At 67.1% G+C, this 114,983-nt stretch carries 109 protein-coding genes and 2 pseudogenes (2 of these 111 cut by a window edge); 34 read left to right on the forward strand and 77 right to left on the reverse strand.

Translation table 11 applies throughout. The features are described from left to right. The 6 genes from mtr to Y900_RS03065 form a co-directional block, all read left to right on the forward strand. Positions 1-883, forward strand: the 3' portion of a protein-coding gene (mtr, locus tag Y900_RS03040; protein ID WP_036338852.1) for a mycothione reductase. The gene continues 530 nt to the left of window position 1, outside the view; the window shows 883 of its 1,413 coding nt (coding positions 531-1,413); the start codon falls outside the window, past its left edge; the stop codon is at positions 881-883. A gap of 167 nt (positions 884-1,050) precedes the next feature. Continuing rightward, entirely contained in the window at positions 1,051-1,842 is a 792-nt protein-coding gene (locus tag Y900_RS03045; RefSeq protein ID WP_036338856.1) for a DeoR/GlpR family DNA-binding transcription regulator, read from the forward strand. A 95-nt stretch (positions 1,843-1,937) separates the two neighbouring features. Continuing rightward, the gene (locus Y900_RS03050; protein WP_420329733.1) at positions 1,938-3,470 is read left to right on the forward strand and encodes an amino acid permease; all 1,533 of its coding nucleotides are present in this window, start codon (positions 1,938-1,940) and stop codon (positions 3,468-3,470) included. After that, positions 3,467-4,894 (forward strand): FGGY family carbohydrate kinase, encoded by a 1,428-nt coding sequence (locus tag Y900_RS03055; protein WP_036338859.1) that lies wholly within the window; start codon positions 3,467-3,469, stop codon positions 4,892-4,894. The genes Y900_RS03050 and Y900_RS03055 overlap by 4 nt, the downstream gene beginning before the upstream one ends. Continuing rightward, the gene (locus Y900_RS03060) at positions 4,894-6,291 is read left to right on the forward strand and encodes an NAD(P)/FAD-dependent oxidoreductase (protein ID WP_036338862.1); all 1,398 of its coding nucleotides are present in this window, start codon (positions 4,894-4,896) and stop codon (positions 6,289-6,291) included. Before Y900_RS03055 ends, Y900_RS03060 begins: the two co-directional genes overlap by 1 nt. Continuing rightward, positions 6,288-7,538, forward strand: coding sequence for an NAD(P)/FAD-dependent oxidoreductase (locus tag Y900_RS03065; protein WP_036338865.1), 1,251 nt, complete (start codon positions 6,288-6,290; stop codon positions 7,536-7,538). Before Y900_RS03060 ends, Y900_RS03065 begins: the two co-directional genes overlap by 4 nt. 3 nt (positions 7,539-7,541) lie before the next feature. Here Y900_RS03065 and Y900_RS03070 read toward each other — a convergent pair whose 3' ends face one another. From Y900_RS03070 to Y900_RS03090, 5 genes are all read right to left on the reverse strand, one after another. Then, complete coding sequence (locus Y900_RS03070; protein WP_036345695.1) at positions 7,542-8,282, reverse strand: energy-coupling factor ABC transporter ATP-binding protein; 741 nt, start codon at positions 8,280-8,282, stop codon at positions 7,542-7,544. Beyond that, complete coding sequence (gene cbiQ, locus Y900_RS03075; RefSeq protein ID WP_036338868.1) at positions 8,279-9,055, reverse strand: cobalt ECF transporter T component CbiQ; 777 nt, start codon at positions 9,053-9,055, stop codon at positions 8,279-8,281. Before cbiQ ends, Y900_RS03070 begins: the two co-directional genes overlap by 4 nt. A gap of 1 nt (position 9,056) precedes the next feature. Beyond that, complete coding sequence (locus tag Y900_RS03080; protein WP_036338870.1) at positions 9,057-9,413, reverse strand: PDGLE domain-containing protein; 357 nt, start codon at positions 9,411-9,413, stop codon at positions 9,057-9,059. After that, positions 9,410-10,093, reverse strand: coding sequence for an energy-coupling factor ABC transporter permease (locus tag Y900_RS03085; protein ID WP_420329794.1), 684 nt, complete (start codon positions 10,091-10,093; stop codon positions 9,410-9,412). The genes Y900_RS03080 and Y900_RS03085 overlap by 4 nt, the downstream gene beginning before the upstream one ends. A 118-nt stretch (positions 10,094-10,211) precedes the next feature. Further along, positions 10,212-10,544, reverse strand: a complete 333-nt coding sequence (locus tag Y900_RS03090; protein WP_036338874.1) for an ArsR/SmtB family transcription factor — start codon at positions 10,542-10,544, stop codon at positions 10,212-10,214. 78 nt (positions 10,545-10,622) lie between these two features. Here Y900_RS03090 and Y900_RS03095 point away from each other — a divergent pair, with 78 nt between their 5' ends. Further along, positions 10,623-11,333: a zf-HC2 domain-containing protein gene (locus Y900_RS03095; protein WP_036338877.1), complete on the forward strand. Its 711-nt coding sequence runs from the start codon at positions 10,623-10,625 to the stop codon at positions 11,331-11,333. Between the two features lie 15 nt (positions 11,334-11,348). Here Y900_RS03095 and Y900_RS03100 read toward each other — a convergent pair whose 3' ends face one another. Beyond that, the gene (locus Y900_RS03100) at positions 11,349-12,017 is read right to left on the reverse strand and encodes a DUF5134 domain-containing protein (protein ID WP_036345696.1); all 669 of its coding nucleotides are present in this window, start codon (positions 12,015-12,017) and stop codon (positions 11,349-11,351) included. A 109-nt stretch (positions 12,018-12,126) separates the two neighbouring features. On the opposite strand from Y900_RS03100, the gene Y900_RS03105 reads away from it, so the two are divergent. Beyond that, on the forward strand, positions 12,127-14,037 hold the full coding sequence (locus Y900_RS03105) for a cytochrome c oxidase assembly protein (RefSeq protein ID WP_051659852.1): 1,911 nt from the start codon (positions 12,127-12,129) through the stop codon (positions 14,035-14,037). A gap of 9 nt (positions 14,038-14,046) precedes the next feature. Here Y900_RS03105 and Y900_RS03110 read toward each other — a convergent pair. Together Y900_RS03110 and Y900_RS03115 are read right to left on the reverse strand one after the other, a co-directional pair. Next, a pseudogene (locus tag Y900_RS03110) lies at positions 14,047-14,408 on the reverse strand (superoxide dismutase). Positions 14,409-14,607: 199 nt separating this feature from the next. After that, positions 14,608-15,756 (reverse strand): SGNH/GDSL hydrolase family protein, encoded by a 1,149-nt coding sequence (locus tag Y900_RS03115; protein WP_036338880.1) that lies wholly within the window; start codon positions 15,754-15,756, stop codon positions 14,608-14,610. A 194-nt stretch (positions 15,757-15,950) separates the two neighbouring features. Here Y900_RS03115 and Y900_RS03120 point away from each other — a divergent pair, with 194 nt between their 5' ends. Continuing rightward, on the forward strand, positions 15,951-17,234 hold the full coding sequence (locus Y900_RS03120; RefSeq protein WP_036338883.1) for an amidohydrolase: 1,284 nt from the start codon (positions 15,951-15,953) through the stop codon (positions 17,232-17,234). Positions 17,235-17,237: 3 nt separating this feature from the next. On the opposite strand, the gene Y900_RS03125 is transcribed toward Y900_RS03120, so the two are convergent. Genes Y900_RS03125 through Y900_RS03135 form a run of 3 tightly spaced genes read right to left on the reverse strand, consistent with a single transcriptional unit; the run spans position 17,238 to position 20,380 of the window. Continuing rightward, positions 17,238-17,852, reverse strand: a complete 615-nt coding sequence (locus Y900_RS03125; RefSeq protein ID WP_109751164.1) for a trimeric intracellular cation channel family protein — start codon at positions 17,850-17,852, stop codon at positions 17,238-17,240. Between the two features lie 40 nt (positions 17,853-17,892). Beyond that, complete coding sequence (locus tag Y900_RS03130) at positions 17,893-18,108, reverse strand: heavy-metal-associated domain-containing protein (protein WP_036338891.1); 216 nt, start codon at positions 18,106-18,108, stop codon at positions 17,893-17,895. Positions 18,109-18,130: 22 nt separating this feature from the next. Beyond that, a complete protein-coding gene (locus Y900_RS03135) occupies positions 18,131-20,380 on the reverse strand; it encodes a heavy metal translocating P-type ATPase (protein WP_051659854.1) in 2,250 nt (749 codons plus the stop codon). A gap of 136 nt (positions 20,381-20,516) precedes the next feature. On the opposite strand from Y900_RS03135, the gene sigC reads away from it, so the two are divergent. After that, the gene (gene sigC / locus Y900_RS03140; protein ID WP_036338898.1) at positions 20,517-21,068 is read left to right on the forward strand and encodes an RNA polymerase sigma factor SigC; all 552 of its coding nucleotides are present in this window, start codon (positions 20,517-20,519) and stop codon (positions 21,066-21,068) included. Between the two features lie 51 nt (positions 21,069-21,119). Here sigC and Y900_RS03145 read toward each other — a convergent pair. The 6 genes and pseudogenes from Y900_RS03145 to Y900_RS03170 all read right to left on the reverse strand — a co-directional run bounded on the left by Y900_RS03145 (position 21,120) and on the right by Y900_RS03170 (position 26,985). Continuing rightward, positions 21,120-21,972: pseudogene (locus tag Y900_RS03145) on the reverse strand (class I SAM-dependent methyltransferase). A gap of 88 nt (positions 21,973-22,060) precedes the next feature. Next, on the reverse strand, positions 22,061-22,783 hold the full coding sequence (locus tag Y900_RS03150) for a FadR/GntR family transcriptional regulator (RefSeq protein ID WP_036338901.1): 723 nt from the start codon (positions 22,781-22,783) through the stop codon (positions 22,061-22,063). 5 nt (positions 22,784-22,788) lie between these two features. After that, positions 22,789-23,562, reverse strand: a complete 774-nt coding sequence (locus Y900_RS03155; RefSeq protein WP_036338904.1) for a 3-oxoacyl-ACP reductase — start codon at positions 23,560-23,562, stop codon at positions 22,789-22,791. After that, complete coding sequence (locus Y900_RS03160; RefSeq protein ID WP_036338908.1) at positions 23,563-24,927, reverse strand: aldehyde dehydrogenase family protein; 1,365 nt, start codon at positions 24,925-24,927, stop codon at positions 23,563-23,565. After that, positions 24,924-25,637, reverse strand: a complete 714-nt coding sequence (locus tag Y900_RS03165) for a gamma-glutamyl-gamma-aminobutyrate hydrolase family protein (protein ID WP_420329734.1) — start codon at positions 25,635-25,637, stop codon at positions 24,924-24,926. The genes Y900_RS03160 and Y900_RS03165 overlap by 4 nt, the downstream gene beginning before the upstream one ends. A 25-nt stretch (positions 25,638-25,662) precedes the next feature. Continuing rightward, positions 25,663-26,985 (reverse strand): glutamine synthetase family protein, encoded by a 1,323-nt coding sequence (locus Y900_RS03170; protein WP_051660299.1) that lies wholly within the window; start codon positions 26,983-26,985, stop codon positions 25,663-25,665. 265 nt (positions 26,986-27,250) lie between these two features. Between Y900_RS03170 and Y900_RS03175 the strand changes: the two genes are divergently transcribed. From Y900_RS03175 to ngg, 3 genes are all read left to right on the forward strand, one after another. Next, on the forward strand, positions 27,251-28,822 hold the full coding sequence (locus tag Y900_RS03175; protein ID WP_036338914.1) for an amino acid permease: 1,572 nt from the start codon (positions 27,251-27,253) through the stop codon (positions 28,820-28,822). A 239-nt stretch (positions 28,823-29,061) separates the two neighbouring features. Then, on the forward strand, positions 29,062-30,870 hold the full coding sequence (locus Y900_RS03180; RefSeq protein WP_036338917.1) for an N-acetylglutaminylglutamine amidotransferase: 1,809 nt from the start codon (positions 29,062-29,064) through the stop codon (positions 30,868-30,870). Further along, on the forward strand, positions 30,867-32,636 hold the full coding sequence (gene ngg / locus Y900_RS03185) for an N-acetylglutaminylglutamine synthetase (protein ID WP_036345699.1): 1,770 nt from the start codon (positions 30,867-30,869) through the stop codon (positions 32,634-32,636). The genes Y900_RS03180 and ngg overlap by 4 nt, the downstream gene beginning before the upstream one ends. A gap of 2 nt (positions 32,637-32,638) precedes the next feature. Here ngg and Y900_RS03190 read toward each other — a convergent pair whose 3' ends face one another. The 5 genes from Y900_RS03190 to Y900_RS03210 all read right to left on the reverse strand — a co-directional run bounded on the left by Y900_RS03190 (position 32,639) and on the right by Y900_RS03210 (position 36,979). Continuing rightward, positions 32,639-33,202: an alpha/beta hydrolase gene (locus tag Y900_RS03190; protein ID WP_036338920.1), complete on the reverse strand. Its 564-nt coding sequence runs from the start codon at positions 33,200-33,202 to the stop codon at positions 32,639-32,641. Positions 33,203-33,263: 61 nt separating this feature from the next. Continuing rightward, positions 33,264-33,932, reverse strand: a complete 669-nt coding sequence (locus Y900_RS03195) for a hypothetical protein (RefSeq protein ID WP_036338922.1) — start codon at positions 33,930-33,932, stop codon at positions 33,264-33,266. Positions 33,933-33,936: 4 nt separating this feature from the next. After that, positions 33,937-35,460 carry a cobyric acid synthase gene (locus Y900_RS03200; protein WP_036338924.1) on the reverse strand — a complete coding sequence of 508 codons (1,524 nt, stop codon included), beginning with the start codon at positions 35,458-35,460 and terminating at the stop codon, positions 33,937-33,939. A gap of 73 nt (positions 35,461-35,533) precedes the next feature. Further along, a complete protein-coding gene (gene map / locus Y900_RS03205; protein WP_036338926.1) occupies positions 35,534-36,394 on the reverse strand; it encodes a type I methionyl aminopeptidase in 861 nt (286 codons plus the stop codon). A gap of 9 nt (positions 36,395-36,403) precedes the next feature. Continuing rightward, the gene (locus Y900_RS03210; protein WP_036338929.1) at positions 36,404-36,979 is read right to left on the reverse strand and encodes a DUF1707 SHOCT-like domain-containing protein; all 576 of its coding nucleotides are present in this window, start codon (positions 36,977-36,979) and stop codon (positions 36,404-36,406) included. A 55-nt stretch (positions 36,980-37,034) separates the two neighbouring features. Between Y900_RS03210 and Y900_RS03215 the strand changes: the two genes are divergently transcribed. Further along, positions 37,035-37,436 carry a QcrA and Rieske domain-containing protein gene (locus Y900_RS03215; protein ID WP_036338932.1) on the forward strand — a complete coding sequence of 134 codons (402 nt, stop codon included), beginning with the start codon at positions 37,035-37,037 and terminating at the stop codon, positions 37,434-37,436. 1 nt (position 37,437) lies between these two features. Here Y900_RS03215 and Y900_RS03220 read toward each other — a convergent pair whose 3' ends face one another. Next, a complete protein-coding gene (locus Y900_RS03220; RefSeq protein WP_036338935.1) occupies positions 37,438-38,352 on the reverse strand; it encodes an NAD(P)H-dependent flavin oxidoreductase in 915 nt (304 codons plus the stop codon). Between the two features lie 137 nt (positions 38,353-38,489). Between Y900_RS03220 and Y900_RS03225 the strand changes: the two genes are divergently transcribed. Continuing rightward, positions 38,490-38,783 (forward strand): DUF3892 domain-containing protein, encoded by a 294-nt coding sequence (locus Y900_RS03225; RefSeq protein ID WP_109751012.1) that lies wholly within the window; start codon positions 38,490-38,492, stop codon positions 38,781-38,783. A gap of 9 nt (positions 38,784-38,792) precedes the next feature. Here the strand turns inward: Y900_RS03225 and Y900_RS03230 are convergent, their stop codons facing one another. The 6 genes from Y900_RS03230 to dxr all read right to left on the reverse strand — a co-directional run bounded on the left by Y900_RS03230 (position 38,793) and on the right by dxr (position 46,741). Next, positions 38,793-40,616: a penicillin-binding transpeptidase domain-containing protein gene (locus Y900_RS03230; protein ID WP_036338941.1), complete on the reverse strand. Its 1,824-nt coding sequence runs from the start codon at positions 40,614-40,616 to the stop codon at positions 38,793-38,795. An 89-nt stretch (positions 40,617-40,705) separates the two neighbouring features. Next, a complete protein-coding gene (locus tag Y900_RS30140) occupies positions 40,706-42,088 on the reverse strand; it encodes a family 16 glycosylhydrolase (protein WP_081844975.1) in 1,383 nt (460 codons plus the stop codon). Positions 42,089-42,242: 154 nt separating this feature from the next. Beyond that, positions 42,243-43,097 (reverse strand): GNAT family N-acetyltransferase, encoded by an 855-nt coding sequence (locus Y900_RS03240; protein WP_036338943.1) that lies wholly within the window; start codon positions 43,095-43,097, stop codon positions 42,243-42,245. Between the two features lie 43 nt (positions 43,098-43,140). Beyond that, a complete protein-coding gene (gene ispG, locus Y900_RS03245; protein ID WP_036338946.1) occupies positions 43,141-44,292 on the reverse strand; it encodes a flavodoxin-dependent (E)-4-hydroxy-3-methylbut-2-enyl-diphosphate synthase in 1,152 nt (383 codons plus the stop codon). Positions 44,293-44,339: 47 nt separating this feature from the next. After that, on the reverse strand, positions 44,340-45,569 hold the full coding sequence (locus tag Y900_RS03250) for a M50 family metallopeptidase (RefSeq protein WP_036338949.1): 1,230 nt from the start codon (positions 45,567-45,569) through the stop codon (positions 44,340-44,342). Beyond that, a complete protein-coding gene (gene dxr, locus Y900_RS03255; RefSeq protein WP_237752492.1) occupies positions 45,566-46,741 on the reverse strand; it encodes a 1-deoxy-D-xylulose-5-phosphate reductoisomerase in 1,176 nt (391 codons plus the stop codon). Before dxr ends, Y900_RS03250 begins: the two co-directional genes overlap by 4 nt. 193 nt (positions 46,742-46,934) lie before the next feature. Here dxr and Y900_RS03260 point away from each other — a divergent pair, with 193 nt between their 5' ends. From Y900_RS03260 to Y900_RS03275, 4 genes are all read left to right on the forward strand, one after another. Continuing rightward, positions 46,935-47,594, forward strand: coding sequence for a fasciclin domain-containing protein (locus Y900_RS03260; protein ID WP_036338956.1), 660 nt, complete (start codon positions 46,935-46,937; stop codon positions 47,592-47,594). 101 nt (positions 47,595-47,695) lie between these two features. After that, on the forward strand, positions 47,696-48,286 hold the full coding sequence (locus Y900_RS03265) for a fasciclin domain-containing protein (RefSeq protein ID WP_036345703.1): 591 nt from the start codon (positions 47,696-47,698) through the stop codon (positions 48,284-48,286). A gap of 117 nt (positions 48,287-48,403) precedes the next feature. Further along, positions 48,404-49,759, forward strand: coding sequence for a cryptochrome/photolyase family protein (locus Y900_RS03270; RefSeq protein ID WP_036338959.1), 1,356 nt, complete (start codon positions 48,404-48,406; stop codon positions 49,757-49,759). A 57-nt stretch (positions 49,760-49,816) separates the two neighbouring features. Continuing rightward, on the forward strand, positions 49,817-50,071 hold the full coding sequence (locus tag Y900_RS03275; protein WP_036338962.1) for a DUF2631 domain-containing protein: 255 nt from the start codon (positions 49,817-49,819) through the stop codon (positions 50,069-50,071). A gap of 110 nt (positions 50,072-50,181) precedes the next feature. Here Y900_RS03275 and rlmN read toward each other — a convergent pair whose 3' ends face one another. The 6 genes from rlmN to Y900_RS03305 all read right to left on the reverse strand — a co-directional run bounded on the left by rlmN (position 50,182) and on the right by Y900_RS03305 (position 54,841). After that, positions 50,182-51,273 carry a dual-specificity RNA methyltransferase RlmN gene (rlmN, locus tag Y900_RS03280; RefSeq protein ID WP_036338965.1) on the reverse strand — a complete coding sequence of 364 codons (1,092 nt, stop codon included), beginning with the start codon at positions 51,271-51,273 and terminating at the stop codon, positions 50,182-50,184. Between the two features lie 17 nt (positions 51,274-51,290). Further along, entirely contained in the window at positions 51,291-52,157 is an 867-nt protein-coding gene (locus Y900_RS03285) for a phosphatidate cytidylyltransferase (protein WP_036338968.1), read from the reverse strand. Positions 52,158-52,180: 23 nt separating this feature from the next. After that, on the reverse strand, positions 52,181-52,738 hold the full coding sequence (gene frr, locus Y900_RS03290; RefSeq protein ID WP_036338971.1) for a ribosome recycling factor: 558 nt from the start codon (positions 52,736-52,738) through the stop codon (positions 52,181-52,183). A 163-nt stretch (positions 52,739-52,901) separates the two neighbouring features. Beyond that, entirely contained in the window at positions 52,902-53,642 is a 741-nt protein-coding gene (pyrH, locus tag Y900_RS03295; protein WP_036338974.1) for a UMP kinase, read from the reverse strand. 125 nt (positions 53,643-53,767) lie between these two features. Continuing rightward, positions 53,768-54,121 carry a hypothetical protein gene (locus Y900_RS03300; protein ID WP_036338977.1) on the reverse strand — a complete coding sequence of 118 codons (354 nt, stop codon included), beginning with the start codon at positions 54,119-54,121 and terminating at the stop codon, positions 53,768-53,770. 42 nt (positions 54,122-54,163) lie between these two features. After that, on the reverse strand, positions 54,164-54,841 hold the full coding sequence (locus tag Y900_RS03305; RefSeq protein ID WP_036338979.1) for a class I SAM-dependent methyltransferase: 678 nt from the start codon (positions 54,839-54,841) through the stop codon (positions 54,164-54,166). Positions 54,842-54,887: 46 nt separating this feature from the next. Between Y900_RS03305 and Y900_RS03310 the strand changes: the two genes are divergently transcribed. Beyond that, a complete protein-coding gene (locus tag Y900_RS03310) occupies positions 54,888-55,307 on the forward strand; it encodes a MarR family winged helix-turn-helix transcriptional regulator (RefSeq protein ID WP_036338981.1) in 420 nt (139 codons plus the stop codon). Here the strand turns inward: Y900_RS03310 and Y900_RS03315 are convergent, their stop codons facing one another. The 8 genes from Y900_RS03315 to rpsB form a co-directional block, all read right to left on the reverse strand. Continuing rightward, entirely contained in the window at positions 55,308-57,341 is a 2,034-nt protein-coding gene (locus Y900_RS03315) for a primary-amine oxidase (RefSeq protein WP_036338983.1), read from the reverse strand. A gap of 6 nt (positions 57,342-57,347) precedes the next feature. Then, complete coding sequence (locus tag Y900_RS03320) at positions 57,348-58,868, reverse strand: APC family permease (RefSeq protein ID WP_036338985.1); 1,521 nt, start codon at positions 58,866-58,868, stop codon at positions 57,348-57,350. Positions 58,869-58,892: 24 nt separating this feature from the next. Next, complete coding sequence (locus tag Y900_RS03325; protein WP_036338988.1) at positions 58,893-59,615, reverse strand: ABC transporter ATP-binding protein; 723 nt, start codon at positions 59,613-59,615, stop codon at positions 58,893-58,895. 2 nt (positions 59,616-59,617) lie between these two features. Beyond that, positions 59,618-60,178: an ABC transporter permease gene (locus Y900_RS03330; RefSeq protein ID WP_420329735.1), complete on the reverse strand. Its 561-nt coding sequence runs from the start codon at positions 60,176-60,178 to the stop codon at positions 59,618-59,620. A 5-nt stretch (positions 60,179-60,183) separates the two neighbouring features. Then, positions 60,184-61,353, reverse strand: a complete 1,170-nt coding sequence (locus tag Y900_RS03335; RefSeq protein WP_036338991.1) for an ABC transporter permease — start codon at positions 61,351-61,353, stop codon at positions 60,184-60,186. 100 nt (positions 61,354-61,453) lie between these two features. Then, on the reverse strand, positions 61,454-62,881 hold the full coding sequence (locus tag Y900_RS03340) for an amidase (RefSeq protein WP_036338994.1): 1,428 nt from the start codon (positions 62,879-62,881) through the stop codon (positions 61,454-61,456). 278 nt (positions 62,882-63,159) lie between these two features. Beyond that, complete coding sequence (gene tsf / locus Y900_RS03345; protein WP_036338997.1) at positions 63,160-63,975, reverse strand: translation elongation factor Ts; 816 nt, start codon at positions 63,973-63,975, stop codon at positions 63,160-63,162. A gap of 18 nt (positions 63,976-63,993) precedes the next feature. Then, positions 63,994-64,833, reverse strand: a complete 840-nt coding sequence (gene rpsB / locus Y900_RS03350; protein ID WP_036339000.1) for a 30S ribosomal protein S2 — start codon at positions 64,831-64,833, stop codon at positions 63,994-63,996. Between the two features lie 299 nt (positions 64,834-65,132). On the opposite strand from rpsB, the gene Y900_RS03355 reads away from it, so the two are divergent. Continuing rightward, entirely contained in the window at positions 65,133-65,624 is a 492-nt protein-coding gene (locus tag Y900_RS03355; protein WP_036339004.1) for a M23 family metallopeptidase, read from the forward strand. Between the two features lie 21 nt (positions 65,625-65,645). Continuing rightward, positions 65,646-67,076: a protein adenylyltransferase SelO gene (locus Y900_RS03360; protein WP_036339007.1), complete on the forward strand. Its 1,431-nt coding sequence runs from the start codon at positions 65,646-65,648 to the stop codon at positions 67,074-67,076. A gap of 4 nt (positions 67,077-67,080) precedes the next feature. Here Y900_RS03360 and Y900_RS03365 read toward each other — a convergent pair whose 3' ends face one another. Together Y900_RS03365 and Y900_RS03370 are read right to left on the reverse strand one after the other, a co-directional pair. Further along, the gene (locus Y900_RS03365; RefSeq protein ID WP_420329795.1) at positions 67,081-67,974 is read right to left on the reverse strand and encodes a tyrosine recombinase XerC; all 894 of its coding nucleotides are present in this window, start codon (positions 67,972-67,974) and stop codon (positions 67,081-67,083) included. Positions 67,975-68,265: 291 nt separating this feature from the next. Then, positions 68,266-68,508: a metal-sensitive transcriptional regulator gene (locus Y900_RS03370; protein ID WP_036345709.1), complete on the reverse strand. Its 243-nt coding sequence runs from the start codon at positions 68,506-68,508 to the stop codon at positions 68,266-68,268. A gap of 200 nt (positions 68,509-68,708) precedes the next feature. On the opposite strand from Y900_RS03370, the gene Y900_RS03375 reads away from it, so the two are divergent. Next, complete coding sequence (locus tag Y900_RS03375) at positions 68,709-69,113, forward strand: MmpS family transport accessory protein (protein WP_237752494.1); 405 nt, start codon at positions 68,709-68,711, stop codon at positions 69,111-69,113. Further along, the gene (locus Y900_RS03380; protein ID WP_051659859.1) at positions 69,110-72,097 is read left to right on the forward strand and encodes an MMPL/RND family transporter; all 2,988 of its coding nucleotides are present in this window, start codon (positions 69,110-69,112) and stop codon (positions 72,095-72,097) included. Before Y900_RS03375 ends, Y900_RS03380 begins: the two co-directional genes overlap by 4 nt. On the opposite strand, the gene Y900_RS03385 is transcribed toward Y900_RS03380, so the two are convergent. The 5 genes from Y900_RS03385 to Y900_RS03405 all read right to left on the reverse strand — a co-directional run bounded on the left by Y900_RS03385 (position 72,094) and on the right by Y900_RS03405 (position 77,093). Then, positions 72,094-72,942 carry a siderophore-interacting protein gene (locus Y900_RS03385; protein WP_036339015.1) on the reverse strand — a complete coding sequence of 283 codons (849 nt, stop codon included), beginning with the start codon at positions 72,940-72,942 and terminating at the stop codon, positions 72,094-72,096. The two genes, Y900_RS03380 and Y900_RS03385, sit on opposite strands and share 4 nt — an antisense overlap. Positions 72,943-73,018: 76 nt before the next feature. Continuing rightward, the gene (dprA, locus tag Y900_RS03390; RefSeq protein WP_036339018.1) at positions 73,019-74,152 is read right to left on the reverse strand and encodes a DNA-processing protein DprA; all 1,134 of its coding nucleotides are present in this window, start codon (positions 74,150-74,152) and stop codon (positions 73,019-73,021) included. Further along, positions 74,149-75,660: a YifB family Mg chelatase-like AAA ATPase gene (locus Y900_RS03395; protein WP_036339022.1), complete on the reverse strand. Its 1,512-nt coding sequence runs from the start codon at positions 75,658-75,660 to the stop codon at positions 74,149-74,151. Before Y900_RS03395 ends, dprA begins: the two co-directional genes overlap by 4 nt. After that, on the reverse strand, positions 75,660-76,025 hold the full coding sequence (locus Y900_RS03400) for a YraN family protein (protein WP_036339025.1): 366 nt from the start codon (positions 76,023-76,025) through the stop codon (positions 75,660-75,662). Before Y900_RS03400 ends, Y900_RS03395 begins: the two co-directional genes overlap by 1 nt. Positions 76,026-76,193: 168 nt before the next feature. Further along, positions 76,194-77,093, reverse strand: a complete 900-nt coding sequence (locus Y900_RS03405) for a LysR family transcriptional regulator (RefSeq protein ID WP_036339029.1) — start codon at positions 77,091-77,093, stop codon at positions 76,194-76,196. 97 nt (positions 77,094-77,190) lie between these two features. Here Y900_RS03405 and Y900_RS03410 point away from each other — a divergent pair, with 97 nt between their 5' ends. Next, positions 77,191-78,303 carry a quinone oxidoreductase family protein gene (locus tag Y900_RS03410; protein ID WP_036339032.1) on the forward strand — a complete coding sequence of 371 codons (1,113 nt, stop codon included), beginning with the start codon at positions 77,191-77,193 and terminating at the stop codon, positions 78,301-78,303. A 255-nt stretch (positions 78,304-78,558) separates the two neighbouring features. Here the strand turns inward: Y900_RS03410 and Y900_RS03415 are convergent, their stop codons facing one another. Next, positions 78,559-79,320: a matrixin family metalloprotease gene (locus Y900_RS03415; protein WP_131536070.1), complete on the reverse strand. Its 762-nt coding sequence runs from the start codon at positions 79,318-79,320 to the stop codon at positions 78,559-78,561. Between Y900_RS03415 and Y900_RS32080 the strand changes: the two genes are divergently transcribed. Next, positions 79,319-79,585: a hypothetical protein gene (locus Y900_RS32080; protein WP_131536072.1), complete on the forward strand. Its 267-nt coding sequence runs from the start codon at positions 79,319-79,321 to the stop codon at positions 79,583-79,585. The two genes, Y900_RS03415 and Y900_RS32080, sit on opposite strands and share 2 nt — an antisense overlap. Positions 79,586-79,614: 29 nt before the next feature. Here Y900_RS32080 and Y900_RS03420 read toward each other — a convergent pair whose 3' ends face one another. The 3 genes from Y900_RS03420 to Y900_RS03430 form a co-directional block, all read right to left on the reverse strand. Then, positions 79,615-80,388 carry an HAD-IIA family hydrolase gene (locus Y900_RS03420; protein WP_036339036.1) on the reverse strand — a complete coding sequence of 258 codons (774 nt, stop codon included), beginning with the start codon at positions 80,386-80,388 and terminating at the stop codon, positions 79,615-79,617. Positions 80,389-80,465: 77 nt separating this feature from the next. Beyond that, the gene (locus Y900_RS03425; protein WP_036339038.1) at positions 80,466-81,074 is read right to left on the reverse strand and encodes a hypothetical protein; all 609 of its coding nucleotides are present in this window, start codon (positions 81,072-81,074) and stop codon (positions 80,466-80,468) included. A 124-nt stretch (positions 81,075-81,198) separates the two neighbouring features. Continuing rightward, on the reverse strand, positions 81,199-82,419 hold the full coding sequence (locus tag Y900_RS03430) for an MFS transporter (protein WP_036339041.1): 1,221 nt from the start codon (positions 82,417-82,419) through the stop codon (positions 81,199-81,201). Between the two features lie 178 nt (positions 82,420-82,597). Between Y900_RS03430 and Y900_RS03435 the strand changes: the two genes are divergently transcribed. Next, entirely contained in the window at positions 82,598-83,776 is a 1,179-nt protein-coding gene (locus Y900_RS03435) for an ROK family protein (protein WP_036339044.1), read from the forward strand. 6 nt (positions 83,777-83,782) lie between these two features. Here the strand turns inward: Y900_RS03435 and Y900_RS03440 are convergent, their stop codons facing one another. The 5 genes from Y900_RS03440 to rplS form a co-directional block, all read right to left on the reverse strand. Beyond that, complete coding sequence (locus Y900_RS03440) at positions 83,783-84,766, reverse strand: hypothetical protein (protein WP_051659861.1); 984 nt, start codon at positions 84,764-84,766, stop codon at positions 83,783-83,785. Between the two features lie 245 nt (positions 84,767-85,011). Then, positions 85,012-85,317 carry a DUF2469 domain-containing protein gene (locus Y900_RS03445; RefSeq protein ID WP_005148868.1) on the reverse strand — a complete coding sequence of 102 codons (306 nt, stop codon included), beginning with the start codon at positions 85,315-85,317 and terminating at the stop codon, positions 85,012-85,014. Positions 85,318-85,364: 47 nt separating this feature from the next. Then, complete coding sequence (locus tag Y900_RS03450) at positions 85,365-86,078, reverse strand: ribonuclease HII (protein ID WP_036339047.1); 714 nt, start codon at positions 86,076-86,078, stop codon at positions 85,365-85,367. Between the two features lie 3 nt (positions 86,079-86,081). Continuing rightward, a complete protein-coding gene (lepB, locus tag Y900_RS03455) occupies positions 86,082-86,936 on the reverse strand; it encodes a signal peptidase I (protein ID WP_036339050.1) in 855 nt (284 codons plus the stop codon). A 53-nt stretch (positions 86,937-86,989) separates the two neighbouring features. Further along, positions 86,990-87,331 carry a 50S ribosomal protein L19 gene (gene rplS, locus Y900_RS03460; RefSeq protein ID WP_036339053.1) on the reverse strand — a complete coding sequence of 114 codons (342 nt, stop codon included), beginning with the start codon at positions 87,329-87,331 and terminating at the stop codon, positions 86,990-86,992. A 310-nt stretch (positions 87,332-87,641) separates the two neighbouring features. Between rplS and Y900_RS03465 the strand changes: the two genes are divergently transcribed. Beyond that, complete coding sequence (locus tag Y900_RS03465) at positions 87,642-88,574, forward strand: serine hydrolase (RefSeq protein ID WP_109751166.1); 933 nt, start codon at positions 87,642-87,644, stop codon at positions 88,572-88,574. A gap of 13 nt (positions 88,575-88,587) precedes the next feature. Here Y900_RS03465 and Y900_RS03470 read toward each other — a convergent pair whose 3' ends face one another. From Y900_RS03470 to Y900_RS03495, 6 genes are all read right to left on the reverse strand, one after another. Continuing rightward, positions 88,588-90,696 (reverse strand): MDR family MFS transporter, encoded by a 2,109-nt coding sequence (locus tag Y900_RS03470; RefSeq protein ID WP_081845265.1) that lies wholly within the window; start codon positions 90,694-90,696, stop codon positions 88,588-88,590. Between the two features lie 149 nt (positions 90,697-90,845). Further along, a complete protein-coding gene (trmD, locus tag Y900_RS03475) occupies positions 90,846-91,556 on the reverse strand; it encodes a tRNA (guanosine(37)-N1)-methyltransferase TrmD (protein ID WP_036339062.1) in 711 nt (236 codons plus the stop codon). A gap of 10 nt (positions 91,557-91,566) precedes the next feature. Further along, positions 91,567-92,097, reverse strand: coding sequence for a ribosome maturation factor RimM (rimM, locus tag Y900_RS03480; RefSeq protein ID WP_036339065.1), 531 nt, complete (start codon positions 92,095-92,097; stop codon positions 91,567-91,569). Positions 92,098-92,109: 12 nt separating this feature from the next. Further along, a complete protein-coding gene (locus tag Y900_RS03485) occupies positions 92,110-92,352 on the reverse strand; it encodes an RNA-binding protein (RefSeq protein WP_005148848.1) in 243 nt (80 codons plus the stop codon). Next, positions 92,349-92,834 (reverse strand): 30S ribosomal protein S16, encoded by a 486-nt coding sequence (gene rpsP / locus Y900_RS03490; protein ID WP_036339068.1) that lies wholly within the window; start codon positions 92,832-92,834, stop codon positions 92,349-92,351. Before rpsP ends, Y900_RS03485 begins: the two co-directional genes overlap by 4 nt. 184 nt (positions 92,835-93,018) lie before the next feature. Next, positions 93,019-93,435 (reverse strand): nuclear transport factor 2 family protein, encoded by a 417-nt coding sequence (locus Y900_RS03495; RefSeq protein WP_036339071.1) that lies wholly within the window; start codon positions 93,433-93,435, stop codon positions 93,019-93,021. A gap of 102 nt (positions 93,436-93,537) precedes the next feature. Here Y900_RS03495 and Y900_RS03500 point away from each other — a divergent pair, with 102 nt between their 5' ends. Together Y900_RS03500 and Y900_RS03505 are read left to right on the forward strand one after the other, a co-directional pair. Further along, positions 93,538-95,172 carry a sulfite reductase subunit alpha gene (locus Y900_RS03500; protein WP_036339074.1) on the forward strand — a complete coding sequence of 545 codons (1,635 nt, stop codon included), beginning with the start codon at positions 93,538-93,540 and terminating at the stop codon, positions 95,170-95,172. Between the two features lie 24 nt (positions 95,173-95,196). Beyond that, positions 95,197-96,072 carry a D-alanyl-D-alanine carboxypeptidase family protein gene (locus Y900_RS03505; protein ID WP_036339077.1) on the forward strand — a complete coding sequence of 292 codons (876 nt, stop codon included), beginning with the start codon at positions 95,197-95,199 and terminating at the stop codon, positions 96,070-96,072. Between the two features lie 9 nt (positions 96,073-96,081). On the opposite strand, the gene Y900_RS03510 is transcribed toward Y900_RS03505, so the two are convergent. Then, entirely contained in the window at positions 96,082-96,711 is a 630-nt protein-coding gene (locus Y900_RS03510) for a DUF1942 domain-containing protein (protein WP_036339080.1), read from the reverse strand. Between the two features lie 210 nt (positions 96,712-96,921). On the opposite strand from Y900_RS03510, the gene Y900_RS03515 reads away from it, so the two are divergent. Beyond that, a complete protein-coding gene (locus Y900_RS03515; protein ID WP_109751015.1) occupies positions 96,922-97,770 on the forward strand; it encodes a D-alanyl-D-alanine carboxypeptidase family protein in 849 nt (282 codons plus the stop codon). On the opposite strand, the gene Y900_RS03520 is transcribed toward Y900_RS03515, so the two are convergent. The 6 genes from Y900_RS03520 to ftsY form a co-directional block, all read right to left on the reverse strand. Further along, entirely contained in the window at positions 97,767-98,837 is a 1,071-nt protein-coding gene (locus Y900_RS03520; RefSeq protein ID WP_051659862.1) for a metal-dependent hydrolase family protein, read from the reverse strand. The two genes, Y900_RS03515 and Y900_RS03520, sit on opposite strands and share 4 nt — an antisense overlap. Beyond that, positions 98,837-100,402, reverse strand: coding sequence for a signal recognition particle protein (ffh, locus tag Y900_RS03525; protein WP_036339082.1), 1,566 nt, complete (start codon positions 100,400-100,402; stop codon positions 98,837-98,839). The genes Y900_RS03520 and ffh overlap by 1 nt, the downstream gene beginning before the upstream one ends. 95 nt (positions 100,403-100,497) lie before the next feature. Beyond that, positions 100,498-102,981 carry a [protein-PII] uridylyltransferase gene (locus Y900_RS03530; protein ID WP_036339083.1) on the reverse strand — a complete coding sequence of 828 codons (2,484 nt, stop codon included), beginning with the start codon at positions 102,979-102,981 and terminating at the stop codon, positions 100,498-100,500. Between the two features lie 73 nt (positions 102,982-103,054). Continuing rightward, the gene (locus Y900_RS03535; protein WP_036339085.1) at positions 103,055-103,393 is read right to left on the reverse strand and encodes a P-II family nitrogen regulator; all 339 of its coding nucleotides are present in this window, start codon (positions 103,391-103,393) and stop codon (positions 103,055-103,057) included. 5 nt (positions 103,394-103,398) lie between these two features. Next, on the reverse strand, positions 103,399-104,778 hold the full coding sequence (locus Y900_RS03540; RefSeq protein WP_036345724.1) for an ammonium transporter: 1,380 nt from the start codon (positions 104,776-104,778) through the stop codon (positions 103,399-103,401). A gap of 177 nt (positions 104,779-104,955) precedes the next feature. Continuing rightward, on the reverse strand, positions 104,956-106,326 hold the full coding sequence (gene ftsY / locus Y900_RS03545) for a signal recognition particle-docking protein FtsY (RefSeq protein WP_036339087.1): 1,371 nt from the start codon (positions 106,324-106,326) through the stop codon (positions 104,956-104,958). A 153-nt stretch (positions 106,327-106,479) separates the two neighbouring features. Between ftsY and fni the strand changes: the two genes are divergently transcribed. Then, the gene (gene fni / locus Y900_RS03550; protein WP_036345726.1) at positions 106,480-107,520 is read left to right on the forward strand and encodes a type 2 isopentenyl-diphosphate Delta-isomerase; all 1,041 of its coding nucleotides are present in this window, start codon (positions 106,480-106,482) and stop codon (positions 107,518-107,520) included. Here the strand turns inward: fni and Y900_RS03555 are convergent. Then, positions 107,504-107,860, reverse strand: a complete 357-nt coding sequence (locus Y900_RS03555) for an STAS domain-containing protein (protein ID WP_337588766.1) — start codon at positions 107,858-107,860, stop codon at positions 107,504-107,506. The genes fni and Y900_RS03555 overlap by 17 nt on opposite strands. A 146-nt stretch (positions 107,861-108,006) precedes the next feature. On the opposite strand from Y900_RS03555, the gene Y900_RS03560 reads away from it, so the two are divergent. Beyond that, positions 108,007-109,257 carry a PP2C family protein-serine/threonine phosphatase gene (locus tag Y900_RS03560; RefSeq protein WP_051659863.1) on the forward strand — a complete coding sequence of 417 codons (1,251 nt, stop codon included), beginning with the start codon at positions 108,007-108,009 and terminating at the stop codon, positions 109,255-109,257. Then, a complete protein-coding gene (locus Y900_RS03565; RefSeq protein ID WP_036339089.1) occupies positions 109,245-110,249 on the forward strand; it encodes a cobalamin B12-binding domain-containing protein in 1,005 nt (334 codons plus the stop codon). Before Y900_RS03560 ends, Y900_RS03565 begins: the two co-directional genes overlap by 13 nt. An 11-nt stretch (positions 110,250-110,260) precedes the next feature. Here Y900_RS03565 and smc read toward each other — a convergent pair whose 3' ends face one another. The 4 genes from smc to mutM all read right to left on the reverse strand — a co-directional run. Beyond that, the gene (gene smc / locus Y900_RS03570; protein ID WP_036339090.1) at positions 110,261-113,851 is read right to left on the reverse strand and encodes a chromosome segregation protein SMC; all 3,591 of its coding nucleotides are present in this window, start codon (positions 113,849-113,851) and stop codon (positions 110,261-110,263) included. Between the two features lie 11 nt (positions 113,852-113,862). Beyond that, positions 113,863-114,144, reverse strand: coding sequence for an acylphosphatase (locus Y900_RS03575; RefSeq protein WP_036339092.1), 282 nt, complete (start codon positions 114,142-114,144; stop codon positions 113,863-113,865). Next, positions 114,131-114,547, reverse strand: coding sequence for an OsmC family protein (locus Y900_RS03580; RefSeq protein ID WP_036339094.1), 417 nt, complete (start codon positions 114,545-114,547; stop codon positions 114,131-114,133). Before Y900_RS03580 ends, Y900_RS03575 begins: the two co-directional genes overlap by 14 nt. 90 nt (positions 114,548-114,637) lie before the next feature. Then, positions 114,638-114,983, reverse strand: the 3' end of a protein-coding gene (gene mutM, locus Y900_RS03585; RefSeq protein ID WP_036339097.1) for a DNA-formamidopyrimidine glycosylase. 503 nt of this gene lie beyond the right edge of the window; only the last 346 of its 849 coding nucleotides appear in the window; the start codon falls outside the window, past its right edge — the gene reads right to left on this strand; the stop codon is at positions 114,638-114,640.

Genomic DNA, 114,983 nt, shown 5'->3' on the forward strand with positions numbered 1-114,983 from the left:
CGGCGGCGGGTTCGTGGCGGCCGAATTCGCGCACGTCTTCTCGGCATTGGGTAGCCGGGTGACCATCGTCATCCGCGGTGCCGCGATGCTGTCGCACTGCGACGACACGATCTGCGAGCGCTACACGGACATCGCAGGCAAGAAGTGGGAGATCCGCAGTCACCGCAACATGACCGGGGCGCATATGGACGGGCCCCAGACCGTGGTGGAACTCGACGACGGATCGCAGGTGCACGCCGATGCCGTGCTGGTGGCCACCGGCCGCCAGCCGAACGGCGATCTGATGGACGTGCACCTGGCCGGCGTGGAGCTCGACGAGCACGGTCTGGTCAGGGTCGACGACTACCAACGCACAACCGCGCGAGGGATTTTCGCGCTCGGTGACGTGTCGTCGCACTATCAGCTCAAGCACGTCGCCAACCACGAAGCCCGGGTGGTGCGGCACAACCTGCTGCAGGACTGGGACGACACCGACGCGTTGATGTACTCCGATCACCGCTTCGTGCCGTCGGCGGTGTTCACCGATCCGCAGATCGCCTGCGTCGGGCTCACCGAAAACGAAGCCCGCGCAGCCGGATACAAGATCAACGTCAAGGTGCAGGACTACTCCGACGTGGCGTACGGCTGGGCGATGGAGGACGGCACGGGGTTCGCCAAGCTCGTCGTCGAGCAGGACAGCGGCAAGATCCTTGGCGCCCACATCATGGGGCATCAGGCCTCTTCGTTGATCCAGCCGCTGATCCAGGCGATGAGTTTCGGGCTGCCCGGTCAGGAGATGGCCCGTGGCCAGTACTGGATTCACCCGGCCCTGCCCGAAGTGATCGAGAACGCGCTGCTGGCGTTGTGCGGCGAACCGCCCTGGCCGCCGTCGCGCCGGCACTGAGGCCCCCCGCTACCGCGAGTGTGCGGTTTCATCCGGTGAGCACGGCGCGTCGCGGATAAAACCGCACGGTCGTCGCGATGGCTAGCGCGCTCGGCTTGACGTGATGCACACAACACTCCACACTTACAGTCATGTGCGGTCAAAAATCCACAAAATCGGTCAGCTAAATGCTGCCCGTCGCACGCCAAGAAGCGATCGTGGAGGCCGTCAGCAGCTCCGGCCACGCCGTCAGTACCGATGACCTGGTCCGCCGGCTGGGCGTCTCGGCGGAGACCGTACGCCGCGACCTCGCGCTGTTGGAGGAGCGCGGCGTGATCCGCCGGGTGCATGGCGGGGCCGCTGCCGTCGACCAGCGCCGGGCGATGGAACCGTCGTTCACCGAACGTTCGGTCATTCGGCATCAGGCCAAGGCTCAGATCGCGAAAGTCGCTGTCGGACTGATGGAGAACGGCCAGACCGTGGTCCTGGACATCGGCACGACGGCGGTCGCCGTCGCCCAGGCGATCCCGCGCGGATTCACCGGCACGATCGTCACGCCGTCACTGCCGGTGGCCGTCGAGTTGGCCGACCGCCCCGGCATCCAGGTGCTGCTGGCCGGCGGTCGCGTCCGCCCCGGCGACCTGGCCTGCTCGAACGCCCACACCAAAGCCTTCTTCGCCGACATCTATCCCGATCTCGCCCTGATCGGCTCCGGCGGGGTCGACGCCCGCTCGGGGCTCACCGATTTCCACCTCGACGAGATCGACGTCCGGCGCACGATCATCGCCAACAGCGCGCGGAGCTACATCCTGGCCGACTCCTCCAAGCTCGGCCAGGTGGCGCCGCACCGCGTGTGTGCGCTCAGCGCGGTCGACGGACTGATCACCGACCAAAGCACCGACTCGGCTGTTGCAGCAGCCTTCGACGAGACGGGAGGTGTGGTCTTGTCAGCGCGGCCGCCGGCCGCAGCCACTGCCTGAATCGCTCCCCCCACATGGGTGCGGGCGGCGTTGCAGCGCCGCCCGCGGGACCGAGCCTCATATCCGAAACACTCAGAGTCAGAAAGACCGATCCAGTGACGCATTCTTCCACACCGCCGCCCGAGCGAATCCCGTCTAAAGGTGTTTCGCAGGGCACCTATACCGACACCCTGGAGCGCTCAACGGGGCGATTCGCCTCTTTTGCAGTAGCATTCGCCTTCGTCTCGATCGCCACCGGCATTTTCACCACCTACGGCAGTGTTCTGAAAAGTTCCGGCCCACTGGGCATCTGGACGTGGCCCATCGTGATCGTCGGGCAGCTGGCGGTCGCCCTGCTGCTCGGCGCGCTGGCCGCCCGGATTCCGGTGACCGGCTACGCCTATCAGTGGGTGTCGCGGCTGGCCAACCCGATCCTGGGGTGGATCACCGGCTGGATTTCGTTCACCTTCCTGGCCATCGTGGCCGTCGCGGTGGACTACACCGTCGCCGCGACAGTCGTTCCGGCGTTGTTCGACTTCACCGGCACGGCACTGACGTCGTTCTTGATCACCGCCGCCATCCTGCTGTTGCAGGGTCTTCTGGTCGCGGTCTCGACCAAGTGGACCGAACGGGTGAACAACTTCGCGGTCAGTGCTGAACTGATCGGCATGGTGGCGCTGGTCGTCCTGCTGTTCATCGTGGGTGTGTTCACCCACAAACTGTCGGCGGGCAACTTGTTCTCCCGTGGCGACATCCCCGCCGAGGGCTACTGGAACTTCGGCACGGCGACCGCCGCCGGCCCCTGGATGCTGGGCTTCCTGCTCGGCGCGTTCACCATCGTCGGCTTCGAATCCGCCGCGAACCTGGCCGAGGAGACCAAGCGACCGGAAGTTGTTGTGCCACGGGCGATGTGGCAGGCCGTACTGGCCTCCGGCGTGCTGGGCTTCCTGTTCCTGCTGGTGGTGACGGCCGCCGTCAACGATCCGACAGCGCTGGCCGAGTCGGGAACTCCGATCGCCGACGTCATTCGCGACATCCTCGGCTCATTCGTCGGCACCGCCCTGCTGATCCTGGTCGCCATCGCGATCTTCGCCTGCGGTCTGGTGATCGTGATGAGCGGCGTGCGACTGACCTGGGCGATGTCCCGCGATCAGCGCTTCCCCGGCTGGCAGGCCCTGCACAAGGTGTCCCCCCGCACCAAGACCCCGCTGAACGCCACCATCGCGATGACCACGATCTCGGCGGTGATCCTCGGAGTCTTCTCCACCAGTACCGACGCGCTGTTCATCCTGTTCTCCGCCGCGACCCTGCTGCCTGCCGTCATCTACGCCATCACCGTGGCGCTCTACATCGCCAAGCGGCGTCAGCTGCCGCAGAGCGCAGCGTTCAGCCTCGGCCGGTGGGAGATCCCGATCATCGTCGTGGCGGTGGCGTGGCTGGTGTTCGCGCTGTCGTTGTTCCGCGACGCCTCGTTCCGGCAGCCGTGGCTCTATGTGCTGGTGATGGTGGCGATCGGTGCGGTCTACCTGGGCTACCTGTTGATCACCCGCGGTCGCGACGGACTGAAGATGCCCGAATTGCGTTCCATCGATACCGAACTCGACCAGGTTTCCGGCGCGCGCGGCGTCGCCGAGGACGTGCCACAATGACCGTCCTGGCCATCGACCAGGGCACGTCGGGCACCAAGGCCATCGTCGTCGACCCCGACGAAGGCGTGCTAGGGCTGGCCGAGGTGGCCGTGCATCCGAGGTATCTCGAGGGCGGTGGCGTCGAACAGAGCCCGGACGAGTTGCTCGAGTCGGTCCTGACCGCCGGGCGCGGGGCGGTCGCCCAGGCGAACCGCTCGATCGACGCGGTCTCGTTGGCCAATCAGGGCGAGACGGTCCTGGCCTGGGATCCCGACACCGGCCGTGCGCTGACACCCGCGATCGTCTGGCAGGACCGCCGTGCCGAACCGCTGTGCGCGGCCATGAACGAGTGGGGGGAGATGCTGGCCAGGCGAACCGGGCTGGTTCTCGACCCGTACTTCTCGGCGCCGAAGATGGCCTGGCTGCGCCGCAATGTGGAGACCGCCGGAGTGGTCACCACGTCGGACACCTGGCTGTTATACCAGCTGACCGGGGCATTCGTGACCGACGCCACCACCGCCAGTCGGTCACTGGCCGTTGATCTGGGCGCCAAAGAATGGAATCGCGAGTTGCTGGCGCTGTTCGATCTCGACGGTGAGCGCCTGCCCGAGATTGTCGGTAACGACGAAACCATCGGGACGACAACGGCATTCGGCGGCGAAATGCCGGTAGGCGGGATCGTCGTCGATCAGCAGGCAGCCCTGTTGGCCGAGGCATGCTTCGAGCCGGGCATGGCCAAATGCACCTTCGGGACCGGCGCATTCCTGCTGGCCAACACCGGGACCACCGGCGTGCGCTCGACCACCGGATTGACCTCCTCGGTGGCGTGGCGGATCGGGGGCCGCGACACGTTCTGCGTCGACGGCCAGGTATACACCGCAGCGTCCGCCGTGCGGTGGCTCAGCTCGCTCGGCATCGTCGGCGGCGCCGAGGAGATGGACGCCGTCGCAGCCAAAGACAGCAGCGGAGTGCTGTGTGTGCCCGCTCTGGCCGGGCTGGCCGCGCCGTGGTGGAAATCTCAAGCGAAGGCGGCCATTTCGGGGATGACGTTGTCGACGGAACGCGGTCATCTTGTGCTGGCGGTCCTGCAGGGCATCGCCGCTCAGATAGCCGAATTGGTCACCGCCATCAACGCCGACACCCCGACACCGCTGAGCACGCTGCGCGCCGACGGCGGACTGACCCAGTCCACCGTCCTCATGCAGACCTGCGCCGATATCCTGCAGGTGCCCGTCGAGGTCTACCCGTCCGCCCACGCCACCGCGCTCGGCGCGGCCGCGCTGGCACGGCTGAGCCAGTCTCCGAATCAGTCTCTGTCCGAGGTCGTTCCGGACTGGGCACCCTCGGCGACCTACCAGCCGAGCTGGACGGGGCAGCGAGCCAACGAATTTCGTGATCAGTGGCGCGAACTTGCCGCCACCACCTACCTTTCGCAGGAGATGTGATGACCACCCCCACCGCCTACGACGTCGTCGTCATAGGCGCGGGCATCGTCGGATCGGCGATCGCCCGTGAACTGTCCGGCCACCAGCTCTCGGTCGCGCTCGTCGAAGCCCGCGGCGACGTCGGCGACGGCACCAGCAAGGCCAACACCGCGATCCTTCACACCGGCTTCGACGCGAAGCCAGGCACGCTCGAGTCGGCGATGGTGCACCGCGGCTACCACCTGCTCTCCGACTACGCCAAGCGCACCGGCATCCCGGTCGAACGCACCGGCGCCATCCTGGTGGCCTGGGATCAGGAGCAACTCGACGCCCTGCCCGGGTTGAGGAAGAAAGCCGGAGACAACGGCTACCACGACTGCGAGATCATCGACGCTGCAGCGGTGTACGCCGATGTCCCGAACCTCGGACCGGGTGCACTCGGCGGCTTGACCGTCCCCGACGAATCGATCATCTGCACGTGGACGGTCAACCTCGCACTGGCCACCGATGCCGTCAACCGCGGAACCGTGCTGCTGACCGACCACCGGGTCGACGGCGTCGACATCGGCGCGGATGCCACCACTGTGTACACCAGCGGCGGAGAGGTCACCGCGCGCTGGATCGTCAACGCGTCGGGGCTCGGCGCCGATCTCGTCGACGCCTTGTTCGGCTATCAGCGGTTCACGGTCACCCCGCGTCGCGGCGAACTCATCGTCTACGACAAGCTCGCCCGTGCTCTGGTGGACAAGATCGTCTTGCCGGTGCCGACCGCGCGCGGCAAGGGCGTACTGGTCAGTCCGACCATCTACGGCAACGTCATGCTCGGACCCACATCCGAAGATCTGCAGGACCGCACTGCCACCGGCACCTCCGAAGCCGGCTTCGATTTCCTGCTGGGCAAGGGCAGGGCCCTGATGCCACGCCTTCTCGAGGAAGAAGTCACCGCCACCTACTCCGGACTCCGCGCGGCCATCGACAACGTCGATTACCTCATCGAAGCCGATACCGCGCAGCGCTACCTCCTGGTCGGCGGCATTCGGTCCACCGGCCTGACCGCGGGTATGGCAATAGCCGAGTACGTCCGGGATCAGCTCGCCGACGCCGGCCTGTCGTTGACGCCGACGACGGAACTGCCTGCTCCCCCGCAGATGCCGAATCTGGGTGAGGCGTTCCCTCGCCCCTTCCAGCAGCCCGACGCCATCGCCGCCGACCCCGCCTACGGGCGCATCGTGTGCTTCTGCGAACGCGTCACCGAGGGAGAGATTCGCGATGCCTGCCATTCGGTGATCCCACCCGCCACCGTGGAAGGACTGCGGCGACGCACTCGCGTGATGAACGGTCGCTGCCAGGCGTTCTTCTGCGGCGCCGAAGTTCAGTCGGTGTTCGACCGTGAGACTGACCAGGAGACCCCCCGATGACCGCCGCCGAAACGGTCGACGTCGCGATCGTCGGCGCCGGTCCCGCCGGACTGACAGCCGCCGCCGACCTGGCGCGCAACAGCGCCTTGAATGTCGTCGTACTGGAACGCGAATCGGAAGCCGGCGGGATCCCGAGGCACAGCGATCACCCGGGCTACGGAATGCGCGACCGCAAGACGTTCATCAGCGGACCCGCCTACGCCGCGCGGCTCACCCGGGAGGCCCGTGCCGCCGGCGCGACGATACGCACCAGCGCGACGGTCACCGGTTGGGCTGACGATCAGACTCTCGAGGTCACCTCTCCGCAGGGGCGCTACGACCTCACCGCCAGGGCCATCGTGCTGGCCACCGGCGCCCGTGAACGGCCGCGCCCGGCCCGGTTGATTCCCGGCGATCGCGGGGCGGGCGTCTACACCACCGGCCTGTTGCAGAACGCAGTGCATCTCAAGCATCGCACCGTCGGCCGGCGAGCCGTCGTGGTCGGCGCCGAGCTGGTCAGCTACTCGGCGGTGCTCACCCTCAAACACGTCGGCTGCCAGACCGTCTTGATGACAACCGAATACCCGTCACCGGAGTCGTACGGCGTGTTCAACCTTGCCGGCCGGTCACCGCTGCTCGGACTGCAGGTCGCCACCCGCACCCGAGTGGCACGGATCATCGGCAAGCCGACGGTCACCGGCGTCGAGGTCGAGAATCTCGACACGGGTGAGCGCCGAATCGTCGACTGCGACACCGTCGTCCTGACCGGCGATTGGATCCCAGACCACGAGCTCGCGCGCAGCACCGGCCTCGACATCGATCCCGGAACGCTCGGTCCGGTCGTGGACACCGCGCTGCGTACCAGCCGACCCGGAGTCTTCGCGATCGGCAACCTGCTGCACCCCGTCGACACCGCCGACATCGCCGCACTCGACGGTCGCCACGTCGCCGACCAGGTCCGCGCCCACCTCGCGGGACACCGGCCCGCCGATGCGGGAGTGCCGATCCACGCCGAGGCACCGTTTCGCTGGGTGGCCCCCAATCTATTGCGTCCCGGCGATCCGCCGCCCGCCCGGCACCGGCTGCTGTTGTGGACTGACCGGCTGGTCCGTATTCCGAAAGTCGTTGCCCGCCAAGATGGTGCTGTCGTCGGCCGCGCGACCTTGCCCTGGCCCGCGTCGCCCGGGCGAGTGTTCCGGGTCCCGTCCAGGATCCTGGATGGTGTCGACACTCGTGGTGGCCCGGTCGTTTTGTCGCTTGCCGACTGAGGATCAGCGCGCGGGAACCACGAAACCCCAGGGCAATTCGAGCCGGTGGGCGGCGAGTAACTCGGCGTTGGACAGCACGGCGGTGACGGTGTCGTCGGCGACCACCGCGCCCCCGTCGAGCACGATCGCCCGGTCGCAGAGCTGTGCGGCATACGGCAGGTCGTGGGTGACGATCACCATCGTCGCCGGCAGCGTCGCCAGCGTCTCGGCCAGTTCCCGCCGCGCGACCGGATCGAGGTTCGCCGAGGGCTCGTCGAGCACCAGTATCTCGGGCTCGCAGGCCAGGACGGTGGCCAGTGCGGCGCGGCGGCGCTGCCCGCCGGACAAATGACCAGGACTGCGGTCGGCGTGTTCGGTCATCGACACGACCTCCAACGCGGCGGCCACCCGGGCGGCCAGCGCATCCCCGGTGAGCCCGAAGTTGGCGGGGCCGAACGCGACGTCCTGGGCGACCGTGGGCATGAACAGTTGATCGTCGGGATCCTGGAACACCAGCCCGACTCGGCGCCGGATATCGCGAAGGGTCTTGCGGGTCAACGTGATTCCACTGATCTCTATCACGCCCGTGGTGGCGGTGAGGACGCCGTTGAGATGCAGCATGAGCGTGGTCTTGCCGGCCCCGTTGGGGCCGAGGATGGCCACCCGTTCGCCGGGCTCGATGCTGAGATCGACACCGTCGAGCGCTACGCGGCCGTCGGGATAGCGGTAGTGCAGACCCTCGACGCGGACGGCCGGCGTGCTCATCGCAGCACCCAGGCTGACGTCGCCACCGCGGCGGCGGCCACCGCGGGCGTCAGCGCGAACACCCACTGCGCCCCCGAGGCCCGCGGACCGGCCCCGACGATCGCCAATTCGGGCACCTTGCCGTCGAAGCCGCGCGACGTCATCGCCAGGTAGACGCGCTCGCCCCGCTCATAGGACCGAAGGAACAACGCCCCAACGCCTTTCGCGATCGCGCCGATCTGATGGAGTGCGCGCGGGGAATCGCCGCGAGAGACCCGCGCCATCCGCATCCGGCTGACTTCCGCCGACAGCAGGTCGATATAGCGGATCATCAACACCAGCATCGAGGTCACCAGGCCCGGCACCCCGAGCCGGCTCAGCGCCAATGGCAGCTCGCGTGCCGACGTGGTGGCGGCGACGGTGAGCGAGGCGGCCACGCCGAGCGTGCCCTTGACCACGATCCCCCACGCGGCCCACAACCCGGCGACCGACAGCTGCAGGCCGCCGACCGTGACGCGTTCGCCACCCTCGGCGAACGGCAGCAACACGGCCAGGACGATGAACGGGGCTTCGATCAGCATCCGCGGCAGGATCCATCGCAGCGGGATCGTGGCCACCCGCCAGACCACCAGCACGATCACGGCGTAGACCGCGAACGGCCAGATCATCTCCCGCGGGGTGGCCACCACCGCGAGGACGAACAACACGAGTCCGGCGATCTTGACTTCCGCGGGTGCGCGGTGCACCACTGATTCGCCGTCCCGGTAAAGCGGGTGGGAGTGCCCGGCTCCCATCTCAGTCCTTCGCGCGGCGGCTGCGCGCGATCAGCCAGAATCCGCCGAACGCGATGCCCAGCACGACGACGGCGCCGATGACGCCGGCGAGCCCGCTCGTCGCGGGGTGGCCGAAGATCGTGTAGTCGGCCAGCGGCGAGGCCGACATGGTGTGCGCGCTCGCGTGCTGGGCGATGCACTGGCCAGTGAGCTGTTGGCCGTGGTCGGTGTGGACGACCTGACAGCCCTGCAATGTTGCCGAGTCCAGTCCGTCCGGGCTGGTGCTGGCGAAGTAGGACACCACACCGGCGATCAGCAGGATCGCCACCCCGAAACCGACCCAGAACCGCCGACTCCGGGCCACCCCCTGGCTGCTCATGCGGCCACGGCCTCGCGATCGCGATCGCGGCGCAGCAGGTAGACGAGGTCGGGACGGGACCGGGCGACGGCCATCACGGTGACCGCCGTGATCAGCCCTTCGCCGATACCGATCAGGACATGGGTACCGAGCATGTAGGCGGCCACTGTGCCCAGCGAGGTCGGCGCGGAACCACCGATCGCGTATTCGGCCACAAATCCCATTGCTGCGCAGACTGTTCCGAACAACGCCGAGAGGAAGCCGACCACTCCGAGCGCCGGTACCGACCCGGGCCGACGTCGTCGCACCAGCGCGTGGAGGACCCGCGCGGCGGCGTATCCCGCGGTGACGCCGATCAAGGCCATGTTGGTGATGTTCATCCCCAGTGCGGTCACGCCGCCGTCGGCGAACAACAGCGACTGCACCACCAGAACGATCGTGATGCACAGCACGCCGGTGTATGGGCCGACCAGGATCGCGGCGAGCGCGCCACCGAGGAGGTGCCCGCTCACGCCGGGCAGGATCGGGAAGTTGATCATCTGCACCGCGAAGATGAAGGCGGCGACCAGCCCGGCCAACGGGACGGTGCGTTCGTCGAGTTCGGTACGCGCGCGCCAGCCGCACAGCGCGACCGCCGCGATTGCCAGCACCCCGAACATCACCGAGGTGGGCGCGTTGACCAGGCCGTCGCTCATGTGCATGGCCGTGATCTGGACGCTCAACGTGGCTCCTCGCGGTCGGGTCGGTCCCCAACGGTCAACCTTAATCGGCCGGCGAGATATCTGTCTACCTGTACAGATAATGGAGTGAAGAGTTCACTCACTCGGAATGAGCGGCACCGATCCAGTGCAGCAGATCGTGCACGGTGTGATCTTCCAGCCGGTAGCTCACCTGACGCCCCACGCGCGTCGAGGTGACCCAACCCTGCTGACGTAGCACCCGAAGTGCTTGTGAGACAGCGTTTTCCGACCGGCCTACGGCGGCGGCAAGATCACCGACGCAGATGCCCGGCGCCCGGTGCAGCCCGAGCAGGATCTCCAGACGGTGCGGGTCGGACAACAGATCGAAACGTTGCGTCCAACCGTGGATGTCCACATCGGCCAGCGCGGACGAGGCAAGCTCGACCTTCGCCGTATCGCCCGGGGCTTCCATGCCTAGGAATCTAACCCAGCGGGCGGGCTGGACCCGGGACGCTGGAACAATCCGGCCCCCGTACGCGACTATTGATGCGTGGACTGCGATGTCGCCCGGGAGGCGTTGTCAGCCCGGATCGACGGCGAACGTGAACCCGTTCCCGCGGCCCGGGTCGACGAGCATCTCACCACCTGTGACCAGTGCGGGGCGTGGTACGCGCGGGCCATCGAGCAGACGCAGCAGCTGCGTCGACTGGCCGGCCGGTCCCAGGTGGCGGCCGTCGCTGCGCCGAGTCCGCCGTCGCGGAAGGTCCGCCCACCGGCCCGCATCTGGCTTCGTTGGTCGTTGGCGACACTCGGGGTGCTGCAGATCGCCCTAGCGGTGGCCCAGGCGCTAGGTCTCAACGTCGGCACGGCCGCGGCGGGTCACCATGCCATGATGGCCGGGCATCTACTCAACGAGTCCACGGCATGGTCGGCAGCGTTGGGTGCGGTGATGATCGTCGCGGCGGCGCGCCCGACCGCGGCCGCCGGCCTGGCCGGGGTGCTGTCGATATTCACCGCGATCCTCACCGCCTATGTCGTCAGCGATGCAATGTCCGGTGCGGTGAGCCTCGACCGGGTGCTCTCCCACCTCCCGGTGCTGGCCGGCACTGTCGTGGCGCTGCTGGTCTGGCGCACAACCCAGGCGCCGGGTCTCGAGCCCCGGCCCGACAGCGCGGGCGTCACCGCCGATGTGGTGTTGCCCGACAACGCCTCTCGCGGCCGCCGCCGCGGGCACCTCTACCCCACCGACGGGGCCGCGTGACCTGCGCGTAGAAGGTCAGAGCATGACGCCGAACATGATCGCCATCCCGGCGGCCATCATCGACTGACACAGAATCCCGAGCGGCCGCGCCGTCGTAGCGGCCGCTCGGTCCCTTCGCACCGCCAGGTAGCGATACAGCCAGTACACCGCGGCCACCGCGAACAGAAGAGTGCAGATCCAGTTCAACGTGTCGATGTAGGGCGGGTAACCGCCGCCGGAGCTGTCCGCCGCGGCCGCAGTCCCGGACATGTCCATGCCGGGCATGTTCATCCCCGCGTGACCGGCGTGCCCCGACGACCCCGCCGTGGCCGCCGGATCGCCGGCGTAGGACGCCTGCCCTGGCAGCAGCCGACCGTTCATCACCGCATACATCCAGGCCATTGCCAGCATCATCAGCGCGTGATACGCACCCGCGACCCGGTGACCGGCGCAGATCGGGCTCGCCGTGACAGCGACGAACCAGAGGGTCGCGAGCAGGAAGAACACCATCGGTGCGACGGTCGGCAACGCCGCGCCCCAGGGCCAGGCCATCACCGCCATCGCCAGCGCCATCACGACGTGCAGTAGTTGGCTGACGACCGCCGCCGAGCGCCGGTCACCGCCGGCGAGGGTCGACAGGCATTCGGCGGCGGCCAGTACGAACAGCAGAGTGACGACCCAGCGCAGCGTGAGGTCAGCCATCACCGGTCACTCCTTCTTCTCCGCTCCGCACGTCAGCAATGGTCGATTCATCGCACCAGAAAGTTCCCACCACGGCGACTCGGCTACGACAACCAGTCGTAGACTCGCGACGATGGAAGCCACCCACACAGGCACCCGCTCGCCGGGTCGGTGGATGCTGGGCGGCTACCTGGTCCTGCTCGCCGCGCTCGTCGGCTACGCGGTGGCATCCGGTGACCGTCGCTTCACCGCGACCGGCGACTCCTACCCCGGCCTGGCGACCAGCGTCGCCGAGCTGATCGGCTACTTCACCGCGACGCTGGCCGCCGCGATCTGTCTGGGCGCGCTGGTGTTCATCGTCATCACCGCCGAGCCCGACGAACGCGGCGTGCTCGACCCGGCGTCGTTCCGGGTGCATCTGCTGGCCGAACGCCTCGCACCGGTCTGGCTGGTGACGGCGCTGGCGATGATCCCGGTCCAGGCAGCCAATGCGGCCGGGATACCGGTCACCCGGCTGATCACCGGCGGAGGCCTGGGAAGTGCGCTAGGCGCTTCGGAAATGGGCCGCGGCTGGATCGCCGTCGCTGTCGTCGCGACCGTGGTGACAGTGGGTCTCCGGGCCACCCTGCGTTGGTCCTGGCACGCCGTGCTGCTGATTCCTACGTTCATCGGAGTGATCGCGCTGCCGGTCAGCGGCAACGCCGGTCAGGGGCCCGATCACGACTACGCGACCAGCGCCGTGATCGTCTTCGCCGCCGCGCTGGCTGTGCTGACCGGCCTGGCGGTGAGCGCGGCGCTGGCCCCGCCGACGGCCGAACTGCGCCGACGGATTCTGCTCGCCCAGCGGGTCGCCGGCGCGGTGGCGCTGGTATACGGGGCGGTGTTGTGGTTCCTGCTGGCGACAGCGGCCGGATTGGCGTCGGACTATGGACGATTCGGCGCCCTGGCCGCGGTCGCGCTGCTGGCGAGCCTGGTGATCGGCGCCAGGAGCGCCGTCACCGGCGCGGTGGCCGGCGTCCTGGCGGTCGCCGCTGTGTCGGCGATGGCGGTTCAGACCGCGCCCCGGTTGCTGGCCCACCAGTTCACCGCCTGGGACGTCTTCCTCGGCTACCAGCTCCCCGACCCGCCGAATGCGCTTCGGCTGCTGACGGTCTGGCGTTTCGACGTACTGCTCGGTGTCGCGGCGGTGGTCTTGGCGCTGGGCTACGTGATCGGGTACGTACGGCTGCGACGGCGCGGAGACGCCTGGCCGCCCGGCCGCTTGGTGGCATGGATGGTGGGTTGTGCCGCACTGCTCCTCGCAACCAGCTCGGGGGTGCGCGCCTACGGGTCGGCGATGTTCAGCGTGCACATGGCCGAGCACATGGCGCTGAACATGTTCATTCCGGTGTTTCTGGTGCTGGGCGCTCCGATCACCTTGGCGCTGCGCACGCTTCCGGTGGCGGGCGCCGGGCGGCCGCCTGGGCCCCGGGAACGGCTGCTGTGGCTGGTGCATTCCCCGGTGTCACGGTTCCTGTCCCATCCCGCAACAGCGTTCGTGCTGTTCGTCGGATCCCTGTACACGGTGTACTTCACCCCGGTGTTCGACACCCTGGTGCGCTACCACTGGGGTCACGAGTTCATGACGCTGCACTTTCTGATCACCGGGTACCTGTTCTTCTGGGGAATCATCGGCATCGACCCGGGCCCCAAGCGATTGCCGTTCATCGGCCGACTGGGCCTGCTGTTCGCGGTGATGCCGTTTCACGCCTTCTTCGGCATCGCGACCATGACCATGACCTCGGTGCTCGGCGGCACGTTCTATCGCTACTTGCACGTGCCGTGGGTGGCGAGCCTCAACGACGACCAACACCTCGGCGGAGCGATCGCCTGGGGTTCCAGCGAACTACCCGTCATCGTCGTGGTGATCGCACTGGTGTACCAATGGGCGCGTCAAGACCGGCGGACCGCCACCCGCACCGACCGGCACGCAGACGCTCACTACGACGACGATCTCGACGCCTACAACGCGATGCTGCGGGAGCTGGCCAAGAACCGGCGCTGAACCACCCTGTCAGGCAAGGCCGCCCAGCGGTCTACCGGTCGACGCGGTGAACCGGTCCTGAACGTCGGCCCAGTTCACGACATTCCAGAAGGCCGTGACGTAGTCGGCCTTGACGTTCTTGTACTGCAGGCAGTAGGCGTGCTCCCACATGTCGACCTGCAGCAGCGGCACGATCCCCGGCGGCACGTTGGCCTGTTGGTCGTAGAGCTGGAAGGTCAGCAGTCTGCCGCCGAGCGGCTCGTAACCCAGCACCGCCCAGCCGGAACCCTGCAAACCGTTTGCGGCTGCGGCGAATTGCTGTGGTGAATCTCGTTGATCTCGCCGGAAATGTGGGGCTCGAGCGCGCTGTAGTCGTAGTCCAAGTCAGGCAATGGCTAATCGGCCATGCCATCAACTCATCTGTTCAGGTGTTCAGATGATAGGGTTAGCTGGCGGCAGGCCGGTCGCGGCCGACGAGTCGATGCAGCACATCACCAGATCCTCAACCCCGAGGTGGTAGCTCGCGACCGGCACTGCCCACCACATTTTGTGCGCCGAATTACCCTTGGCGGCAATCTGATTCGCGGTTCCCTAAGAGAACCGGAGAGTCTCGGTGATCACACCGGCGAAGCGCCGCCCCATGCGTTCGTGGGCCTGCGGGCCGGGGTGTAGCCGGTCAGGAAGCGGAAGTTCGGCGAAGTCCGCGGGACCGTAGAGGTCCTGGCCGTCGACATAGCGCAGGTTGGGGTCGGTGACCGCGCGGTGGCTGACGATGCGGGCGAGTTCATCACGGATGACGCGCAGCGTCAGCTTGCCCGTCGACACCTCGGTCGGGTTGCCGGTGGCGGCGAATGCCAGTGTGCCGCCATTGAAGTCGGGGGCCAACGGTCCCGGCGTGTCCTCATGGATGGGACAGTGCACCGCGGAGACCACGACGATCGGCGTGACCGGATGCCCGTCGCGGATGGTGTCGAGGAAGCCGTGGACGGCCGGGCCGAATGCGCGCAGCCGCATCAGGTCGGCGTTGACGATGTTGATCCCGATCTTGACGCTGATCAGGTCGGCGGGGATGTCACGCATCGTGCGGGCTGTGAAGGGATCAAGCAGCGCCGCCCCGCCCATTCCGAGATTGATCAGTTCGACGCCGGCGCCACGGGCCGCCACCGCGGGCCAGGTGCCGGTGGGGTTCCCGGCATTGGAGCCGTGACTGATGGAACTGCCGTGATGCAGCCATACCGGCCGGGTAATCGGGCGAGGTTCCAACGGGTGGTCGCCGCGCAGTGCGATCAGTTCGGTGATCTCGTTGTGCGGCAACCAGATTTCGACGGACTTGGCCCGGTCCGGCAGGCCGGTGAAGCGAATCGTTCCAGGCGGGCCGGCGATGAGCTCCTCGGTGCCGCCGGCGGCATCCTTCATCAGCACGCTGCCGCCGGTCAGGCTGGCCTGCGCCGTCAACTCGCCGTCGATCAGCAGGTCATAGAGGCCGTCGGGTCGCATGGGCATGCCCACATAGGCGGGCCGGGTGCGCAGCGCGTCCAATTCGATTTCGGTGGATCGGGTTTCGAATACCAATCGGCAACCGGCCGGCTGGGCTTCCGCCATCGCGAGTTGCGGGTCGGCGCATTGCGCCCGGGCCCAGCCGGGCAGCCGATGTGGCAGCACCCCCAAAGACGCGTTTTCGAGCTCGCATGCCCCTCGCACCAGGTCCATTGTGATCGGGGCCTCGAACAGGTTGGGCATTACTCACTTCTCGTTTCTGTGTCCGCCGAGTGTCGGCTCGGCAAGCCCCAAGGCTATCGAAGCCCGGCATGTTTCCTCTATTCGGCATGTAATGCCTTGCTGGCCAGCATGATCGACGAGATATCGGGATATCGCATTAACGGTGTCGTACGTTGGGTACGCCTCTACTCATCGCGGGGCGGAAGGAGCGTCGAATGGCTGAGGTGTCACCCACAGATTCGGCGACCGGTCACGAGGTCGCAGTCCTCGCCGCGCTACCCACTGTCCGGGACTGGCAAGAGGATTTATATCGCGACCTGCACCGGCATCCGGAACTGTCCCACCAGGAGCACCGGACCGCCGGCCTGGTCGCCGAGAAGCTACGCGAGACGGGATGCGAGGTTCACGAGGGCATCGGCGGCACCGGCGTTGTAGGCATCATCCGGGCCGGTGCCGGCCCGGCGGTGCTGATGCGCGCCGACATGGATGCCTTGCCCGTGGAGGAGGCAACCGGTCTGGCCTACGCCAGCGCGGTGCGTACGACTGACTCCGCCGGCAACGAGGTTCCTGTGATGCACGCTTGCGGGCACGACGTTCACGTCACCTGCCTTCTCGGTGCCGCCGCGTTGCTGGCCCAAGCAACTGACCAGTGGTGCGGAACGCTCGTCGCGCTGTTCCAGCCGGCCGAAGAAGTCGGTGATGGCGCCCGGCGAATGGTCGAAGATGGCCTGCGCGAGGCTATTCCCTCCGTCGATGTCGCCCTGGCGCAGCACGTGCTGCCAGCACCGGCCGGCTTGGTCGCCACGCGTCGAGGTCCGGTGCTGTCGGCAGCCGACAGCATGCGGATCACGGTGTTCGGCCGCGGCGCGCACGGTTCCATGCCGCAGGCGGCGGTGGACCCGGTAGTACTCGCGGCAATGATCGTGATCCGCCTGCAGACCATCGTTTCTCGAGAAGTTGCTCCGACCGACACCGTCGTCCTGACCGCAGGCAGTATCCGAGCCGGTACGAAGAGCAACGTGATCGGCGATCACGCGGTCCTCGAACTGAACCTGCGCACCTATGACGAGTCGGTGCGCACCGCAGTGCTCAACGCGATACATCGGATCGTGGTGGCCGAATGCCAGGCGTCCGATTCGCCCAGGGAACCGGAATTCGAGCTCTACGACTCGTTTCCGCTCACCGTCAACGACGACGAGGTCACCGACCGTGTGAGTGAAGCCTTCACGCGATACTTCGGCGAACGCCATCGGACCATGCCGCCAGGGTCAGCCAGTGAGGACTTCAGTGACATCCCCACCGCGCTCGGTGTGCCGTACACGTATTGGGGTATCGGCGGCACCGACGAGCGGCAATACCGCGCGGCGGCCGACAGCGGACGGGTCGGCCAAGACATCCCGGTCAACCATTCACCGGCGTTCGCTCCGGTCATCCAGCCGACCCTGGACACCGGCACCCAGGCGCTCGTCGTGGCTGCGCTGGCCTGGCTGGCCCGCTGACGCTCAGTGCTCGGTGCCGAGCGGCCCTGGCGCGTTGAGCCCGAACCGAACCCCCAGCATCCGGATGACGAAGCAGACCACCGCGGCCACCAAAGCGGCCGCCAGTCCGTAGCAGTCCAACCGAATGGCGCCGATCGTGATCGCCGCCGCCGCCAGCGCCGGGATCGCGTACAACTCGCTGCGCAGGACGGTGGGGATCTGCCCGATCAGGACGTCCCGAAGCGTGCCGCCGCCCACCGCGGTGATCACACCCAGCAGCAACGCTGGTCCGATGCCCAGTCCGAAAGCCGCCGCCTTACTGGTCCCGATGACCGCGAACACACTCAGGCCCATCGCATCGAACACCGTGATCGCCGCCTCCAGACGGTTCAGCATCTTGCTGAGCGCGAAGGCCAGCAGGCCACCCGCGACGGCGAGTGCGAAATACCGCCAGTCCCGAAATGTGGCAGGCGGAATGTCTCCGATGATCACATCGCGGATCACGCCACCGCCCAGCGCGGTCATCATCCCGAGAGTGACCACACCGACGATGTCCAGGCGCGCGGCACGCACCGCGGTCAACGCACCGTTGAGCGCAAACACAAACGTGCCGGTCAGATCCAGCGCAAGCCACAACATCGTTTCCGGATTCACTGAATCATCTTCGGGCGCTGCGCTTTCAGCCGACGACGGTGTAGTCGCCCTCGTCGGCGAGTGCGGCGCGGACCTGCTCGACGCTGACCTCGCCGTCGACCTCGACCCGCACGACCGATACACCGTCGGGGTCGAGGTCGATGTCGACGGCGCTGACCGCCGGCAGCGCCGTCAGCGCACCGGTGACCACCCGCACACAGCTCTGGCAGTGCAAGCCGGTGACCTTGAACGTGTGAGACATTGTGGGATCTGCCTTCCGGTGGCTATCGGGAGTCGAAGTTGCGCAGCCGCAGGCTGTTCGAGACGACGAAGAACGATGAGAAGGCCATCGCCGCACCGGCGATGAGCGGATTGAGGAATCCGGCGGCGGCGATCGGAATGGCCGCCACGTTGTAGCCGAATGCCCAGAACAAGTTGGTCCGAATTGTGCGCATGGTCGCACGGGCCAAGTCAAGCGCCTGCGGGACGATGTCGAGATCGTCACGCACCAGGATGATGTCGGCGGCGCCGATCGCCACGTCGGTCCCGCGCCCGATGGCCAGACCCAGATCCGCCGATGCCAGTGCGGGTCCGTCGTTGATGCCGTCACCGACCATGGCGACCACCCGACCGTGCTCGCGCAGTTGCTCGATGACGTCGACCTTGCCGTCGGGCAGCACCTCGGCGATGACTTCCTCGATGCCGACTGCCGTGGCCACCGCACCCGCGGCGGCGGCGTTGTCGCCGGTGAGCAGCACTGTGCGCAGCCCACGACGGTGCAGCGCGGCCACCGCGTCGGCGGCCGATTCCTTGACCGCATCGGCCACCGCGACGGCACCGCACACCCGTCCGTCGACGGCAACGAATACGACTGTCTCGCCACGAGATTCACCGCGACGCCGCGCCGACTGCACCGGCTCGGGGATCTCGGCCTGCCCGGCGACCCACGACGGGCGGCCCACCGTCACGTGGTGCCCGGACACCGTCCCGACCACCCCGCGGCCGGGGTGGGCACGGAAGTCCTCCACCGGGCGGCGATCGTCGGTGGCGGTCGTGATGGCCACCGCGACAGCATGTTCGGAGGCCACCTCGACCGCCGCGGCGAGCGCGAGAATCTCCTCGGATTGCGCGCCGTCGGCGACCGTCACTTCGGTGACCGCCAGATGACCGGTGGTCAGCGTGCCGGTCTTGTCGAACACCACGGTGTCCACTGCGCGGATGGCCTCGAGCGCACGGTAACCCTTGAGGAAGATGCCGAGCTGCGCGCCGCGTCCCGAGGCCACCATCATCGCGGTCGGTGTGGCCAGCCCCAGCGCACAGGGACACGCGATCACCAACACCGCCAGCGCCGCCGAGAACACCTGATCGCCTTCGGCCCCGGCCAGCCACCACCCCGTCGCCGTCAGCGCCGCGATCAGGAACACCACCGGCACGAACACGCCGGCGATTCGGTCGGCCAGGCGTTGCGCATCGGCCTTCTGTGCTTGCGCTTCTTCGACCAGCCGCACCATCCCGGCGAACTGGGTGTCGGCACCCACGGCAGCCGCCTCGACGATCAGCCGGCCGTCGAGCACCACCGTTCCGCCGACCACCGGGCCACCGGGATGGGCACGCGACGGCTTGGCTTCGCCCGTCATCGCGCTCATGTCTATGGCGGCGTCACCCTCGATCACCAACCCGTCAGCGGCGATCGTCTCGCCGGGGCGCACCACGAATTTCTGCTGCTCTTTGAGTTCGTCAGCAGGCAGAACCATTTCGCCGCCGTCGGCCAGCAGCACCGTCACGTTCTTGGCGCTCAGCGCAGCCAGCGCGCGCAACGCGCTGCCGGCCCGCGACTTCGCCCGGGCCTCGAGGTAGCGACCGGCCAGGATGAAGACGGTGACGCCGGCGGCCACCTCCAGATAGATCGAATCGCTGCTCAGCAGCGCCTGCCAGATGCCGTCACTGCGCCGGTCGCGATGCCCGATGAAGATCGTGTACAGCGACCACAGCGTGGCCGCGGTGACCCCGACCGAGATCAGCGTCTCCATCGAGGCGGTGCCGTGGCGGGCGTTGCGCAGGGCGACCCGGTGGAACGGCCAGGCCGCCCAGGTGACGATCGGCGCCGCCAGCGCGGTGAGCAGCCAACCCCAGCCGGTGAACCGGGTGCTGGGCACGACCGCGAACATCACCGACAGATCAGCCAGCGGCACGAACAGCACGGCGGCGATCGCCAGCCGCCGCAGCAGGGTGCGGGCCAGCTTGTCGTCGGGGTCCGCCGTCTCGGCGGTCGAGGCGGACCGGGGGGCGGCGTCGTATCCGGCCTTGCGAATCACCTCGCACAGGTCCTCGACGGCCACCGAGTCGGGGGCATCGACGCTGGCCACCCGGGTGGCGTAGTTGACCGAGGCGCGCACGCCGTCGACCTTGTTGAGCTTGGTCTCGACCCGGGCCGCGCACGCCGCGCAGGACATCCCGGAGACGTCGAGTTCGACCCTGTGCGCGGCGCCGGACACGTCCGCAGCGGCCGAACCGCCCACGACCGATACCGTCATCGCTCTCCTTGGCTGTGTTGCGGACCCGAGGGATGAGTCGGCTGCAGTGGCCGTCGGGTTCCCCGGCCTCCCAAAATACGCGCCTGCAAGAGGCCGGGAATGTGCCGGTCATGGCGATCCCCTAGTCTCACTGAGCGTGGCCGAACGCGACGACGACCCCGTGACTGCGCTGGCCCTGGCCGCGGGCCGGGGCGACGCGGCCGCACTCGAGGCGTTCATCAAGGCCACCCAGCGCGACGTGTGGCGTGTGGTCGCCTTCCTCGGTGATCCCGGTCACGCCGACGACCTGACGCAGGAGACGTTCCTGCGGGCGTTGGGCGCACTCCCGCGGTTCTCCGGTCGGTCCTCGGCCCGGACCTGGCTGCTGTCGATCGCCCGCCGCGTCGTCGTCGACCAGATCCGCCGCAATCAGGCACGACCGCGCACGACCTCCGCGGTCGATCTGGAGCAGGTGCTCGACTCCCGGCGCAGCGCCGGCCGGTTCGAGGACATCACCGAGATCAGGATGCTGCTCGACGGCTTGGACACCGACCGCCGCAACGCGCTGATGCTGACCCAGGTCCTGGGGTTGTCCTACACCGAAGCTGCCGAGGTCTGCGGATGCCCGGTGGGCACCATCCGCTCCCGGGTGGCGCGAGCGCGCGAGGATCTCCTCACCGCCGCCGGGCGCGACGATCAGGTCGGCTGAGAGACCCGACGCCCGCGACGATTGTGTGTCGCTGGACAACTGTTGCGCTCTTCAATCCCCCGCCGCCTTGGTCGCCGTCACCACCAGATACTCGGCCGCATACGCGGCGTGTCCGGCGATCCGACTGATTCCACTGCTCGAGGAACGCCAGGAAGTCACGGTCGAGCTTCGCCACCTGGTCGGGGCGCTCCGCGTTGAAGCTGTACACAGCGATCGTCGGTCCATAGTTGCGTTTCCAGTATTCCCGGAAGTCCAGAGGGCTGGGGCTGTGCACCATCTGAACCGACCGCCGCGCCATGGTGAGGTCGGTGACGTTGTCGCCGAACAACTCTCGTACATGGTCCTCGTCGCCCCACAGCGGCGCGGGCGAAGCACCCGGGGCTGGCGGCGCGGCATAGGGCTTCATGGTGGCGAACAACTGCCCGATGAAGCCCTGCGGCGTCCAGTTGATCATCCCGATGGTCCCACCCGGCCGGCACACCCGCACCAGCTCGTCGGCGGCCGCCTGGTGATGCGGGGCGAACATGGCGCCCAGGCAGGACAGGACGACATCGAAGTGGTTGTCGGCGAACGGAAGTGCCTCGGCGTCGGCCTCCACCCACTCCAACTCGACACCACGGCCGGCGGCGATCCGGCGGCCGGCGTCGAAGAGCTCCGGAGTGAGGTCGCTGGCGGTCACTCGCGCGCCGGCTTCAGCGGCCGGGATCGAGGCGTTGCCGGCGCCGGCGGCCACGTCCAGAACCACGTGGTCGGGCCGGATGCCGACAGCGTCGACGAGTTGCGGTCCGAGTTGGGCCACCAACTCGGCTGCCACCGTCGGGTAGTCACCGGACGCCCACAGGGCACGATGCTTGGCCTTCAGCGCGCGATCGGCGGAGTCATCGTGTCGCGGTCCGGTGCCCATTCCAGATCTCCTTCACAACGGCCTTGCGCCCAGGATGCGCGCATGCGTTGAAGCGCAAGCAGAAATGGCGATAAAGCCGAGGGGACACTCAGTCCAGGAAGCCGTGCAGCAGGGCGGCCGACCCGGCGACGTGGGCCTGCATCGCCGCTCCGGCTGCATCCGGATCGCCGGCGAGGATGGCGATGACGATGGCCTCGTGCTGTTCGTCGGAGTGCGCAATATTGCGCCGCAGCAAGGGAATCTGATCCAACAACGCATTCAGCCGCATCCGGTTCTCGGCCACCAGCGGCACCAGTGATGCCGATCCGGCGGCTTCCGCGATCGCCAGATGCAGCCGGGAGTCCAGCCGCCGATAGTCCTCGGCGCATGAGCAGCGCACATCTGTCAGCCGAGACCACAACCCCTCCCGCTCGGCCGCGGTCAGCGTTCGGGTCGCGGCCATCCTGGCGGCGCCGACTTCGAGGATCTCGCGCAGCCGCAGCGCGTCGTCGATGTCGGCGCGGCTGAACCGCACCCGGCCCTCGGTGGGGGCCGGTAGCGACTCGGCCAGGAAGGTGCCGCCATAGCGGCCACGCCGCGACACCAGATAACCGGCGTCGGCCAGGGACTTGATCGCCTCCCGGACGGTGTCACGGCTGACGCCGAGCCGGGTGGCGAGCTCCCGTTCCGGGGGCAGCGAATCGCCAGGGGTGAGCACACCGAGCTTGATGGTCTGCAGCAGCCGGCCGACGGTGTCCTCGAAAGCGTTGCCCAGGCGCACCGGACGCAGCAGTGCCTCGTGGGCCTGCTGCGGTTCCGGATCGGCCACCATGACGTTTACAGCGGGGTGACGTAGTGGCCGGTGATGCCCCCGTCGACCAGGAAGCTCGACCCGGTGATGAACGACGAGTCGTCGCTCGCCAGGAACGCCACCGCGGCGGCCAGCTCCTCCGGCTCGGCGAACCGGCCCATCGGCACGTGCACCAGTCGGCGGGCGGCCCGCTCGGGATCCTTGGCGAACAGCTCCCGCAACAACGGCGTGTTCACCGGGCCGGGGCACAGCGCATTGACCCGAATTCCCTGGCGCGCGTATTGGATTCCGAGTTCACGCGACATCGCCAGCACGCCGCCCTTGGACGCGGTGTAAGAGATCTGGGACGTGGCCGAACCGTTGACCGCCACGAACGAGGCGGTGTTGATGATCGAGCCACGCTGTGCGGGCACCATGTGCCGCAGCGCGGCCTTGCAGCAGAAGAAGACCGACTTCAAGTTGACGTCCTGCACCCGGTCCCAGGCGTCGATGCCGGTGTTCTCGATGAGGTCGTCGTCGGGCGGGCTGATACCCGCGTTGTTGAACGCGATATCGACGCCGCCGTGCAGCTCGAAAGCGGTGTCGAACAACCTGTCCACCGCGACCTGATCGGAGACGTCGACCTGGACGAACGTCACGTTCAAGTCGTTGGCCACGGTCTTGCCGGTTGACTCGTCGAGATCCCCGATGACGACGATCGCGCCTTCGTCCCGCATCCGTTTGACGGCTGCGAGTCCGATACCGCTCGCCCCACCCGTGACGACGGCGACCTTGTCCTTGAGTCGCTGGGACAGATCCATCTAGCTCTCCTCTACAGCAAAAAAGACGTTCTTGGTTTCGGTGAAGTGCAGGGGTGCATCCGGACCGAGTTCGCGGCCCAGCCCGGACTGTTTGAAGCCGCCGAACGGGGTGTTGTACCGGACCGACGAATGCGAATTCACGCTCAGGTTGCCCGCCTCCACCGCGCGGGACACCCGCACTGCCCGCGACAGGTTGTCGGTCCAGATCGACCCGGACAGACCGTATTCGGTGTCGTTGGCCAGCGCGATGGCGTCGGCCTCGTCGTCGAACGGCAGCACCGCCACGACCGGTCCGAAGATCTCCTCGGTGACGGTGCGGTCGGAGCGCCCAGGGGTGAGCACCGTCGGCGGAAACCAGAAACCGGGTCCACTCGGCGCCGAGCCGCGGAAGGCGACGTTGGTGTCATCGGGTACGTAGGCCGCCACCGAGTCGAAGTGCTTGCGCGACACCAGCGGCCCCATCTCGGTGTCCCGGGCCGCGGGATCACCGACGACCAGGCCCTTGACTGCCGGCTCGAGCAGTTCCATGAACTTGTCGAACACGCTGCGCTGCACAAGAATCCGGCTGCGCGCACAGCAGTCCTGCCCGGCGTTGTCGAACACGCCGTAGGGTGCGGTGGCCGCGGCCCTCTCCAGATCGCAGTCGGCGAACACGATGTTGGCGCTCTTGCCACCAAGCTCCAGGGTGACCCGCTTGACCTGGTTGGCCGCCCCGGCCATCACCTTGGTGCCGACCTCGGTCGAACCGGTGAACACGATCTTTCGGATATCGGGGTGGCTGATGAACCGCTCCCCGACCACCGAACCGCGGCCGGGCAGCACCTGGAACAGGTCCTTGGGCAGGCCGGCTTGCACCGCGAGCTCACCGAGCCGCATCGAGGTCAGCGGCGTCCACTCGGCCGGTTTGAGCACCACCGCGTTGCCTGCGGCCAGCGCGGGCGCGAAGCCCCACGCCGCGATCGGCATCGGGAAGTTCCACGGCGTGATAACCCCGATCACACCCATCGGCTCGTTGAACGTCACGTCCAGGCCACCGGCCACCGGAATCTGCTTGCCCGACAAGCGCTCCGGGGTGGCCGAATAGAACTGCAGCACGTCGCGCACATGGCCGGCCTCCCACTCGGCCGCGCCGATCGGGTGACCGGAGTTGGCGACCTCCAGGGCGGCCAGCTCCCCGACATGCGCGTCGACTGCGGCGGCGAACGCCCGCAATGCGGCCGCCCGCTCGGCGGGCGCCTGTGCGGCCCAGACCTTTTGGGCGACCCTGGCGCGCGCAACGGCGTCGTCGACACCGGCGACATCGGTGAGCTCCACCGTGCGCAGCGACTCTTCCGTGGCCGGATTGACCAGTTCGGTTGTACTCAATTCACTCTTTCCGTTGTGTAGGCCCGGGCCGCCTCGACCAGGCCGGCGAACACGCGAAGATCGTCCAGGGTTTCCTCGGGATGCCATTGCACGGCCAGGACGAAATCGTCGCCAGGCGCCTCGACGGCCTCGATCACACCCTCACCGTCGAAGGCGCTGATCATCAGTCCGTCACCGAGCCGGTCGATGGCCTGGTGGTGGTAGCACTGCGCATCCGTGCTCTCGCCGATCAGCCCGGCCAGCCGGCTACCCGCCACGGTGCGGATCGTCGAGGTCGTGAACACCGCGTTGCCCTGCTGATGACGGGTGTGCCCGACGACGTCCGGGAGGTGCTGGTGCAGTGTGCCGCCCAGTGCCACGTTGAGCACCTGCGCCCCGCGGCAGATGCCGAGCACCGGCAGGTGCCGCCGTAGCGCCGCGGCAACCAGCGCGAGCTCCCAGGCGTCACGAACACGGTCCGGCAGGTCGGTGGCCGGGTGCGCATCATGGCCATATGCGGACGGGTCGACATCCCGGCCGCCGGTGACGATCAGACCGTCGACGCCGTCCAGGATCCGCTCGACGATGCCGGCGTCCACCGGTTGGGGCGGGAGCAGTATGGCGATGCCCCCGGCAAGCGTGACGCCTTCGATGTAGATGCCGGGCAGGAAGCTCGCGTGCACATCCCAGACACCGGTCTGAGCCTGCTGGAGATACGTCGTGAGGCCCACAACGGGACGGAGCCCGGTCTCCCTCTCAGAGCCGCTCAAAACCACGCACCCTCTCCCAGTCGGTGACCGCGGAGTTGAACGCCGCCAACTCGACGCGAGCGTTGTTCAGGTAGTGCTCCACGACGTCGTCGCCGAACACCTCGCGCGCCACCGTCGAACCCTCGAAGAGCGCGGCCGCCTCGGCCAGCGTGGTCGGCAGCCGTTCGGCTCCACTGGTGTAGGCGTTGCCGTCGACCGCGTCGGGCAGCTCCAGCCCGTTGTCGATGCCATACAGCCCGCCGGCAATCAGCGCCGCCACCGCAAGGTACTGGTTGACGTCACCGCCGGGTGCGCGACACTCCATCCGCATCCCGGACCCGTGGCCGACCACCCGCAGCGCGCAGGTGCGGTTGTCCATGCCCCACGCGATCGCGGTCGGCGCGAAGCTGCCGTCGACAAACCGCTTGTAGGAGTTGATGTTCGGTGCGTAGAACAGCGTCAGCTCGCGCAGCGTGGCGAGCTGACCGGCGATGAAGCTGCGGAACATCGGCGACATGCCGAGCTCGTCGGAGTCATCAGCGAACACCGCGGAGCCGTCGGTACCACGGAACGAGATGTGAATGTGGCAGCTGTTCCCTTCCCGCTCATCGTATTTCGCCATGAACGTCAGGCTCTTGCCGTGCTGATCGGCGATCTCTTTCGCGCCGTTCTTGTAGATCGTGTGGTTGTCGCAGGTGACCAGTGCGTCGGCGTACCGGAACCCGATCTCCTGCTGGCCGAGGTTGCATTCGCCTTTGACGCCCTCGCAGTACATGCCGGCACCGGCCATCCCGTTACGGATGTCGCGCAGCAGCGGCTCCATCCGGGTCGACGCCAGCATCGCGTAGTCGATGTTGTAGTCGGTCGCCGGAGTGATGTTGCGGTAACCGGACTTCCAGGCGTCGCGGTAGGTCGTGTCGAACGCCATGAATTCGAGTTCGGTCGCGGCGACCGCACACATATCGCGTTCGGCGAGCCGGTCGAGCTGCTTGCGCAAAATGCTGCGCGGCGCCTGGTTCACCGGCCGGCCATCGGTCCACGACAGATCGGCCATTACCAGCGCGGTGGCCGACAGCCACGGTATGCGGCGCAGCGTGCTGAAATCCGGGGTCATCACCATGTCGCCGTAGCCGGTCTCCCAGCTCGAGATCGCGTAGCCGCCGACGGTGTTGTTGTCGACATCCACCGCCAGCAGGTAGTTGCAGCACTCGGCGCCGTGGGCGGCGACGTCGTCGACGAACAATTCGGCCGAGATCCGCTTGCCGGTCAACCGGCCTTGCATGTCGGCAAAGGCCACGATCACCGTGTCGATCTCACCGGCGGCCACCATGGCGTCCAACTCGGCCTGCAGCAGCAGACCTGGCCGGCGGCGGCCTGCACCATCAGGCGTCACGCGTGCCCCTCTCGATAGCCCGGGATCGGGTTGATTAGACGGAAAGTCAACCATTGGATGCCTCCAGCGCGGCGGCGTCGTGGTCCAGGTTTACATAAACGTCACTCCAAAGGTAGGACACCAGACCAATAGCACTCTATTCTCCCTACTCAGGAGCGCGCCGGTGGGCGCCTCTTCGTCATCACGCCCAGAAGGAGACACAGTGCCAGAGGGTCACGAACTACTCGACGACGACGAAAAGCACCTCGCCAGCCTCGGGTATACGCAGGAGTTGCACCGGTCCTGGTCCGGCTTCAGCAATTTCGCCATCTCGTTCTCGATCATCTCGATCCTGGCCGGCTGTTTCACGTCGTTCGGTCTCGGTTGGAACAACGGTGGTCCGGCGGCGATCGCCTGGGGCTGGCCGATCATCTCGGTCTTCATTCTGATCATCGGACTCTGTATGTCCGAGCTCGTGTCGGCCTACCCGACATCGGGCGGAATCTATTGGTGGGCAGCCAAACTCGGCGGCCCGAAGGCCGGGTACTACACCGGCTGGCTGAACCTGATCGGCCTGATCGCGATCCTGGCGTCGGTGGCCTACGGGTCGGCGACCTTCCTGGATCTGACGCTGGGCACCTTCAGCGAGAGCTGGCTGGCCGGCTACAGCCTCACCCGAGTGTTCTGGATGTTCCTGGTCATCCTGATCGTGGTGGCGCTCATCAACATCTTCTCCAGTCACCTGCTGGCCGTGATCAACAACATCTCGGTGTGGTGGCACGTCATCGGCGCCGCTGCCGTGATCGTGATCCTGTGGGCGCTGCCCGAGCAGCACGCCAGCTTCTCCACGGTGTTCGCAACGACTGTCAACAACACCGGCTTCTTCGGCGGCTCCACCTCGGGCTTCGGCTTCCTGCTGTTCGTGCTGCCGATGTCGGCGATCCTGACCCAGTACACGATCACCGGTTACGACGCATCGGCCCACTTGTCCGAGGAGACCAAGAGCGCCGCCGACGGAGCCGCCAAGGGCATCTGGCGGTCGATCTTCTACTCGGCGATCGGGGGCTGGATCCTGCTGCTGACCTTCCTGTTCGCCGTGCAGGATGTCGACGGCGTCACCAAGGGCGGCGGCGCGGTCGCCACCATCTTCAGCCAGGCGATGGACTCCAAGTGGGTCGGCATCGTGCTGCTGATCTCGACCGCAGGCCAACTGTTCTGCACGACGGCCTGCCAGACCAGCGCATCGCGCATGCTGTTCGCGTTCAGCCGGGACCGGGCGGTGCCCGGCCATCAGCTGTGGGCCAAGCTCAGCAGCAGGAGGGTGCCCGCCAACGCGGTCATCGTGACCGCGGCGATCGCGGCGATCATCACCCTGCCTGCGCTGGTAAAGGTCGACATCAACGGCGCACCGGTGCCGATTGCGTTCTTCGCCGTCGTCTCCATCGGCGTGGTGGGCCTGTACCTGTGCTTCGCGGTGCCGATCTACTACCGCTGGAAGGCCGGCGACTCGTTCCCGCTGGGCAAATGGAATCTTCGGGGGCACCACAAGTGGATGGCACCGGTGGCGCTGGCCGAGATCGTCATCACGTCGATCATCGCGATGTTCCCGACATCGCTCGGCGGCGCGCCGTGGGATGCCAGCTTCGAGTGGAAGTACGTGAACTACACACCACTGCTGGTCGGTGGCGTGCTGATCCTGCTCTATGTCTACTGGCACGTGTCGGTGAAGAACTGGTTCACCGGGCCGGTGCGGCAAATCGATGTCACCGGTGACGAACTGGAGGGGGTTTCCTAGCACCGGAGGAGACCACAACCCAGGCCCTCCGTGAGGCGGGCCCCGCGCCCCTCGTGCCCCAGGCCGAGGGGCGCGGTTTATGTGTGGTGCCCGTCTTGTGTGGAGCCCGTCTTGTGTGGAGCCCGTCTTGTGTGGAGCCCGTCTTGTGTGAGCACCGTCTCGGCCCGGGTTAAGAATCGTTCGTCGCGGGTAAATAGGAGCGCCGAAGACAGCGAAAAAGACGGGATTGGTCGGGAACGATGTGTGGAGCGGCGGGTGAAGTCCGTCTCGACAATCAGGCCCCCGATGTGGCCGCGGTGGCTGCAATGGCGGAGACGATGGAGCCCCGCGGGCCGGACGCGTCGGGTGTGTGGTCGCAGGGGCGGGTGGCGCTCGGCCATCGCCGGTTGAAGATCATCGACCTGTCCGACGCCGGGGCCCAGCCTATGGTCGACGCCGAACTCGGATTGACCATCGCCTGGAACGGCTGCATCTACAACTACGAAGCCTTGCGCGACGAACTCGCTGGACACGGCTACCGGTTCTTCTCCCACAGCGATACCGAGGTTTTGCTCAAGGCGTACCACCACTGGGGTGACCGGTTCGTCGACCGGCTGTACGGCATGTTCGCCTTCGCGATCACCGAACGAGACAGCGGACGCGTACTGCTCGGCCGTGACCGGCTGGGCATCAAACCGCTGTACATCAGCGAGGATTCCCATCGCATCCGGTTCGCGTCGTCACTGCCCGCCCTGCTGGCCGGTGGCGGCGTCGACACCCGCATCGACCCGATCGCGCTGCACCATTACCTGACCTTCCATTCGGTGGTCCCGGCGCCGCGCACCATCCTGTGCGGGGTCCGCAAGCTCGCCCCCGGCACCCTGCTGGCCATCGAACCCGACGGCAAGCGACGTGAGATCACCTATTGGCAACCGGATTTCAGCCGTCGCGCGGACCGATCCGACTGGAGCGAACGCGATTGGGAGGACGCGGTCCTCGACTCGCTGCGGGCCGCCGTGAAGCGGCGCCTGGTCGCCGACGTGCCCGTCGGCTGCCTGCTCTCGGGAGGGGTGGATTCGAGCCTGATCGTCGGACTGCTCGCCGAAGCCGGCCAGCACGGACTGTCCACCTTCTCGATCGGTTTCGAATCGGTCGGCGGCGTCAAGGGTGACGAGTTCGTCTACTCCGACATCGTGGCCGAGCGGTTCGGCACCGACCACCACCAGATCCGCATCGACACCGCTCGGATGCTGCCCGCTCTGCAGGGCGCGATCGGCGCGATGAGCGAGCCGATGGTCTCCCACGACTGCGTCGCGTTCTACCTGTTGAGCCAGGAAGTCGCCAAGCACGTCAAGGTCGTTCAGTCCGGTCAGGGCGCCGACGAGGTCTTCGCCGGCTACCACTGGTATCCCCCGATGGCCGAGCCGGACGCGGCCAGCGTCGACGGTTCCCTGGCGCGTTACCGCGGAGCGTTCTTCGACCGCGATCACGACGGCGTGGCCGCACTGCTCGCTGACGACCGGCTCACCGGCCGGGAGGATCCCAGCCTGTCGTTCGTCGCGGAGCACTTCGCCCGGGCCGGCGCGCAGACCGGGGTGGACCGCGCGTTGCGACTGGACACCACCGTGATGCTGGTCGATGATCCGGTCAAGCGAGTCGACAACATGACGATGGCCTGGGGGCTGGAGGGCCGGGTGCCCTTCCTCGACCACGATCTGGTGGAGTTGGCGGCGACCTGCCCGCCTGAGCTCAAGACCGCCCACGGCGGCAAGGGCGTGCTCAAAGAGGCTGCCCGCCAAGTTATTCCGGCCGAGGTGATCGACCGACCGAAGGGCTATTTCCCGGTTCCCGCGCTTACCCACCTGGAAGGGCCTTACCTGGAGATGGTCCGCGACGCGTTGTACGCGCCCCAGGCCAAGGAACGCGGCCTGTTCCGGCCCGAGGCGGTCGAGCGGTTGCTTGCCGATCCCAACGGGCGGCTGACCCCGCTGCGCGGCAACGAACTCTGGCAGATCGGGCTCCTCGAGCTATGGCTGCAGCAGCACGGCATCACGGGGCCGGCCGCATGAGCACCTCGTCGCACACCGAGGCCATCACGATGAGCCTGCACGAGGCCTCACCCGAGGACCTGGTCCGCGAGATGTCCGACGACACCGTCCTTGAATTGGGTTGGGGCCGGCTGATTTTCGGGCAGACCTTCGAGAACCCCGACAAGCTGGCCGCGGTGCTGCAGCAGGAGGAGCAGGGCCGGCGCGACATCTGCATCTACGCCCGCGAATCGCATGTGCTGGTGGCCAAGTCGCCGGCCGAGCTGTTCATCGACCCGAGCCACACCTACCGCTGGCGGCTGCACTCCGACGATCCCGAAGTGCCGATACCGGCCGGATTCACCGTGCGCCCGCTACGCGATCAGGCCGAAGCCGACGAAATGAACCGGGTGTACGTGCGCTGCGGCATGGTGCCCGCCCCCACCGAACTGATCTGGAACAACCACCTGCACCGCGACGCGGTGGAGTATCTCGTCGCGGTGCGCGACGACGACGGCTCGGTGGTCGGCACCGTGACCGGGGTCGACCACAAACGGCTGTTCAACGATCCCGAGGACGGCTCGAGCCTGTGGTCACTGGCGGTCGACCCGACCGCCAGCCTGCCCGGCATCGGCGCATCGCTGACCCGCACGCTGGCCGCCGTGTTCCGTGAGCGCGGCCGCGCCTACCTGGACCTCTCGGTGGCCTATGACAACGACGCCGCGATCGCGCTGTACGAGAAGCTCGGCTTCCAGCGCGTTCCGGTGCTGGCCGTGAAGCGCAAGAACGCGATCAACGAGCCGCTGTTCACCCCGGCGTCCGAGACAGTCGACGATCTGAACCCGTACGCGCGCATCATCGCCGACGAGGCCATGCGCCGCGGAATCCGCATCGAGGTCCTCGACGCCGAAACCGGTGAGATGCGACTGTCTTACGGCGGCCGCAGCGTGGTGACGCGAGAGTCCTTGAGCGAATACACCTCCGCGGTCGCGATGAGCCGCTGCGACGACAAGCGACTGACCCGTCGCATCGTGTCCGAAGCCGGCATCGTCGTGCCGCGGGGCCGCCTGGCCACCTTCGATCACGACGACCACGCCTTCCTGGCCGAGGTCGGTGACGTCGTCGTCAAACCGACCCGGGGCGAGCAGGGTAAGGGCATCACCGTCGGGATCGACAGCCGCGAGGCGCTCGACGCCGCCCTGACCCGCGCCCGTGAACAGCACCCCGAAGTGCTGATCGAACAACGCGCATCCGGCGACGACCTTCGCCTGGTGGTCATCGACGGCAAGGTCGTCGCTGCGGCTCTGCGCAAACCGGCCGAGATCGTCGGCACCGGCACACACACTGTGCGAGAACTCATCGAGACCCAGAGCCGCCGCCGCGCCGCGGCCACCGGTGGTGAATCGCGTATCCCCCTCGACGACGTCACCGAAGCGACTGTCGCCGAGGCCGGTTGGTCCTTCGACGACGTCCTCCCCGAAAGCGAACGGCTGCGGGTGCGCAAGACCGCAAACCTGCACCAGGGCGGCACCATTCACGATGTGACGGCCATCGTGCATCCCGAGCTGTGCCGGGTCGCCGTGGTGGCGGCCGACGCCATCAGTATCCCGGTCACCGGCATCGATCTGCTGGTGCCCGACGTGACACGCGACGAGTATGTGTTCATCGAAGCCAACGAACGGCCCGGGCTGGCCAATCACCAGCCGCAGCCCACCGCACAGGCTTTCGTCGACTTCCTGTTCCCCGGACAGCCGGGTCTACCCCAGGCGTGGACCCCCAGCGAGGCGACGGACGCGCCGCCGCGCTGAATTCACCAGGTGCTGGTGCGTAACACGATCTCCGCCGCCAGCTGCGCGGTGGACTCGGCGGCATTGCGCCTGCCGGTGAACTCCACCAACCGGTAGTCGCTGTACACGTAGCGCTGACTGGCCCTGGCCAATGCCCGGGCGGCGGGGGTGCTGACCAGCGCGGTCGTGTTGATCTCCACCGGTGGGCAGTCCTCATCGCGGACCACTCCGTTGTGGTCGGGGACGCACGGATGTCCGCGGTCGATCACGACCAGGCCGGTGAATCGATCGAGCCGGGTGGCCGCCAGTTCCCACGCGAGCTCGGCGCCCGCGCGATCCCCCACCAGGATTCCCCACCGGACGTCGAGGGCGTCGAGGATGCCGATGACCGCTTTGGGATGTAGCCGGGGGTCGGCGCCGATGACGACCGTGCGAACCGACGCCGTGTGCAGGCGCTGACAGACCCCGTCGTAGGCAGCCGGTGCATGCTGGGCTGCGCCCAGCACGACGACATAGGGGCCCTTCTCCGGTCCGGTCACGCTGACCGGGACGGGGAACCCGTCGACAGTCACCATCGTCGAAGGCATTTCGCCACGTTACTGCGAAAGTGGCGTGCCCGAGGCAGTTTCGGCAGGGTTCCTCATCTCCTCAGATCGTGTTACGGATCTTCACAGCTTGTTTGGCAAACACGTCCAGGAACGTCTGCGGCAGTGACGCTTTGGCAGCAATGCTGGGATCAGATGTGGGAAAAGCGATTCCGAAAACTCCATACCGGCCCACGTTCTGGAACGCCATGTAAACACTACTGGCCGAACCCATCAGCTGCATCGTTTGCTGATACGCCAGCGCATCCTCACTCAAGCCGGGAAGTTCCGTGGTGGTGATCGGGATGCCCTTGCTCCGGGTGTCGAAGTAGGTCTCGAACTGGGCGCAGCGGACGGCGGCCGCCTCGAGCTTGTTCAGATCCAGAGGCCACGACAGCACCGTCATCACGATGCGTGTGCCGTTGTAGGTGGCCGCGTATTTGGCCGCGCTGCCCGGGCCGCGTTCGGCCGAGCCGGCGATGACGTTGGTCAGGGCGTTCGCGCAGCCCTCCGGTCGCGACCGCATCGACGGTGGACTACCGGTGTTGTCAGGCTGGCCCAGCTGCTCGACGATCCGGTCGTACTGCACGCCGGGCGGGAAATCAGCAGGCGCCAGCGTGGCCTTCTCCAGCGTGGCGCCCGGCCACGTCGCGGTTCCCGACACCGCCGACCCGCAGCCGGCGACCAGGACCGCAGCCACCGACGCGGTGACCAGAACTGCCCGACCCGACATGAGTTCAGGGTAGGCGATGCACGCGGGTGCTCACCGTCGGACGCACCGGTGCACCACCGCTGATCAGCGACAACAGGGCATCGATGTCGAGGTGGGCGACCAGCAGATCGGCCATCAGATCGAGCTGGGTATCCCGTCGGGCCGGCACGCTGACATCGGTCGCAACCTCGAAACCGGTCCGGCCCGCGGCCGCCGCGACCGTGGTGAGCCACCCGCGCCGGAACTCGTCATTGTCCAGCAAGCCGTGCCAATGGGTGCCGAACACCGCGCCTCGCAGGTAGCCCTGGACGGCGCCGTCGGCGTCGAACCAGCCGTCCTCGCCACAGCTGGATACCCGACCGTGGTGGATTTCGTAGCCGCTCAACGGACTCTCCCAGTGCCGCAGCACCTTCTCGGCGGCGAAGTCGATCTCGGCATCGAGCAGTCCCAATCCCTCGACATCACCCGTCCGGGTTTCGACGGTGTCACCGATGCGCCGTGCCAGCATCTGAAAACCGCCACAGATGCCCAGCACCGGGCGACCGGAGTGCGCATAGGCGGTGATCGCTTCGGCCAGGCCCCGCTCGCGCAGCCAGCCGAGGTCGGCGACGGTCGCCTTGCTGCCGGGGATCACGACGACGTCGGCGTCGGCCAGTTCCGCAGGCTCGCTGACCCACCGGACCAACACGCCCGGTTCGCAGGCCAGCGCCTCGACGTCGGTGGAATTGGAGATGCGCGGCAGCCGGATCGCAGCGACGCGTAACCGCTGCTCACCGCGCGGCGGAGCCGGGATACCGACCACATGCCCGGCCACCACCGACACCGAATCCTCGGCGTCGAGCCAGAGCCCGTCGCTGTAGGGCACGATGCCGTAGGTGGGCCGGCCGGTGAGCTCTGCGAGCTGGTCGAGCCCGGGGGCCAGCAGGGCCGGATCCCCGCGGAACTTGTTGACGATGAAGCCCGCGATCAGCGCCTGGTCTTCCGGCGACAACACGGCGACGGTGCCGAACAGGTGAGCCAGCAGACCGCCGCGGTCGATGTCGCCGACGATCACCACCGGCAGATCGGCCGCCCGGGCCAACCCCATATTGGCCAGATCGGTTGCCCGCAAATTGATTTCGGCCGGCGATCCCGCACCTTCGCACAGCACGACGTCGAATTCCGCTCGCAGCGAAGCCAGTTCGTCGGCGACCACCCCGGCGAGCCGGTCGCGATGGTGGATGTAGTCGGCTGCGCCGACAGTGCCGACCGGGCGGCCCCTGACCAGCAACTGGGAGGTGCGGTCGCTGCCGGGTTTGAGCAGCACCGGGTTGAACCGGGTGCTCGGCGCCAGTCCGGCCGCGCGCGCCTGCATACCCTGGGCCCGGCCGATCTCGCCGCCGACCCCGTGCGCGTCCAGGGCGACCACCGAGTTGTTGCTCATGTTCTGTGCCTTGAACGGCGCCACGCGAATTCCCTTGCGCGCCAGCAGTCGGCACAACCCCGCGACGACCATCGACTTACCGGCATCCGATGTGGTGCCGGCGATCAGCAGCGCGCCGGCGCTCACGTCGTGGCGCCGAACGTGCGGTTGCGTACGCAACACGCCGCTGATCGCGTACGAGGACGCACACTCGCCATGACTAGGGCGCCAGCGTCAGGATTTCCGCACCGTCCTCGGTGACGACCAGCGTGTGCTCGAACTGCGCGGTCCACTTGCGGTCCTTGGTGGCCACCGTCCAGCCGTCGTCCCAGATCTCGTAATCCAGCGCCCCGAGGTTGATCATCGGCTCGATGGTGAACGTCATCCCCGGCTCCAGCAGGGTCTCCACCTCAGGCTGGTCGTAATGCAACACCACCAGTCCGTTGTGGAACGTCGTGCCGATTCCATGACCGGTGAAGTCACGAACAACGTTGTAGCCGAACCGGTTTGCGTAGGCTTCGATGACCCGACCGACAACCGACAGTGCACGCCCGGGCTTGACGGCCTTGATCGCGCGCATCGTCGCCTCGTGTGTGCGTTCGACCAGCAGACGGTGCTCCTCGCTGACCTCGCCCGCCAAGAAGGTGGCGTTGGTGTCACCGTGCACGCCGTTGATGTAGGCCGTCACGTCGATGTTCACGATGTCGCCGTCCTCGACGACGGTCGAATCGGGGATGCCGTGGCAGATGATCTCGTTCAGTGACGTGCAGCACGACTTCGGAAAACCCTTGTAGTGCAACGTCGACGGGTAGGCGCCGTGATCGATCATGTAGTCGTGGACGATGCGGTCGAGCTCGTCGGTGGTGACCCCCGGCGCGACGGCCTTACCCGCCTCGGCCAGCGCGCCGGCGGCGACCCGCCCGGCGACGCGCATCTTCTCGATCACCTCGGGCGTTTGGACCCACGGTTCGCTGCCTTCGGCGACCGTCGACTTACCGACGTATTCCGGTCGCTCGATCGCCTTCGGGACAGGCAGTTCCGGTGCAACGGTTCCGGGCCGGAGTGCGGTACGTACGGGCATGTTCCCAGCCTAGTGGCGGCGCAACAGCGGGCGCTTGGGGCCGCGAACGTTGACCGACCCCATGACCACCCGGCCGGTGAGCACGACGTGCGGGGTGCCTTCCGCCGGGGCGTCCTTGCGACGGTCGCGGGCGCTGCCGGCGTACACGGTGACGTCGTCGATCGACGCGCTGGCGCCGTCGGGCAGCCGCAAATCCAACGACCCGCGCACCATGTCCAGCTCGATCACGACGACCGGCCCGGCGAAGCGGGCATTGGTCAGGTCGAGGTCGACCGAGCCCAAGCGGCGCACCAGCGCCAGCCGGGTCGGCACCGTCCACTCGCCCTGTCGCCTCAGCGACCCCATCCAGCCGCGCAGTTCGACCCGGTCGGCAGCGGAGGTGACGATCGCCCCGGGCCCCGGCAGGTCGTCGACCAACACATCGAGATCGGAATGCATCCGCGCCGCCGACACCTGCGCCGACCGTTCCTCGAATTCGCCGATGTCGATCAGCCCGAGCGCGACGGCGTTGTGCAGCCGCCGCAGCGTTCCGTTGCGGTCGGCGTCGGAAACCCGCAGTCCAGGGGTGTGTTCGATTCCGGTCATGGCCTCTCCACGGTACCTGCTCGACCTCTGGGATCGGGCTGGCTAGCCTGGGCCGATGAGTGCGTCCATCTTTGGGCTGCCGCGCCGAACAGTCCTCCTCGGGGCCGCCGTCGCACCGATCGCCGCCTGCAATTCCAACACCGGTGAGCTCGTGTCCCCGCCGACGACGAGTGCGCCGGGTCAGGTGCTGGCGGCCACCACCGAAATCCCGGTCGGGTCGGGCAAGGTGATCGGCGACACCGTCGTCACCCAGCCCACCGCCGGCGTCTTCGAGGGATTCGTGGCCCGCTGCACGCACGCCGGCTGCAAGTTGTCCACGGTGACCGACGGCACGCTCGATTGCCCGTGCCACGGCAGTCGGTTCGGCCTGGACGGCGCCGTGTTGCGCGGGCCCGCCGTGACTCCGTTGACCCAGGTGGCGGTGCGGGTCGCGGGCGGCAACATCGTCGCCGGCTGACTCAGAGCCGGGCCGCGGCCCCGGTGAGGACGCCCTGGGCGCCAAGCCAGGTATCGCGGACGATGTCGGCGACCGGCAGAACCTCGCCGATGCGCGATGAGACCTGACCGGTGTTGGCCACGCTGGCCTCCATGTCGCCCTCGAAGTAGAGCTCGGTGACACCGCTGATCAGCGGCGCGGAGGCCCCCTCGGTCGACACCCGACGGGCCAAACCGACGTGCAGCACCCGCATCGTGGGATTGCCGGGAAGGTCGAGCAGGATCGTCCCGGAATCATCGGCGGCGACGATGGCGTCCTTGAAGTTGGCGTGTACCGCCGCCTCGCGGCTGGCCAGCATGCGAGTGCCCATCTGGACGCCCTCGGCCCCCAGGACCACCGCCGCGGCGGCCGAGCGGGCGTCACAGATCCCGCCTGCCGCGATCAGGGGCAGGGCGACCTGGTCGGCGATCAGCGGCAGCAGCACCAAGGTGGACGCTCCGAGCGCCGATTTGAATCCCCCGCCCTCGACGCCCTCGACCACCAACGCATCCACCCCGGCGTCGACGGCTTTGAGGGCGCCCCGCAGCGATCCCACCACGTGCACCACGGTCATCCCCGCGTCGTGCAGCCGGGCGGTGAACAGGGCCGGGTCGCCCGCGGAGGTGAACACGTGGCGGACGTTCGCCTCGGCGAGCACATCGACGATCGACGGATCCCGTTTCCAGCCCTGGATCATCAGATTGGCGGCCACCGGCCGGTCGGTCAGATCGCGCACTCGACTCAGGTCGGCGCGACCTTCCGGAGTGAGGGTTTCGATCACCCCGAGTCCCCCGGCCTCGGACACGGCAGCGGCCAGCGTGGCCCGCGCGATGTAGGTCATCGGGGCCTGGACGACGGGGTAGGCAACGCCCAGCAGAGTCTGAATCCGGTTGGCCACGCCTCATCTAAGCATCGGGTGTTCCACGGTCTGGAACCAGCAGCGACGCGCCGAGAACTCGACACGGCGCGGCATTTTTGGCAAACTCTTGTAGAGTCGTCGACACGCTTTCTAGCTGCATATTTCGAGGTGGTGCGATGCGTTATCAAATTGTTGCTCGGCGGATGTCACCCCCCGAGAGCCGCGACTATCGCCATCTGGTCGCGGTTCAGTATCAGGTCGGGAACGATGTCGACAGTTGTCGTCGCGAACACATGGTTCGCCGACTCGAGCGCGGCGACACGGCGTACGTCGCGACCGAGCAAGACCACTCCGAAGTCGGCGTGTTCGACCTCTTCGGCGACAAGGCGTTTCGAAAGTCCAAGTACTTGCGCAGCTACGGTGACGACGACTTCTGGAATGAGAGCCTGTCGTACCTGCCGACGTTCTGACGCCTGGGGTTAAGCCAGGTAGTCGGCGGGCAACTCCTGCAGCATCATCTTGACCATCCGGACCGCATACTCCGAACTCCCGCCGCCCACGATCAGCGCTGCGAACGCCATATCACCGCGGTAGCCGGCGAACCAGGCATGGGATCCGCCTGCGAACTCGGCCTCGCCCGTCTTACCGCGCACATCGCCGGCGTCGCTGATGTCCTTTGCGGTGCCATTGGTGACCACCAGCCGCATCATCGGGCGCAGACCGTCGAGCATCGCCGGGGTGATCGGAGGGTGATCGCCGGTCTCGGAGGTCTGGCTGCCCACGATCAGGTGGGGGGTCGGCGTCTTGCCCGCGGCGACGGTCGCGGCCACCAGCGCCATACCGAACGGCGTGACCAGCACCTTGCCCTGGCCGAATCCGTCCTCGGTGCGTTCGGCCAGGTTCACCGTCGGCGGCACCGTGCCGGTCACCGTGGTCAACCCGTCGATGGTGTAGTCCGGGCCGATGCCGTATTGCGAGGCCGCCACGGTCAGCGCCGTCGGGGGCATCCGGCTGGCCAGTTCGGCGAACGTGGTGTTGCACGAGTTGGCGAACGCCTTCGACATCGGAACCGTGCCGAGGTCGAACTTGTTGTAGTTCGGCACGGTTCGGTTGCCGATGTCGATCTCACCCGGGCAACCGAGCAAGGTGTTGGGGGTGGCCATGTTGCGGTCGATGGCCGCGCCTGCGGTGACGATCTTGAAGGTCGAGCCGGGCGGGTACAGTCCGGTCGTGGCTGCCGGTCCGTCGGCGTCGGCCGCGGCATTCTGCGCGATGCCGAGGATCTCGCCGGTCGACGGCTTGATCACCACCAGCATCGCCTTGCGGCCCTGAGTGTCGACGGCGTGCTGGGCGGCGTTCTGCACCGCCCGGTCCAGGGTGATCGAAATGGACGGTGCCGGGGTGGGCGCCACTTCGTGCAGCACATCGATATCGGCGCCATTCTGATTGACGCTGACCACTCTCCAGCCGGCCTCGCCGTCGAGCTCGTCGATCACCGCCTTCTTCACCTGGCCCATGACGGCCGGGGCGAAGCGGTCGTCGGTGGGCAGCAGGTCGGCCTGCGGGGTGACGACCACCCCTGGCAGCATGTCCAGCGCCTGAGCGACCTTGTCGTGGTCCGCCGGCTTCAAGGTGACCAGGTCCAGCGGGGCGCTCGAGGAGCTGGCCTGCTCGGCGAGGCGCTGCGGGTCCAGGGTGTTGTCGAACTGGCGCAGCTGGTCGGCGACCACCCGCGCGGTGGACATCAGCGCGGGGCCTGCTTTGGCGGCGTCGAGCTGATAGCGATACAGGTTGGCCGGGGCGAGCACATCGGTCCCGCCGAGCTCATTGACCGACGCCCGCCGCGGCGGGTCGGAACGCAGCGAGAAGTGCTGGTGCTCACCAAGTTTCGGATGCAGTCCGGCAGGGGTCCAGCGGACGTGCCAATTGCCCTCGTCGCGGATCATCTGCAGCACGCCGTCGTAGGTCCACGTTCGCTTCTTGGGCAGCTGCCAAGTGAAGCGGTAGTTCACGCTGCCGGTGTCCTCGGTGTATCGCGAGCCGAGGATCTGGGCGTCGAGGTGGGTGGCCTGCAGCCCTGCCCACGCCTCGTTCAGCGCGGCCTGGGCGTCGGCCGGGCGGTCGGACAGCTGCGCAGCCGACGCGGTGTCCCCCTTGGTGAGGTCGGCGAAGAACTTCTCCGCAGCCGGGCCCGGCCCATCGGGGCGCGGGGTGCACGCCGACAGGGTCGCCGACGCCGCCACCACCGCCAAAACCGAGATGACGCCTGTTACTCGTGTTGCTAATGAGGTGCAAGTAGCCATTGGGGCAAATGTTATGAGCCCGTGACCGGAAAGTGCCGCAAACACACCGCGGCACAGTCGATCGGAAGCTCACAGTTGCGCAGCGTCGGTCACAGGACCGACGCCAGTGAATACTCCTTGACCCACGCCACCATCATCTTCGCTCCGGCCGAGATGTCGGGGCCCAGCATGTCCAGCTGGATCGCCAGGTGCATCGGGCCCGGCGGAAACATCGAGGTGTCCTTGGTGGTGAAGATCGTCGTGCCATCGACGTAAGTGGTGATCTCGCTCGGTGTCCACTTCACCGCGTAGGTGTGCCACTGCGTGGCGTCCACCGGCATCGTCGCACCGTCCTGCTGGTTGGTCGACGAGTAATGCAGGACCGAATTCACCGCCTGCCGTGAGCCGTCGCCCCAGATCTCCATGAAATCGATTTCGCCTCCCGTGGGCCAGTTTTCGGCATCTGGCCATAGCAACAGCACCGGGTCGTAGTTCGGCGCACCCGCCGGAATCTTGACTCGGACCTCCCAGGCGCCGTACTTCTGGCCGGGCCCCCACGCGATACCCGCATCGTTGCCTGCTGCGTCACCCGACAGCGTCATGACCCCGTCGGCGAACGAAATCTGGTTCGGCGTGCGGTTGCCGTGTTGGGTCCTGCCGTTGTACACCCACCAGTCCGACAGCACCGACGAGTCAGTGAAGAACGTGGATCGCGTTGGTGTGCCCCATGTCCCGGCACCTCCCGGATCGCCGGGCAACGGGATCGTACCGGTCACCTTCGCGACGAGGCTTGCCGTCGACCCCCATCCCGGAACCAGCAGTCCCATCAGTCCGTGATAGCGCCCGGCCATGGCGTCGCTCACCGATGCGGTGAACAGGTCCCCGGAGGCGGGCACGAAGTCGGCCCCGGGTGTGTAGGTGAAGCGACCGCTGGTGTCGACCTTCACCGTCCCGTCCGCCGCCGTGCTCACGGTGTACTTGAGTGTGTCGCCGTCGGCGTCGCTGCCGATGACCTGCCCGCTGATGGTGCCGTCGTCATTGATGACATTCTTCGACGCGTCGTAATAAATCGTGGGCGTTCGGTTGAAGAAGGTGACCTGAATCTGCCGGGCCATCACATTGAGGAATCCCAGCGGATTACCCACTGCCGAAGCACTTTTGGCGGCCCTTGCCGCCGCGGACGGTTGCGCGGCGGCCAGTGCGGAGGCGGTGACCTGGGCCTGCGTCTGCACCTGCGCCGCGACCCGGCGTCCGGTCGCCGCGGCCGCCGCTACCGGTTTCTTCGCCTGCGGCCGACTCACAGCCGAGGTGTGCGATGACGGCTTGGTATGTGCCACAACGGATTTCGATGTGGACGCCGACGCTGACGACGACGAGCCGTCGTCAGCAGCGGCGACACCGCATCCCACTGTGATCGAGGCGCCAACCCCGAACGCCATCAGGGCGCCGCCCACCCAGCCGGAATATGGCAAACCATAACGAGATTCCCGCATGTCGACCCCCCGATTCGACAACGCGGACAGACCGCAAACGCCCCGGACCCCCCGCGAACTCCAGACCTTGACGCGACTTGCACCGCGCCTCACCTACATTAGGCGGGGTTGGGACGATCTCGTTTCAGATCGGGCACATGTAAATATGACGAATTCAGTCGAGCAGGACGGTTGCGAACATCCCGACCTCGGCGAAACCCACGCGCGCATATGCCGCACGGGCGACCGCGTTGAAGCTGTTGACATACAGGCTCGCGATGCGCCCGCTGTTGACCACGGCGGCGGCCACCGCCGCGGTGCCCGACGTGCCGAGCCCGTGGCCGCGCCACTCCGGATGCACCCACACGCCCTGAATCTGGCCGACCACCGGAGACTGCGAACCCACCTCTGCTTTGAACACCACCTGCCCGCGCTCGAAACGGGCATACGCCCGGCCGGCCGCGATCAGGCTGGCGACGCGGCGGCGGTATCCCCGGCCGCCATCTCCGATCCGCGGATCGATACCGACCTCGCCGATGAACATGTCGATCGCCGCAACCAGGTAGGCGTCGAGCTCGTCGACCCGCACGCGCCGCACCGCCGGGTCGATCCGTGCAGACGGCGACACACCCAGTGCCATCAGCGGTTGGTGGTCGCGCACATCGCGGGCAGGCCCCCAGGTGTGCTGCAGGCGGTCCCAGAGCGGCAGCACCAGTTCGGCCCGGCCGACCAGAGACGAACAGCGCCGGGCGGTGCTCATCGCCTTGTCGGCGAACGCATGCAGGTCCGGCTGAGCGCCGCGTAGAGGAATCAAATTCGCCCCGGCGTAGCACAGGGATTCCTCAGCGCGCCTGCGCGTCCAGAGTTCGCCGCCGATCGCCTGCGGCTCGACGCCGTGATCGGCGACGCGCGCCGCGACCATGCAGGAGCCGACCGGATCGTCGGCGAGAACCCGGCTCACCGCCGCGGCGTCGCGCACCACCGAGACCCGTCGCTCGTCGACCAGACGAAACAGTGGCGGAGCCGACATGGGCCTTACTTTCTGCGGAGTGAAACCCCGGCGGGTAACGCCATCAGCTTACGGTCACGACAGGCGAACCGCTGGCAGATGTGCCGCTGTCACGCTGGGCGTCGCCGATCTCGGAGGCAAGTCTCATTGCCTCTTCGATCAGCGTCTCGACGATCAGTGCCTCTGGCACGGTCTTGATCACTTCGCCCTTGACGAAGATCTGTCCCTTGCCGTTGCCCGACGCCACGCCGAGATCGGCTTCGCGCGCCTCCCCCGGACCGTTGACGACGCATCCCATGACGGCCACCCGCAGCGGCACGTCGAGTCCGTCCAGACCGGCCGACACCGCATTGGCCAGCGTGTAGACGTCGACCTGCGCCCGCCCGCACGACGGGCAGGACACGATCTCGAGACCGCGGGGCCGCAGGTTCAGCGACTCCAGGATCTGGATGCCGACCTTGACCTCTTCGACCGGAGGGGCTGACAGCGAGACGCGGATGGTGTCGCCGATCCCCCGAGACAGCAGCGCACCGAAGGCCACCGCCGACTTGATGGTGCCCTGGAACGCAGGCCCCGCCTCGGTGACGCCGAGATGCAATGGGTAATCACACTTTTCGGCCAGCTGCTCGTAGGCGGCCACCATCACGACCGGATCGTTGTGCTTGACGCTGATCTTGATGTTGCCGAAGCCGTGCTCCTCGAACAGCGACGCTTCCCACAGCGCGGACTCGACGAGCGCTTCCGGGGTGGCCTTGCCGTACTTCTCCATGAACCGCTTGTCCAGGGAGCCGGCGTTCACCCCGATGCGGATCGGAATACCCGCGGCGCCCGCAGCCTTGGCGACCTCGCCGACCCGTCCGTCGAACTCCTTGATGTTGCCGGGGTTGACGCGCACGGCCGCGCAGCCTGCATCGATCGCGGCAAAGATGTACTTCGGCTGGAAGTGGATGTCGGCGATCACCGGGATGTTGCTGTGCTTGGCGATCTCGGACAGCGCGTCGGCGTCTTCCTGGCGCGGGCACGCCACCCGCACGATGTCGCAGCCCGCGGCAGTCAGCTCGGCGATCTGCTGCAGCGTCGTGTTGACGTCATGAGTCTTGGTGGTGCACATCGACTGCACCGAGATCGGGTGGTCGCTGCCGACGCCGACGTCGCGCACCATCAGCTGGCGGGTCGTGCGGCGCGGCGCCAGGACGGGTGCGGGCGGGGCCGGCATGCCCAGGCCAATGGAAGTCACTTCTTCATCTCCAAACGTCGGGCCGACTACTGGAACAGTCGAATCGGGTTGACCAGGTCAGCGGTGACGGTCAACAGCATGTAGCCGACCACCACGACGAGGATCACGTAGGTGGCGGGCATCAGCTTCAGGTAATTGACCGGCGCCGCGGCTACTTTGCCGCGCGCCGACCGAAGCAGGTTGCGGATCTTCTCGAATACCGCGATCGCGATGTGGCCGCCGTCGAACGGCAGCAGCGGCACCAGGTTGATCGCGCCGAGCACGAAGTTCAGTTGCGCCAGGAAGAACCAGAACGCCACCCACAGACCGTGATCGACCGTGTCGCCGCCGATGATGCTGGCGCCCACCACGCTGATCGGGGTCTCGGGATCACGCTCGCCGCCGCCGATGGAGTGCACCAGCGCGCCGACTTTGGTCGGGATCTTCGCCAGCGACTTGCCCAGTTCGACGGCCAGGTCACCGGTGAACGCGAACGTCGCGGGGACCGCCGACAGCGGGTTGTATTGCGTGGGCGCGAACACCTCGGGCGCGACACCGATGGCGCCGACAGTGGTCGGTGCGGTCGCGTCCTTGGACGTCCACCGCTGGGTCGCAGTGACGTCGACAGTGGTGGTGAACTCGCGGGACTGCCCGTTCTCGACACGGTCGACGGTGAAGACGGTGGGACCGTTCACCTTGCGCACCGCGGCGACGAGCTCGTCGAACGTCTTGATTCGGGCGTCACCGACTTTGGTGATGACGTCGCCCTTCTTGATGCCGGCCAGCGCGGCCGGACCGGGTCCAGCGCAGTCGCCCGCCTTGCCTTTGCTGAGTTGTGGTGCCACACAAGCGGTTTCGCCGACCATCGCATTCGTCGGTTGATGCAGGTTGGGCAGACCCCACACGACGGCGATTGCGTAGATCAGCACCAGACCGATGATGAAGTTCATCGCCGGCCCGGCGAACAGCACCGCCACCCGCCTCCAGGTGTCCTGCTTGAACATCGCGTAGGGGCGCTCTTCGGGCGTGAGTTCCTCGACCGAGGTCATGCCGGCTATATCGCAGAAGCCACCGAGCGGGACCGCCTTGACGCCGTACTCGGTGGAGCCGAGCCTGTTGGGCCGGTGCGTGGACCACAGGGTCGGGCCGAAGCCCACGAAGTAGCGGCGCACCTTCATTCCGGTGGCGCGGGCCACCCACATGTGGCCGCACTCGTGCAGCGCCACGGAGATGAGGATGCAGAGTGCGAACAGCACAATGCCGATAACGAACATCATCGGATTGAAGCGACCTCCTGTGTGACGGCCTCGCGGGCCCGTTGCCGTGCCCAGCGCTGCGCGTCAAGTACTTCTTCCACGGTAGCGGGTTCGGCGGCCCACTGGTCTGCGGCGTGCAGCACGTCGGCGATTGTTCGCACGATGGCCGGGAACCGGATCTTTCCGGCCAGGAAGGCCTCGGCGGCCTCTTCATTGGCGGCGTTGTACACCGCGGTCAGACAGCCGCCGGTCTGTCCGGCCTCGCGAGCCAGGTCGACGGCGGGAAACACCGAGGCGTCCAGCGGCTCGAACTCCCAGGTGGAGGCGGTGGTGAAGTCGCAGGCCGCGGCCGCGGCCGGCACCCGGTCCGGCCAGCCCAATGCGAGTGAGATCGGCAGTTTCATGTCCGGCGGGCTGGCCTGGGCGATCGTCGAGCCGTCGGTGAACGTCACCATCGAGTGCACGATCGACTGGGGATGCACGACGACCTGGATGCGCTCGTAGGGAACACCGAATAGCAGGTGCGTCTCGATCAGCTCCAGACCCTTGTTGACCAGCGACGCCGAGTTCAGCGTGTTCATCGGGCCCATGTTCCAGGTCGGATGTGCGCCTGCCTGCTCGGGAGTGACGGGCTCGAGTTGCGCGGCCGACCAGCCGCGGAACGGTCCGCCGGAGGCGGTGAGCACCAGTTTGGCGACCTCGTCGGGAGTGCCCGAGCGCAGGCACTGCGCCAGCGCCGAGTGCTCGGAATCTACGGGCACGATCTGTCCCGGAGTCGCTGCCTTGACCACCAGCGGTCCGCCGGCGACCAGCGATTCCTTGTTGGCCAGCGCCAGCCGGGCGCCGGAGGCCAGCGCGGCCAGAGTCGGCTCCAGGCCCAACGCCCCGACCAGGGCGTTGAGCACGACGTCGACGCCCGTGCCGCAGGTGTCCTGCACCAGCCGGGTGACCGCGTCGGGGCCGCTGTAGGTGACATCGCCGACCTTGTCCGCGGCAGCCGGGTCGGCGACGGCGACGCTGGTCACACCGGTCTCGGCGCGCTGCCGGGCCAGCAGGTCGGGATTCCCGCCGCCGGCGGCCAGGCCGACGACTTCGAACCGGTCCGGATTCTCCGCGATGACCTCCAGCGCCTGGGTTCCGATGGAACCGGTGCTGCCCAAGATCAGGACCCGGAGACGGTTGGCGGCGCTCACCATTCAATTGTGCCGCGTGCGGACCGCAATCCCGGCATCGCTGCCGATTCGCGCGCGCTCAGACTGTGACGCGTTTGTGACCCCACCCGCGGCGCACCCGTCCGCAACGGGGTGCGTGCCGAATTGCCTGTGCATTGCCGATCACGACCGGTCGGACCGACTGGAACCGATTCACACGACAAGGGAGTCACCTATGGCATTTCATCGCACCGTTCTGAGCGCTGTCGGACTGACGGCGGCCGCCGTGCTCTTCGCAGGCTGTTCCTCGACCAGTACGACGGCGCAGTCGTCGTCGAGCACCTCATCTGCGGCGACCAGCACGACCACAGCCACCACCTCGGCGGCGGCCGCACCGGCCGGCACGCTCGTCGGGCCCGGTTGCGCGAGCTATGCCGAGAAGGTGCCCACCGGACCCGGTTCGGTCGCGGGCATGTCGAAAGACCCGGTGACGGTGGCAGCCAGCAACAATCCGCTGCTGAAGACGCTGACGTCGGCGTTGACGGGCAAACTCAACCCGAACGTCAACCTGGTGCAGACCCTCGACAGCGGGCAGTTCACGGTGTTCGCGCCGACCGATGACGCGTTCGCCAAGCTCGACCCCGCCACCGTCGAGAAGCTCAAGACCGACTCGAACCTGTTGACCTCGATCCTGACCTACCACGTGGTTCCGGCGCAGGCCAGCCCCGCTCAGGTCGTCGGCCAGCACAAGACCGTCCAGGGTGCCGAGGTCACGGTGACCGGCTCGGGTGACGCACTGAAGGTCAACGACGCCAACGTCGTGTGCGGCGGTGTGCAGACGGCCAACGCCACGGTCTACCTGATCGACACGGTGTTGATGCCGCCCGCCCAGTGACCCGGCGCGCTCCGTACGAACCACGACAACTCTCAACACATCGCAACGGTGCGCTGACCTCTCCTGGCGCAACGCCTTACGAAAGGAATGATCGAATGTCGATGAAGGTATCCACAACGGCCGCTTCGATGGCCGGCCTCACCCTGGCCGCGGTTTTCTCGGTGGTCTCGGCTCCATTGGCCGGCGCCGACACCCCCGCCGGCCCGGTCGGGCCCGGTTGTGCGGCGTATGCCCAGCAGGTGCCCACCGGGCCCGGTTCGGTAAGCGGTATGTCGATGGCCCCGGTCGCCACCGCGGCAGCGAACAACCCGATGCTGACCACCCTGACGGCTGCGCTGTCCGGCAAGCTGAATCCGGAGGTCAACCTGGTCGACACCCTCAACGGCGGCCAGTTCACCGTCTTCGCGCCGACCGATGCCGCCTTCGCGAAGATCGCCCCGGCCACCATCGACCAGCTCAAGACCAACAAGGATCTGCTGACCTCGATCCTGACTTATCACGTAGTTCCCGGCCAGGCCACACCCGACAAGGTGGTGGGGACTCACAAGACCGTCCAGGGCGCGGACCTGACGGTCACCGGCACGGGCGATCACCTGCAGGTGAACGGGGCCAACGTCGTATGCGGTGGCGTGCGCACCGCCAACGCCACGGTGTACCTCATCGACACGGTGCTGATGCCGCCGGCGCAGTAGACCGGCGGGACCCGTACGCCGGCCGACTCGGTAAACGAGCGCGGCGGCGTGCGGGTCACCCCGCGGGTTCGCACCGCGTCGCGCATACCTTCTGCACGGAAAGGGCAGCATAAGAACATGCCCACACTGCTGTGGTTTCGCCGCGACCTGCGATTGAATGATCTGCCCCCGCTGTTGGAGGCCGCGGCCGACGGCACCGAGGTGCTCGCCTGCTTCGTGCTGGACCCGCGCCTGGAGACGTCATCGGGCCCCCGTCGACTGCAATTCCTCGGGGACTCGCTGCGTACATTGGCCGACTCCCTCGACGGTCGGCTGCTGATCACCCGCGGGCGGCCCGAGGAACGAATCCCATTGCTGTGCAAGCAGATCAACGCCACCGACGTACATATCTCGGCCGACTTCACCCCGTTCGGGGTGCGGCGCGACGCGGCGGTCGCGGCCGCACTGGCCGATTCCGGGGTGACGCTGCAGGCCACCGGTTCGCCCTATCTCGTCACGCCGGGTCGAGTCACCAAGGACGACGGCACGCCGTACAAGGTCTTCACCCCGTTCTTGGCCCGGTGGCGGGACGTCGGGTGGCGCGGGCCTGCCGCGTCGGCAACGGCGAAGGTGAACTGGATCGACCCGGCGGACCTGTCTGCGAAGCTGCGGGTGGACGCCCCCGACCCGGGCGCTGACCTGGACCTCGATGCCGGCGAGGCGGCGGCGCTTGCCGGGTGGAAAGAGTTCGTCGGCTCTCATCTGGCCGACTACGACGAGGACCGCAACCGGCCGGACAAAGCGGCGACCAGCCGCATGTCGGCGCATCTGAAGTTCGGCACGATTCACCCGAGGACGATGGCCGCCGATCTCGACTTCCGCGCCAAGGGCCCGGCCTCGTACCTGCGGGAACTGGCGTTCCGGGACTTCTACGCCGCGGTGCTCGACCAGTGGCCGGACAGCGCGTGGTGGAACTGGAACCGCAACTTCGACGCCATCGAGGTGGACACCGGCCCCGAGGCAACGAAGGCGTTCGAAGCCTGGAAGGAGGGCCGCACCGGTTTTCCGATCGTCGACGCCGGAATGCGTCAGCTGCGCGACTCGGGATTCATGCACAACCGGGTGCGGATGATCGTGGCCTCCTTCCTGGTCAAGGATCTGCATCTGCCGTGGCAGTGGGGCGCCCAGTGGTTCCTCGAGCAGCTGGTCGACGGCGACATGGCCAACAATCAGCACGGCTGGCAGTGGTGTGCCGGGTCGGGGACCGACGCGGCCCCCTACTTCCGGGTGTTCAACCCGACCACCCAGGGCCAGAAGTTCGATCCCGACGGGGAGTACATCCGGCGGTGGGTGCCCGAGCTGGCCGGCCCCGAACTGGCCGGCGTCGATGTGCACCGTCTGAAAGACGGCCCGCCGCCCGGTTATCCGGAGCCGATCGTCGACCACGCCGCGGAGCGGGTCGAAGCGCTGCGGCGCTACGGCCAGATCGGCTGAGCTGGCGTCGAAGCGGTATGCCAGAATTACCGCAGTTGCCGAGTGACAGGAGCCGCAATGGTCAGCACCGAGGTGGAGCGCTATTCAGAGGTCGATCCGGCCGACGTACCCTCAGCTGCCTGGGGCTGGAGCAAGGTCAATCCGCGCACCTGGCACGCTCTTGGCATTTTCGTCACGGTCTTCCTGCTGGCGATGTTGAAGGGCAATCACGTCGGCCACGTCGAGGATTACGTGCTGATCGTGTTCGCGGTGCTGGTGTTCGCCGTGACCGTGCGCGACTGGTGGGGTCGCCGCCGCGGCTGGATCCGCTAGCTGTTCCTGCGCAGCAGGCTACTTTGTCCCTTCGCTCACGCGACATTGACGCTACGCAGAGGGCTACTCGCATTTCGTGTGCGTGAGTTAGATCTCGCGGCGCCTACTCGTTATCCGCTGGCGGCGAGCTGACCGCATGCCGCCGCGATCTCCCGCCCGCGGGTGTCCCGCACCGTGCACGACACCCCTTGCGCCTTCACCCGGCGGACGAATTCGCGTTCCACCGGCTTCGGGCTGGCATCCCACTCACTGCCCGGCGTGGGGTTGAGCGGAATCAGGTTCACGTGGGCCAGCGGGCCGAGGGCCTGATGCAGCTTCTTGCCGAGGAGATCAGCCCGCCACGGCTGGTCGTTGACGTCGCGGATCAGCGCGTACTCGATCGACACCCGCCGGCCGGTCTGGTCGGCGTAGTACCGCGCGGCATCCAGCACCTCGCTGACCTGCCAGCGGTTGTTCACCGGCACCAGAGTCTCGCGAAGCTCATCGTCCGGGGTGTGCAGTGACAACGCCAGCGTGACACCGAGGTGTTCGTCGGCGAGCTTGCGCATCGCCGGTGCCAGCCCTACCGTCGACACCGTGACCGACCGCGCGGAGATCCCGAAGCCATCCGGGGGCGCCGCGGTGATGCGCTGCACGGTGGCAAGTACCCGCGAATAGTTGGCCAGCGGCTCACCCATCCCCATGAACACGACATTCGACAGGCGTTCGCCGAACTCGTCGCGCGAGATCACCGCCGCCGCCCGAACCTGCTCCAGGATCTCGGCGGTGCTCAGATTTCGGGTCAGGCCGCCCTGTCCGGTCGCGCAGAACGGACACGCCATGCCGCAGCCGGCCTGCGACGAGATGCACACCGTGTTGCGGTTCGGGTAGCGCATCAGCACCGACTCGAACGTGGCGCCATCGTGGGCGCGCCACAACGTCTTTCGAGTCTCACCCGCGTCGCACTCGATCTCTTTGGCCACCGTGAGCAGCTTCGGGAACAGCGCATCGGCGCATGCGTCGCGGACCGCCGCGGGCAGATCGGTCATCTGCTGAGGGTCGGCGAGCAACCGCCCGTAGTACTGCTGCGCGAGTTGCTTGGCCCGAAATGCCGGCAGCCCCAATTCGGCCACCGCGGCCGCGCGGGCGTCGGCGTCCAGGTCGGCGAGATGCCGCGGCGGTAACCCACGCCGCGGCGCCTCGAAGACGAGCTTTTGTTTCATTGGCTCCAGTATGGCGGTCAGGCCAGCAGAGTCAGGACTATCCAGCCGGCGACCGCAGACGGCAGCATCGCGTCGATGCGGTCCATGATCCCGCCGTGGCCGGGCAGCAGCGTGCCCATGTCCTTGATACCGAGGTCACGCTTGACCTGGGACTCCACCAGGTCGCCGAGCACTCCGGTGATCACCAGCATCAGCCCGAGCGGCAGACCGACCCAGGCCGGCTTGTGCAGCAGGAACGTGACCGAAAGCACGGCCGCGGTGACGCCGAACAACAGCGAGCCGCCCAGGCCCTCCCAGGATTTCTTCGGGCTGATCGCCGGGGCCAGCAGATGCTTGCCGAACAGAACGCCGGCTGTGTAGCCGCCGATGTCGGCGAACACGACCGTGGCGATCACAGTGAAGACCCGGGCGCCGCCGTTGTCCTGAAAGATCAGCAGTGCGGTGAAGCTCGCGAACAACGGGACCCAGGTGGCCAGCAGCACCGAGGCGGCGATGTCGCGAAGATAGTTGACCGGCTGCTCGCGCAAGCCCTGACCGAGCAGGCGCCACACCATGGCGACCACGATCGTGGCGCCGTAGGCGCCCAGCGTTCCCGCCACGCCCCACGGCCACGCCAGCCAGATCATCGCCTGGCCGCCGAGCAGCAGTGGCACGACGGGCATCACATACTCGTGCTCGCGGAGCCGGCGGACTACCTCGTGGGTGGCGATCGCCATCGCGATGGCCAGTATCGGCATCCACCACTTCGGGGCGAACAGCAGGCTGCCGATCGCCATCGCGCCGAGCACGACGCCGACCGCGATGGCGGCGGGCAGATCACGCCCTGCGCGCGAACTCTTGGGCGATGGCTGCGCGGCCGCGCCGCCGGTATCGGTTTCCGCCACTTCGATGCGTTGCTGAAAGGTGGCTACACCTCCAGCAATTCGCCTTCCTTGTGCTTGACCAACTCTTCGATCTGGCCGACGTAGGTGGCCGTGGCCTTGTCCAGATCCTTCTCGGCGCGCCCAACCTCGTCCTCACCGGCTTCGCCGTCCTTGCGGATGCGGTGCAGTTCCTCCATGGCACGGCGGCGCACGTTGCGCACCGACACCTTGGCGTCCTCACCCTTGGACTTGGCCTGCTTCACCAGATCGCGGCGGCGTTCCTCGGTCAGCTGCGGGATCGACACCCGGATGATGTTGCCGTCATTGGTGGGGTTCACCCCGAGATCGGAGTGACGGATCGCGTCTTCGATCGCCCGTAGCTGCGACGCCTCGTAGGGCTTGATGACGACCATCCGCGCCTCGGGCACGTTGACGCTGCACAGCTGCGTGATCGGCGTCGGCGACCCGTAGTAGTCGACGACGACGCGCGAGAACATACCCGGGTTGGCCCGTCCGGTCCGGATGGACGCCAAGTCGTCGCGGGCGACCGCCACGGCCTTCTCCATCTTCTCTTCGGCATCGAAGAGAGCCTCTTCGATCATGCGCCGCTCCTCCTCATCGCTTCGCTCTGCATCGTCGCCGGCGGGATCATGCGCCGCTCCTCCTCATCGCTTCGCTCTGCATCGTCGCCGGCGGGATCATGCGCCGCTCCTCCTCATCGCTTCGCTCTGCATCGTCGCCGGCGGGATCATGTAGTGGTCCTCCTCAACCGCTGACCAGAGTTCCGATCTTCTCACCTGCGACCGCCCGGGCGATATTCCCGTCGGTGAGCAGGTTGAAGACCAGGATCGGCATTCCGTTGTCCATGCACAAACTGAACGCCGTGGCATCGGCTACCTGAAGCCCGCGGTCAAGCACTTCGCGGTGGCTGATTTCGGTGATCATCTCGGCATTCGGGTCCTGCCGTGGGTCGGCGGTGAAGACACCGTCGACCGCCTTGGCCATCAACACGATGTCGGCGCGGATCTCCAGAGCACGCTGCGCGGCGGTGGTGTCGGTGGAGAAATACGGCAGCCCCATGCCGGCGCCGAAGATCACGACGCGTCCCTTCTCCAGGTGCCGCACCGCGCGCAACGGAATGTAGGGTTCCGCGACCTGCCCCATGGTGATGGCGGTCTGAACCCGCGTGACTATACCTTCTTTTTCCAGGAAGTCTTGCAGCGCAAGGCTGTTCATCACCGTGCCGAGCATGCCCATGTAATCGGAGCGGGTGCGTTCCATCCCCCGCTGCTGCAGCTGCGCACCGCGGAAGAAGTTCCCGCCGCCGATGACGACGGCAACCTGGACGCCGCTGCGGACGACTTCGGCGATCTGGCGGGCCACCTGTGCGACGACATCAGGATCGAGCCCGACCGATCCGCCGCCGAACATCTCCCCGCCGAGCTTGAGTACCACCCTGTTGAAATGTGGGCGCAATTCCTGAGAATCCGTCGCCGTCTCCCCCATCAGACTCCTCGGACTAGTCGGGCTCCTGGCATGAGAGTGCCATCCCGGCGGCATTCGGGACGGCACTTCCATCCTGCCTCATCGCCGAAGGTGCCGATTTCCCGGGTTCTCCCCTGGTCCGCACGTCACCACAGCACAGCGATACTCGCTGCTGCCAGCGATAAGACCCCGACCGAGAAGAAGACCGGGCGCGGCACGGGCTCGCCGGTGCGCCGCTGCCGGGCGTTGCCCATACCGAGCAGGCCACCGATCACCACCAGGATGGCCAGCTTGACCCCGATCTTGGGATAGTTCAAGACAATTCCGGCGGGCCACGGCGCGGCCAGCGCCAGACCGGTGAGCAGTGACACGAGCAGTCCGTAATCCATCAACCGGGTGGTGCGGAACCTGCGGGCGGCCCCCTCGGCCGCCCACGCGCCGAACGTCACCGCGAACCCGACGATGTGCATCAGCACAACTACGTGACGTAGTAGTTCCATGCGGCGAAGCCTACGACACGCCGCTGCGCGCCGAAGATGGGTTCAGCCGAGATGCGCCGACAGCAACCAGGCCGGCATCGACTTGCGACCCTTCGCCTCCTCGCGCAGCTCACCACCGGCGAACTCCACCATATGCGCCATCTGCTCCGGCACGTTCGCGTGGATGCGAGCCGGCCGGATCTCGTCGATCACCCAGTACGGCTCGACCGCGGCACGCAACTCGTCAGCGGTCACGGGATGCGCGGGCCCGTTGGCGGGCATGGTGGCGGCATCGAAGACCAGGACGAAATAGGACGCTCCCGGTGCAGCCGCACGCACGATCGAGCGCTGATAGCCGTCACGCAACTCGACCGGCATCGAGTGGAACAGGGTCGAGTCGACGATGGTGCCGAATCTGCCGTCGTAGCCACCGAAGTCGCTGATGTCGGCGACGTCGAAACTCGCGTTGTCCAGGCCGCGCTTGGCCGCCTCCGCGCGGGCGAGGTCGATGGCCGCGGGTGACAGGTCCAGGCCGACGGTGGTGAAGCCGCGCTCGGCGAGGTAGATCGAGACCGCCGCCTCCCCGCAGCCGGCATCGAGCACGTCGCCGTGGAACTTGCCCTGTTCTATCAGTGCCGCGATTTCGGGCTGGGGCTCGTCGATGCTCCACGGCGGACGAAAGCCCGCGAACTCCGGAGCCGACTGACGGTAGGCCGAATCAAAGAGATCATCTGTACTCATACCTCCACGACTATCAACTGAGTTGATATATGTCAATATGATTGACATGGGTGGAGGCCACGACGAGCCGCTGGGCTACCTGATGCATCGGGTGGCCTCGGTGCTGCGCGCCGAAGTGAGCGCCACCGCGCTCGAACCGGCAGGCCTCTCGTTCCCGCAATACATCTGCATGCGGATTCTGTCCCGGTTCCCCGACCGCTCCAACGCGGAACTGGCCCGCGACACCGGCGTCTCGCCGCAGGCGATGAACATGGTGCTGCGCAGCCTCGAAGAACGCGGGCTGGTCACCCGCCCCGACACCGTGGCCGCCGGCCGCTCGTTGCCCGCGAAGCTGACAAGGGCCGGTGCAAAGCTGCTGGACAGCACCGAGACGGGTGTGCGCGCCGCCGAACAGCGGTTGATGGCCGGTCTGTCCACCGAGCAGCGGCGAGAATTCCGCTCGATTCTCGCCGCCCTCGGCACGTAGTCAGTCGGCGCGGATCTCGGCGTGTTCGGTGGTCTGCCACCCGCCTGCGATATCACCGTGGTGGGCATGGCAGGCCTTCGGCGGTGACGGCGGCAGGTCGAGCGCGGGGTTGCCGTCGAAGAAGCCGATCGGCTTGAGGTGGAATCCGGTGTAGGCGCACGGCATCACCGGCCAGTCCTCGGGTCGAACGATGTGGTGGGCCCCCACCGTGTACCAGAGCACCACGTCGGTGTTGTCCAGCGGTGCATCGTCGGCTATGTACTCGGGCAGCCCCTGCGCCTCGGCGCACTGATACATGTAGTCCCCGGCGGCGAACTTCTCTGCCTTGTCGTACTTCGTCACCCACAAGTTGTGCTGGACAAAGCGGGCCCGGTCATAGATGTAGGAGCCCTCCTGCACCATCACCGGCACCGGATCCCGTGGCACCAGCTTGTAACCCACCTCGGCGCCGAGTTCGTTGATCTTCGACGGGTTGGTGACCTTCCAGTACCGCCCGGTCTGCCAGTTCCAGTCCCGCGCTCCCTCGGCCTCCGACGCCACCAGGGTGTCCCTGGTGATCCAGGCGTTGTGGTGCGGGTTGAGCGCCGGGTCGGGCTCGGCGATCGAATCCACCTCGTAGACACTGTTATCCGGACCGTCAATGGCCATGTCGAGCCGGAAACTGAAGAAGTGCTGGTGATTCGGGCCGTAGATACCAGGCGCGACGAGCTTGCCCCACCGCGGCTTCTCCCCGTCGGGAATCGACCCCGTCGTGAGCACCCCGGAGAGTTTGACCTCCATCTCGATCGATGCGTCGTTGTACAGATACCAGAAGAACCCGTACTCGTAGTTGCCGACCGTGCAGATCATCGAGATCACCAGCCGGCGCGACCGGCGCACCTCGACCTCGCCCGTGCGGAAGTCCGTGTGCTTCCAGGAGATTCCATAGTCTTCTTCGTGCATGCAGATCGCGTTCGGGATGGTGACCGCGTTGCCGTCGGAATCGTGCACCATACCGTCGAAGTAGAAGATCTCGCCCAGACAGTCGCAACCCAGAGTCAGCGGATTCGCCGAGAAGCCCATGCCGACCTCGCCCATGTCGAACACGTTCTTGTTCCAGTGTGTCGGCGACGTGTCCCCGTACGGCACCACCATCTCCGAGAGCGCGGCCCGGTACATGATCGGCCGGACGGTACCCCGGTCGTTGTAGGTGATCTCGTGCAACGTCAGGCCCTCACGCGGGTTGAATCCCACTCGTAGAGACCACTTCTGCCACTCGACCTTCCACCCGTCGACGGTGAAGCTCGGTCCGTCCGGCTGGGTGATCTCGATGGTCTTGACGTCGTCCCGGAACTCGGTGAAGGCCGGTCGGTTGTCGGCGTCGAACATGAACTGCGCCGAGTAGTTGCCGGCCTTGGGCGGCAACGGCACCACGCCGTGGTCTTCGACGTCGAGCACCGTCATGGAGTCGAGGTCGAAGGTCACGATCACGCCCTCCACCGGGCGGGCGTACCCGTGCTCCGACGGCGCCGCCCGCATGAACGTCAGCGGACGACAGATCAGCGGCGAGTTCTCGTAATGGTCCTGCGCTCCGTAATAGCCGGCCGGCCACGGATCGATCATCGCCAGATCGAAATCGGTGATGCCGCGCTTACGCATCGCCTCCTGCCAGCGCGGGTCTGCTCGGACCACCTCCTCGACGCCGGTCATGTGCTCGACGAGATACGACGGGAAGCGGCCTGGAATCGCCGTCCAGGACTCCACCACCCGGGCGCCGATGTCGACGACCGACTCGTAGATCAGCTTTGCAGCCCCGTCGTACATCGTGCAGAACGCCCGCCGCGGAACATCGGCCATCGACTCAAACGTCAACTGTGAGTTCTTGTCCGGCTCGGCGAGCTGAATCATCACGAATTTCAGTGTCGGAGTTGCATAGTCGGACTCTTTGACAATCGAAGCCGCCATCTCGATCTCGGCGCCGCTGAGCGGGTCGAGCGGATAACAGGCTCGGTCATCGGTCGTTCCCGTGCTCAGCACGGTGCTGTCCATGGTCATGGTCGGTCAAACCGCCTCAGGGCTAGGTGTTTCGGACTTCTTGAGATCGAGCACGGCCAGATGGGCCAGTGCGTCTTCGGAGGTCATCTTGTGTGCCGAGCGCCGGCCGAAGATGTAGACGATGACGCCGAGGGCGAACATGCCGACCGCGATGCTGCCGGTCCACATCATCCAGGTGCTGTCGGGGACGTCCTTGATCCACGACTTGGCGAACGAGTAGTAGATGCCACCCAGCGTGCCCAGCGTGCCGATGGCCACGGTGATCCAGACGCCCACCGTGCCGCCGGGAATCCGCCAGAACTTCTCGGCGGCATAGCGATCGGCGTACTTCTTGCGCGCCAGGATGACCGGGAACAGGAAGAAGAACCCGGAGATCAGCCAGGCGATGGACAGGCCGCCCTGCAGGAACACAGTGACATTGGCCATGCTGCTCTGCGAGTACAACCCGACGATCAGCAGCGACGACAACACGCCCTGGATCAGCACGGCGGTGACCGGGTTACGGGTGCGCGGGTTGAGGTGGGTGAAGATTCGCGGCAGGTGACGCTCCAGACCGGAGACGAAGATCAGCCGTGAATAGGTCACCTGATAGCTCATCAGCGCGACGAACACGATGCAGGCCAGTACGACAGCCGCGACTTCCATCACGCCCTTGGGTGCGGCGGTGCCCAGCATGCCGATGACGCCGGTGACCGGGTCGACCTGGTCGGCAGGCAGCACCATCACGGTGCCGAGCGTGGTGAGCAGGTAGATCAGGATCAACGCGATCGATCCGTAGACCACCATCTTGGGGCCGCTCTTGCGTACCGAGAGGAACTCCGCGCCCATGTTGTAGGGCGTCTCGACACCGACCAGGTAGAGCAGCACGGTGCCGTAGAGGAAACCCGCACCGGCGAAATCGGGCACCAGGGCGGCGTGCGCGGTGAACGGCTGCGCGGACCCGTTCCGGAATGCGTAGACGACGCCGGCGATGAAGATGACGGCGGTCAGTGCCCAGTAGACGACGAAGACGGTGTTCATGATGCGTTGGTTGGCAGCGAGTTTGGCCAGGGCCAGGCCGATGACGGCCCACAGCAGTGCCACCTGGATGATGATGGTGAGCGTCAGGCCCAATTCGGCGTGGAAGGCCAGCAGCAGGAACTGCAGGATGATCGCCGGTGAGGACGCGGAGTTGAGGACCACCGGGATCCATGACAGGTAGCCGCCGATGAATCCCCATGTCTCGCCCATGGTTCGGGTCGCCCAGATGTAGACACCACCTTCACCGGGCCACAGGTTGCCGAGTTCGGCGACCGCCATGCCCGCGGGGATCAGGAAGGTGAGGATGCCGAGAATCCACATCGGGATCGCGGTCCACCCGCCGGCCGCCATGATCGAAGAGCCGGTGATCCAGCAGATGATGAAGACGTAGGTGGCGGTCAGGCCGAAGGTGGTCATCACCTTCGGCAGTACCTGCTCGGGAACGAGCTCTGTGGTCAGCAGCTTGTCACGCCCACCTGAGGTGGGCGCGTCTATTTGTTGCGTCATACGTAACTCCCCATCGGAGTTGGATCAATTGATGATTTGTCCGTCTCTCATCCGGACGACACGGCTCGCTTCATCGGCCACCGTGGGATCGTGGGTGCTGGCAACGACTGTCACGCCCAGCGTTGAGCACAGGTCGCGCAGCATGCGCACCACCGTCTCTCCGGTACGGTGGTCCAGATTTGCCGTCGGCTCGTCGGCAAGCACCAGCGTCGGGTTGCTGATCAGCGACCGCGCGATCGCGGTGCGCTGCTGCTCACCGCCTGACATCTTGGTCGGCTGGTGGTGCACCCGGTGGCTCAGCCCGACCAGGTCGAGCAGCTCGAGTGCGCGCTGCCGCAACGCCTTGCGGTCGTATGGCTCGAACATCAGTGGCAGCTCTACGTTCTCGACCGCGGACAGGAACGGGATCAGGTTGTAGCTCTGGAAGATGAACCCGATGGTGTCGTGACGTAGCGCGGCGAACTGGCTTTCGGTCAGCCTGGCGGTGTCCCGGCCGGCGATCAGCACCGAACCTTTGGTGGGCCGGTCCAGGCCGCCGATGATGTTCAACAGCGTCGACTTGCCGCTCCCGCTCGGGCCCATCAGGCAGACGAATTCGCCTGGCATAACCGTCAATTCAGCGGAGATCAGGGCTTTGACGACTTCGTCGCCCAGTTTGTGCAGCTTCCACACGTCGCTGATCTCGATCACCGGCGACGGCTCGGGAGCTGATGTGACGTCGGGGACGGCGTCTTCGACTGCGGTCATGTCTAACCTCCGGACGACAGGGAATGAACAGGGGGACGCGACGCCGCGTTCCAGGTGGGGATGACGCTGGTCGCCAGGGCGGCGGCAATGCTGACCGCGACCGCGATCGCCGCGCCGAATCCGAGACCGGCCGCCGACACCTCGGTGGGCACCAAACCGAGCATGCCGAGTGCGACAGCGGCGATGATCGCAAGCACCACACCGACGATCGCTCCGAGCGTGGCCGCGACTGCCGGTTCGACGAGCAGTGCGGCGATGACAGGACGGCGCGGCACTCCGGTGGCGCCGAGCACCCCGAGCTCGCGGGTGCGGTGCGCGATCGTGCGGGTGGTCGCCACAGCCACTTCCACGACACCCACCAGCAGAACCGTGATCGCGATCAGGATGACGGCTCGGCCGATTTCGCCTGCATGACCCAGCGACGCCGACTGTTCCTGGATGCCGGCCGACATTCCGAAGACGATGACGACGAGGAAGGCGCCCGTGGCGGTGGTGACGATCGGCAGCACCATCTCGCGGACCCGGCGTCGTGCCGCCAGCCAGCCGTAGGACAGTCCAAACATCATAATCAGCGCGCTCCGAGCAGGTCGACCGGACGGTTCTGCAGTAGGCGATGTACGGGTATCAGCGCGCCGACGATCGCCATCGCGGGCAGGAATCCCGCCACCATGCCGGCCGCCTGCAGCCAGGCGATCGGGGTGGCGATGCCCGGAATCACCAGCCACACAGCGACTCCCGCGGTCAGCACACCCACCACGTAGGCCGCCACGAACACGACGGCGGATTCCACGAGGAAGAAATAGAGCACCTCGTCGGCCAGGCCGATGCTGGACATGATGCCGAATTCACGGCGGCGTTCCTGCACGGCCGCTAGGAAGGACGACACCGCGATGATGAAGCCCAGTACAAGCCCGATGATCGAGATGATGCCCAGTGTCGAGCTGGTGACCTTGCCGGAGAACAGCGCCGAGAACTTCTGATCGAATGTCAGCGGGCCGGTTCCGCCCACCGTGTCGTAGATCAGACCCGGGCCGCCGGGGTCGGGCTTCACGGACGGATCGGAGGTGGACCGCAGACCTACCGCGTCACCGAAGGTGCTGCCGAGGCTGCGACTCTTCTCCTGACCGGTCGGCGCGTACACGGTCCACCACCCGTTGTCGCCCACCACGGTGCGTGCCAGCGGCGTCGACACCGTGACCGATTCTCCCCCGCCGCGCACCACCGCAGCGAGGCTCTGCGAGCCGACGCTGATCGGGTCACCATCGTGCAGACCCAGTCGTCGCGCGACACCGGATCCCAAAAGTGCTTGCCCGTCCGGGATTTCGTCGTCGCCGCGCAGCGAAACCACCGTCCCGTCGATGTCGGTGGTTCCGGAAAGCGTCTTGATCGCCCGCCACCCCCCAGGGGCGTCGATCACCGGGACCGGACCATCGGCGACCAACGCCTGCACCGAGCTGTCGTAGTGGACGCCCGCGGCCGGCACCGCCCACAGTTGAGCACCGCCGAGCACATCGGTCACCGAATCGGCGCCGGTGATGGCGAAGCTCGATGAAATCGTGCGCACCACCGTCACGCAGGTGATCGCCAGTGCGATACCGAGAACCGACAGCACAAACCGTTCGGGCCGCCGGCGGATGTTCGCCCAAGCAAACCGGAGCAGACGCACGAACGTCTTGTTTCCGGATGTTGTGGCGATCACCGATGGCCGCGAAATCGTTGTGGAGGCAGAGGTTTCCACACCGAAAATGTTCGGCGTGGACTGTTTCGGCCACCGAATCCGCTGATGTCACTCGAGTTACGCGAGCACCCCGGCTGTTAAATCAAGGTGTCTGCGGCAACTAATGCGTCAGCGGCTGCTGGGGTGCGCTGTCGATGCGCGGCCACGGCTGGGCCGCCTCGAGCTCGTAGGCGAGTTCCAGGAGTCGGCGTTCGTGGCCCAGCGGGCCGGCCAGCATCATGCCCACCGGCATGCCGGACGCGGATTGGGCCAGCGGCAAGGAGATTGCCGGCTCGCCGGTGGCGTTCTGCAACGGTGTGAACGCCACCCAGTCGATCAGTCGGTCCATGATCTGCCGGAAGTCCGCGGTGGGATCCAGATGACCGATGCGGGGCGTCTCGTCGGCGAGCGTGGGCATCAGGATGACGTCGTAGGTCTGGTATAGCCGGGCGGTGATTCGCCGCAGCCTGCGCAACCGCATGATGGCGATCGGCAACTTGTGCAGGTTGCGGCTGGCGTGCCGGTCGAGCCCCAGGGTGAGATTGTCGAGCTTCGTCTTGTCGAAACTCTGACCGAACGTCCGCTGCCCGGTCCGCACCAACGTCATCGCCAGAAACGCCCAGTACAACAGGAAGTCGTCCAAGAAGTAGCGCGGCACCGGCGGCTGGTCGAGGTATTCGACGCTATGACCAAGGCCGGCAAGCAATTCAGCGGTCTTCAGGGTGTGGTCACGGATACTGGGTGCAGCCTGACGAACGACCGACTGGGTGACGACGGCGATGCGCAGCCGGGCACTGCTCGGACCGGTCACCGCGCCGATCGGTGGCAGCTTGCGGTCGCGCCAGACTCGCTCGGCTTCCCGGTAGAACGCGGCGGTGTCGCGCACGCTGCGGGTCAGCACCCCGTCGTTGACGATGCGCACCGGCATCTGGCGGGTCATCTTGTCCTGCGGCAACCGACCACGCGACGGCTTCAGGCCCACCAGACCGTTGCACGCGGCGGGGATGCGGATCGACCCACCGCCGTCGTTGGCGTGGGCGATGGGCACCACGCCGGCCGCCACGAACGCACCGGAGCCCGACGACGACGCCCCGGCGGTGAAGTCGGTGTCCCAGGGATTGCGGACAGCGCCCAGCCGCGGATGCTCGGCGGAGGCGCTGAACCCGAACTCCGAGAGCTGGGTCTTGCCCAGCGGCACCAGGCCGGTGGCCAGAAAGAGGCTGGCGAACTCGCCGTGCGCGGGCTGGGGACGGGGCTCCCAGGCGTCGGTACCCTGCATCGTCGGCATGCCCTCGACATCGACGTTGTCCTTGATGAACGTCGGCACCCCGTCGAAGTATCCGCGGCCGCCGGCGTACGCGCGGGCCAGTGCCCGCTCGAACGTCTGATGGGCCAGACCGTTGAGCATGGGGTTGACCGCCTCGGTACGCGCGATGGCGGCCTCCACGAGCTCGGGGCGGGATACCTTGCCGGTGCGGAGGGCGTCGACCAGAGCGACGGCGTCCATCGTGCCGAGCGCGTCATCGCGGTAGGCGTTCACATGTTGCATTCCGCCGACGCTAGCAGGCACGTGTTCAATAACAGCGATCCCGACATGGCAAAACCCCGCGCCTCCGGGATCGCCGGATGAGGCGCGGGGTTTTCCAGTGGGCGGTTGGTGTTCCGCCCAAGTTTGATGTCGGGCCCAAGTTTGGTGTCGGGCCCAAGTTTGGTGTCGGGCCCAAGTTTGGTGTCGGGCCCAAGTTTGGTGTCGGGCCCAAGTTTGGTGTCGGGCCCAAGTTTGGTGTCGGGCCCAAGTTTGGTGTCGGGCCCAAGTTTGGTGTCGGGCTAGGCCTGACCGACCTCGAACCGGACGAACCGGGTCACGGTCACGCCGGCCTCGTCGAGCAGCGCCTTGACGGTCTTCTTGCTGTCGGACACCGACGGCTGGTCGAGCAGCACGACGTCCTTGTAGAAGCCGGTGACCCTGCCCTCGATGATCTTGGGCAGTGCCTGCTCGGGCTTACCTTCGGCCTTGGCGGTCTCCTCCGCGATGTGGCGCTCGTTGGCCACGATGTCGGCGGGGACGTCGTCACGGGTCAGGTACTTGGCCTTCAGCGCAGCGATCTGCAGCGCCACCGAGTGCGCCGCCTCTGTGTCATCGCCGGTGTACTCGACCAGCACACCCACCGCGGGCGGCAGGTCGGCGGCACGCTTGTGCAGGTAGGCCTCGACGTTGCCGTCAAAGTACGCCGCACGGCGCAGTTCGAGCTTCTCGCCGATCTTGGCAGAGAGTTCCGCGACGGCTTCCTCGACGGTCCTGTCACCGATTTTGGCGGCCTTGAGGGCCTCCACATCGGCGGCCTTGGACTCGGCCGCGGCAGCGACCACGTCGTTGGCCAATTTCTGGAACTCGGCGTTTTTGGCGACGAAGTCGGTCTCGGAGTTGAGCTCGATCATCGCCCCGCCCTTGGCGGCGACCAGGCCTTCGGCGGTGGCGCGCTCAGCGCGCTTGCCGACGTCCTTGGCACCCTTGATGCGTAGCGCCTCGACAGCCTTGTCGAAGTCGCCGTCGCTCTCCGCCAGGGCGTTCTTGCAGTCGAGCATGCCCGCACCGGTGAGCTCCCGAAGCCGCTTGACGTCGGCAGCGGTGTAGTTAGCCATGTGGCCCTTCCCTAAGAACTAAGAACCTTCAGTGGTGGTTTCGGTGGCGACCGGCCCAGCGTCGTTGGGGGCCGACGCGGTTGCGCTGGCGAGCAGCTCCTGCTCCCATTCGGCGAGCGGCTCGGCCGCGGCTCCGGAACCGGAGTCGGCCTTGTCGCCCGCATTGACACCGGAGCGTGCCTGCAGACCCTCGGCCACCGCGGAGGCGATCACCTTGGTCAGCAGCGCCGCGGAGCGGATCGCGTCGTCGTTGCCCGGGATCGGGTAGTTGACCTGATCGGGGTCGCAGTTGGTGTCCAGGATCGCGATGACCGGGATGCCGAGCTTGATGGCCTCGCTGATCGCGAGGTGTTCCTTGTTCGTGTCGACGACCCACACCGCAGACGGCACCTTGGCCATGTCCCGGATACCGCCGAGGCTGCGCTCGAGCTTGGTCTTCTCGCGGGTCAGCATCAAGATTTCCTTCTTGGTGCGACCCTCGAAGCCACCGGTCTGCTCCATGGCCTCGAGCTCCTTCATCCGCTGAAGGCGCTTGTGCACGGTCTGGAAGTTGGTGAGCATGCCACCCAGCCAGCGCTGGTTCACGTACGGCATGCCGACGCGCGTCGCCTCTTCGGCGATGGATTCCTGGGCCTGCTTCTTGGTGCCGACGAACAGGATCGTGCCGCCGTGGGCGACGGTCTCCTTGACGAACTCGTAGGCCTGATCGATGTAGGTCAGCGTCTGCTGCAGGTCGATGATGTAGATGCCGTTGCGGTCGGTGAAGATGAACCGCTTCATCTTGGGGTTCCAGCGTCGGGTCTGGTGCCCGAAGTGCGTGCCGCTGTCAAGCAGCTGCTTCATGGTTACAACAGCCATGGGTCGGCCATTCCTTATGTGTTGTCGGTTGTCGCCCGGCTTCGGGTGAAGCCAAGCCCTGGCGCCTGAGGCGTGCCGACCCGTCGTTGTGAAACCTCGGACGAGACCAACCGGCATGCGTGGTGCAAGTGTCGACGTGGCGAACTTGCGGAACAGGCGCGCGAAGTCAACCCGCTCGCGCGAGTTGCAGGAGAAAGTTTACACCGCTCAAAGGGGTGCTTTGTCCACAGCGCGGCGCCCGTCCACAGGATGGCCCCTGGCGGCTTTTGTCTCGGCGAATATCGCGCTGAACTGGAGCGATGCGGGTCATTGCGGTGGTGGTGGCGGCGTTGCTCGTGTGCGCGGGCGCCGGCCGTGCCGACGCCGGCCGGCTGCTGTGGCCGCTACGGCCTCCGCCGTCGGTGACCAGGGCCTTCGATGCACCGTCACCGGACTGGCGGCGCGGTCACCGCGGCGTGGACCTCGCCGGGACGCCTGACCAGCCGGTTTACGCCGCAGGCCCGGCGACGGTGGTGTTCGCCGGAAGGCTGGCCGGGCGCCCGGTGGTGTCGCTGGCACATGCCGGCGGACTGCGCACCAGCTACGAACCGGTCGAGGCCTCGGTGCGGGTCGGTCAGCTCGTCGACGGGTCGACGGCGCTGGGCCGGCTGCTGCCCGGGCATGCGGGCTGCCCGGCAGCGGCGTGCCTGCATTGGGGTGCGATGTGGGGTCCGGCTTCGCGAGCCGACTACATCGATCCGCTGGGCCTGCTGGGCAGCACGCCGGTTCGGCTCAAGCCGCTGGCGGGGTGAGAATCCGTAGGCTGGTCGGTAATGACCATCGCGCCCGACACGACCGTCGTCCTCGGCCACAGATTCGCCGCCGAGCTGCCCGAGATCGCGCTGCGCTGGCAGGCCGAAGCCGCCCCTGATCCACGGCTGCTCGTGCTCAACGAGACGCTCGCCGCCGAGCTGGGCTTTAACCCCTCCTGGCTGCGCGGTCCCGACGGAATCGGGTTGCTTGTCGGGACTGCGCTGCCCGCGGACGCCGAGCCCGTCGCGCAGGGGTATGCCGGTCACCAGTTCGGCGGCTGGGTGCCGCGGCTGGGCGACGGGCGAGCACTGCTGCTCGGTGAACTCGCCGACGCCGACGGGCGGTTACGCGATCTCCATCTCAAAGGATCCGGCCGCACGCCGTTCGCCCGCGGCGGCGACGGCCTGGCGGCTGTCGGTCCGATGCTGCGGGAGTACCTCGTCAGCGAGGCCATGCACGCACTGGGGATTCCCACCACCCGCTCGCTGTCGGTCGTGGCCACCGGGCGCATCGCGCAGCGCGAGACCCAGCTGCATGGCGCCGTCCTGGCCCGTGTCGCGTCGAGCCATCTGCGCGTCGGCAGCTTCCAATATGTCGCGGCCGCAGGTGAACTCGAGGTGCTGCGGCGACTCGCCGATCATGCGATCGGCAGGCACTACCCCGACGCCGCCGAGGCCGACAATCCGTATCTGGCGCTGCTCGACTCGGTGATCGCCGCTCAGGCCCACCTCGTCGCGCAGTGGATGCTGGTCGGGTTCATCCATGGCGTGATGAACACCGACAACATGACGATCTCGGGTGAGACGATCGACTACGGGCCATGCGCTTTCATGGACGCCTTCGACCCCAAGACCGTGTTCAGTTCGATCGACTCGTGGGGCCGCTACGCGTACGGCAACCAGCCTTCCGTCGCCACCTGGAACCTCGCCCGCTTCGCCGAGGCGCTACTCGGGCTCATCGATGAGGATCAGGATCGCGCTGTCGAGTTGGCGACCGAATCGCTTCAGCAGTTCGCGCCGCAGTACTCGTCGGCGTGGTTGGCGGGCATGCGCCGAAAGCTCGGACTGGGTGACGAGGTCGAGGACGCGACCGCCGGGCAACTCACCGATGATCTGGTGGAGCTACTCGAAGGCGAGCACGTCGACTACACCTCGTTCTTCCGCCGCCTGGCCGATGGTGTGATCGAGCCACCGTTCGAGGCGTGGGCAACCCGGTGGCGCGCCCTGAGCCCGGACGTCGATGGGATGCGCCGGGTCAATCCCGTGTACATCCCCCGCAACCACCTCGTCGAGGAAGCGCTGACCGCCGCCACGGAGGGCGACCTGGAGCCGTTCACGCGGCTACTGGTGGCGCTCAGCTCGCCGTACGACGAGCATGCGGGGCTCGAGCGCTATGCCGAGCCCGCGCCGGAAGACTTCGGCCGCTGCTTCCAAACATTCTGCGGCACTTAGATTCTCAGGCGCGCGGGTGCGCCTGATCGTGCACGGCGCGCAGGCGCGCAACCGTCACATGGGTATAGAGCTGCGTGGTGGCCAATGTTGAGTGGCCGAGGATCTCCTGGACGATGCGCAAGTCGGCGCCACCTTCGAGTAGATGGGTGGCCGCGCTGTGCCGCAGACCGTGCGGTCCGATGTCGGGTGCCCCGTCGACCGCCGACATCGTTTGGTGCACCACGGTGCGGGCCTGACGGGGGTCGAGCCGCTTGCCGCGCGTCCCGAGCAGCAGCGCGGGACCGGAGTCGGGCGTGGCCAGTTCGGGCCTGCCGTCGGTCAGCCAGGCGGTGAGCGCGGCCAGCGCCGGCGCCCCGAACGGGACCGTACGTTGTTTGTTGCCCTTGCCCAGAACGCGCAGCACCCGCCGGCCGGTGTCGACGTCGTCGATGTCCAGGCCGCACAGCTCGCTGACGCGGATGCCGGTGGCGTAAAGGAGCTCGACGATCAGCCGGTCACGCAGCGCCAGCGGGTCGCCCTGCTCGGCGCCGAGGTCGGCGGCGGCCATCGCGGCCAGCGCCTGATCCTGACGCAATACCGCGGGCAGGGTGCGACGGGCCTTGGGCAACTGGAGCCGGACCGCGGGGTCGTCGGCAAGCAGACCGCGCCGGGCGGCCCATGCGGTGAACGTCTTGACCGCCGAGGTGCGTCTGGCCAGGGTTGTGCGAGCCGCTCCGGCAGCCGATTGCGCGGCCAGCCAGGACCGCAGGACCGGAAGGGTCAGTGCGCCCAGCCCGGCGCCGGGGGCGCGCTCGTCGAGGAACGCAAACAGCAATTTCAGGTCGGTGAGGTAGGCCCGTCGGGTGTGCTCGGAGCGGGAACGCTCCAGCGCGAGGTACTCGGCGTAGTCGTCGAGGATCGCCGCGCAGTCACTCGGGTCCACTCCCCTACGTTCGCACCCCGGCGCACCCCGGCGCACACGGACGCTCGGCGTGTCCCGCCGTCGTGACTATTCCGTTGCGTCAGGACCGCTTGAACGGATTCCAGCGCGACGGCCGCTCGCTCTCGGCGTGTCCCGAGCACCACTGCCCGGCAGGCACGCCGCGACGTACTTCATCGACGTGCATGCCACAGCCCGACCACGTCGTCTTCCCGCACACCCGACAATTCACAGCTCGGCACATCGTGATCTCCTTTCCGTAAGAGCCGGTCAGGCCAGGCTCAAGAACAATTTCTCCAACTCGTCGATAGTCAACTTCTGGGCGCCTTCACGCCCGGCGGCGGCCGGGTCGATGCATTCGCGCAGGCCGGTCGCGATGATCGTGAAACCCGCACGGTCCAAAGCCTTTGACACCGCGGCGAGCTGAGTGACGACATCCTTGCACCCGCGGCCCTCTTCGATCATCCCGATCACACCGCCGAGTTGACCGTGCACGCGGCGCAGCCGCGTCAACGTGCCGGCGACAGCCGCATCACACTGCGGCTGCTGGTCTTTCTCGACGTCGACGACGTCGACCTTCTCGGTTCTCACTATTTCTGTATACCATACCCCCTATGGTATTACTAGATTGTTGCCGTCCACTTGTAGCGGCTTGAGTCGCGTCACACGAGAGAGAGATGCCGCCAATGCTTGGCTTGCTGAAACGGTTTTGGGTGGCAGCGATAGTGGTCATCGCCCTGCTGGCCGCGGTGGCTGTGGTCGGCCGGCTTCGAACGTTCTTCGACTCCGACAAGCCCTATCACGCCGCCGCGATGCCGGCAGACGCCATCAAGCCCATCAACACCAAGCGGGTGACCTATGAGATCGTCGGTCCCGCAGAGGCCTCCGGGCGAATAAGCTACCTCGACGTCAACGGCAAGACGATAGAGGCGGCCTTCACCGCGCTGCCCTGGTCGGTGACGGTGAGCACCACCGACCCCGGCGTGCTGGCCAATGTGGTCGCCCAAGGTAACACCGACGCATTGGGCTGCCGCATCCTGGTCGACGACAAAGTCGTCGCCGAGAACTTCGCCAACGGTCGTGATGCGCAAGCCTTCTGTCTGGACAAAGCCGCATGAGCGCGCACGTCGCCGGGCCGGGCCGGGCCACTCGCACGCGCATCCCCCGCACCATCCGGGCACTCGCCGTCCCGATCATCCTGATCTGGGTGGCCGCCACCGCAGCCGTGAATCTGCTTGTCCCCCAAGTCGAGAAGGTCGGCATGGCCAACGCCGTGTCGATGTCACCGCAGGACGCGCCCGCGGTGATCGCCGCCAAGCGGATGGGGCAGAAGTTTCAGGAGTCCACGTCGGACAGCATCGCCATGGTGGTGCTCGTCGGCGATCAACCCCTGGGCGACGTGGCGCACCGCTACTACGAGACCCTCGTCGAGAAGTTCAATGCCGACTCCAAGCACGTCGAGCACGTTCAGGACTTCTGGGGCGACATGATCACCGCCGCGGGCGTCCAGAGCAGTGACGGCAAGGCCGCCTACGTCCAGCTGAACCTGGCCGGCGACCAGGGCAGCACCGAAGGCAACCACTCGGTGGATGCTGTGCGCAGGATCATCGACCAAACCCCGCCTCCCGCAGGGCTACACGCCTACGTCACCGGGCCCGCGCCGCTGACCACTGATTCACTCGAAGCCAGTGACCGCGGAATGATCAAGATGACCGTGGTGACGATGATCGTCATCACGATCATGCTGGCCTTGGTCTACCGATCGGTGAGCACCGTGCTGCTCATATTGGCGATCGTCGGCATCGAGATGGGTGCCGCCCGCGGCGCGGTCGCGGTGATCGGCCACCTCGGAATCATGGACTTCTCGACGTTCTCGGTACCGCTGATGACAGCACTGTCCATCGCGGCGGGCACCGACTACGCGATCTTCCTGATCGGTCGATACCACGAAGCGCGACAAAATGGCGAGGATCCGGAATCGGCCTATTACAGCGCATTCCACGGTGTCGGCCACGTCATCCTCGGCTCCGGACTGACCATCGCGGGCGCCATGCTGACGTTGCGGCTGACCCGGCTGTCCTACTTCAACTCGCTGGCATACCCGTCGGCCATGGCCCTGATCATCGTCGTCGCCGCCGCATTGACCGTCGCCCCGGCCATCCTGGTCGTCGCCAGTCGATTCGGTCTGCTCGATCCCAAGCGGATGATGAAGACCAGGGGGTGGCGCAAGGTCGGCACCGCAACAGTCCGCTGGCCCAAACCCATTCTCGCCGCGGCAACCAGCATCGTGCTGCTCGGCCTGCTGGCCATGATCGGCTACAAGACGAGCTACGACGACCGTCGCTACATTCCCTCGGACGTGCCGGCCAACGTCGGGTACACGGCAGCCGAAAAACACTTCAGCACAGCGCGACTCAACCCCGACATCATGACCGTCGAGTCTGACCACGACATGCGCAACCCGACCGACATGATCGTGCTCGACCGGATCGCGAAGGCGCTGTTCAGGATCAAAGGCATCGCGATGGTGCAGAGCATCACCCGGCCACTGGGCTCCCCCATCGCCCACAGCTCCATCCCCTATCAGATCAGCATGTCGTCGGTACCGATCACCCAGAACCTGCAGTTCTTGAAGCAGCGCGTCGGTGACATCAGCAAGATGAGTGACGACATGGGCGCGATGATCGGCTCGATGACGCAGCTACAGGCGTTGATGGTGAAGTTCTCCGACGCCATGCACACCACCGTCGGTTCCGGCAACGGCATGGTGGAATCGGCCCACCGCAGCGTCGCCGACATGGACACCATGAAGGCCACGCTGGACCAGATGCGGGATAACATCGCCAATTTCGACGACGAGGTGCGGCCGTTCCGCAACTACTTCTACTGGGAGCCAAACTGTTTCAACATCCCAGCCTGCTTTGCGGTGCGCTCGGCGTTCGACGCCATGGACGGCGTCAACACATTCAGCGACAACATGGCGTCGCTGCAGACCGACATGACCGCGATGGTCGACGGGATGGACAAGATGGTCAAGGGCATGAACAACATCGACGCGCTGGTGCCGCAGATGGTGCAGCAGTTCGGCCCGATCATCGCGACCGCCACGACGATGCAGCACACGCTGCAGACCATCCACAGCAGCTTCGACGGGTTGATCCAGCAGATGCAGCAGATGACCGACACGGCCACCGCGATGGGTGAGGCGTTCGACGCATCCAAGAGCGACGACTACTTCTACCTGCCGCCTGAGGTGTTCGCCAACCCCGACTTCCAGAAGGGGCTCAAGCTATTCCTCTCACCGGACGGCAAAGCGGCCCGGCTGATCGTCACCCACGACGTGAATCCCGCATCGGAAGCCGGCATCTCGGTGGTCGACGACCAGCTGACCGCAGCGCACGAGGCGATCAAGGGCACCGCGCTGGCCAATGCGGACGTGTACCTGACCGGCACCGCGGCCACCTACCGCGACGTGCAGGCGGGAGCCAAGTACGACACCATGATCGCCGCGTTCGCCGCTCTGACCCTGATCTTCATCGTGATGCTGATCATCACGCGCGCACTGGTGGCGTCGATGGTGATCGTCGGGACGGTGGTGATCTCGCTGGGTGCCGCTTTCGGGCTGTCGGTCTTCATCTTCGAGCGGATCGTGGGCATCGAATTGAACTGGATCGTGCTGGCGTTCGCGGTGATCATCCTGATGGCCGTCGGCAGCGACTACAACCTGCTGCTGGTGTCGCGGTTCAAGGAGGAGATCGGCGCGGGTATCAACACCGGCATCATCCGGTCGATGGGCAGTACCGGCACCGTGGTGACCGCCGCCGGACTGGTGTTCGCCTTCACGATGGGTTCGATGATCTCCGGCGACTTGCTCAACGTCGGTCAGGGCGGGATGACGATCGGGATCGGCCTGTTGCTCGACACGTTGATCGTGCGGTCCTTGATGACACCGTCGATCGCCGCGATCCTCGGGCCCTGGTTCTGGTGGCCGCTGCGGGTGCGCCAACGGCCGGCCTACAGCGAGCGGATGCGCACGGTCCCGCCACAACAGGACATCACGGCCGGACCCGAAGGTGACACCGAGGTGCTCGCCCCGGCTTAACCCTCCCCGGCTTCGGCCTCGGCGAGTTCACGCTTCCACTGTTTGAATGTCTCTTCGGTGCGGCCGCGCCGCCAGTAGCCGGAGATGGAGGCCCACTTGGCGTCGACGCCGCGCTCCTTGCGAATGTAGGGGCGCAGGTTGTGCATGACGGCTTGGGCTTCACCGTGGATGAAGACCTGGACCTGGCCCGGTAGCCACAAGGTGGTGGTGACGGCCTGGATGAGCGGCGCGTTGTCACCGGCCCGGTCGTCGCCCACGAGGTCGGCGCGCCCGCCGCGGTAGATCCAGTTGATGGCGACGGACTCCGGTGCGTTGAGCTCGACTTCGTCCTCGGGTCCGGCGACCTCGATGAAGGCCTTGCCAACAGCGTTGGGCGGCAACGCTTCCAGGGCAGCGCTGATGGCGGGGAGTCCCGCCTCGTCGCCGGCGAACAGATGCCAGTCGGCTGCCGGGTCGGGTGCGTACGCCCCGCCGGGCCCCATCAGGTAGACGGTGTCGCCGGGTTCGGCGGCCGCCGCCCACGGTCCGGCCACGCCGTGCTCACCATGGACCACGAAGTCGACGGTGATCTGACGAGCCTGCGGGTCGACGCGCCGCACGGTGTAGGTGCGTACGGTGGGCTGCTGTTCGGGCGGGAAGTCAGTGAAGCTGTCCAGCGTCAGCGGGTGCGGCAGCGACGCGACGTCGATGTCGTCGCGAACGAAGACGAACTTGACGTACGAGTCGGTGAACTCACCGGGCGTGAACGTGTCGAACCCGGTCCCGCCGAGGACGACGCGCACCATGTGCGGCGCCAGCTGCTCGGTACTGACGACCTGAAATGTGTGTAGTGGTCGACCCGCCACATCGCCTCCCGACGAAAATCGATAGCCAACCGGCTCGACTATACGTTTCGAGGGGGTGTTCCGGCCGTCTACATCGTCAGGCCGGCCTGCGCACCAGCCGCCAGCAGCCGTCCTCACGGCGGGCCAGCCCCGCGATCTCCAGCATCGCCAGCGGACCGAGCACTGCGGTCGGCGCCAGCCCGGACGCCACCGCGATCTCATCGGCGCTGCGCACCCCACGCGCCGGCAGTGCCTCGTACACCTGCTTCTCGGGGTCGCTCAGGCCATCGAGCGGTCCAACCGGATGCGGCTCCTCGTCGGCGAATTCTCCTGCCCGACCGACCAATTCGACGACATCTTCGGCTCGCGTCACCAGCTCGGCACCGTTGCGCAGCAGCACATGACATCCCATCGACGACGCCGACGTCACCGGACCGGGCACCGCACACACCACCCGGCCGAGCGCCCGCGCCCACGCGGCGGTGTTCGCCGCCCCGCTGCGGACACCGGCCTCCACCACCACGGTGGCCGTACCCAGCGCCGCCACCAGCCGATTGCGGGTCAGGAAACGGTGCCGGGCGGGCCGTACACCCGGTGGGTACTCGGTGAGCAGGAGGCCGGAAGTACCGATCCGGTGCAGCAGCGACGAATGGCCGGCCGGATACAGCACGTCGACGCCGCCGGCCAGCACCGCAACCGTCTGCCCATCCGCCGCCAGCGCGGCACGGTGCGCCACCCCGTCGACGCCGTAGGCGCCGCCGGAGACCACCGTGACGTCCTGCTCGGCAAGCCCCGCGGCCAGGTCGGCGGCGACGTGCTCGCCATACCCGGAGGCCGCCCGCGTTCCCACGATGGCCGCGGCCCGCTCCGCGACGTCGTCGAGCCGGGCCGGGCCGATCGCCCAGAGTGCGACCGGTGGCCGGCCGTGCGGCTTCTCCCGCACCGCGGATCCGGAGAAGGCCGCGAACGCCAGGGTCGGCCATTCGTCGTCGTCGGGGGTGATGAGTCGGCCGCCGCGACGCTCGAGCAGAGCCAGGTCCGCCTCGGCTGCATCGATGTCGCGGCGCGCGGCGGTGCGTTCCCGTAACGCATCACTGACCTCGCCTCCGGCGACCCGGTGGGCCGCCTCGACGGGGCCGACGTCGCCGATCAGCCCGGCGATCTCGTCGCAGGGCGGTTCGGCGACCCTGGACAGATACGCCCATGCCAGAGTCTTGGCGTAGTCCGTCATGGCTTTGCTCCTCCCTGACGGAAGCTCAGTGCCACCGCCACATCGTCGACGTTCGGTGTGATGCGTCCGGCCAAGTCCGCCAGCGTCCAGGCGACCCGCAGTGAGCGGTCGACGCCCCGGATGCTCAGCACCCCGCGCTCCAGTGCGATCTTCAGCGGCTCCATCGCGGTGGCGTCGAGCCGGAACTTCCGGCGCAGCACCGACCCGGTGACTTCGGCGTTGGTGGCGAAACCGTATCGGCGCCATCGTTCGGCGGCCGCCCCGCGCGCCTGAGCAACCCGATCCCGCACGGCAGCAGTGGGTTCCGCGGCATCGGGTGCGAAGGCACCGGCGCGCACCATGTGCATTTCGACCCGCAGGTCCACCCGATCCATCAGCGGTCCGGACAGCTTGCCGAGATAGCGGCGCTTCTCCGGCGACGTGCAGATGCAGTCTTTCGGGTCGGTTTGCGCACAGGCGCATGGGTTGGCCGCCATCACGAGCTGGAACCGCGCCGGGTAGCACGCCACCCCGTCGCGGCGGGCAAGCCGAATCTCGCCGTCTTCCAATGGCGTTCGTAGTGACTCGAGGACGCTGACCCGAATCTCGGCGCATTCGTCGAGGAAAAGCACACCACGATGAGCGCGACTGACCGCACCGGGCCGCGCCATGCCTGAGCCCCCACCGACCAACGCGGCCACACTGGACGAGTGATGCGGCGCGATGAACGGCGGACGAGTGATCAGTGGGGTGGCCTCGGACAGCATTCCGACCACCGAGTGGATTGCAGTCACCTCCAGCGCCTCACGTTCGGTGAGTTCGGGCAGCAACCCGGGAAGTCGTTGGGCCAGCATGGTTTTCCCTACACCAGGTGGGCCGGTGAGCATCAGGTGGTGCGCGCCGGCGGCGGCGACCTCGACGGCGAACCGGGCATGCGTCTGGCCCACCACGTCAGCCAGGTCGGCAACCGAATCGGCCTGCGGCGCCGGTGTGTCCACGCGGTCGGCGAGGGCGGCCTTTCCCGTCAACCAGCCTTGCAGCTGCCGCAGTGTCTGGGCGCCAAGGACTTCGATGCCATCGACCAGGCTGGCCTCGGCGAGGTTGGCAATCGGCACCACGACCGTGGGCCAGCCTTGCCGCTTGGCCGCCAGGACGGCCGGTAGGACGCCGCGCACCGACCGAATCCGGCCGTCGAGAGCGAGCTCGCCCAGCAGCACCGTCTTCTCCAGCCGATCCCACGGCTTCTTGTGGCTTGCGGAGAGCACCGCGGCGGCGATCGCGATGTCGTACAGCGAGCCGGCCTTGGCCAACGTTGCCGGCGACAGCGCCAAGGTCAGTCGCGACATCGGCCACTCGTTGCCGCAGTTGGTGATCGCCGCGCGCACCCGATCTCGGGACTCGCGCAGCGCGGCATCGGGCAGCCCCACCAGGTACACCCCGGGAAGCCCCGCGGTGATATCGGCCTCGATCTCGACGATCTCGCCATCGAGGCCCCGCACCGCGACCGAGTAAGCGCGCCCCAGCGCCATCAACCGACCCCACGCAGATGGATGATCTCCGGTGTGCGCCGGCGACCGATGCGTACCCCGATCACGTCGATGCGAACCGCGGCCCAACTCCGGTCTTGGCCGGCCAGCCAGATCCCGACCAGCCGGCGGATCCGCCGCACCTTGGCCGGGGTGACGGCGTACTCCACACCGCCGAACCCGTCACCGGTGCGGGTCTTCACCTCGACGAACACCAGCGTGCCATCGGGGGCCGCCGCGATCACGTCGAGTTCGCCGTAGCGGCAGCGCCAATTGCGAACCAGGATCCGCACACCCAGCGACTCCAGATGCTCGGTCGCCAGCTGCTCCCCCAGCGCACCGAGTTGGTTGCGCGTGAACGTCGTCATGCCAGCAGCGTCGGTGATCCGACCGACAACGGAAGACGGTCGAGAACCGAATCACCGCGAAAAGGACTTACCTATCCCCAGATCCGCGCTCATCCACAGGCTGTCCCCTCGCTGAGTTCGAGCGCCTGCTCGCCGACCCGAGTTGGGGCCGCTTGCACCGCGCTGCCATCAGTCGGGGTAGGCCCTGCGCAGCGCCTCGATGACGACTGCCACCGACGGCGATGGCCTGCCCGGCAACCGCGCCACCAGGATCCGGCGACGTTCCGGGGATGCGCCCTCGACACGTACCAAGCGGACGCCTTCCGGCAGCACCTCGGCGAGCGAGGGCGAGACGGTCGTCACTCCGCAGCCCGCGGCCACCAGCTGCAATTTGGTCAGCCAGTCGCGCGCCGAATGTGCGATACGCGGCCGGCCCGCCAGGCCCGGCCACACGCCCATCAGGGACTCGTCCCTGGAGGAGGGACTGGCCACCCAGTCCACATCGCCGAGTTCGGCCACACTCACCGCATCGCGACCCGCGAAGCGCCCGTAGGCCGGAACCGCCAATTCCAAGGTCGACTCCCCCAGCCGCTCGGTCACCACGGCCGGTAGCTCGGTATCCGGGGCGGCATAGGGCGGCCGCAGTGCGATCACCGCGAGGTCCAATGCACCCGCCCGCAGCGCACGCACCAACGACGGCGTCGTCCCTTCCCTGGTGGTCAGCCGTATGTCCGGACGCCGGTCCCGCAGTGCCTGCACGGCGCGCGGCAGCAGCACGGCGCCGGCGCTGAGGAACGCACCTACTCGGACCTCGTGCACGTCGGGCAGTGTCCCGTCCAGTTCGGCTTCCGCAGCGGCTATCGCATCCAGAACGACGCGTGCGTGACGCAGCAGGATCAAACCGGCGGAGGTCAGGCGCACACCGTCACGATTCCTCTCGAAGACCATCACACCGGTCTCGCGTTCGAGCCCGGCGACCTGCCGGGACACCGCCGACTGCGTGTAGCCGAGAGACTGTCCGGCGGCGGTGAAGGTTCCGCGCTCGGCGACCGCGCACAGCACCCGCAGCCCGGTCAATGACGGATCCATGAGGAAACGTCATATCACATGTGCTGAACAGTCGTAGCCGTCATGCAATGGGCCTGCGGTTGAACGCGGTTGCACAGTGCGACGAAAGGAGCAGCACATGAAAGCCGCCCTACTGGAGGCGTTCGGATGGCCCGAGCCGCCCCTGAACATCACCGAGGTCCAGGATCCCTCGATCGGCACCGGGGAGGTGCTCGTCGACGTCCTGGCGACCTGCGTCGCGCCTTACGCGGCCGAGGTCTTCAGCGGCGCACGGCGTTACCCTCTGGAACCGCCGGTCATCTCAGGTGTCGGGGGTATCGGGCGAGTCGTCGCCGCTGGCCCCGACGCCACGCGACTCGCTCCCGGAGACCTCGTTTGGTGCGATTCCACAGTGCGCTCGCGCGACGACGCGGTTGCACCGGACATCACCCTGCAGGGCTGGAGTTCGGCGGGCGAGGGAGGACTCAGGTTGTCCCGCCACTTTCACGATGGCCCCTTCGCCGAACGCATGGCTGTGCCGACCGAAAACGCTGTCGCGCTCGGACGCGTTGCGGCGGAGGATCTTCCGCGATGGACGGCGCTTGGCATTCTCCTCGTGCCCTATGGCGGTCTTCTGGCCGCCGGTTTGCAGGCCGGCGAGACGGTGCTCATCAGCGGCGCCACCGGCAACTTCGGCAGCGCCGGTGTGGCCGTCGCGTTGGCGATGGGGGCCGCGGCCGTGGTGTGTCCGGGCCGCAATGCGGCGGTACTCGCAGACCTCGAGCGGATCTTTGGTGACCGTGTCCGGACCGTGAGGCTCACAGGCGCAGCCGATGTCGATACCGCGGCGATGCGGGCCGCAGCGCCCGATGCCGTAGACGTCGTCCTCGACCTGCTGCCGCCGAGTGCGGGCACCGCACCCGTGCGTGCGGCGGCGATGGCGGTACGGCCGTATGGCCGCGTCATTCTCATGGGCGGGGTCGGGATGCTCGGAGGCGAAGACCTTGCGCTGCCTTACCCGTGGTTGATGCGCAACTCGATCACGTTGCGGGGACAGTGGATGTACCCGCGCACGGCCAATCATCGTCTCATCCAGCTCATCCGGAGCGGCTTACTCGACCTCGGCCATGAACGGGTGACCACTTTCGGGCTCGACCGGGCCAACGAGGCCGTCGCACACGCGGCAGCCCACCCGGGCCCCTTCGACCGGACGGTGCTCATGCCCCACAACAGCTGCACCAAGGGGAGTTGAACAGGGGACATCGGACTGTGCAGCCGACGTCGCTGCCGGATGTGGAGACTGCACCGACATCTGCTGGGCTGATGACAATCTCGGCTACCATATCCATACCCTGCTCGCACCGCGCGTGAAACACGTTCTCTTGCAAGCGGGCGACGACTGCTCAGCTGAGGGCTCAACCCCCAACCGAACTCGTGTAGCAGCCTGAGCAGGTTCAGAAGAAGCAGAGTTGGGCTCGCGGAGCGGGCGAATTGTCGACTCAGCGACCTAGTGCTGCACCACCGTGTAGCCGAGATCCTCCAGGATGCCGAGTTCGACCGGACTCAGCACGTGAGTCTCCGGTCCGTCGGTGGCTTCGTTGCCGGAGTTCATCACTTTTCTGTTCTCGTTGGTGAAGACGTGTCCGTTAAGATGAGCGATGTTACTGACGCTCCACGGGCTATCGGTCAACAAAGGCACCGGTTTGCCGTCGTAGGCCGCCATCGCGTTCGGCCCGCCGAAGAACAGGCCGCCGTCACCGCCGGTCAGATTCGGTTCGAACGCGGTGTTGAAGGTGAAGTCGTCGTTCATCACCTTCGTCCCCTGGGCATCGACGACAAACTCGTCGAATACCGGGTGGTTCGTCACCGGCGCCGAACCAGGGCCCTGAATGTTGGTATCGAAGCCCAGCGTGTGCCCCATCTCGTGCATGATCACCGCCTTGAAGTCGGCCTGGTCCGGGGTGACGCTGTCGCCCAACGCCCAGTCGGCCTTCCAGTTGATGTCGATATCGCCGTCGGGCTCGTCGCCGTTGGCGTCCTCACCGGTGATCAGCTTCTGTTGAACCACGGTTCGGAAGTAGCCGGGTGACTCGAGGTTCACCCGATCGCTGGAAGCCTGCGCGAGATTGTCGGGATTCTCATCAGTTCCGAGTTTGTAGGTGATGGTGACGGGTTTGGGCGCCACGATGTCGGCGACGAGGGCATTCGCGGCCTCGTGCAGTGCGGCTTTGGCCTCATCGGTCCAGTGCGGATCTCCAGGTGGGTACATGAAATCGACGGTGATGGCATTTCCCTCGCCTTGCTTCGCGCGCGCGACTTTGGCCGGCGTGGACTGCGCAACGCTCACCGCCGCCGTTGACTGCGACGCCTGCGGCTGCGGCTGCGCAGATGAACATCCTGAGGCGATTGCGCACACCGCGGCACTCGCCGCCCCGACTCGCAGCCAGACCAACGCAGCAACCAATTCCCCTGGCCTTTCACCCTGTGCCGCAGCGCTGTTTGGTGATGACCACCGCGCGCAGCGAACCCCATGAGAGGCTACAGGCAGAACGAGATCGGCGCGTCAGATCAGCTCGATCGCGTCGGCGATAGACGGCAACACCCGCGCCGGCCGGAACGGGTAGCGCTCGATGTCCTCGACCGTCGTCGAACCGGTAAGCACGAGAATCGTTTCCAGCCCGGCCTCGATCCCGGCCACCACGTCGGTGTCCATCCGGTCACCGACCATGACCGTGCTCTCCGAATGGGCCTCGATCCGGTTCAGCGCACTGCGGAACATCATCGGGTTGGGCTTGCCCACGAAATACGGTTCACGCCCGGTCGCCTTGGTGATCATTGCGGCCACCGACCCCGTCGCCGGCAGCGGCCCCTCCGCCGAGGGCCCGGTGACGTCGGGGTTGGTGGCGATAAACCGGGCGCCCTGGCCGATCAGCCGGACCGCCTTGGTGATCGCCTCGAAGGAGTAGGTGCGCGTCTCGCCGAGCACCACGAAGTCCGGACCGGTATCGGTCAGCGTGTAGCCCGCCTCGTGCAGTGCGGTTGTCAGCCCCGCCTCGCCGATCACATACGCCGACCCGCCCGGCAACTGATCATTCAGAAAGGCCGCGGTGGCCAGCGCCGAGGTCCAGATCGCCGACTCCGGCACGTCGAGCCCCGAGCGCGCCAGCCGCGCCGCGAGGTCACGCGGGGTGTATATCGAGTTGTTGGTCAGCACCAGGAATCGTCGCCGCTTTTCGATCAGGCACTGCAGGAACTCGGCGGCCCCCGGTAGCGCGTGATCCTCGCGGACCAGGACGCCGTCCATATCGGTCAGCCAGCACTGCGGTGTCGCGCGCACGGTCCTCCCTTCGGGGACGTTGTGTCCATCAGTGTTCCCCGCCGACGGATGACAGATACCGTGATCGAGCAGGACCGTCATGATGCGATGTGTGCGGTCTGCTGGTGTTGTACTATTCGCCCTGCTCCCGGGTAGGTCCGGGTGAACGTCGCGACCGGCGTTGTCCGCAGGGTTTCGTCCACCATGACACTCGGAACGCTCTGGCGAACAGATGATTCCGGCCCGAACAGGACACTCCAGTCCACCGAGCCGTTGCCGTCGGAATGCGCGACCAGAACGGTGTCCCGCGCCGACATCTGGTCCAGCAGTGTTTCGAGCGCATAGTCTGGTTCGGCCAGCACGACAACCGGTTCGGCGCCCATCGCGGCCAGCCGCACCACTTCCTCGCGCAGCCCGGTCCGCTCGGTCAGCAGAATCTGCAGCAGCATCCGATCGCTGGACGTATCCCTATGCACCGCACCGACTTTGGTGCGCACACAAATGCCGCCCACCGAACCCTCGATGTGCTCGACGATCGGCGGCAGGGCGCGACGGTCCACGTGCAGCCGGGCTGACAGGCAGGTCCGGTAGGACGCACGGGCCTCGGCCATCGTGTTGGCTCCGCCCGCGCAGCCACTGGGAACGCCGCGGAAGGTCAGCTGAGGTTGCTGGTCGGGGTCGTGGCGAAAGATCACGTGTTCGGCCATCAGATCACCTCCTGGCAGGCGGCCCGCTGCCCGACGACAATCGTGACACGTTGCCGCGCAGGCAGATACAGATCCACACACACCGGCGCCCGCCGCTTCAAGAGAAATGCCAGCATGACGCGGATCATGAGGACACCGCTACAGATCGACGCTGCAGAGCAACCGAGACGCTCAGCACCACCAGCCCGACGACCGCCAGCCCCGCCCCCGCGGCGGCCGGTGCTGTGTAGCCATATCCCGCAGCGATCACCAGTCCGCCGATCCACGCCCCCGAAGCGTTGGCGATGTTCAAGGCCGAATGGTTCAGCGCGGCGGCCAGCGTCTGCGCCTCAGCGGCGACGTCCATCAGCCGGGTTTGCAACGCGGGTGCGATCGCGGCTCCGCCGGCACCGATGCCGAACAGCAGCACCATCGCGGTGAACGGGTTGTGCGCACCTGCCACGAAAGCCGCGAGCACCAGCGCTAGGGCAGTCATCGACACGTACAGACCGCGGATCACCGACCGGTCCGCCATCCGGCCGCCGGCCAGATTGCCGACCACCATGCCCGCACCGAACACCATCAGCCCCAACGGAACCCACGAGCGGGAAACACCGGTCACGTCGGTAAGCGTCGTTGCGATGTAGGTGTAGACGGCGAACATGCCGCCGAAGCCCACCATGCCGATCGCCAGTGCGAGCCAGACCTGCGGACGTCGCAGCGCGCCGAGTTCGGCACGGGTACTGGTGCTGCTGGTCGCGGTCAAATCGGGAAGCCACACCCAGATCGCAGCCAACGTCACCAGTCCGACGACCACGACAAGCACGAACGCGCTTCGCCACCCGAGCAATTGCCCGAGCCAGGACGCCAGCGGCACTCCGATCACGGTCGCCACGGTCAGGCCGGTCATCACTTGCGCGACAGCCTTGGCCCGCCGTTCGGGCCCGAGCAATTGCGCAGCCACCAGTGCCGCGACACCGAAGAATGCGCCGTGCGGAAGGCCCGCGAGGAAGCGGGCGGCGATCAGGACTCCGTAGCTCGGCGCCAGCACGGTCAACACGTTGCCGACGGCGAACAACGCCATCAGAGCCATCAACACGACCTTGCGATTGAATTTCGCGGTCAGCGCGGCGATGACCGGCGCACCGACCACGACGCCGAGCGCGTAGGCGGAGATGATGTGGCCCGCGGTCGGCTCAGAGATCCGCAGGCCGCCGGCGATCTCGGGCAACAGGCCCATCGCGACGAATTCGTTGGTACCGATGCCGAAGGAACCGAGCGCCAGGGCAAGAATGCCCAGCCCAGTTCTGGTCGGGCAGAGCGCGGGAGACGCCGCCGGTGCGGCGGGTCGGAGCGTGAGGGTCACGGGTGCTATCGACTTTCTGTGCGGTGGCGGATGCTGCCGCGGTGCAGCGCTCGGTCCCTATCCGCCGAGCCTACCGCCACTTAAACCACACAACCAACCGACTTTTGCCTAAATTCGTTCAAAGTGATGGGTGTCTCCATTGCTTTGCGTCACCGATTGAACTTGGTTCAATGGAAAGATGCCGGTAACCAGGCGTTCCGCTGCCCCCGCGACAACGGGGGATGTTTTCGCGCTGATACGTGCCGGTACCGCCACCACCCGAACCGAGGTCCGGGAGCTGACCGGCCTGTCCCGAACGGCGGTCGGCAGCCGCATCGCGGCTCTGGCCCGCCGCGGGCTGGTCTCCGAGGGCGAGGAGGGACCGTCGACCGGCGGTCGCCCGCCGGCGCTGGTGCGGTTCAACGCCGAAGCGGGTGTGGTCCTGTCGGCGGCGATCGGCCGCAGCCGCACCCGGCTCGCGGTGTGCAACCTGGCCGGCGACATCCACGCCCTGGCCGATATGGACTCCGAGATTCGCCTCGGACCCGATGATCTGATGCCCGACCTGGTCAAGCGCCTCGAAGTCCTGCTCGACGAGAGCGGCCGGCCCGCGGGCGATGTGCTCGGCGTCGGGGTGTCGCTACCCGGCACGGTCGACCAGGAGCGCGGCTGCAGCCTGGCGTCGCCGGTGATGAGCGGTTGGGACGGCGTTCCGCTGGAGCCGTACTTCCGGAAGCTGACGGCGGCGCCGATCGTGCTCGACAACGACACCAACGTCCAGGCGCTCTCGGAACGACGCGGGCCCTTGAGAATTCACGACAACCTGCTGCTGATCAAGGCGTCCACCGGCCTCGGCGCGGGGATCGTGTGCGGCGGTGTACTCCAGCGCGGCGCTGTCGGCGCGGCCGGAGAGTTCGGCCACAACAAGACGGTCGCGGCCGCGGGCATGCCGTGCCGATGCGGCGACACCGGCTGCCTGGAGGCGATCGCCGGTGGATGGGCCGTGGTGCGCACACTGCAGGAGCAGGGCCGGCAGGTCCACCACATCCGCGACGTCGTCGAACTGGCCAACCACGGCGACGGCGAGGCGCGGCGACTGCTGCGGGAAAGTGGCCGCCACGTGGGTGAAGTGATCGCCGCCGCGGTGAACCTGCTCAACCCCGAGGTTCTCGTCGTCGGCGGTGACATGTCCGGCGCATACGACGTGTTTGTCGCCGGGTTGCGAGAAACGTTGTACGGCAACGCAACCGCACTGGCTACCCGGCACCTTCAGGTGGTCCCGTCCACGTACGGAGACCGGGCAGGCAACATCGGCAGCGCGATGCTGGTGTTGGAGAAGATCTTGTCGCCCGGCGCCATCGACACATCGCTGCGCTGACAAAAGCTAGCGCTGCACCACCGTGTAGCCCAGGTCTTCCAGGATGCCGAGTTCGACCGGGCTCAGGGTCCGCACTTCCGCGCCGTCACCGTCGTCGCCGGGGTTCATCATCTTCTTGTTCTCGCCGGTGAAGACGTGGCCATTCAGGTGCGCGATGTTACTGGTACTCCACGTGGGGTCGGTCAGCAGAGGCACCGGTTTACCGTCGTAGGCCGCCATCGCGTGCGGGCCGCCGAAGAACAGACCGCCGTCACCGCCGGTGAGGTTGGGTTCGAACGCGGTGTTGAACGTGTAGTCGTCGTTGATCACCTTCGCCCCGTCGGCGTTGACGACGAAGCTGTCGAACGTCGGGTGGTTCTTCGTCGGTGCGGAACCCGGGGCCGAGATGCCGGTGTCGAAGCCCAGCGTGTGCACCAACTCGTGCATGATCGTCGCCTTGAAGTCGTCCTGGCTCGGGGTGCCGGCGTCGTCGCCCCCCTTGGCGACGTCATCACCCAACGCCCAGTTGGCGTTCCAGTTCACGTCGATATCACCGTCGGGCTTATCGCCGTTGGCGTCCTCGCCGGTGATCAGCTTCTGCTGCACCACCGTGCGGAAGTAGCCAGCTGATTCGTCGTCGACCCGGTCGCTGCTCGCCTGCGCCAGGTGGTTGGGCTCGTTGTCGTCCGCGATCTTGTAGGTGAGGGTGACCGGTTTGGGAGCCACGATGTATGCGGCGATGGCGTTGGCGGCGTCGTTCAGTGACGCTTTGGCTTCATCGGTCCAGTGTTGATCCCCGTCGGGGTAGATGAAGTCGAAGGTGATGGCGTTGCCGCTGCCCTCTTTGAGGCGGGCGGGCTTGTCCGGGCCGGCCGCCGCGACACTCGAGGCCGCTGAAGTCTCGGCCGCTGTCGGCTGCGCCTGCGGCTGATTCGACGAACATCCCGACACGACGGCACCGATGGCCGCACCTGCTGCCCCGACCCGCAACCATGCGTTGGCAGCAGCCATGTTCCCCCGATCTCGTCGATGAGTCGCACCACCGCGGCGCCACCGCGAGCTGCGAACTACCGAGAAAGCGTACGTCAGCAATTGACGACGAGAAGGCGATTCCGATAAAGACACGCGTCAGCGACGTCCGATGCACAGGCAAATACGTTGCGCTGGAGCAGATATCGGGAGGGCCTGCGTCAATTACCTCAAGCCGGCGAATGAGGCGGCCACGGCGTGCGCAAACATGACGCGCCGATCCCGACCTATTCGGGCAGCCGCAGCTCGGGCTTCTCGACCTCTTCGATGTTGACGTCCTTGAACGTGATCACCCGGACCTGCTTGACGAATCGTGCCGGACGGTACATGTCCCACACCCACGCATCGGACAGGCGCAGCTCGAAGTAGACCTCACCGTCGGTGTTGCGCGGCACCAACTCCACGCTGTTGGCCAGGTAGAAGCGGCGCTCGGTCTCCACGACGTAGCTGAACTGCCCCACGATGTCCTTGTATTCGCGGTACAGCGAGAGCTCCATCTCGGTCTCGTATTTTTCGAGATCTTCGGCACTCATCGGTTCAGCTGTCCTCTTTGTCTTGTCGTGGTGCTGTCCATCTTGACTCACACCTGATCGTCGCGCTGCGGGGGTGGGCACTCCATCACCATCTCGGTACCACCGGAACGTGCCACCCGCCGGACATTGATGTAGGAAAACCGGTGCTGACGGCACGGCCCCAGGTCGGTCAGCGCCGCACTGTGCGCCGGGGTGCTGTACCCCTTGTGGTCGGCGAAGCCGTAGCCGGGATGCTCGTCATCCATGGCCACCATCAGCCGATCGCGGCTGACCTTCGCCAGCACACTGGCCGCGGCGATACAGGCCGCCGCTGCGTCCCCGCCGATCACCGGTAACGACGGCATCGGCAGTCCCGGCACCCGGAACCCGTCGGACAACACATAGCCCGGCCGTACCGACAGCCCCGCCACCGCACGCCGCATCCCCTCGATGTTGGCCACGTGCACGCCGCGACGGTCGACTTCGGGGGCCGGGATGAACACCACGTGATACGCCAGCGCGTAGCGCCTGATGATCGGGAACAGTTCCTCGCGAGCCTTCTCGGTGAGCTTCTTGGAGTCGTCAAGGGCCGCCAGGCTCTCCATCCGGTTGGGCCCCAGCACGCAGGCCGCCACCACGAGCGGGCCCGCACACGCGCCTCGGCCCACTTCATCGACCCCGGCTACCGGCCCCAAACCGCTTCTATACAAAGCCGATTCGAGCGTTCGCAGACCCGATGATTTGCGAATCACCGTCCGCGGCGGCCATGTCATCGCCGGCACAGATCAACCCTGCTGTGGGTCGAACGAGGACACACCACCCCACCGAGACGGCGGCCACGCGATGAACCGCGCCTTGCCGATGACGTTGCTCACCGGCACGGTGCCGGCCATCGGATCGCCGGTGCAGAGAATGCCCTTTTGCGCATCGGCGGGGGTGCTGGTGCAGTGTGCGCGGGAGTCCGCCGAATGAGTGCGGTTGTCACCCATCACCCACAACCGGCCGTCGGGCACCTTCACCGGACCGAACTCGTTGCCCAGGCACGGGTAGACGGCAGGATCGGCCATCATCGTCTGGGCGTTGAGGTACGGCTCGGTGAGCGGCTTGCCGTCGACGGTCAGTCCGGTGTCCGCACGGCATTGCACCGTCTGGCCTCCGGTGGCGATGACACGCTTGACCAAGTCGTTCTCGTCGGGCGGCACGAAACCGACCACCGACAAGGCGTTCTCGATGTAGCGCACCGCGGCGTTGCTGGATCGGATGGACTTGTATCCGACGTTCCAGTTCGGCGGGCCCTTGAAGACGATGACGTCACCCGGCCGCGGGTCCCCGAACCGATAGGTGACCTTGTCGACCATGATCCGGTCGCCGACGCAGCCGGGGCAGCCGTGCAGCGTCGGTTCCATCGATTCGGAGGGAATCAGGTACGGCCGCGCGATGAACGTCAGCATCACGTAGTACAGGACTATCGCGATGGCGACGAGGGTCGCGCCTTCGCGCAGCGCCGACTTCTTCTTTTCGCCGGTGTCCGGGTCCTTTGCCCCGGTCTCCGGGGCCGCGTCGGCGGGACTGTCGTCCACCCCGTCCGTCGCGGTGAGGTTGTCCGGCGTGGAATCGTTCGAGCCCGTGTTGTCGGTCACGTCGTCAGCGTAGTCAGACCGGCTGATCGGTCAGCGACTCCCACAGTCGAAGCTCAGCGCTTTTCCTTGATCTTGGCCTTCTTGCCCCGCAGCTCGCGCAGGTAGTACAGCTTGGCGCGCCGCACGTCGCCGCGGGTCAGCACCTCGATGTGGTCGATGTTGGGCGAATGCACCGGGAAGGTGCGCTCGACACCGACGCCGTAGCTTTCCTTGCGCACGGTGAAGGTCTCGCGAATGCCACCGCCCGAACGGCGGAGCACAACGCCCTTGAAGACCTGAACGCGCTGCTTGTTGCCCTCGATGACCTTCACGTGGACATTGATGGTGTCCCCGGGGCTGAAGGTCGGGATATCGTCGCGCAGCGACGCCTGGTCGACGAAGTCCAGCGTGTTCATCGGTGACACTTCCTTGCGGTTCGCGGCGCAGCCACCTGCCTGCGCGGAAAGCGCTGGCGATCGCCGGGCCGATGGATTCGGGCACGTGATGTTTGGCGCAGCAGGCGGAAAAGTCCCAGCCCGCGCGGCAACTGCTCAATTGTGCCAGATGCACCGCGAGCAGTGAAATCGCACGACCCGCCGAGGCGCCGCCGATGTGTCGACGAACTGAACACGCGGTGTAGAAAAGGTACCGTTAACCTGGACCAAGATCGGGCGGCAACGCGGCACCCCGGAGCTCAGTGTTCCACCGGTTTCCGAGGAGATGGACATGCGACGGCATCTGTCGATGCTGGTCACCGGCACCGCGGCGGCAGTGATAGGCGTTCTGGTAGCCGCCTCCTCCGCTCAGGTGAACGCCGGCCCGAGCGACCCAGCGGCCCGCCCGGTGAACCTGCTGTCCGCTGATCCGAACGCCATCGCGCAGGCCCCCGCCCTCGGTCCGCTGCCCGACGTGCCGCCTGACGCCTCGACCAGTCTGGATTTACGCGCCAAAGAAGCGACCTCCGAGGCCGCGCAGGACGGCGCGGACATCAGTTTCACCTTGCTCGACCGCACCACCGGACGGGTCCTCAAGGGCGGTGACGACGCTCCCTTCCCGGTGGCGTCGGTGAGCAAACTGTTCATCGCCGACGATCTACTGCTGCAGGTGGCCAAAGGCCAGCGCCAGCTCACCACGGACGAGCAGCAGTCCTTCGACGCCATGTTGCGGTCCTCCGACGACAGCGCCGCCGAAGTGTTCTGGGGCGAGGGCGGCGGCAGCGCGATCATCAGCAGGGTCACCGCGCGATACGGGCTGACCTCGACCAGCGTGCCGTATGACGGGAACTGGTGGAACACCATGAGCACCACCGCCGACCTGGTGCGGTACTACGACATGCTGCTCGACGGTGCAGGCGGCCTGCCCGCCTCGCAGGCCTCGGTCATCCTCGGCGACCTGTCGGCGTCCACCCCCACCGGTGTCGACGGCTACCCGCAGCGGTTCGGCATCCCCGACGGGCTGTTCGCGGAACCCGTTGCGGTCAAGCAGGGTTGGATGTGCTGCTGGAACGGCGGCAACTGGCTGCACATGTCTACCGGGGTGATCGGACCGGATCGGCGTTTCGTGCTTGCCATGGCCTCACTGCAGCCGGTTGACGACGCGACCGCGCGCAACACGATGACCCAAGCCGTCAAGACGATGTTCCCCAGCGGGCGGATCTGACTGCGCCCCGCCGTCAACGACGCGGCGGTCCCGGCGGCGGCTGACGGAATTCAGCCCGAGCACGGAATGGCCGTGTCGGTTCATTGCCGACGGTCGCTGCCACCGCGGTCGCGTTCGCCATCGGGCTGGCGAGCCGCGTCGTCGGCGCGGTCGGGCTGGCGGCGCGGCGCGGTCCGAGCACCAACGGGCGGGTTGCCTGGGCACTCTCGTCGTCGTTCTGTTCGAGCACACTGCGGGCGATCCGCTCGATCGCGCCCTGCACCTGCATGCGGTCGGGGCGGCCCTCGAATGCAGGCGACCGGGTGAGCGTGTCGGTGATCCAGCTCGCGAGCATGTTGCGGGCGTGATTCACTTCCGCGGCGCCGGCCGGGGTGAGCCAGAGCTGATCGCCGCTGCGCTGGGCGTAGCCGTTCGCGACCAGCCGGTCGAACGTCGGCTCGAGGATCTCGACCGGCACCCGGTGATGGGCGGCCACGGCACTGAGGTCCGCTGTGCCGGCCACCTGCGCATGCCGGTAAATCCGCAACGCGGCCCACATCAACGGGACGTCGAGGCGGGTGCCCCCCGCCCGGGCCAGGGCGGGCAGATGCTGCCCGCGGCTTTCGCGCAGCAATCGACTGACGGCCACCTCCAGCACCTTCTCCGCCGGTTCGGTGGTGGGCATACCGAAACCCTCGCCGAGGTCGGTGCTGCCGGTGGCGGCCGCGTCGCGCAGCGGCACCTGCTTGAGGAACAGCGCCAGCACGAACCCGACGATCGCCACCGGCGCCGCGAACAAGAACACCTTGCTCAGCGAGTCTGCGTAGGCGTCGACGATCGGGGCAGCCGCTGCGGGCGAGAGCTTGTGCAGCGCCTGCGGTGACTGCGCGACCTCGGGAGAAACACCGCTGGCGGCCAGGGCCGAAGGCAGCCGGTCGGCCAGGAAATTACTGAACAGCGAGCCGAAGATCGCAGCGCCGAACGAACTACCGATGGTGCGGAAGAACGTGACACCCGAGGTGGCCACGCCCAGGTCGGTGAAGTCGACGGTGTTCTGCACGGTCAGGATCAGAACCTGCATGCTCAGCCCGATCCCGGCACCCAGGACCAGCAGGTCCAGAGACTGGACGAGCGTCGAGGTGTGCGCGTCCATCAGCGACAGCAGGATGAAGCCGACCGCCATCGTCGCGGTGCCCGCGATCGGAAAGATCTTGTAGCGCCCGGTGCGGCCGACGATCACGCCACTGGTCAGCGACGTGGCCAGCAGGCCGGCGACCATCGGCAGGGTGTGCAGGCCGGAGACGGTCGCCGACACCCCGTCGACGAATTGCATGTAGGTCGGCAGGAACGTCAGCGCCCCGAGCATCGCGAATCCGACGACGAACGACAGCACGCAGCACACCGTGAACACCGGATCGGCGAACAGCCGGATCGGCAAAATCGGCTCGGCCGCCCGCTTTTCGACGAACACGAAGGCCACCAGGATCGCCACGGAGCCGACGAACAGTCCGATGATCGTCGGCGAACCCCACGGATACGTGGTGCCACCCCAGCTTGTCGCAAGGGTCAGACCGGCCGCGCCTAGACCCACCAGAACGATGCCCGGATAGTCGATGACCGGCCGGGCGGTACGACCCAGCGCCGGAATCGCCACCGCCGCCACCGCGAGCACCACCACCGCGACGGGCACGTTGACCCAGAACGCCCACCGCCATCCGAGGTGGTCGGTGAACAGCCCGCCCAGCAGCGGGCCCACCACCGTGGTGACGCCGAACACGGCACCCAGCGCGCCCTGGTAGCGGCCCCGTTCGCGCAGCGGTATCACTTCACCGATGACCGCGACCGCGGTGACGGTGATGGCTCCGCCGCCGATGCCCTGCAGGGCGCGCGAGGCGACCAGCATCGACATCGATCCGGCCAAGCCACACAGCACCGAGCCGGCGAGGAAGAACAGCACGGCGGCTTGAAAAACCGGTTTGCGGCCGAATGTGTCACCGAGCTTGCCGACGACCGCGGTCACAATCGTCGACGCCAGCAGGTAGCTGGTGACGACCCATGACTGGTGACCAGCACCCCCGAGGTCGGCGACGACCGTGGGCAGTGCGGTCGCGACGATGGTCTGGTCGAGGGCGGCCAGCAGCATGCCGAGCACCACAGCGAGGAAGACGAAGTTGCGCTGCCGGCCCGTCACCTGCGCAGCCGCCGGTGCTGGCGGAGCGCCGGTGGATGGACGAGTCACGCTGTTCTCAATACCCTGCCGCGAGGTTCGGTAACCTGCGCCGCGCCGTGCTCTCAGTCACCGAGCAGGTCGGGCAGATCCTCGAGCAGGTCCGGCCGACGCTCCCGCGTCCGCTGCAGCGCCTGTTCGCGGCGCCACGCCGCGACCTTGCCGTGGTCACCGGAGAGCAGTACGTCCGGGACCTGCAACTCGCGCCAGGTGGGCGGACGCGTGTAGCTCGGTCCTTCGAGCAGACCGTCTTTTTCCGGCGAGTGCGAATCGTCCTGGTGCGAGCGCGGATTGCCCATTACGTTGGGTAGCAACCGGACCACCGCCTCGATCATCACCAGCGCCGCGACCTCACCACCGGCCAGCACGTAGTCCCCGATCGAGACCTCCTCGACCCGCATCCGCCGCCGTGCGTCCTCGGCGACCCGCTGGTCGATGCCTTCGTAACGGCCGCAGGCAAACACCAGATGCCGCTCCCCCGTCCAGGCTTGGGCGTCGTTCTGGGTGAACAGCCGACCCGCCGGCGTCGGGATCACGAGAACGGTGTCTTGGGCGCAGATCTCGTCGAGCGCCTCACCCCAGACCGGGGCCTTCATCACCATGCCGGGGCCGCCGCCGTACGGGGCATCGTCTACCGAGTGGTGCACGTCGTGGGTCCAGCGACGCAGATCGTGCGCGGCGAAGTCCACGATGCGGGACTCGATCGCCTTGCCGGGCAACGACTGTCGTACCGGGTCGAGATACTCGGGGAAGATCGAGATGACGTCAATCCGCACGGCTGCGCACCTATTCCAGGCCGTCCAGATCCAAAAGCCCGTCGGGAGGATCGATTTCGACGATCTTGTCGGCCAGCGACACCGACACCACGATCGCGCCGACGAACGGCACCAGCACTTCGGTTCCGTCAGCTCCGCGCACCGCCAGCAGTTCCGCGCCCGCGGTGTGCAGCACCTCGGTGATCGAGCCGACGACGCGGCCGTCGACGGTCCGCACCGTCAGCCCTTCGAGCTGATGATCGTAGAACTCGTCGGGATCCTCGATGGGAGGCAGTTCCGCGGAGTCGACGACGAACAGATGGCCGCGCAATGCGTCGGCCGCATTGCGGTCGGACACCCCGCGCAGCCGTACCAGCAGACGCCCGCCGTGCGGCCGAACCGCCTCGACGACAACATCTTGGCCGCCGTCACCGCGAGAGGGCCGCAGCCGCAACAGGTTTCCCACGGCGAACCGCTCTTCAGGGTCATCGGTGCGGACGTCGACCACCAGTTCCCCGGTGATCCCGTGAGCCTTGGCAACACGTCCGGCGACGAGTTCCATCGAGCTATCGACTTACTGGTCGGTGTCCACCACGTCGACGCGGATACCTCGGCCACCGATACCGGCGACCAGGGTGCGCAACGCGGTCGCGGTGCGACCGCCACGGCCGATCACCTTGCCGAGATCCTCGGGGTGGACGTGGACCTCAACCGTGCGCCCCCGTCGGTTGGTGACCATGTCGACGCGGACGTCGTCAGGATTGTCGACGATCCCGCGGACCAGATGCTCCACGGCGTCGACGACGACCGAACTCATTCTGCGGCGGCCTCAGTGGACTCGGCAGCCTCGGCGGCCGGCTCAGCGGCCTCAGCGGCGGGCTCGGCCTCAGCGGCGTCGGCCTTCTTGGCCGGGGCCTTCTTCTTCTTGGCGTGGGTGGCTTCGCCACCCGGCGCGCCATCGGCCTCGGCCAGCGCGGCGTTGAAGAGGTCCAGCTTGCTGGGCTTGGGCTCCTTGACCTTCAGCGTGCCCTCGGCACCGGGCAGGCCCTTGAACTTCTGCCAGTCACCGGTGATCTTCAGCAGGTTGAGAACCGGCTCGGTGGGCTGGGCGCCAACAGACAGCCAGTACTGAGCGCGCTCGGAGTCGATCTCGATCAGGCTCGGATCTTCCTTGGGGTGGTAGCGGCCGATGACCTCGATCGAGCGGCCGTCGCGGCGGGTGCGTGCGTCGGCGACAGCGATGCGGTACTGGGGGTTGCGGATCTTGCCAAGCCGAGTGAGCTTGATCTTGACAGCCATGAACTAACTCCTGTGGGTATCACGCTGCAATTCAGCGATGCCGGCGGATTGCCGGATCCGGTTTTGCCTCGCGTGCGTGACCAGCCGGCGGCCCATCCATTACGGAAGCCGCGGTCGGACAGCCACCGATTGTGCCAGACGGCCCTGGTCAGGTGTTAATCGCGCGATCTGCCGCCCGGCCGGATCAGACGATCTTCTGGATGCACTTCTGCTCGACGCGCCGCGTCATCCGCCAGCCGTCGGAGGTACGGACGAACGCGTCGTCGTACCAAAGTCCGCAGAACATGATCTGGCCGTCGTCGCCGAGCGCCATCGGGTTGAACAAGATGGTCCGCGAGGTCGCGGTGTCGCCGTCAAGGCGGATGTCGAAGTTTCCGAGCATGTGGAAGTAGGCGGGGAAATTCGGCAGCACCTCGGCCAGCCAGGCTTTGACGTCGGGAAAGGTGCCCGCGATCCCGCCCAGTTCGGTGTAGTCGATATGGGCGTCCGGCGTGAAAACACGATCGAGGTCGTCGAAGCGGCGGCTGTCGATCGCCGTCGAGTAGTCGACCAGCAGCTGCTGGATCTCCATCCGATCCGACATCTCTTCAAGGCTCAGCATGCGCGTGATTCAACACCGGATCGGCGGGCGCGGCCGGTGTGGTCCACACCTGCGGGACACTTTCTACTAAGGTTTGCCTAACCAAATTAGATCGGAGCAGGTGTGGTGGAGCGTCCCGGTTTCTCGCCGATCATCGGCTACGCCAGCGACATGGGCACCGCCGAGTACATCGCCATGCAGCTGGCCGACGCGGTCAAAGACGCCGGGATCGACGCCACCGAGACCGAACTCAACGACGTCACCCTCGACGAGGTCCGGGCCGCGACCCACGTGATCATGGTGGCCTCGACGTTCGGCGAGGGAGAAGTCCCCGACAACGGCACCGTGTTCTGGGAGGAGCTGGCGGCATCCGACACCCGGCTCGACGGGCTGGGATACGCGGTCCTGGCGCTGGGCGACAGCTCCTACGAGTTGTTCTGCAACGCCGGCCGGAACATCGATGCCCGCCTCACCGAGCTGGGCGCCCACGCGCTGGCCGAGCGGGCCGAATACGACTGCTACCGGGAGGGCGACGCCCGCGAGTGGATCGCCGACATCGCCAAGATCCTCATCGAGGCGGCCGCCGCCGGACCCGCCGACGTAGAACCCACCGCCCCGAAGGCGGCACCGCACCGCCATCACGTACTCAGCCCGTGGAGCGACGCGAATCCCGTCACCTCGACCGTCCTGGTGAACCGGCTGCTGACGGCAAAGGAGTCCGACAAAGAGGTCCGCCATATCGAGCTGGATCTCGCGGACTCGGGAATCACCTATCAGGCCGGCGATTCGGTGGCCGTGCATCCGGTCAACGATCCCGCGCTCGTCGACGCAGTGCTGGCCAAGCTCGGGGTCGACGGCGCCCACGTCGCTGCGGGCAGCGATCGACCGCTGGGCGAACTGCTCGCCGGACACCTCGACATCTGCTCTCCGTCGCGGGCATTGCAGGCGCTGGTCGCAGCCCGTACCGACGACACCGATGCCGCGGCGGCGCTACGCTCCCCCGATCCCGCAATCGTGTCGTCCTGGTTGTACGGCCGCGACGTGCTGGACCTACTCCACCTCGCCGATCTGTCGGTCGATGAGGTACTGGAAACGTTGCGGCCCTTGCAGTTTCGCGACTACTCGATCTCCTCCAGTCCACTGGTCCATCCGGATCGGCTGCATCTGACAGTGGCGACCGTGCGCTACCACTGCCACGGCCGCGCCCGCGGTGGCGTCGCCTCGACATTTCTGGCCGACAGAGTCCCCGCTGGGCAGTCCGTGCGAATTCACCTGCGGCCCAACCACAACTTCCGGCTACCGGCCCCGGACGTACCGATCATCATGGTCGGCCCGGGAACCGGCATCGCACCGTTCCGCGCGTTCCTGCACGAACGCCAGGCGACCGCTGCGCCGGGCAGATCCTGGTTGTTTTTCGGCGACCGGCGGCGTCACACAGATTTTCTGTATGGCGACGAGCTCACGCGATTCCACGAATCCGGCGCACTGACCCGACTGGATCTGGCCTTCTCGCGCGAGAGTGCCCGGCCGAAAACCTACGTCCAGCATCGCATGAAGGACAACGCGCGAGAGCTGTTCGCGTGGCTCGAAGACGGAGCGCAGCTGTATGTGTGCGGAGACGCCGAGCGGATGGCCAAAGACGTCGACGCGGCCCTGCACGAGATCGTTGCCGAGGCCGGTGACATGGCCGCCGCCGCCGCGCACTCCTACGTGAACGAACTGATCAAAGCCCATCGGTACGCGCGCGACGTCTACTGACCGAGCGGGTTAGGCTCAGGGCCCATGCGCAGACTTCTCGCGAGCCTGACGACGGCGCTCAGTGTTTTGACGGCGACGGCAGGGATTGCCAACGCGGACACCATCGATCAGCCACCGGGCTCGGTGCCGATCCCCGAGGGACCCGCGCCCGCGTGGATCGTCGCCGACATGGACACCGGCCAGGTGCTGGCCGGTCGTGACATGTACGCCGCGCACCCGCCGGCCAGCACGATCAAGACACTGCTGGCTCTCACCGCACTGGACGAGCTGCCCGACCTGAATGCGACGGTGGTGGCCAACAACTCCGACACCCTCGTCGAATGCAACTGCGCCGGTGTGCGGCCCGGTCGCAGCTACACCGCCCGTCAGCTGCTCGACGGGCTGCTGCTGGTGTCAGGCAACGACGCCGCCAACACCCTGGCCGATATGCTCGGCGGCTACCAGGCCGCGGTCGACAAGATGAACGCCAAGGCCGTCGCGATCGGGGCGACCAACACCCACGCGACCACACCGTCCGGCCTGGACGGAGCGGGTGGCCCGGGCTGGACCACTCCGCATGACCTCGCCGCGATCTTCCGCGCCGCGATGGCCAATCCGGTGTTCGCACAGATCACTGCCCAACCGGTCGCGATGTTCCCCGGCGAGACCGGTGACAAGCCGCTGGTGAATCAGGACGAACTGCTGGCCCGCTATCCCGGTGCGATCGGCGGCAAGACCGGCTTCACCGACGCGGCCCGCAAGACGTTCGTCGGCGCCGCCGACCGCGGCGGCCGCCGTCTGGTGATCGCGATGATGTACGGGCTGATCCACGAAGGTGGCCCGACCTACTGGGATCAGGCGGCGGCGCTGCTGGATTGGGGTTTCGCCCAGAACCCTTCCGAGAGCGTCGCCGCGCTGTAGTTCGGCCGGCTAGTGGTGGCCGCCCGCATTGAACCCGGGCTGGGCGGCATCACCTTCGGTGATTTGGTACGGCGAGGTGGCCAGATCGTTCGGGGTCGCCACAATTGCCGAGTTGTCTCCCGACGGCGGGGCAGCGGCGGGTACCTGGTTGTCCGGCACGACCTGGAAATCCTCATCGGAATCGGGCACGACCACAGGCGCCGCGGTGCTGCCCGGGTTACCCGGCACCCAGGCCAGCAGGTCGCGGGTGCCGTCGTTGAAGACAACGCTGTTCGGTACGTCGCCCACGACGTCGAAGTAGAGCTTTCCGCCATTCGACGCGCCCCAGATAGAGGGGTAGAACTCGCCGGACTCAGCCCGGGCACCGAAGCGCTCGATGAACGGCGGGTAACTGCCCCCGAATCCGTCGATCGTCAGCTTGGCCGAATACAACGTGCCATTGTGCGGCACCGGATCCGAACTGGGCTTGAGCTTGCCCACGGCGTAGCCGATGTAGGGCAGGCCATTGGGCCCGTTCAAGGTTTCCTGCTCGCCGAACACGCGCAAGCTGTCAGTCGCCCATGCCGGTGCGGCGCAGACGACGGAAAGGCCCAACGTGACAACGGTGGCGGAAATCCCGGCCATTTTCGCGATCTTCACAGTCTCTCCCCAGCAAATTGGTGCCAACATCCCCGGCACGTGTGGCCGAGAGTTTACTGTGACCTTCCTCCCCACGCCTGTTTTAAACGGCATCTCCTCAATTGATCACCGCCCTCATCACCGCGCGCTAAACGGGTCGTCCGCCATCGCAATACATTCGAGACTCGCTCGCGTCGTTGCCGAGGCGGAGTCTGGTTAGCGTCGGCACTCATGCCGGGCCGCCCATTCGTCGCGATGTTGGGCATCGCCATGTCCCTGGCGCTGGTCGCGCCGGCCGCGGCCGCGCCCACCCCGCAGCCGGCCGGCGCGGTGACCGCTCCCCCCGACGGTCCGGCGCGAGCCTGGCTGGTCGCCGATCTCGACACCGGCCAGATCCTGGGCAGCCGCGAACCCTACAGCGCGCACGCGCCGGCGAGCACCATCAAGCCGCTGCTGGCGATGGTCGTGCTCGATCAGTTGGCGCCCAATGCCGCGATCCGGGCGACGGCGGCCAACACCCAAGTCGAATGCTCGTGCGTCGGGCTGGTGCCCGGCCAGATGTACACCGCGCGCCAACTGCTCGACGGGCTGCTGCTGGTGTCGGGCAACGACGCCGCCAATCTGCTCGCCGACATGCTCGGCGGACAGCTTGCGGCAGTGCAGAAAATGAATGCGAAGGCCTATCAACTGGGCGCCCGCAGCACGCGGGCCGGATCGCCGTCCGGATTGGACGGGCCCGGGTGGGAGTCGGTGACCACACCGCACGATTTGGCGCTGATCTACCGGGAAGCGTTGCGCTATCCCCTGTTTGTGCAGATCGTTCACCAGACCTCGGCGCAATTCCCGGACCGGTCCGGGTACCGGGAGATCAAGAACCAGGATCGCCTGCTGCGCAGCTACGCCGGCTTCATCGGGGGCAAGAGCGGCTACACCGACCTGGCTCGCGAAACCTACGTCGGTATGGCGCAGCGAGGCGGGCACCGGCTGATCGTGGTGGAGATGTACGGCGACGACGATCTGTGGAATCAGGCCGCCCAACTGCTCGACTGGGGCTTCAGTCACTACCCCGGCGTGAGCTAGTACACCCGGCCGCGCAGGATCACCCGGTCGGGGTTCGACAGGATGTCGGCGCTGCCGCGCGGATCATCGGTGTAGCACACCAGGTCCGCCGGCGCGCCGTCGTCGAGAACCGGCCTGCCCAACCACCGGCGCGCGTCCCAGCACGCCGCGCCGAGTGCGTCGGTCGGGTTCATCCCGATGCGGGTGAGGGCTTCGACCTCGTCGGCGATCCGGCCGTGGACGATCGTGCTGCCTGCATCGCTGCCCGCGTAGATCGGCACGCCGGCTTCTCTGGCTGCGGCCACCCTCGGGTAGCAGCTGGCGTAGAGATCGCGCATGTGGGCGGCGTAGTTCGGGTATTTGCTTGCGGCGTCGGCGAATCCGGGGAAGTTCTCGATGTTGATCAACGTGGGCACCAGCGCGGTGCCATGCTCGACCATCATCGCGATGGTGTCATCGGTCAACCCGGTGCCGTGCTCGATGCAGTCGATACCCGCACCGATCAGTCCGGGCAGCGCGTCCTCGCTGAACACATGCGCCGTGACCCGCGCACCCTCGTCATGGACGGCGGCGATCGCCGCGCGCAGCACGTCGTCGGACCACAGCGGCGCCAGGTCCCCCACCGAGCGGTCGATCCAGTCGCCGACCAGCTTGACCCATCCGTCGCCGGCACGGGCCTGGGCCGCCAGCGCCTCTGGCAGCTGCCACTCGTCCTCGAGTTCGATGGCGAAGCCGCGGGAATATCGCTTGGGGCGGGCCAGATGTCGCCCGGCCCGGATGATCCGTGGCAGGTCGTGGTGATCGTCGAGGCTGCGGGTGTCGGTCGGAGATCCGCAGTCGCGCAACAACAGCGCGCCGACCTCGCGTTCACGCTCGGCTTGGGCGACAGCCTCGTCCAGCGGAATCTCGCCGTGCTCCCCCAGCCCGACGTGGCAGTGCGCGTCCACCAGACCGGGCAGGATCCAGCCACCGTCAAAAACGGTCTCCGCATCGGCGACCTGCTCGGCGCGCAAGACACCGTCGACGATCCACCACTCCACCAGCTCGCCGTCGGGCAGACCCCGGCCCCGAACGTGGAGAGCCGGCACTAGTTCTTGCCCGGGAACTTCAATTTGGACAGGTCGAAATCGGCCAAGCCGGGCGGCAACTCGTTGAGGCCCTCAGGCATTCCGGACAGATCCGGGAAGCCGCCGGGCATGGCGCCGGCGAGCAATGGGTTGGCCTTCGGCGGCGTCGGGCCCCTGCCGCCCTTCTTCTTGCCCGCCTGCTTGTTCTTGCCCTTGGCCGATTTCTTCGATGACCGCCGGCCGAACGGCATGCCCATCGCACCGGCCATCTGCGACATCATCTTTCGCGCCTCGAAGAAGCGGTCGACGAGCTGGTTGACCTCGGAGACGTTGACACCGGAGCCGTTGGCGATGCGCAGCCGCCGCGAGGCGTTGATGATCTTGGGGTCGGCCCGCTCCTGCGGGGTCATGCCCCGGATGATCGCCTGCAGCCGGTCGAGCTGCTTGTCATCGACGGTGGCCAGCGCGTCCTTCATCTGGCCCGCGCCGGGCAACATGCCCAGCAGGTTGCCGATCGGCCCCATCTTGCGGATCATCAGCATCTGCTCGAGGAAGTCCTCCAGCGTGAGCTCGCCCGAGCCGATCTTGGCGGCGGCTTCCTCGGCCTTCTGCTGATCGAAGACCTGCTCGGCCTGCTCGATCAGGCTGAGCACGTCGCCCATGCCGAGGATCCGGCTGGCCATCCGGTCGGGATGGAAGACGTCGAAGTCCTCGAGCTTCTCACCGGTCGACGCAAACAGGATCGGCACGCCGGTCACCTCGCGGACCGACAGGGCTGCACCACCGCGGGCGTCGCCGTCGAGCTTGGTCAGCACGACGCCGGTGAACCCGACACCGGACCCGAACGCCTCCGCGGTGGCCACCGCGTCCTGACCGATCATCGCGTCGAGGACGAACAGCGTCTCGTCGGGGTGCACGGCGTCGCGGATGGCGGCGGCCTGTTCCATCAGCACCTCGTCGATGCCCAACCGGCCCGCGGTGTCGACGACCACGACATCGAAGTGCTTGCTCTGTGCCTCTGCCAGGCCGGCGGCGGCGACGGCGACCGGATCACCGGGGCCGGCGCCCTCGGTGTCCGCGGCATCGGGCGCGGTGCCCGGATGGGGGGCGAAGACGTTGACGCCGGCCCGCTCGCCGACGATTTTGAGCTGGTTGACCGCGCCGGGGCGCTGCAGATCGCACGCCACCAGCAGCGGGGTGTGGCCCTGGCCCTTGAGCCACTTGGCCAGCTTGCCGGCGAGCGTCGTCTTACCGGCGCCTTGCAGGCCGGCCAGCATGATGACGGTCGGCGGGTTCTTGGCGAAGGCCAGTTGACGGGTCTCCCCGCCGAGGATGCCGATCAGCTCCTCATTGACGATCTTGACGACCTGCTGGGCGGGGTTGAGCGCACCGGATACCTCGGCGCCGCGCGCGCGCTCCTTGATGCGGTTGACGAAGGCACGCACGACCGGCAGGGAGACGTCGGCCTCGAGCAGCGCCAGCCTGATCTCGCGTGTTGTGGCGTCGATGTCGGCGTCGGTCAGCCGACCTTTGCCGCGCAGGCCCGAGAGCGCACCGGTCAACCGGTCGGACAGGGATTCAAACACGCAGTAAGCCTAGCTGGCGACGTCGGGCGCCGAGATCGACGCCATGGTCGCGCCCCCTTCGCCAACCACGACCGTGGTGTCGGTTTCGCGTCGGGCTAACCGGCTTCCTCGGCCGGCTTCGCCGGCGGCGGAGTCGGAAGCACCGCGTAGAGGTCGCTCTCCAGCTTCGTGCGGGTCTCGTCGAGCGATACCGACGTCGGGACCGTGATTCCGAACGCGTCGACCACCGACGAGCCCAGCGTGGTGATCTTGGCCCAGGCGATGTCCGCGCCGGTTCGCTCCAACACGCCGGTGAGCGTCGCGAGCAGCCCGGTGCGGTCGGTGGTGCGGATCTCGACGATCAGCTGACCCTCACTGCTGCCGTCGTGCCACAGGATGCGCGGCGGGGCCGGCACGGCGTTGATCGGCACGGCCGGCTTGTGCTCCCCCACCCTGCCGGTGCCGTGCTGCGCGGCGTCGGCGTCGCGCTTCTCCAGAGCCGACATCACATCGAGCTCGCCGCTGAGCGCGAGGATGAACTGCTGGCGGAGAAGCTCGGCGGCAGGCGGGGCACCGAAGCGCGGTGACACCACGAAAGTGTTGATCGCCGCACCGCCGGTGCTGTTCACCGACGCCGAATGCACCCGCAGTGAGTTGAGCGCCAGCACCCCGGCCGCCTTCGACAACAAGCCGCGCCGGTCCGGTGCGATCATCGTGACGTTGAAGGTGTGCACGCTGTCCCCCGGCGTCATCTCGACGTGCACGCCGCCGTCAGCCGCCAGTGAAAGATGTTGAGGATCAATCGGATCCGCATGCGGCTGCGGCTCGCCGGCCAACATCAACCGGCAACGCCGGACCAGGTCGCCGATCAGCGAAGCTTTCCAGTCCCCCCACACCCCGGGCCCGGTCGCCAGCGAATCCGCCTCGGCCAGCGCATCGAGCAACTCGAGCAGCACCGGGTCGCCACCGAGTGCGTCGATGACACCGGAGATGGTCTTGGGATCTTGCAGGTCCCGCCGCGTCGCGACGTCGGGCAGCAGCAGGTGGTAGCGCACGATCGCCGACAGCACGTCGATATCGGACGGCCAAAGGCCCAGCCGGGTTCCGACCTGCACGGCCAGCTCGGCACCGATCACACTGTGGTCCCCGCCGCGGCCCTTGCCGATGTCGTGCAGCAGTGCGCCCAGCACCAGCAGGTCGGGACGGGACACCCGGGTGGTTAATGTGCTTGCCTGCGAGACCGTCTCGACGAGATGGCGATCGACTGTCCAGATGTGGACGACGTCGCGTGGCGGCAGGTCGCGCACCGCTCCCCACTCGGGGAACAACCGTCCCCACAATCCGGTGCGGTCGAGGGCCTCGATGGTGGCCACCGTCGTCGGGCCTGCGGCCAGCAGCACCAGCAGGTCCTTGAGCGCATCGCGCGGCCAGGGCGTGCGCAGCTCGGGAGCCGACGCGGCCAGCCTGTTCAGCGTCGACGCCGACATCGGCAGTCCCGTGTTGGCCGACGCGGCCGCCACCCGCAGGATCAGACCCGGATCGCGTTCGGGGCGGGCGTCACGAGCCAGGATCACCTCGCCGGCGAATTCCACCACCCCTTCGTCCAGCGGGCGGCGGGTCGGTCGGCGCAGCACCGAAAGTCCGCGTTTGGGAAGGGCATTGGCCGCCGTGCGTAGGCCGGCATCGACGTAGTAGCTGATCGTGCGTGCCGCATCGGAGAGCACCCGGGCCAGATCGAAGCGGTCACCGATGCGCAGCGCGGCGCCGATCTCGTCGGCGAACTGTGCCAGCAGTTGGTCACGGCCGCGCTTGGACGACCGGTGTAGTTCGGTGCGCACGTTGAGCAGCGCGAGGTGCGCGTCGCCGAGTGAGCCGGTCGGCGACACCAGCGAGTGGCTCGGGTACACGTCCGCCAGTTGGGCGATCGCCAACGCATTCAGCAGCTGAACGTCGCGCAGCCCGCCCCGACCGCATTTGAGGTCCGGTTCCGCGCGGTGCGCAATCTGCCCGCTGCGCTGCCAGCGCGCCTGGGTGAGCTCGACGAGTTCCTCGAAACGGGTACCGATTCCGGTCCGCCATTGCCGTCGCGCCCCGCCGATCAACAGCTGGGACAGTTCGGCATCTCCGGCGATGTGTCGCGCCTCCAGCATCGCGAGCCCGGCCGAGATGTCTTCGTTGGCCACCGTGAGCGCCTCGGGCACCGTGCGGACACTATGGTCCAGTCGAATGTTGGCGTCCCACAGGGGGTACCACAGCAACTCGGCCACCTGGGTGACGATCTCGGTGGGCATGTTGTCGTGCAGCAGCATCAGGTCGAGGTCGGAGTACGGCACGAACTCGCGGCGGCCCAATCCGCCGGTGGCCACGATGGCGAACCCGCTGGTGGCCGTGATACCGATCTCGGTAGCCTTGGTGGTCAGCCAGAATTCGTGGAGATCCAGCAGCGCGTCGCGCAGTGCCGCCGAATCCAGGTGGCGCTGACCGCCTTCCAGCAGTTGCTTGTTCGCGGCGGCCAGATCTTTCGCGGGTTTCGACGAACCCGCCGCCGGTGCCTCCCATCGGGAGGCGCCGGCGGCGGAATCTTTTGATTGCTTTGTCATCTCAGTCCTCCAACGGCCGACGCTCGACTAACGCTCATTCGGTGCGGCCGCGAAGAACCTCACAACGTCTGCGTCAGAGAGCGTCGGACCCCCGCTCACCGGTGCGGACCCGAACAACGGTCTCCACCGGACTGACCCACACCTTGCCGTCGCCGATCTTGCCGGTCCGTGCGGCCTGCACGATGACGTCCACGACCTTGTCGACCGCGGAGTCATCGACAATGACCTCCACGCGCACCTTGGGCACGAAGTCCACGGAGTACTCCGCGCCCCGGTACACCTCAGTGTGACCCTTCTGACGTCCGTAACCCTGGACCTCGCTGACGGTCATTCCGAGGATGCCCGTCTGCTCCAGACCGGTCTTGACGTCTTCCAGCGTGAACGGCTTGACGATCGCAGTAATCAGCTTCATTTCCCTCATTCCTCCGCGCCGTGACGTCCGAGAACCGAACCGGCACCCACCGGTACGAGGTCGTAACCGGTTTCGGCGTGTTCTGCCTCGTCGATGCCGTTCACTTCATCCTCTTCGGTCAGGCGCAGCCCAATGGTGTATTTCAGGATCAAGGCCAAAATAGTCGTAACGATGAACGAGTAGAACAGGACGGCAAAAGCACCGACAGCCTGGCGCCACAATTGGTCGAACCCGCCGCCGTAGAACAATCCCTTGACCGCCGCCGGCGCCTCGGGCGTGGCCAGCAAGCCGATCAGAAGGGTGCCGGTCAGACCACCGACCATGTGCACGCCAACCACGTCGAGCGCATCATCGAAGCCGAACTTGAATTTCAGGCCGACCGCCAAGGCACAGATCGCGCCGCCGAGGAACCCGACCACGAGTGCGCCAAGCACATTCACTGACGAGCACGACGGTGTGATGGCGACGAGGCCGGCGACTATGCCTGACGCCGCACCGAGCGTCGTCGCGTGACCGTCACGAATTCGCTCGACCAACAGCCAGGCCAGCATGGCGGTTCCGGTTGCGACGGTCGTGGTGATGAACGTCGTCGCGGCAGAGCCGTTCGAGCTCAACGCCGAACCGGCGTTGAATCCGTACCACCCGAACCACAGCAGACCGGCACCGAGCATCACGAACGGCAGATTGTGTGGCCGCATCGGAGTTCCCGGCCATCCCTTGCGTTTTCCGAGAACCAGACACAGCGCAAGGCCGGCCGCACCGGAGTTGATGTGCACCGCAGTACCACCCGCGAAGTCGATTGCCTTGAGCTTGTTGGCAATCCAGCCGCCGTGCTCTCCAGTGAAGCCGTCGAAGGCGAAGACCCAGTGCGCGACCGGGAAGTACACCAACGTGGCCCACAGGCCGGCGAACACCAGCCAGGAACCGAACTTCAGGCGATCTGCGACAGCGCCGGAGACCAGGGCAACCGTGATGATGGCGAACATCAGCTGGAAGGCCACGAACACCAGTTGCGGAATCGTGCCCGCGAGTGGGATATCCACCGCAGCCTTCGCCGCCGCTCCACTCGCCGGGTCTGCGGCCACCGCGGCAGCAGCGTTACCGCCGATGAGTCCCTTGAGGCCGAAGTACTGACCAGGGTCGCCGATCACACTCCACTTGTCGTTGCCGAAAGACATCGAGTAGCCGTACAGCACCCACAGCACCGTGACCACACCCATGGCACTGACGCTCATCATGATCATGTTGAGCACGCCCTTGGCACGCACCATGCCGCCGTAGAAAAAGGCCAGGCCTGGCGTCATCAGCAGCACGAGCGCGGAGCTCGCAAGCATCCATGCTGTGTCGCCGGTGTCCGGCACGCCCATCACCGGGAATCCATCCACTCGCAGTTTCTCCTTCACCCATGCCACGGTTAGGCACCGTTGACCTAGGCCAAGACAATGCGCAGTGGTTGTTTCAGCGGAGACGCCTAGGTGTTTCGCGGATGTGAACGGATCGGCAGTCTGCGTTTCGCGGGTGTTACATCCCGCAATTCGCGCCGCTCAGAACGATTTCCGGGGCTATCCGAGCAGCGCGTCGACGAACGCGGCCGGCTCGAACGGTGCGAGATCGTCGGGGCCTTCGCCCAATCCGACAAGCTTCACCGGCACACCGAGTTCCTGTTGAACGCGGAAGACGATGCCGCCCTTGGCGGTGCCGTCGAGTTTGGTGAGTACCAGCCCGGTGATGTCGACGACCTCGGCGAAGACCCGGGCCTGCGCCAGACCGTTCTGGCCGATCGTCGCGTCGAGCACCAGCAGCACCTCGTCGACCGCCGCACGTTTGCTCACCACCCGCTTGACCTTGCCGAGTTCGTCCATCAGGCCGGTTTTGGTGTGCAGTCGCCCGGCGGTGTCGATGACGACGACGTCGGCGCCGGCTTCGATTCCTTTGTCCACCGAATCGAATGCCACCGATGCCGGGTCGGCGCCCTCCGGGCCGCGGACGACGTCGGCACCGACCCGCGACGCCCAGCTCTGCAATTGGTCGGCGGCGGCCGCGCGGAACGTGTCGGCCGCGCCGAGGACCACCCGGCGCCCGTCGGCGACCAGGACGCGGGCCAGCTTGCCCACCGTGGTCGTCTTGCCTGTTCCGTTCACGCCGACGACCAACAGCACCGACGGCTTGTCGGCATGTGGCAGCGCCTTGATCGAGCGGTCCAGCGCCGGGTTGAGTTCGGCGATCAGCACGTCGCGCAGAACAGCGCGGGCGTCGGCCTCGGTGCGCACGGTGGTAGCGGCCAGCCGGCTGCGGAGCTGCTGGATCACCGAGCTGGTCACCACCGGTCCGAGGTCGGCGATCAGCAGGGTGTCCTCGACCTCTTCCCAGGACTCCTCGTCGAGATCGCCGCCGCCGAGCAGACCGAGCATGCTGCGCCCCAGCGCGTTCTGCGACTTGGCGAGTCGCCCGCGGAGACGCTCGAGGCGGCCTTCGGTAGGCGCAATGCCGCTGAGGTCAGGAGCGGACGGCGTGACCGCGGCCGGCACGGGAGCCTCGTCGACGGCAGGCTCTTCGACGACCGGCGCGGCAGCCGCGGGCGCTTCGGCCACCGGCGGTTCGGCCACCGGCGGTTCGGGCAGCCGCACATCCTCGATCGGCCGTTTGACGGAGTCTCGCGGCAGCGCCGCATCGTCACCGACCCCGGGCAGTCCGGTGGTGTCGATGGTCGGCGGCGCCGCGGGCGCTTTGGGGGGCGCTGTCGTTGCTGACGATTGTGTGAACGAAATGCCGCTCGACGCGCTGTAGCCGCCGGATCGGTCAATTGGTGTGGGACTCTCTGAGCTGCGGCGCAGACTGATTTGGCGCCGCCGATAGCGGACCAGACCGATGATGACTGCAGCGACGACCAGGACGGCGATGACCGCGATAGCGATCCAGAGACCCTCTGACACCGTGCCATTGTTTCAGGGCGCGGGGATCGGCCGCGCCACCCCTGGGGTGTGGGGTATCTCGTGGTGATGGAAGACCCGGGAATGGGATCCGGCGGGCAGGAGCGCAGCGACCCGGGAATGGGATCCGGCGGGCAGGAGCGCAGCGACCCGGGCATGGGATCCGGCGGGCAGGAGCGTGAACTGGGTGCCATGGCGAGCCGCAAGCTCCGCCATATCGACGCATGCCTTCACGGGCCGGTGCAATACGAGACGGTGACCACCGGCTTCGAGCGCTATCGCCTTCCCTACAACGCCCTGACCCAGACCAACCTCAGCACCGTCGACCTCAGCACCGGCTTCCTCGGCGCGCCGCTTCGCGCCCCGGTCCTGATCGGGGCCATGACAGGCGGGGCCGAGCTGTCCCGCACCATCAACCGCAATCTCGCCGAGGCCGCGCAGAAGCTCGGGATCGGCATGATGCTCGGTTCGCAACGCATCATGCTCGACGATGAGGTGGCGGCCGCCAGCTTCGACGTTCGTGACCTCGCACCCGACGTCCTGCTGGTCGGCAACATCGGCCTGGCTCAACTCTCGGAATCCGCGATCCCCAAGATCGCCGCGGCAATGGACCGGATCGGCGCTGACGCGCTGGCCGTGCACACCAATCCGCTCCAGGAGGCGATGCAGGCCAACGGCGACACCGACTTCAGCGGGTCGCTGGACCGGTTGCGCAGGCTGGCCGGGGCGCTGCCCTACCCGATCCTGGTCAAGGAGGTCGGCCACGGTATCGGCGCCGCGGCCGCCGAGCGGCTGCGGGACCTGCCGATCGCCGCGGTCGACGTCGCGGGCGCCGGTGGTACGTCGTGGGCCCGGGTCGAACAGCTGGTGCGCTACGGCGAGGTGCGCTACCCGGCCGTCGCCGAATGGGGGGTGCCGACCGCACAGGCACTCACCGAAGTTCGGGCTACCTTGCCGGGCATGCCGCTGGTGGCCTCCGGGGGAATCCGCACCGGGGTCGATGCCGCCACGGCGCTGGCGCTGGGTGCCGATGTGGTGGCCCTGGCCCGTCCGCTGCTGGCCCCGGCGATCGAGTCCCCGGCCGCCGCGTTGGACGCGCTGCACGGCTTCATCGAAGAGCTGCGTGTCTGCCTGCACGGCTGCGGTGCGGATGACCTGCCCGCGCTGAAACGCCTGGACCTCACGCGCCTCGGCTGAATCGGTCGACCGCGATCTGCAAGGACGCGACGACGTCGAAGACCTCCGTCAGTCCGATCAGCTTCAGCGGCCTGCTGGTGCCAGGCCCGTCGGCAACCACCGCGAATCCGATGTCCGGGGATGCCGCCTCGTAGGCGTCGACAAGCACCTGCATCCCGGCCGAGCCGAGGAAGGCCACATCGGTCAGGTCCACGATCAGGGCATCCGGGCGCTGCTCGAGTGTGCTGGTGACGAGTTGCTCGAGACGCGGCGCCGTCAGCAGATCGAGTGCCCCGGAAGCACTGACGACGGCGGTTCTTCCCAGCCAGTACTGGCGGGAATCGTAAACGTCCAAAGCCACCCTTCGACGATCGGTGCCCGGCCGGCGGGCGACAACTATCGGAAGGCTGCTGCTTGAACCTCGGCGAACAGATTAGCTCACGCCGCCGGCTCGCTCTAACGGCCAGGCCTGGCCCTGCGACGACGATCCCCGCTAGCGTGGAGGCAATGGCAAACCAGTTCGCGCCCGATGTCGCGCACCGCGACGTCGAGACCGCGATGAACGGCTCGCTGAATCTTCGGCGCACTGTCCTGAACCTGCTGAGTGCGGTCCAGCCGCGCCTGGCGGACTGGGCGGTACTGGCCATGCCGGATCACCGGACGGGTGGACTGACCGTCTACGGCGGGGCCAATGTCGGATTCTCCGATGTCATCGCCCGGTCGTCGCCGTCCGAGCGCGGCCTGGATCAGGTGCTGCGCACCGGCCAGCGACTTCATGGCCACGTCGGTCAGGACATGTCCCTCGCCGAGATCGGCACCCGCCTGCGGCATCGGGCCCTGGCCGAGGAACTCGCCGCATTGCGCCCAGCTGACGTGCTGACCCTGCCGCTGACCGCCCGGGGCACGACGTTGGGCGTGTTCGTTCTGGCTCGTACGGCGGGGCGGCTGTTCGACGAGGACACCATCGAGGAGGCCGAGCGGGTGGGCGCGACCGCGGCTGTGGCGCTGGATTCGGCTCGGCTCTACGAGGAGCGCGGACAACTGGCCGCGGCGTTGCAGCGCAGCCTCCGGCCGCCGAAACTTCCTCAGGCCACTGGATTTTCGGTCGCGGCGCGGTATCGGCCTGCTGTGGAGCATCTCGAGATCGGCGGTGATTTCTACGATGTCGTCGGTAGCGGCGACGACGTGGTGCTCACGTTGGGCGATGTGTGCGGAAAAGGGGTCGATTCCGCCGCGCTCACGCTGCAGGCCCGCCAAACCATCCGCACCTCCGCGCATTTCGACCGCAGCCCCGATCGGGTTCTCGACACGCTGAACACGGTGCTGTGCGAACAGGCGGTCGGACGGTTCGTGACCACGCTGTGCGCGCGGGTGCGTGGCAGGCCTGACGGTGATTGGGCAGAAGCGCACGTCGCCGCGGCCGGACACCCCGGCCCGATCGTGGTTCGGGCCACCGGCGATATCGAACAGATCGAGGTCTCCGGGATCGCCGCCGGAGTGAAGCTCGGAGTGAACTATCGCACTGCCGCAGTGCGATTGGAGCGCGGCGACACCATGCTGATGTTCACTGACGGCGTCGAGGAGGCCCGCCGCGACGAGCGTCTGTATGGCGTGCATCGGTTGCTGGAATTGCTGCCCGCCTACGCCGGCGCCGGCGGAGAGGTGATCTGCGAGGCGGTCGAACGCGACGTCCTGGAGTATTTGGACGGTGATCCGCACGACGACATGGCATTGCTGGCGGTCACGTGCGGGAGCTGACACCGCTGGCCGACTACCAGTATGCGTTGGGGAGCAGGGACCGGGCGCAGGCCACCGGCGTTGTCACTCAATTGCTGACTGACGGTGTGGATCCCGTGACGGTGCTGACCGACGTGATAGCCACGTCGCAGCGCGAGGTCGGAATGCGCTGGCAGCGTGCCGAATGGACCGTCGCCGACGAGCACGCCGCCACCGCGATCTCGGTCGCCGCGACCGGCGCCGTCGCCGAGTATGTGACCGCAATTCCCTTGCGGGGCAAGTCGGTTCTGGTCGCGTGTGCCGAGCGGGAGTTTCACGAACTGCCCGCCATGATCATCGGGTGCGCGTTGCGCGCGCACGGCTGGGAGACCACTGTGTTGGGCGCGGCGACCTCGCCGATGCGCCTGAGCCAGCATCTCGTCGACCACGGGCACGACGCGGTGGCCATCAGCTGCTCGGTGTTGGGCGCCTTGCCGACCACCCGCCGCTTCATCGAGGCGGCCACCGCGGCGGGGGTGCCGACGTTGGTCGGGGGCCCGGCATTCGGTTACGACGACGTGCGGGCGCGCGCACTTGGCGCCACCGCGTGGGCATCCAACGCACACGACGCCGTCGCGGCGATGGAAGCGCTGCCCACGGTTTCCGTAGTGCTACCGGAGATTTCACCGGCGGCGAGCGCCGAACAGGCGCAGCTGGATCTCCACCACCGCCGGATCGTCGAGTTCCTGCGCGAACGGTGGTCGCTGACCCGTGAATCGCCGCCGAACACCGTCTTCGCCAACCTGACCCGCGACACGCTGAACCAAGCGCTGCATGCACTGTCGGCGGCACTGCTAACCGGTGACCCGCGGCCGATCGCCGAGACCGCGTGGTGGATCAAGGACGTCCTTCAGGCGCGCCATGCCGACCCCGCGTCAGTGGCCGAGCTGGCCGACCTGCTCTCCGACAGCCTCGACGACTACCCACTGGCGCGCGAGCTCGTGCGCGCGCACTTTACGATCGAATCCAGATGAGCCGCAGACGATTACGGTGCCGCGCTGGCGACCAGCTCTTCGCCGCGCATCCGTTGGGAGATCACCGTGGTGATGCCGTCGCCCTGCATCGTCACGCCGTACAGCGCGTCGGCGATCTCCATGGTCGGCTTCTGGTGGGTGATGACGATCAGCTGTGACTGTGACCGTAGCTGCTCGAACAGCCCAATCAGCCTGCGCAGATTCACGTCGTCGAGGGCGGCCTCGACCTCGTCCATGACATAGAACGGCGACGGCCGGGCCCGGAAGATCGCCACCAGCATGGCCACCGCAGTCAGCGACTTCTCGCCACCGGAGAGCAGCGAGAGCCGCTTGACCTTCTTGCCAGGCGGGCGAGCCTCCACCTCCACGCCGGTGGTCAGCAGATCACTGGGATCGGTCAGCAACAGCCGGCCTTCACCGCCCGGGAACAACGTCGCGAAAACCTGCTCGAACTCGCGCTCGACGTCGGCGTACGCCTCGGCGAAAACCTGCAGAATGCGCGCATCGACGTCGGCGATCACGTCGAGCAGATCCTTGCGGGCGGCCTTGACGTCTTCGAGCTGGGTGGACAGGAAGTTGTAGCGCTCCTCCAGCGCTGCGAACTCTTCCAGCGCAAGCGGATTCACCCGGCCCAGTTCGGACAGCTCACGTTCGGCCCGCTTGGCCCGACGTTCCTGAGTCGGGCGGTCGAACCGCATCGGTGCCGGCGCCATGACCTGCTCGCCGCGCTCCTTGGCCTGTTCGTATTCGGCCATCTCCAGCTCCGACGGCGGCAGCGTCACCTCCGGTCCGTACTCGGCGATCAGATCGTCGGCGGACATACCGAACTGCTCCAACACCATCTGCTCGAGCTGTTCGATGCGCAGCGACGCCTGCGCCTTGGCCACCTCGTCGCGATGCAGCGAGTCGGTGAGCGCGGCGATACGGCTGTTCAGCGCGGTGACCTCCGCACGCGCAGCGGTCATCGCGGTGGCTCGTTCCTGCCGTTCGGCGGCGAGGGCGTCCCGGCGGCGGGACGCCGCTGCCACGACACCGCCGAGGTGCCCGGCCACCCGGCGCCCGGCTTCGGCCACCGCGGCCGCGACCGCGGCGGCGTGCTCGCGGGCCGCGCGGGCGCGCTGGGCGCGAACCCGGGCCTCCCGCTCAGCCGCAGCGGCACGCCGCAACGAATCCGCCCGCCCGCGAACGGCATTCGCACGTTCCTCGGCGGTACGCACAGCCAGCCGAACCTCCACCTCGACGGCACGGGCTTCCTCGGCGGCGGACTGCATGTACTGGCGGTCCTCGGGCGCGTCCTCGACCTCGGTCGCCCCGTCCTGGGCAGCAGCCAACCGGTTTTCGAGCTCGGTGAGCTCCTCCACCGTGCGCAGCCGCCCGGCCTCGAGCTCGTCGCGCTGAGCCTGCTGGCGGCGCCACTCCCCCTCAGCCGCACGAGCTTCCTGCCCCAGCCTGCCGAGCTGTTCGTAGATTGCCGCGATCGCGGCGTCGGATTCGTTGAGCGCCGCCAGCGCCTGCTCGGCGGCGTCCTGGCGCTCACCCTGCTCGGTGAGCGCACCGGCCAGGGCGGCCGACAGCTCGGCGACCTGAGTCTCGGCTGCCGCGAGCTCGCGTGTGGCCTTGTCGATTTCGCCGGCGATCTCCAGTGTGCTCGGCTTGCGGTCGGAGCCGCCGGTGACCCACCCCGCACCAACCAGGTCACCTTCGAGGGTGACTGCACGCAGCGCCGGCCGCGCCGCGACCAGATCCAGTGCGGCACCCAGATCCTCGACGACGGCGACGTCGGCGAGCATCGCCGTCATGGCGCCCTGGAGTCGGCCCGGCGCATCGATCAGATCCAGTGCCCACAACGCGCTCTCGGGTAGCGAACCGGTCTGACGCGGCGCAATCGGCCAGTCCCCCAACACGATCGCCGCCCGGCCACCGTCGGCGTCCTTGAGTGCTCGCACCGCCGAACTGGCGGCGTCGAAGTTCTCGGCGGCCACCGCGTCGGCCGCGGCGCCCAGCACCGCCGCCAACGCCGCTTCGTAGCCCGAACGCACCTTGACGAGATTGGCAATGGTCCCGAAAAGTCCTGCGCCACCACGGTTTTCCGTCAGCCAGGCCGAGCCGTCCTTGCGCTCGAGCCCGACCGCCAACGCGTCGATGCGAGCCCGCAGGGAGGCCACCTGCCGTTCGGCGCTGCGCTCGGCGGCCTGCAATTCGGCCACCCGTTCGTCGGCCAGCCGCAGCGCGGTGATCGTACGGTCATGCTGTTCGTCGAGGCCGACCTCGCCCTGATCCAGTTCGCCGACCCGGCCCTGCACGGTCTCGAACTCGGCCCTGGCGTGCTGAGTGCGGGCGGCGGCCTCCTCGATCGCGGCGGTCAGCCGCGCGACACCCTCGTCGATCGATTCGACCCGGGCGCGCACGGTCTCGACCTGACCGGCCAGCCGGGCGAGGCCTTCCCGGCGGTCGGCCTCCGCGCGCACCGCGGCCATGTGGGCACGTTCGGCTTCGGCGGCCGCGCGTTCGCGTTCTCCGAGCTCGGCACGGGCGAACTCGAGCCGCGATTGCGCTTCGGCCAACTCTGCCAGCAGCTCCTGTTCCCGCGCGGCGACCTCGTCGGCCTCGGCTTCCAGCTCGTCGGGGTCCGGGCCGGTGCTCGCGGTGGGCTCGGTCTCGAGGTATTGCGCTCGCTCAGAAGCGATCCGGACGGTGGCGCTGACCCGTTCGGCCAGCGCCGACAGGCGGAACCAGGCCTGCTGGGCGGCGTCGGTGCGTTCGGACAGCGTGGCCACCGCGGCCTCATGTTCGGCCAGCGCCGCGCCGGCGACGTCCAGCCGTTTCGCGGCGTCGTCGTGCTCACGGCGCAACGTGGTCTCGGTGTCGTCGGCGCCGGCGAACTCGGCCCGCCGGGTGACCAGGTCGTCGGCGGCCAGCCGCAGCCGGGCGTCGCGCAGATCCGCCTGAATGGTCTGGGCGCGCCGCGCCATCTCGGCCTGGCGGCCCAGCGGCTTGAGCTGACGGCGCAGCTCGGTGGTCAAGTCCGTGAGCCGGGCCAGGTTGGCCGCCATCGAGTCGAGTTTGCGGACCGCCTTTTCCTTGCGTTTGCGGTGCTTGAGCACGCCGGCGGCTTCTTCGATGAAGGCCCGGCGGTCTTCTGGCCGCGACTCGAGGATCTGGGAGAGCCGGCCCTGGCCGACGATGACGTGCATCTCGCGGCCGATGCCGGAGTCGCTGAGCAGCTCCTGGACGTCCATCAGCCGGCAGCTGGTGCCGTTGATCTCGTACTCACCGGCGCCGTCGCGGAACATCCGCCGGGTGATCGACACCTCGGAGTACTCGATCGGCAGCGCGTTGTCGGAGTTGTCGATGGTCAGCGTCACCTCGGCGCGACCCAGCGGGGCCCGCGAGGAGGTGCCGGCGAAAATGACGTCTTCCATCTTGCCGCCGCGCAGGGTTTTCGCGCCCTGCTCGCCCATCACCCAGGCCAGCGCGTCGACGACATTGGACTTACCCGAGCCGTTCGGGCCCACCACGCAGGTGATGCCGGGCTCCAGGCGCAGAGTCGTCGCCGCGGCGAAGGACTTGAAGCCCTTCAGGGTCAGACTCTTGAGGTACACGGCGTGCCAGACTACCGCTCGCTAAAGCCTCTGATGGCTTCGCCGCGCGGTGACCAATCGACAACAACCGTGTCGACGTGCCCCGGCGTTTTCCCACTATTGAGCAGCTGTAACAGCTGTTCACATGCGTCACGCGGGCCCTGCGCGACGACGAGCACCCGGCCGTCGGCCTGATTGGCGGCATACCCGGTCAGACCGAGCTCCAGCGCACGAGACCGGGTCCACCAGCGGAAACCCACGCCCTGGACGTGGCCGTGTACCCAGGCGGTCAGGCGGACGTCAGGATCGGCCAACGTCGTCCACCTCGAACCGGACCTCGGCGCCGGATTTCAGGGTGCGGCCCACCGTGCACACCTGGTCGATCGCCCGGTTGACCACCACCACGAGCCGCTCGATCTCCTCGGCGGACAGCCCGGACAGGTCGATCTCGAGCTTCTCCTCCAGCAGCGGGTAGCGCTCCTGCTCCCGGTCCGCCGGTCCGGACACCCGGATCGTCGCCGGATAGTCGTCGCCGAGGCGACGGCGCAGCGGCTGATCGCTGCTCAGGCCGCTGCATCCGGCCAGCGCGATCTTGAGCAGCTCGCCGGGGGTGAAGACACCCTCGTCGGTCTCCGAACCGATCAGCACCTCCGCGCCGCGGCTGCTGCGCCCGGTGTAGCGGCGGATGCCGGTGCGTTCCACCCACAGATCAGTCATGTGTTCATCTCTCCTTCTGCGCCCAAACCGCCATTCGGGCGGGAAAGTGCGAGTAGATCACGCCGAAACGTCGATCTCGGCGCGCTGTTGTCAACGCCTGGGGCGGGGCTGACATTTCGGGCAGTAGAACGACGAGCGATTCATGAACTTCTCCCGTCGGATCGCAGTCCCGCAGCGCGGGCACGGCAGGTCTTCGCGGCCGTAGACGTTCAACGATCGGTCGAAGTACCCGGACTGCCCATTGACGTTGACGTACAGCGAGTCGAACGAGGTGCCGCCCTGGCCGAGCGCTTCACGCATCACTTCTCCTGCCGCATCGAGCAGCTCGCCGAGCTGTCGTCGGGTCAGGTTCTCGGCCAGCCGCGCGCCGTTGATCTTGGCCCGCCATAGCGACTCGTCGGCGTAGATGTTGCCGATACCCGACACCACGGTCTGA

Source organism: Mycolicibacterium aromaticivorans JS19b1 = JCM 16368 (assembly GCF_000559085.1).
GTDB lineage: Bacteria > Actinomycetota > Actinomycetes > Mycobacteriales > Mycobacteriaceae > Mycobacterium > Mycobacterium aromaticivorans.

Excerpts from the sequence above, each read along its gene's own strand:
- Y900_RS03045 (WP_036338856.1), top strand. The coding sequence starts at position 1,051 with ATGCTGCCCGTCGCACGCCAAGAAGCGATCGTGGAGGCCGTCAGCAGC.
- Y900_RS03055 (WP_036338859.1), top strand. The coding sequence starts at position 3,467 with ATGACCGTCCTGGCCATCGACCAGGGCACGTCGGGCACCAAGGCCATC.
- Y900_RS03060 (WP_036338862.1), top strand. The coding sequence starts at position 4,894 with ATGACCACCCCCACCGCCTACGACGTCGTCGTCATAGGCGCGGGCATC.
- Y900_RS03065 (WP_036338865.1), top strand. The coding sequence starts at position 6,288 with ATGACCGCCGCCGAAACGGTCGACGTCGCGATCGTCGGCGCCGGTCCC.
- Y900_RS03070 (WP_036345695.1), bottom strand. The coding sequence starts at position 8,282 with ATGAGCACGCCGGCCGTCCGCGTCGAGGGTCTGCACTACCGCTATCCC.
- cbiQ (WP_036338868.1), bottom strand. The coding sequence starts at position 9,055 with ATGGGAGCCGGGCACTCCCACCCGCTTTACCGGGACGGCGAATCAGTG.
- Y900_RS03080 (WP_036338870.1), bottom strand. The coding sequence starts at position 9,413 with ATGAGCAGCCAGGGGGTGGCCCGGAGTCGGCGGTTCTGGGTCGGTTTC.
- Y900_RS03085 (WP_420329794.1), bottom strand. The coding sequence starts at position 10,093 with ATGCACATGAGCGACGGCCTGGTCAACGCGCCCACCTCGGTGATGTTC.
- Y900_RS03090 (WP_036338874.1), bottom strand. The coding sequence starts at position 10,544 with ATGGAAGCCCCGGGCGATACGGCGAAGGTCGAGCTTGCCTCGTCCGCG.
- Y900_RS03105 (WP_051659852.1), top strand. The coding sequence starts at position 12,127 with ATGGAAGCCACCCACACAGGCACCCGCTCGCCGGGTCGGTGGATGCTG.
- Y900_RS03115 (WP_036338880.1), bottom strand. The coding sequence starts at position 15,756 with ATGCCCAACCTGTTCGAGGCCCCGATCACAATGGACCTGGTGCGAGGG.
- Y900_RS03120 (WP_036338883.1), top strand. The coding sequence starts at position 15,951 with ATGGCTGAGGTGTCACCCACAGATTCGGCGACCGGTCACGAGGTCGCA.
- Y900_RS03125 (WP_109751164.1), bottom strand. The coding sequence starts at position 17,852 with ATGTTGTGGCTTGCGCTGGATCTGACCGGCACGTTTGTGTTTGCGCTC.
- Y900_RS03130 (WP_036338891.1), bottom strand. The coding sequence starts at position 18,108 with ATGTCTCACACGTTCAAGGTCACCGGCTTGCACTGCCAGAGCTGTGTG.
- Y900_RS03135 (WP_051659854.1), bottom strand. The coding sequence starts at position 20,380 with ATGACGGTATCGGTCGTGGGCGGTTCGGCCGCTGCGGACGTGTCCGGC.
- Y900_RS03150 (WP_036338901.1), bottom strand. The coding sequence starts at position 22,783 with ATGGTGGCCGATCCGGAACCGCAGCAGGCCCACGAGGCACTGCTGCGT.
- Y900_RS03155 (WP_036338904.1), bottom strand. The coding sequence starts at position 23,562 with ATGGATCTGTCCCAGCGACTCAAGGACAAGGTCGCCGTCGTCACGGGT.
- Y900_RS03170 (WP_051660299.1), bottom strand. The coding sequence starts at position 26,985 with ATGGTGGCCGCCGGTGAGATCGACACGGTGATCGTGGCCTTTGCCGAC.
- Y900_RS03180 (WP_036338917.1), top strand. The coding sequence starts at position 29,062 with ATGTGTGGAGCGGCGGGTGAAGTCCGTCTCGACAATCAGGCCCCCGAT.
- ngg (WP_036345699.1), top strand. The coding sequence starts at position 30,867 with ATGAGCACCTCGTCGCACACCGAGGCCATCACGATGAGCCTGCACGAG.
- Y900_RS03190 (WP_036338920.1), bottom strand. The coding sequence starts at position 33,202 with ATGCCTTCGACGATGGTGACTGTCGACGGGTTCCCCGTCCCGGTCAGC.
- Y900_RS03195 (WP_036338922.1), bottom strand. The coding sequence starts at position 33,932 with ATGTCGGGTCGGGCAGTTCTGGTCACCGCGTCGGTGGCTGCGGTCCTG.
- map (WP_036338926.1), bottom strand. The coding sequence starts at position 36,394 with ATGCCCGTACGTACCGCACTCCGGCCCGGAACCGTTGCACCGGAACTG.
- Y900_RS03210 (WP_036338929.1), bottom strand. The coding sequence starts at position 36,979 with ATGACCGGAATCGAACACACCCCTGGACTGCGGGTTTCCGACGCCGAC.
- Y900_RS03215 (WP_036338932.1), top strand. The coding sequence starts at position 37,035 with ATGAGTGCGTCCATCTTTGGGCTGCCGCGCCGAACAGTCCTCCTCGGG.
- Y900_RS03225 (WP_109751012.1), top strand. The coding sequence starts at position 38,490 with ATGCGTTATCAAATTGTTGCTCGGCGGATGTCACCCCCCGAGAGCCGC.
- Y900_RS03230 (WP_036338941.1), bottom strand. The coding sequence starts at position 40,616 with ATGGCTACTTGCACCTCATTAGCAACACGAGTAACAGGCGTCATCTCG.
- Y900_RS30140 (WP_081844975.1), bottom strand. The coding sequence starts at position 42,088 with ATGCGGGAATCTCGTTATGGTTTGCCATATTCCGGCTGGGTGGGCGGC.
- Y900_RS03240 (WP_036338943.1), bottom strand. The coding sequence starts at position 43,097 with ATGTCGGCTCCGCCACTGTTTCGTCTGGTCGACGAGCGACGGGTCTCG.
- ispG (WP_036338946.1), bottom strand. The coding sequence starts at position 44,292 with ATGCCGGCCCCGCCCGCACCCGTCCTGGCGCCGCGCCGCACGACCCGC.
- Y900_RS03250 (WP_036338949.1), bottom strand. The coding sequence starts at position 45,569 with ATGATGTTCGTTATCGGCATTGTGCTGTTCGCACTCTGCATCCTCATC.
- Y900_RS03260 (WP_036338956.1), top strand. The coding sequence starts at position 46,935 with ATGGCATTTCATCGCACCGTTCTGAGCGCTGTCGGACTGACGGCGGCC.
- Y900_RS03265 (WP_036345703.1), top strand. The coding sequence starts at position 47,696 with ATGAAGGTATCCACAACGGCCGCTTCGATGGCCGGCCTCACCCTGGCC.
- Y900_RS03270 (WP_036338959.1), top strand. The coding sequence starts at position 48,404 with ATGCCCACACTGCTGTGGTTTCGCCGCGACCTGCGATTGAATGATCTG.
- Y900_RS03275 (WP_036338962.1), top strand. The coding sequence starts at position 49,817 with ATGGTCAGCACCGAGGTGGAGCGCTATTCAGAGGTCGATCCGGCCGAC.
- rlmN (WP_036338965.1), bottom strand. The coding sequence starts at position 51,273 with ATGAAACAAAAGCTCGTCTTCGAGGCGCCGCGGCGTGGGTTACCGCCG.
- frr (WP_036338971.1), bottom strand. The coding sequence starts at position 52,738 with ATGATCGAAGAGGCTCTCTTCGATGCCGAAGAGAAGATGGAGAAGGCC.
- pyrH (WP_036338974.1), bottom strand. The coding sequence starts at position 53,642 with ATGGGGGAGACGGCGACGGATTCTCAGGAATTGCGCCCACATTTCAAC.
- Y900_RS03300 (WP_036338977.1), bottom strand. The coding sequence starts at position 54,121 with ATGGAACTACTACGTCACGTAGTTGTGCTGATGCACATCGTCGGGTTC.
- Y900_RS03305 (WP_036338979.1), bottom strand. The coding sequence starts at position 54,841 with ATGAGTACAGATGATCTCTTTGATTCGGCCTACCGTCAGTCGGCTCCG.
- Y900_RS03310 (WP_036338981.1), top strand. The coding sequence starts at position 54,888 with ATGGGTGGAGGCCACGACGAGCCGCTGGGCTACCTGATGCATCGGGTG.
- Y900_RS03315 (WP_036338983.1), bottom strand. The coding sequence starts at position 57,341 with ATGACCATGGACAGCACCGTGCTGAGCACGGGAACGACCGATGACCGA.
- Y900_RS03320 (WP_036338985.1), bottom strand. The coding sequence starts at position 58,868 with ATGACGCAACAAATAGACGCGCCCACCTCAGGTGGGCGTGACAAGCTG.
- Y900_RS03325 (WP_036338988.1), bottom strand. The coding sequence starts at position 59,615 with ATGACCGCAGTCGAAGACGCCGTCCCCGACGTCACATCAGCTCCCGAG.
- Y900_RS03330 (WP_420329735.1), bottom strand. The coding sequence starts at position 60,178 with ATGTTTGGACTGTCCTACGGCTGGCTGGCGGCACGACGCCGGGTCCGC.
- Y900_RS03340 (WP_036338994.1), bottom strand. The coding sequence starts at position 62,881 with ATGCAACATGTGAACGCCTACCGCGATGACGCGCTCGGCACGATGGAC.
- tsf (WP_036338997.1), bottom strand. The coding sequence starts at position 63,975 with ATGGCTAACTACACCGCTGCCGACGTCAAGCGGCTTCGGGAGCTCACC.
- rpsB (WP_036339000.1), bottom strand. The coding sequence starts at position 64,833 with ATGGCTGTTGTAACCATGAAGCAGCTGCTTGACAGCGGCACGCACTTC.
- Y900_RS03355 (WP_036339004.1), top strand. The coding sequence starts at position 65,133 with ATGCGGGTCATTGCGGTGGTGGTGGCGGCGTTGCTCGTGTGCGCGGGC.
- Y900_RS03360 (WP_036339007.1), top strand. The coding sequence starts at position 65,646 with ATGACCATCGCGCCCGACACGACCGTCGTCCTCGGCCACAGATTCGCC.
- Y900_RS03380 (WP_051659859.1), top strand. The coding sequence starts at position 69,110 with ATGAGCGCGCACGTCGCCGGGCCGGGCCGGGCCACTCGCACGCGCATC.
- dprA (WP_036339018.1), bottom strand. The coding sequence starts at position 74,152 with ATGACGGACTACGCCAAGACTCTGGCATGGGCGTATCTGTCCAGGGTC.
- Y900_RS03395 (WP_036339022.1), bottom strand. The coding sequence starts at position 75,660 with ATGGCGCTGGGGCGCGCTTACTCGGTCGCGGTGCGGGGCCTCGATGGC.
- Y900_RS03400 (WP_036339025.1), bottom strand. The coding sequence starts at position 76,025 with ATGACGACGTTCACGCGCAACCAACTCGGTGCGCTGGGGGAGCAGCTG.
- Y900_RS03405 (WP_036339029.1), bottom strand. The coding sequence starts at position 77,093 with ATGGATCCGTCATTGACCGGGCTGCGGGTGCTGTGCGCGGTCGCCGAG.
- Y900_RS03410 (WP_036339032.1), top strand. The coding sequence starts at position 77,191 with ATGAAAGCCGCCCTACTGGAGGCGTTCGGATGGCCCGAGCCGCCCCTG.
- Y900_RS32080 (WP_131536072.1), top strand. The coding sequence starts at position 79,319 with ATGAAATCGACGGTGATGGCATTTCCCTCGCCTTGCTTCGCGCGCGCG.
- Y900_RS03415 (WP_131536070.1), bottom strand. The coding sequence starts at position 79,320 with ATGTACCCACCTGGAGATCCGCACTGGACCGATGAGGCCAAAGCCGCA.
- Y900_RS03425 (WP_036339038.1), bottom strand. The coding sequence starts at position 81,074 with ATGGCCGAACACGTGATCTTTCGCCACGACCCCGACCAGCAACCTCAG.
- Y900_RS03435 (WP_036339044.1), top strand. The coding sequence starts at position 82,598 with ATGCCGGTAACCAGGCGTTCCGCTGCCCCCGCGACAACGGGGGATGTT.
- Y900_RS03440 (WP_051659861.1), bottom strand. The coding sequence starts at position 84,766 with ATGGCTGCTGCCAACGCATGGTTGCGGGTCGGGGCAGCAGGTGCGGCC.
- Y900_RS03445 (WP_005148868.1), bottom strand. The coding sequence starts at position 85,317 with ATGAGTGCCGAAGATCTCGAAAAATACGAGACCGAGATGGAGCTCTCG.
- rplS (WP_036339053.1), bottom strand. The coding sequence starts at position 87,331 with ATGAACACGCTGGACTTCGTCGACCAGGCGTCGCTGCGCGACGATATC.
- Y900_RS03465 (WP_109751166.1), top strand. The coding sequence starts at position 87,642 with ATGCGACGGCATCTGTCGATGCTGGTCACCGGCACCGCGGCGGCAGTG.
- Y900_RS03470 (WP_081845265.1), bottom strand. The coding sequence starts at position 90,696 with ATGCTGCTGGCCGCCCTCGACCAGACCATCGTCGCGACCGCACTGCCC.
- rimM (WP_036339065.1), bottom strand. The coding sequence starts at position 92,097 with ATGGAACTCGTCGCCGGACGTGTTGCCAAGGCTCACGGGATCACCGGG.
- Y900_RS03485 (WP_005148848.1), bottom strand. The coding sequence starts at position 92,352 with ATGAGTTCGGTCGTCGTCGACGCCGTGGAGCATCTGGTCCGCGGGATC.
- rpsP (WP_036339068.1), bottom strand. The coding sequence starts at position 92,834 with ATGGCTGTCAAGATCAAGCTCACTCGGCTTGGCAAGATCCGCAACCCC.
- Y900_RS03495 (WP_036339071.1), bottom strand. The coding sequence starts at position 93,435 with ATGCTGAGCCTTGAAGAGATGTCGGATCGGATGGAGATCCAGCAGCTG.
- Y900_RS03505 (WP_036339077.1), top strand. The coding sequence starts at position 95,197 with ATGCGCAGACTTCTCGCGAGCCTGACGACGGCGCTCAGTGTTTTGACG.
- Y900_RS03515 (WP_109751015.1), top strand. The coding sequence starts at position 96,922 with ATGCCGGGCCGCCCATTCGTCGCGATGTTGGGCATCGCCATGTCCCTG.
- Y900_RS03530 (WP_036339083.1), bottom strand. The coding sequence starts at position 102,981 with ATGACAAAGCAATCAAAAGATTCCGCCGCCGGCGCCTCCCGATGGGAG.
- Y900_RS03535 (WP_036339085.1), bottom strand. The coding sequence starts at position 103,393 with ATGAAGCTGATTACTGCGATCGTCAAGCCGTTCACGCTGGAAGACGTC.
- fni (WP_036345726.1), top strand. The coding sequence starts at position 106,480 with ATGGGATCCGGCGGGCAGGAGCGTGAACTGGGTGCCATGGCGAGCCGC.
- Y900_RS03560 (WP_051659863.1), top strand. The coding sequence starts at position 108,007 with ATGGCAAACCAGTTCGCGCCCGATGTCGCGCACCGCGACGTCGAGACC.
- Y900_RS03580 (WP_036339094.1), bottom strand. The coding sequence starts at position 114,547 with ATGACTGATCTGTGGGTGGAACGCACCGGCATCCGCCGCTACACCGGG.